The following is a 94,067-nucleotide window of genomic DNA, read 5'->3' as shown; positions in this document are numbered from 1 at the left end:
GTTCATGATGTCACTTTCCCCGACAACCTGAGCCTTCACTATTGAGCCTCCGGTCATGGGGCCCGACCCTGTGGTTGCCGCTATTTTTACCAGCTGCAGCGACACATTCCCCCAGGTGCCCCCACACAGGCGCCACCAGCTGGTGGACCACGAACAAGCTGACCCCGTATAGCCACGCGGTAAAGCGCCTGACCCAAAGCGCCCTGCATTAGAGCCGGCTCCCGGCGTCACAATACGGATTGCCAGTCCTGGGATACCCGACTGATACAATGTTTGCCCGCCGTAACTGACTGGCGTAAAGCCACCCGTGCCTTCCGCCCAGACGGTGCGGAAAGTGTTGTCATCGCAAGTAAAAAAGTTATTACGACTGCCAAGGCTGCTACTGGTTATCGACGCAACAACACTGCCTACCGCAGCGGTCCGCTGTACCACCACATCACCAAAATTAAGGGTGTCTGAATTCCCCGCATTAAAGCGACCGTCCATAAAGGAACAGGCGGCCATCGCTTTCGCTGAGCCCAGGCACAGCGCGAGCACCATTAACGCCTGAGTCATTCTTTTGTGTTTATTTCGCATAGTCTTTCTCAACTCTTGATTCGGTTACAGGCAGCGCGCACTTTGGCTCACAATGCCGCTCTGGCTTTCGCTCAGGCGGTAGTCGACGGAACACTGACTCTCACGACCATTCCCCCACTGCACTTTCAGCTTGCCGGAGGGTTGCAGCCCGGCCAGATACGCCTGGCCGCCGTCGCCCACGATGCTGCTCACGCTGTCATTGCTGACTGTTGAACCGAAAGGTACCGGGCTGCCGTTTGCACGGGTCAGGGTCATCAGCACTCGCTGCCCGACCTGCGCCTGATAGCTCGCTCGCACCACTGCGCCGCGGGTTGGCGTTACGCCCTGGCTGGTCTGTTGAACGTCAACGTCATCCTTCATGCTTTCTGTTTTCAGGTTGACGTCGTTACGGCGGTAAGCCGTCAGGTTCGGCACCAGCGCATAACCGCGATAGTCGGTCTTCACGCCAGGTTGGTTCTCAATACTGATTCCGCTGGCACCCGGCACTTTTGCCAGGCCAAAGGTTTCGCCTACCGGCTGCCCCAGCGTGACGCCATCGGCATGCGCCAGCACCGCGCCCTGCATGCCATAGCTCAGGCTGGACTGATTGTTGCCGTAGCTATAGCTGCTGGAAACTTGCCCGTAGGTACCGCGGTAATCTGCGCTCGCGTACCCGGTGTAGCCCGTGCCGCTATTGCCATAACCCTGGTTCACGCTCCAGCTTAAATTGTTGTCTTCGAGCGCCACGCCGTTCACCCCGAGGGTGCTGACGCTGCCGTTCTGACGGCTGCTGTTCAGGCTGTAGCTGCTCCAGGTATTGCTCAACCAGCGATCCAGAGGCACGCTGATACTCAGTGAGAAAATGTCGTCACGCTGTGGGCCGCTGCTTGTAGAGGTGCGGCTGCTCACGTTCTGATTACGGGCGTAGTTCAGGCTGTAGCTGACACTCTGCCAGCTGTTGTTGTAGCCGACGCTCCAGTTGTTGCTGGTCTGGCTGCCGTTCCAGTAATCCTCACGAATGGCGCTCAGCGAGAGGTAGCCGGCGCTGCCGCCTAAATCCTGGCTGATGGTCATTTCAGCGCGGTTTTTACGTGCAGACGTTGAAACCGTGAGCGGTGAGTCGCGCCAGCTTTCCATCACATCGCCCAGCGCGTAGAAGCCTTTGGTTGAATAGCGATAGCCCGCGATCGCCACGTTAGTCCCGGTTTCCACCATGCTTTTGCTGTAACGCAAGCGCCAGGATTGCCCCTGCTCAGTGTCGCTGTCTTTCATCTGACTACGTGACAACGTCACGTCAGCAGAGATTGCCCCCACTGTCCCCAGGTTCTGACCGAGGCCTAATGCACCAGAATGATAGTGCTCTGCCACCTGCGTGCCGCCGTACAGCGTCGTGCCACGGGCAATCCCGTAAATGGCGGTCCCCTGCACAAACGTGTTGTTCTCAACGCCGCTGTCATAAGCGCGATACTGGCCGCCGGTCAGGCTAAAGCGCAGTCGCCCTTCGCGCTGCAAAACAGGTAATGAAGCGAACGGCACCACCGAGTTCTGCTCGCTGCCGTCAGACTCTTTCACCGTGACGTGCAGGTCGCCGCTGCCGCCTGTCGGGTACATGTCGGAAATCTCAAACGCCCCGGCAGGCACGTAACTTTGATAGATGATGTAGCCGTTCTGACGAATGATGACCTGAGCGTTGTTGCTGCGCGCAATCCCACGAACCACGGGCGCATAGCCACGCTGGCTTTCTGGCAGCATGTCGTCATCGGACGCCAGTTGTGCGCCGCGGAACGGGACGCTGTCGAACACATCTGCCGGTGATGAGCTGTCGCCGAGCAACAGCTGGCTTTTCAGCGCCACAATGTTGCGCTGGGCATAGGTGTAGACGTTGTTCCACTGCTGTTGGTCACCGTTGCGATTCCAGGTGCTGTAGTTGCGCAAGCGCCATGGGCCGAGGTTAATCCCCGGACGCAAGTTCAGGTACTGGCTGTCACTGCTGGTGCCGTTCTGGCGCGCATTGCTGCCGCTGAAGCTGTAGTTCATCAGCGCGGCATTGATCCCTTCGTCCCACTGTTCTGGCGAAACGTAATCGCGCGCGCGGCTGGTGACGGCGGCCTGCGGAATGCTCAGTTGCAAAGACTGCGAGCTAAAAACGAAGTCTGCTGAAGCCTGCGGGATTGCCGCCAGGTTGACGCAGCGTTCACCGGCCAGTTGCAACTCCGGGAACTGATCGACGCGTACGCCGTAGCTTTTCAGGTCATTGAGCTGCAGGCACGGTTGCAGTTTACCGGTCTGATCTTGAGTGAAATCGAGGTCACGGCTTTCAACAAACTGCCCGTTGAGATAAATATCAGCGTGATAACGGCCCGGCAATTGCCCGCCATTTTCAAAGGTGGACAGGTCAACCTGACCGCCCTCGCCGCCGGTTTGTTCCAGCAGCGCAGGGTTAAAATAGTCCCTCGCCGTTGCGGTCTGCGACCACAGGTGCAGCATCAGAGCCAGAGAAACGGCGACAGGCGTCGGGCGCAGGTAAGCGCGCCCCTTATCGGCGATGAATAATTCCATGGTAATGCTCCGGGAGAGGCTAATGCTGACTAGAGTGCAGCCTGATGAGTGGCACCGCTGGCACCGTAATCGCTGATGATTTGCCAGCTCACCTGCGAACCACTATGGGCCGGGCTGAGCGCAAACGTCGCTGTCGCACCGGGTGCAACCCAGGTCACGTCCTGAACCGCTTTGCCGCCCACATTGATCGCATAAAAATTCATGTAATAAGGCGTTGGGTTGGTCACCGTCAGGCGATTGCCAATGCGCTGCCAGGTCAGCTTATCCGCCAACTGTTCCGGCACCTGGCCTTTCAGTTCTGCCGGACGATAAATCAACTTGATACGAGTCTTGACCGCCAGCTGCAGCGAGTTGCCTGCCGTATTTTGTTCCACTGCCGGAATCGATTTGATATTCAGCCAGTAAAGGCTTTCTTTATTTTTTGCCAATGCAGGCGTAGCCAGCATAATTCGCAATGTATTATTTTGATTGCCGTCCAGTCGGAATAAAGGTGGCGTGACAAAAAACGCGCTTTTATCGGCAATGCCCTGGCTATTCTCAACCCACGACTGAATTAAGTAAGCCGTCTTATCCGGGTTATTAATCTGGATCGACGATTCTTTTTTTGTACCGTCATACACTACGCGAGTCCCACCGACAACGACGCCAGCACTTGCCGAATGACAATATAACGAGGCCAGTGATAACCCCAGAGCGATGAATTTCGCGTTCATAATACAACTCCAAAAAAAAGCCGGCGGCGAGCCGCCGGAATTACGGACAAATTACAACTGATTAATGAGACTACTGCTTTTATCGAATGAACTTAGTTATACACTACGGAGAACGTCGCGGTGGCGTCTGCCGGGCCTGCGGTTACGGTAGCATCTTTGGCTACGTACGCGGCGCTGAACTGCAGGCTGTTTGTGCCAGTCTGAGACAGCGTGACACCCTGAGATGCGGTGTACAGCGGCAGTACAGAACCGTCAGCATCACGGATTTCGATACCCACGCCAGTCGCAGCATTTGCCGCAGGCGTCAGGGCGATTGCGCTGGTGTCACCGTTATAAGGAACACCGTCAAATTTAACGCTGGCGGTATTTACCGCGGCCGGGCAACTTGCCAGATCAATTTTAAAGCTGGTTGCAGCAGCGGTATTACCGACAGTGCCCAGTGATTTGTCACTGACTTTACCCAGGTTAACGGTCTGGTTTGCCGTGGTCGGGGTTACATCACAGGCGGCGTCAATGATTTCGCCGGTGAAATTAATGGTGCCATCTGCTGCAAATACAGAGGTGGTCATTGCGGATGCGATTGCCAGAATTGCCAGTTGCTTTTTCATGATACTTTCCTGATGTCTTAACGAATGTTTTTTAATTACCCTTTCGCTTATTCCATTTCATTTTTGCCCCCACAGCAGCGATGCATGAAATAAGTGAACTGTCACTGGCGAAACGTTCTTCGTTTGCCTGAGATGTACTATAAAGTTTGGCGAAAAAAAGACACCAGGACGACAGGCGGTCGCGTTGTCCTCCTGCCTGGTAAGCTTTGTCATCCAAAGGACGACAAATTTCCGCTTTCTTGTCATCCTTTTCCCCTGACTCTTTAGGGGTAAACGGGACGAAGGGTTTGCAACGCGCATCGCTATATATTCTAATACACAACGATTTTTCCTTTCTTCGAGCGAACTCATGAGCCCATTACACCGCCTTTTCTTCAGCACAGCCCTTGCCTGTGGCGCACTGCTGAGCATTTCAGCCGCCCACGCGGACCGTACCGTCACTGACCAGTTAGGCCGTGAGGTCACACTGCCGGAGCACGTAAATCGCGTTGTCGTCCTTCAGCATCAAACGCTGAATCTGCTGGTGCAACTCGATGCCGCTGACGACATCGTCGGTGTGCTCAGCAGTTGGCAAAAACAGCTTGGGCCGCAGTTCGCTCGCTTCATGCCGCAAATCACCAAGCTGCCGATGCCGGGAGATTTGACTCAGGCAAACATTGAAAGCTTATTGGCGTTGCATCCACAGGTGGTCTTCGTCGCCAATTACGCCCCTGCTCAGATGATTGAGCAGATTCAAAATGCTGGCATTCCTGTGGTGGCGGTTTCCCTTCGCGAAGATGCCGCCGGGGAAAAAAACAAGATGAACCCCACCATGGCGAATGAAGAACAGGCCTATAACAATGGGCTGAAACAAGGTATTCGCCTGATTGGTGAAGTGGTTGAGCGGCAAAAACAGGCCGAAGACTTAATTCAGTATACATTCGCTGCGCGAGCCAAAGCTAACGCGCCAGTTGCCGATATTCCTCAGGACAAAAAAGTTCGCGTGTATATGGCCAACCCTGATCTCAATACCTACGGTTCCGGCAAATACACTGGCCTGATGATGGAACATGCGGGCGCGCTCAACGTCGCTGCCGCAACCGTGAAAGGCGCACGTCAGGTTTCACTGGAGCAAGTCTTGCAATGGAACCCAGAAGTTATCTTTGTGCAGGATCGTTATCCGCAAGTGGTGAAGGAAATTGAAAACGATCCGAACTGGCAGGCTATCGATGCGGTGAAAAACCACCGCGTGTGGCTGATGCCGGAATACGCCAAAGCGTGGGGTTACCCGATGCCGGAAGCACTGGCGCTCGGCGAACTGTGGATGGCAAAAAAACTCTATCCACAGCGCTATAAAGACATCGATATGGATGCACAGGCACAGGATTATTATCAGCGCTTTTATCGCATGAACTGGAAAGCGGATGCTCAGTTCTGATCGTTTTCGCATTCTGCACGTGGGTTTGATTCTGCTGAGTCTGATACTGGCCCTGGCATCTCTTTGCCTCGGCCAGTATCGGCTGCCGTTGAATGAAGTCATCCAGCATCTGTTGCATCCGCACACGCAAAAAGGGATCGCCAGCCAGATTGTCTGGTCGGTGCGTCTGCCCCGCATCACGCTGGCGTTTCTCGCTGGCGCTGCGCTTGGGCTGAGCGGTGCCACGTTACAGGGCGTGTTTCGCAATCCTTTGGTCGACCCGCACATCATTGGCGTGACTTCCGGTTCCGCCTTTGGCGGCACGCTGGCGATTTTGCTGGGCTTCAGCCCGCTGCTCATGATGAGCTCCACCTTTGCCTTTGGGCTGGCGGCGCTGGGGCTGGTATATCTTATTGCCAGCCTGCAAGGCCGGGAAAATACGCTGGTGCTGATCCTCTCCGGGATCATCCTCAGCGGCTTTTTTGCCGCCCTGGTCAGCCTGATGCAGTATCTGGCCGATACCGAAGAAACGTTGCCTAATATCGTGTTTTGGTTGTTAGGCAGTTTCGCCACGGCAAACTGGCACAAAGTGCTGATTTGCGCGATCCCGGTGCTGGTGGGCAGCGTAGTGCTGTTCAGCCTGCGCTGGCGGATAAATTTGCTGTCGCTCGATGAGAAAGATGCCCGCGCGCTCGGCGTGCCAGTCAAACTTCTGCGGGCAGGCGTATTGGTGTGTTGTGCGCTGCTGGTTGCCGCTCAGGTAGCTGTCAGCGGCAGCATCGCCTGGGTCGGGCTGGTTATTCCCCATCTTGCGAGATTACTGACCGGCGTCGATCACCGCCGCTTGTTGCCTGTCTCGTTCTGGCTTGGCGGCTGTTTTATGATTGTCGTGGACGATCTCGCGCGAACGCTGACCGCCGCAGAAATTCCGATTGGCATTATTACCGCCCTGCTCGGCGCGCCGGTGTTCACCTTCTTGCTGATTTACAGCCAGCGCAGGAGCAGCCCATGACAACGGTTTCTTTATCCGCCGACGATTTGTTATACGGGCATAAAGGCCCGCTTTTTTCTCCGCTGAGTTTCACCTGCAAGCCGGGGGAGATTTGGGCCATTTTGGGTGCCAATGGCCGTGGCAAAAGCACGTTGCTGGATACGTTGACTGGCGTGCTTCCGCCTTTGGGGGGGAATTTCATCGTTGAAGGCGGCGTGAGCGTGGTACCGCAATTTTTCCGTGCGGCGTTTGCCTGGCGCGTTGAGGATGTGGTGCTGATGGGACGAGCGCGTCATGTCGGGCTGTTTGCGCAACCGTCTTCAGAAGATATTCATCAAGTCACGCAGGCCCTGACGCAACTGAATATTGCAGACCTTGCGCACAAAACCTTTAATCGTCTTTCCGGTGGACAGCAGCATCTGGTGATGATTGCCCGGGCGCTGGTCAGCGGCAGTCAAAACGTGTTACTGGATGAACCCTGCTCAGCGTTAGATCTGGCCAATCAGCAAGTGGTGCTTCAGCTCATCAGCGATCTGGCACATCGTCAGCAGCGGAGCGTGATGTTCACCACTCATGATCCGACTCATGCACTTCAGGTCGCTAGCCATACCTTATTGCTGTTGCCCCAAGGAGAATGGCTTGCCGGAAAAACGGCCGATATCGTCACGGAAAAGCATCTGCTTCAGGCTTATGGCGTGCCGGTGAAAACCGTGACGCTCGGTGAAAACATCCCACCCGTTATTGCGCCGCTATTTTCCGTCAAGCGGTAGAAATCCTGCCTGGGCCAGAAAACGCTGGCCTTCTTTTGCCACGATATATGCCGCCAACGTTTCGGCGGCTTTACTGAGTAGCGCCAGTTGATATTCACAGCGTGGGTTGTCTGCATCAGGGATGTTCAGCATGCGCAGATCGTCGCTGTTATCCAGAGCTTGCGCATAGTGGGCGTAGCCGATAAACAGGTCGGTATAGTTGTTGCGAATCAGCCACGCGCTGGCGATTTGCCCTTCCGGCACCGTTAAGGTGTCTCGTCCACCCACCAGCTTTATCGCCCTTTGCTTCAACCCGATGCCGGGAAGACGCTGCTCAAGGCGCTCAAAAAGCTGCCAGGTGTAATCCCCGGATGGATCGCAACCCGGCGTTGATGTGCCCAGGCGCAAGGCAGGATTAGCCAAAAGGCTTAACCAGTCGTCATGCTCTGTTTCAGGGGTTTTACGTGCCGTCAGGTTCAAACGATTGAAAGCAAAACTCTGCACGCTCAACGCCTGCCCACGTTGCAACAACACTTGAGGATGCGCAGTATTGGCGGAGGCAAACAAATGGCAGGACGCGCCTGCTTCAATGCGCTCCCGTAACAATCCCGCTGACCCAAAACTGACCTCAACAGGAATACCCGTTTCGGCGCTGAACTGCTGGCAAAGCGGAATGAAGGCCCTTTTAAGGCTACCGGCGGCAAAAAGCTGGAGGGAAGTTGTCATAAGTAAAGGTGTGTTGCCTGAACCAAAACCGTTATCTTAGCCAGGCAAACACAGAACGCCAGCGCTGTCAGGCTATTCCCTGATCTCAGCCAGTTCCCGTAGCTGTTCAGGCGTGGTCACTGGCAGCCCGAAGAAGCGCAGGTACGCCGGGATCATTTCGAACAACATGTCAGTGCCGCGCTGGACCGGGCAATCACGCGCCATCGCCGCTTGTAAGAACGGCGTCCAGGTCTGGCTCATGACTACTTCACCCACAAACGTGCCGGGCGTCAGACGGCTGACATCCATGGGTAACGGGTCGCCTTCCTTCATGCCCATTGGCGTGGCGTTGACCACTAAGTCATGCCCGGCGGGATCGTTATTCATCAGCGTGATATCCAGTGCCGGATAGTGGCGTAACAAGCGCATCGCCAGCGCCTGTGCAGTTTCATGACGTGTATCGAACAGCGCCAATCGCGCAACGCCTGCCGCGGCTAAAGAGGCCGCGATGGCTGAGCCCACGCCGCCACAACCCACAATTAACGCACTTGCGCCTTCAGCACGAAAACCCTTCCGGCGTATGCCCAGCACAAATCCTTCTCCGTCGAACATATCACCGGTCAGACTGCCGTCTTGTTCACGACGAATGGCGTTACACGCTCCGGCAATCGCCGCCGTTGGGCTGAGCGTATCGACCAGGCTTGCCGTCACCACTTTATGCGGCATGGTGACCAGCGCCCCGACAAGATTGGTCATCTGGAATAACGCAGGCACAAACCCTGCAAACGCGTCCGGTTGCACGCCCATCGGCACGACTTTGACATCCACATTTTGCGCCGCAAACCACGGGTTGTAGATCATCGGCGCCTTAAAACTTTCTGTCGGCCAGCCAAGATGGGCGATCAGTCGCGTTTTTCCACTTATCAACATGTCCTGCTCCTTAGCGTTGCTGTTCCGTGATTTCGAGGCGTTTGACATCCCCAAGAATGAAGACATAGGCCACCACGCCCAGCAGCGCAGCCCCGCCGATGTAAATCAGTGCATAAAAGAAATTACCGAAAGCGGCGACAATAAAGCCGATCACCAGCGGGGTGAGGATGCCCGCCAGGTTAGCGCAGAAGTTAAACAGCCCGGCGGTGAGACCGCCAAGCCCGGCAGGTGCCATGTCAGAAATGAGCGTCCAGCCCAGGCCGACCATGCCCTGCCCGAAGAAAGCAAAAGACATCACCAGGATCACCGCGGTATCGCTGTGCAGCCAGTTGGCGCTGATAATGCAGCTTGCCATCAGCAGGCCAACAATAATGGGCAGCTTGCGGCCAAGATTCGCCGAACCGGTCGCTTTGAGTAATTTGTCGGACACCCAGCCGCCAAACATCACGCCGCCCGCTGCGGCAAGAAAAGGCAGAATGGCGAAGAAACCCACTTTCAGCCACGGCATGTGGCGCTCGGTCGCAAGCCAGGTTGGGAACCAGGTCAGGAAGAACACCAGCACGGTATTGCCCGCAAACTGGCCGATACTCGCCCCGACAATTTGACGTTTGCTCAGCAACTGGCGAACCAGCGGCCAGCTAAATTTGGTGGTTTGCGCAGCAGCTTCAATGCCCCCGCCAGCGGCAATGTACTCTCTTTCCTGCTCGCTTAAATGCTTGTCTTCCTGCGGTTCGCGGTAACAACGCCACCAGACAATCGCGAATACAATCCCGACGACACCCACGCTGATGAACAGCGCTCGCCAGCCGAAACTGCCCATTATCCAGAACAGCAAGGGCGAGAAACAAGCCAGCCCAAGATATTCCCCAACGGTATACACCGCCGTCGCTTTGGCGCGTTCCTGCTGTGGAAACCAGGCGCTAACCACACGGCTGTTGACCGGGAAACAAGGGGCTTCGCTCACGCCCAGGCCGAAACGGCACAACAACAGCGATTTGATGCCCACCGCCATGCCATGGAACAGCGTAAACAGCGACCACAACGTTAACGAAAGGAAGTAGGTAATCTTATTGCCGAAGCGGTCGAGGAACAGGCCGCCGGGGATTTGCGCCAGCGCGTACGTCCACGCAAAGGCTGAGAAGACAATACCCATGATCGCCGCGTTGATGCCCAATTCCTGAGTCAGTTCCGGGGCAGCGATGCCCAGCACAGTTCGGTCGAGATAGTTAATCATGGTGCCCACGGCCAGCAGGGCCAGGATACCGATACGCCGCCGGGTGCGACGCACAGTGGCAACCGCCTCCGTGGTGACGGCTTGTTGGTGGCTATATGTGCTCATTGTCTTTCCTGTCTTGTTGTAGGGTGCAGATGAATCGTTTTTATTCTTAATCCGAACCTTCTGGTTCAGACTGACTTACGGGACTGCATCGCCGTCAGCCGCACGGCGGCATTCACTGCGCCATATTGCGCGTAGCCGTGTCGCCTTTCGGTTAACTCAAAGAAAAATCGGCCGGCACTGAAAGGTTGCGTGTAGAGATGGAAAAATTCTCCCCCTTTGCTGTCCCGGTCATACAGGATTTGCAGGCGCTGGAGCTGCGTGGTCTGCTCGCTGTCGCCGAAACGGGCACGCACATCCTCATAATAGTTTGCTGGAATGGGCAGTGCCTGCGAGGCGGCATCCGGCAAGTGCTGTAGCGTGTCGACCAAATCCGCACTGGCAAAGGCGGCATGTTGCAGCCCTGCGCCCTGATAACAGGCCACTGAGCGGGCAATCTGCGTGGCGCGACTTTGTGACATATTCAGTGCCAGGCGTATGCCGCCTTCCGGGCTTTGTACCGCCAGGCTGCGCACCAGCCCGTAAGGATCGGGCATCGTTTGTTCGTGTTCCGGAGCGAAGCCGAACACGGCGCGGAAGAACATCACCCAGTTATCGCGATTATCCGCTTCAATGCCCAACGCAAGGTGATCGATGCCCAGCAGCGTGCCCTGAGCAGCAGGTTCAGTCAGCGTGAAGTCTCGGGCGTAGATATCATCGCCCTCTTCAATCAGATAAATCAGGCTGCCGTCCGGAGCACAAACAGCCGGTATGGAGCTCTCATTTGGCCCAACTTCGCCCTGCCAGGTGGCATAGCCAAAAGCTTTGGCGCGTGAAATCACCGCCGCGCTATCACTCACTCTTAACGCCATCGCGCATAGCGAAACGCCGTGGCGTTGCCAGAAATGATCTGCCCAGCTATGAGGTTGATGGTTGACGATGACCCGCGCGCCGCCGTTTTGCCAGAGTGAAACTTTCTTGCTTCGGTGTGTGCCAGTGGCCTGAAAACCTAGCTGGCTAAGGCTCGCGCCCAGTGATTTTGCTTCGGACGGGCTTGCCGCAAATTCGATGAATTCCGGCCCGTGATAACGCGGAATGGCTGGCGCGGTAAATAAGTCTGCGTCGGATTCAGGCATTAACTGACGTGTCTGATCTTCAAGCCACAGCAGCGAACGATAGCCATCTTTGGCCGTCGCGCCATTGGGAGAAGCACGGAAACCATCGTTAAACACCTCGAGTGACCAAGGCCCGCGATACCCGCGACGGGTTAAATCATGGGCAAATTTCACCACCGGAAGCTCGCCTTGCCCAGGGAAACAGCGAAAATGGCGGCTCCATTCCAGCACATCCATTTTCATCACCGGGGCATCGGCAAGCTGCAGGAAGGTGATTTTATCGACCGGCACTTCATCGAGCCTGCTGAGATCGTCGCCCAGCGCCAGCACATGAAAACTGTCGAGCACAATGCCCATCGCCGGGCTGTCGACCGCTTTCACTCGCTGCCACGCCTGATGCCAACGATTAACCTGCGTGCCCCAGGCCAGCGCTTCGTAACCAACCTGAATGTTTTCTGTTTCCGCAAGCTCCGCTAACGCGCGTAGATCGCTGATTTGCAGACTGATATCCGCGCTGGTATCAGGCGCAACGCTGCTGCACAACAGCAACGTGTTGCATCCCAGTTGATGCATCAGGTCAAATTTTCGCCGAGCACGTTCCAGATTGGCAGCAAACTGCGGGCGACTCGCGCCTTCGAAATCGCGAAACGGCTGAAAAAGCGTTATCTGTAACCCAAGATCGGCGGCCATCTGTCGGATATCGGCTGGCGACCCGGTATAATAGAGCAGATCATTTTCAAAAATTTCAACGCCCTGATAGCCTGCATCGGCAATAGCGCTGAGTTTTTCCGGTAAGGTGCCTGAGATGGACACCGTTGCGATGGAGCGCAGCATGTTTTCACCTGTCCTGAACCACGGGGAATCTGAATATGAATCATTTGGTTCATTCGTGCCATCATCAGTTGCTAATTTGTGATCGTAGTGTGTATTTTTTGTTCTTCCTAAAATGCTGGAGTGGTTATGTCGGTTGTTGCTCACGATGAGGCACAGAGCCTGAAAGAGAAGATTTTTACTGCGGCTATCGCCGTGTTTGCTGAACATGGCCTTGCCGGGGCGCGCATGGAGCAAATTGCCGGGGAAGCGCAAACCACCAAGAGGATGGTGGTGTATTACTTCAAAACGAAAGAGCAACTTTACCAGGCGGTGCTGGAACATGTTTATGCGCGCATTCGCGAAACGGAACAGCAGTTAGGACTGGAAAATCTGCCGCCCGTGGAAGCGCTGGTGCAACTGGTGAAATGGAGCGTGGCCTATCACGCCAGTCATGCGGATTATATGCGGGTGATTTGCATGGAGAACATGCAGCGCGGAAAGTGGCTGAATGCTTCAGGCTTGCTGAAGCCGCTGAACAAAAGTGCGCTGTCGATTCTGGAGAACATCCTTCAGCGCGGTCAGCAGGAAGGCATCTTCCAGCAAGGCGTTGAAGCACGTGACGTTCACCGTTTAATCAGCAGTTTCAGCTTTTATCAGGTGTCCAACTTCTATACGTTTAACAGCCTGTATCTGGAAGGCCCGCTACCGGAAATTGACGATCCTGACCTTGTTGCGCATCACAGTGACATTGCCGTCAAAGCGGTGCTGAGGTTTGTGATTGCCTGATTCGCCCGGCTAATCAGGCAGCCATTGGGTTATTGCCCTGCCAGCGCGAGGATCACTCGTTCCATGGCCTCTCGGGTCAATTCGCTGCGTTTGATTTTCTGATTGGCCAGTGAGGTGCGCAACACGCCAGCAATCACAATGTGTTTGGGTTCCTGCCCGAGGTCTCGCATCTCCAGCACCACTTTGCCGACGACCCGGCACATTTCCTGATACAACGCGTCATCAGTGTGTTGATTGCCCATTCCCTGCTCCTGCTAACTCATTAATTATCAATTCATTATTGATAATAGCCGTATTCGGCGAGATTTTCGCACAGCGATTCTGTTACAGGTAGCAAAAGATTTGGTAGGGATTTTGTTAAGCGCTATCGTCTTGTTCTGAAACAGCGTTTTCATTTTCTTTTTTACCCGTAACCTCGTATAATACGCGCCGGTTCTTTATTGAATGGTTTCAGCGCATTGGACTGCACAAAAAATAGCTTAAAACTTCATCCTTCCTTCGTAGCTGACAGCCGGGCTCACTTTCCTCTGCACGCTTTTTTGATGTCACCTATCCTTAACTCGTGGCATCGCAACTTTCGTTATACCGGTTTGACTTCGTGGCAGTGCGCCCACGAATCGAGATTCCCCTATCCTTCTCAACTTAAAGACTAAGACTGTCATGAAAAAGACCAAAATCGTTTGTACTATCGGTCCAAAAACCGAATCCGAAGAGATGCTGACCAAAATGCTGGACGCCGGCATGAACGTAATGCGTCTGAACTTTTCCCACGGTGACTACGCTGAACACGGCCAGCGCATCCAGAACTTGCGCAACGTGCTGAGCAAAACCGGTAAGAAAGCAGCCATTCTGCTTGATACCAAAGGTCCGGAAATCCGTACCATCAAGCTGGAAGGCGGTAATGACGTCTCCCTGAAAGCAGGCCAGACCTTTACCTTCACCACCGACAAAACTGTTGTGGGCAACAGCGAAACTGTCGCGGTGACCTACGAAGGTTTCACCACTGACCTGAAAGTCGGCAACACCATTCTGGTTGATGACGGCCTGATCGGCATGGAAGTCACTGCCATCGAAGGCAACAAAGTTATCTGTAAAGTGCTGAACAACGGCGACCTGGGCGAAAACAAAGGCGTTAACCTGCCAGGCGTGTCTATCGCGCTGCCAGCCCTGGCTGAGAAAGACAAACAAGACCTGATCTTCGGTTGCGAGCAAGGCGTTGACTTCGTTGCGGCTTCCTTTATCCGTAAACGTTCTGACGTGCTGGAAATCCGTGAGCACCTGAAAGCGCACGGCGGCGAAAACATCCAGATCATCTCCAAAATTGAAAACCAGGAAGGCCTGAACAACTTCGACGAAATCCTCGAAGCGTCTGACGGCATCATGGTAGCTCGTGGCGACATGGGCGTTGAAATCCCGGTTGAAGAAGTTATCTTCGCGCAGAAGATGATCATCGAAAAATGCGTCCGTGCTCGTAAAGTGGTTATCACTGCGACCCAGATGCTGGATTCCATGATCAAAAACCCACGCCCTACCCGCGCTGAAGCAGGCGATGTGGCGAACGCCATCCTCGACGGCACCGATGCGGTGATGCTGTCTGGCGAATCCGCAAAAGGGAAATACCCGCTGGAAGCTGTGACCATCATGGCGACCATCTGTGAGCGTACTGACCGCGTGATGACCAGCCGTCTGGACTTCAACAACGACAGCCGTAAACTGCGTATCACTGAAGCGGTGTGCCGCGGTGCGGTAGAAACGGCTGAGAAACTGGAAGCGCCACTGATCGTGGTTGCGACCCAGGGCGGTAAATCTGCACGCGCTATCCGTAAATACTTCCCGGATGCGACCATTCTGGCGCTGACCACCAACGAACTGACAGCTCGTCAGCTGGTGCTGTCTAAAGGCGTTAATGCGCAGCTGGTGAAAGAAATCTCTTCTACTGATGATTTCTACCGTCTGGGTAAAGAAGTGGCTCTGCAGAGCGGTCTGGCTCAGAAAGGCGACGTGGTAGTGATGGTTTCTGGTGCTCTGGTACCAAGTGGAACCACCAACACGGCATCTGTTCACGTACTGTAATTATTTCCAGTCGTGTTCATTTATCCGCAAAAGCGCCCTCGTGGCGCTTTTTTTATTCCGTCTATTAGCTACGTTTAATAAAAAAGCAAATCGGATTTCACTATTTAAGTTTTGATTATTTAAGATGAATCCGATGAAACCGCGCTGTTTTCACACAGTTTTTTATCCCTTTTTGTTAAGTTCGATGCTTCTTTGAGCGAACGATCAAAAATAAGCGTATTCCCATCAAAAAAATATTCTCAACCTAAAAAACTTTGTGTAATACTTGTAACGCTACATGGAGATTAACTCAATCTAGAGGGTATTAATAATGAATCGTACTAAACTGGTACTGGGCGCGGTAATCCTGGGTTCTACTCTGCTGGCTGGTTGCTCCAGCAATGCTAAAATCGATCAGCTGTCTTCTGACGTTCAGACTCTGAACGCTAAAGTTGACCAGCTGAGCAACGACGTGAACGCAATGCGTTCTGACGTTCAGGCTGCTAAAGATGACGCAGCTCGCGCTAACCAGCGTCTGGACAACCAGGCTCACTCTTACCGTAAGTAAGAGTACCTGTAATAAAAATGGCGCACACTGTGCGCCATTTTTTTTGCCCTTCTTCTTCCCGCTTTACTGTGTTACCCGCGTTTCATTGGCTGTCGCTGGCATGCCGTTTTTTACAGACAACACAGGCACCGTTCCTGTCGCCGTTGGCGTAGCGCCCTGCGAAACCACTACCGGGTATCCTGCCCGACGATACATCGCTTTATCCACCATGACTTTATCCGTGCCTTTGTCGCTGGCAAACTGGCTGTAACCGACCGGCAGCGTGTAGCTCATCGTCTGGGTGTTCTGCATTTCGCTTTGTGAGAGTGGACGATGCACCTCAATATAGCGCATGCCATTCGGCTCGACTGAATACTTCACAGGCTGATTGATAACCCTGACTGGTGTACCGACACGGACTTGCGCAAACAGCGCTTTGATGTCATCCGCAAACATTCGCATACAGCCCGAGCTGACTCGCAGACCAACGCTGTTTTGCGCATTGGTGCCGTGAATCAGATACTCGCCGTTCCCGAACGCGAGGCGTAGCGCAAAGCGCCCAAGAGGGTTATTTGGCCCAGCGGGTACGACCGGCGGCAGCGTGACACCTTTTTCCAGCGAACGCTGACGTATCCCGGCTGTTGGGGTCCACGTTGGGTTAGGGATTTTCTGCCCCACGCGTGTCGTCATCTCTGGCGTTTCCAGCCCTAACTGACCAATGCCCAGCGGGTAAACCTGCACGCTCTTGCCGTCAGGGGGGAAATAGTAAAGTCGTAACTCCGCCAGATTCACCACAATCCCTTCACGCGGCACATCAGGCAGCAACAGCTGCAACGGGATGATCACCTCCGTGCCCGGCTTCGGTACGGGGGCGATGGTATTGTTGGCTTCGAGAATGATCATCGCTGCGGTATCAAACCGTCGCGCGATGGTTTGCAGGTTGTTATCGCCCTCCTGCACCGTGTAAGTCTGATTCTGCCCGACCAGACGGCTACCGTCGGACGGCAAAGTGTATTCAACCGCTCTGGCGGTCTGAGACGCGCCAAGAGCACCCAACAGCATAAGAGTAATAAGAGACGCGCGTTTCATACTGAGTTTCCCTTTTAGTCACTGACTGACGCCAGAAAGCTGAACGACCAGCGAGGCGGCATCCCCACCTCGCGTAACAGAATGAAAGCTGTATTTTTAGTTTAGCTAAAACTGAGAGCCTGCGTGCGAATTGCACGGATCATGGCTTCGAGCCCCTGCGAACGCGAGGGCGTGAGGTGTTGAGTCAGCGCCATTTGCTCAAACCACGGGCGCACATCAAACGCCAGAATGTCCTGAGCGGTCATCTGGTGATAGAGGATAAACACGATAGCAATCAGCCCTTTAACAATGGCTGCATCGCTATCGCCCTGTAAGACAATGCGCCCCTCTTCATTGCGCTGCATCACTATCCAGACCTGACTCTGACAGCCCTGAATAATGTTGTCCACCGTGTGCGCCTCCGGGCTGAGTGGCGTTAATCGCTGGCCCAACTCAATGATGTACAGGTATTTCTCTTCCCAGTTGGCGCAACGGGCGAAGTTGCGCAACAGTTTGTCTTTGTCCGGCAAGTCGGCCATGTTTGCTCCCTGTTAGCCCAGCAGGCGGTGAATACGTTTTAACCCTGCCACCAGACGGTCCACCTCTTCAACCGTGTTGTACATCGCCAGTGAAGCACGGCACATGGCTGGCACGTTATAAAACGCCATCAGCGGCATGGCGCAGTGGTGCCCGGTGCGGACAGCGATGCCATAGTTATCGAGGAAACTGCCCACGTCATACGCATGATGTTTGCCCAGATTAAAAGCGATCACCCCCAGGCGCGTTTGCGGGCCATACAAAACGATATCTGGCACGCTGGCGAGTTCCGCCATGGCATAGTGCATTAACGTTTGTTCGTAATCGGCAATCTTCTCCAGCCCAAGAGCACTGACATACTCCAGAGCCGCCCCCAGCGCGATAATCCCGCCCGTATTCGGCGTGCCCGCTTCGAACCGCCACGGCGCTTTCGCCCAGGTGGTGCCTTTCGTCAGACTGACGGTCGCAATCATTGAGCCGCCCCCTTCCCACGGTGGCATCTCCTGCAAAATGTCCTCTTTCACATACAGCACGCCAATGCCGGTTGGCCCGTACAGTTTATGGCCGGAGAAGACATAAAAATCACAATCCAGACTCTGCACATCCACCGCGTGGTGCATCACCGCCTGCGCCCCATCAATCAGCGCTTTCGCTCCGTGTTGATGGGCCAGTGAAACCAGTGCTTTTACCGGGTTCTCTGTTCCTAAGACGTTAGAAACCTGAGTGATGGCGAGCAGTTTAGTGTTCTCGTCAAACAATGCAGGCACCGCATCAAGCTGTAGCGTGCCGTCCTGATTCAGTGGGATAACACGCAACTCTGCCCCAACACGCGCGCAAAGCATCTGCCAGGGCACGATATTCGCATGGTGCTCCATTTGGCTGATGATGATGTTATCGCCCTTGCCAACGTTGCTGTTGCCCCAGCTGTTGGCGACGAGGTTGATCCCTTCGGTGGTGCCACGCACGAAAACCAACTCTTCCGGCGACGCCGCATTCAAAAACGTGGCGGCCTGCTGGCGCACTTGCTCCATGCACGTGGTCGCTTCCGCGCTTAGGGTGTGAATGCCGCGATGCACAGCGGCGTAACCGTGGCGATAAAACTCGGCTTCGGCGTCAATCACAGCATTGGGTTTCTGCGCACTGGCGGCACTGTCGAGATACGCCAGCGGTTGCCCATTGACCTCACGGGCAAGCACAGGGAAATCAGCCCTGACCCGTTCAAGGGAAAATGTCATTCGCTTCCTCCCGGTAAACGCTGACCGATACGAGCCAGAATCTGATGTCTGATGGCTTCGTCACTGATCGCTTCAGTGAGTTCGGCGGCAAAGGCGTAAATGATCATCTGCTGCGCATCCTGCTGGTTTATGCCGCGCGAACGCAGATAGAACAGCTGTTCGTCATCAATACGGCCAATCGTTGCCCCATGGCTGCATTTCACGTCGTCCGCGTAGATTTCAAGCTGCGGTTTAGTGTCCACTTCCGACAAGCGCCCTAACAACAGATTGTTGTTGGTCATCTGCCCGTCGGTTTTGATGGCGTGCTGCGCCACGTTAATCAGGCCATTAAACACCGCCCGACCTTTGTCGTTGACGATCGTTTTATGCAGCTGACGGCTGTTACAGTACCCTTTGTTGTGCTCAAGCCACGTTCGCGTGTCGCAGACTTCACTTTTCACCGGCATCGCCAGGCTGTTGATCCGTAGCGTAGTGTTTTCACCATTCAACTGAGTGCTGGTGTTGTGACGAAGCACCGCGCCGCCAAGCAGGAAGCTGTGGCTGTGCGCACTCGCATCCTGGCCTAATTGAATATCGTTGTGCGCGAAGTGGTAACTCTGCGGGTTCTCAAACGCGAGTTTGATATGTTGCAGGTGAGCGCCCGCCGCAACCTGCATGGTCAGGCGTGAACCGGTGAAATGGCGTGTTTCGTTCAGGCTGACAAAATGTTCGATGACCGTCGCTTCAGCGCCCGTTTCCAGTTCAAGATGGTGGCGATAATGCGCGGTATTCATCTCTTCGCCGTCCAGCCCTTGAGTGATATGCATCAGCAGCAGTGGCTTTCCAGGACGCTGGTTTCGCGCCACCTTAATGTGAGTCACCGTCTGCGCAAGACTTTCCGTCAGATGCAGAAAGACTTCAGGCTGCACCGCCGCAGGCAAGCTCTCACGGGCATTATCAACCGTAATCTGCAAAGCGCTGTCAGCCAGTTCATCGCTCAGCTCAGCGCTATACTGACCGTTCACAAAGACCAGCCGTAACGCCTCGACAGGCAATGCCAGCGCATCACGCTGTGCGGTCGTCAACGCCGACTCAGTGCTGACAAAGCGGTTATTCAGCAACCCGTCCAGCGGCGTGTATTTCCAGTTCTCGTGCTTACGCGTTGGCAACCCGAGGCGCAACATCTGTTGCAAATGCTGCTCAGCCTGCGGCGTGCGCGCCTTACCCTGAGCCTCGAACAGATGGTGCCACTGTTGCAGCGCGTTACTGCTGTTCGGTAAGCCAGCCATAGCCTTGCTCCTCGAGTTGTTTCACCAGCGTAAAATCACCGGATTTCACAATACGGCCCTGATACAGCACGTGGACATAATCCGGCTTGATGTAGTCGAGAATGCGCTGATAGTGCGTGACGATGATAAAAGAACGTTTGCCGTCACGCAGGGCATTGACGCCCTCAGAGACAATTTTCAGTGCGTCGATGTCCAGCCCTGAATCTGACTCATCCAGAATGCACAGTTCCGGCTCCAGCACCGCCATTTGCAGAATGTCATTACGCTTTTTCTCACCGCCGGAAAAGCCCACGTTTACGGAACGGGTCAGCAGGTCTTCCGGCATTTTCAGCAGTTTGATTTTCTCTTCCATCAGATCCTGAAAATCAAAGCGGTCGAGCGTGGACTGTCCACGATACTGGCGCACGGCATTCAGAGCCGTTTGCAGGAAGAACTGATTGCTGACGCCGGGAATCTCCACCGGATACTGGAATGCCATAAAGATGCCTTCGCCCGCGCGGTCTTCTGGCGCAAGTTCCAGCAAGTCTTTCCCTTTAAACTCGACGCTACCGCCGGTGACTTCATAATCTTCACGACCCGCTAAAGTGGCGGAAAGCGTGCTTTTCCCGGAACCGTTCGGCCCCATAATGGCATGCACTTCACCCGGGCGAACCTCCAGGCTCAAGCCACGCAGGATTTCTTTGTCTTCTACGGCAACCTGCAAATCTTTAATGCTTAACATGTGTGTCCCTTAATCCTTAACCGACGCTGTGTTCGAGGCTGATAGCCAGCAGTTTTTGCGCTTCAACGGCAAATTCCAGCGGCAGCTCAGAGAAAACGTCCTTACAGAAACCATTGACGATCATCGAGATAGCGTCATCTTCACTGATCCCGCGCTGCAGGCAGTAAAACAGCTGATCTTCACCAATGCGCGAAGTGGTAGCCTCATGCTCCAGCTGAGCCGTGTTGTTACGACACTCGACGTACGGGAAGGTATGCGCCCCGCTGTCTGGCCCAATCAGCATCGAATCGCACTGCGTGAAGTTTCGAGCATTGGTCGCTGTCGGCATGATTTTCACTAAGCCGCGATAGCTGTTCTGGCTGTGCCCGGCGGAGATCCCTTTCGAGATAATGGTCGATTTGGTGTTCTTGCCGATGTGGATCATTTTGGTGCCCGTGTCGGCCTGCTGGTGACCGCTGGTCAGCGCGACAGAGAAAAATTCACCGATGGAGTTATCGCCACGCAAAATGCAGCTCGGGTATTTCCAGGTAATGGCTGAGCCTGTTTCGGACTGCGTCCAGGACATCTTGCTGTTTTCACCTTCGCACAGCGCACGCTTGGTGACGAAGTTCAGGATGCCGCCGGTGTTGTTGTCACCCGGGAACCAGTTCTGCACCGTGGAATATTTCACTTCCGCGTTTTTATGAATGATGACTTCGACCACCGCGGCATGAAGCTGGTAGCTGTCTCGCACCGGCGCAGAGCATCCTTCGATATAGCTGACATAGCTGTCTTCATCGGCCACTAAAATGGTGCGTTCAAACTGGCCGGTTTTCTCCGCGTTGATGCGGAAATAAGTCGACAGTTCCATCGGACAGCGCACACCTTTTGGCACATAAATAAAGGTGCCATCGGAAGCCACCGCCGCGTTCAGGGCCGCGAAGAAATTATCGTTACCGGGCACCACAGTGCCGAGATATTTCTGTACCAGTTCAGGATGATCATGAATAGCTTCACCGAACGAGCAGAAAATAATCCCCTGCTCCGCCAGCTTTTCACGGTAGGTCGTCGCCACCGACACGGAATCGAAAATCGCGTCGACAGCAACCTCACGGCCTTCACGAACAGGCACGCCGAGCTGATTAAACGCGGCCTCAACTTCTTCATTGAGAAACGCATTAGCGCCCGTTTGCTGCACGGCACCGGGCTCTGAGGCACAAGTCTCATCGCAATTGCCGCAAGATGGCGCGGAATAGTAGCTGTAGTCCTGATAATTCAGTTTGTCGTAATGCGCTTTCAACCAGTGAGGTTCTTCCATCTCAAGCCACGCACGGTAGGCGTTTAAACGAAATTCGAGCATCCACTCGGGTTCGTTACGTTTCGCCGAGATAGCGCGCACGACGTCCTCGCTGATCCCTTTCGCCAGCTCATCGGTTTGCAGGTGGGTGAAAAAGCCTTCTTTATAGTTCAGCTGCCCACCGGTCCAGGTTTTGACATCGTCAGTTGCTTCAATATTACGTGACATGGTTACTCCGCCTGCACCCCAAAACTTTCACCACAGCCGCATTCATGCTGTGCTTTCGGGTTATGGAACTTAAAGATCTGGTTTAAGCCTTCACGCACATAATCGACTTCGGTACCGTCAATAAAAGGCATGGCCTGCAAAGGCACCCACAATTTCGCGCCATCCGATTCAAACAGCAGATCGTCGGCTTTCGGTTCCGTGACCGTGTCCAGCACGTAAGCAAAACCTGCGCAGCCGGAGGTTTTGATCCCAAGCCTGATCCCCTGCACATTTTGCTTTGCCGCAAGCTCACGAACATGCGCAGCGGCTTCTGGCGTCATGCTGATGCCACGCCAGGCAAAATCGGCAGGATTGAAGGTTTCTGATTGCAATTCCATAGGTTCACCTTATGAGTTGAAGCCACCAGGGCATACCGCCATGGTAGTGATAATGATTATCACTTCAACCCCTTGCCAGCAGGGGCTTTCCCCGGAATCACCCTTTTTGGGGGCTTTCACTAAGCATAGACCCTGTGCGCGGAGAGCGTTGTCATCGATTTAATTGTTCAATACTTTGAAAAATAATGACTTTATTGTGAGCGACCCGCAAATTCGGCGGTTTTTAAAAGATGTATAGAAAATATCTATTTATGAGATAGGGTTTACGGGGGTTCAGCCAACAAAAAAGCCCTGCGGTCAGAGCAGACGCGCAGGGCTTTCGGTGAAAACAGTCAGATCAATAAAGCGAGGACTGGCCAGCCGGGCGAGTCTTAAAGCGCCTGTGCACCCAAAGATACTGCTCTGGCGCACGAAGGATTTCTTTTTCAATCACTTTGTTCATGTAGCTTGCGGCTTTGAACTCGTCTTCAATCGGGTAATCGGTCATCAGTTCGCTGATGTGCAGGCTGTAACCACGGTTATTGGCTTTACGCACCATGGTAATGCTCAGCAGATCAGCACCGGAGAGGCGTGAAAGCACGTAGGTACCGTTGGTCGTCGCCGCCTCAGGAACCGAGAAGAACGGTGCAAAAGTACTGCCTTTCGGGCCGTAATCCTGATCCGGGGCAAACCACACCGCTTCGCCGTCTTTCAGCGCACTCACCAGCCCGCGCAAATTACGACGGTCGATCATGGCCTTATTGGAACGAAGGCGACCTTTGGTTTGCACCCATTCCATCATTTTGCTGTTATGCGGACGGTAAGTTGCCATCATCGGACGGCACAATCCCATCGCACGGCCACCCAATTCAAGCGACATAAAATGCACCCCTACTACCATTACGCCTTTTTTATCTTCCAGCGCGCGAGTGAGGTTGGCATAGCCTTCTACATCAAACCATTTTTTAACCCGGGCATCGCTCCAGAACCAGGCCATTCCCGTTTCTATTAATCCCATTCCTAAAGAAATAAAATTCTGTTCAATTAATTTCTCTTTCGCTTCCCCATTCATGTCAGGGAAACAGAGCGATATATTTCTTGACGCTATCTTTTCCCTTCTTTTCAAAAAGGGGCGTGAGGCACGGCCCAGGGAGGAGCCAATGATATACAGCAGCGGATAAGGGAGTTGTACGATCAGCCAGAGCACGCCTAAACCAAACCAGGTGAGCCAGTTACGGGGGTGCAGCAGCGTTGTGTCGAAGGCTTTTGCCATCGTTAATTCCTGTAAGCATGTGAACCAGTAGCGCATAAGGAAAAAACGAAGAAAATCATCAATCTTTAGGCGATACAGAACAAATTTTCACGTTGCTCAAAAAACAGAGTTCTGAGTCGAACGCCAAAAATCTCCCGATAAACTGAGTCCATATAAGAGATAAAAGCAGGTTTCGTTGTGGCAGGGTTAACTGCCTGGAGGCAGGATGCTACATTCGTTTAAAAAAAGATAGTGAATTAATCTGAAGCTCACCTTAAGTGCTCATTTATAAAACGAGAAATGTCTGATATTTAATTACGAATAATTACACTGCTAATGATTATTGATTTTGGTCATGCTGTTTATTAAGACAATTCGTCAGAAATAATGAAGAAAAGCACCGCGGTGCGGTGCTTTTTCAGGATCTTCTTTGTTCAATTTATCTCAACATTGCCTTAAACCACGGCCGTTGTCAGACGAGAGGTGCAGCACAATTTACCGTGCTCATCGAAGATCTCAATTTGCCACACCTGATGCCTGCGTCCGGCATGCAATGCTTTGCAAACACCGCGCACTCGCCCATCCCGAACAGAGCGCAGATGATTGGCGTTCACTTCCACGCCCACCACTTTTTCATCGCCCTGTGTGCAGAGATAGCCCGCCACGGAACCCAGAGTTTCTGCCAGCACCACTGAAGCACCGCCGTGTAACAGGCCAAATGGCTGATGCGTGCGGCTGTCGACCGGCATAGAGGCTTCCAGACTGTCTTCGCCAATATGCTCGAAGCGAATATCGAGCAGCCCGACCATATTGCCTTCGCTCATGGCATTCAGGCTTTCTAGCGTGGCGGTACGTTTCCAGATCATCCCATAATCTCCAGTAATGCCTGTAACGGATGGCGCACACCGCTGCCTTCAACACGTTTCACCTGGCTGCGGCAGGAGTAACCTGTCGCCAGACAGCGATTACGCGGCAAACGCTGCATCGCCTGCTGCCAGGAAAGTGCGTAGATGCCGAGCGAGTTTTCATGATTCTGGACTTCGTGCCCATACGTCCCTGCCATTCCGCAACAGCCGACGTTGACGCTTTCCAGTTTCGCCCCAAACCGGGCAAAGATTGCCGCCCACTGTTTCGGTGCCATCGGCAGCGCCGTGACTTCAGTACAGTGACCGAAGAGGTACCAGGATTCGCCACTGACCTCAGGCATGTCGCTATTTTCCAGCGCTTTTGGCAACCATTCGTGAACCAGTTGCACCTGGAAATCACCGCGCTTATCCGCCAACGTCTGCTTGTACTCATCGCGGTAACACAGCACCAGCGCCGGGTCGACACCGACCATTGGCATGCCAAGTTCTGCAATTCGGTTCAGGAAATCAGCCGTCTTTTGCGCTGTTTTGGCGAAGCGAGCGAGGAAACCTTTAATGTGCTGCGCTTTGCCGTTTGGCGAGAAGGGCAACACCACAGGCTGGTAGCCCACACGTTCAACCAGACGAACAAAATCCGCCACCACTTGCGCATCGTAATAGCTGGTAAAAGGATCCTGTACCACCAGCACCGTTTTCGCTTTCTGTTCCGGCGACAGCGCTTCAAGCTGCTCCAGGGTCAGGTTCGCCGAGCGGTGCCCCACCATCTGCTGTTGCAGTGACGGCACGGAGAGCAGCGGCAAGTCGATCATCCCGATGTGTTTTTTCGACAGGCTTTTCACCCACGGCTGGCTGATGAAGAAGTTGAACGTCTTCGGCGCTCGCGCCATCAGCGGTGCATAGTTTTCCACCGTGGCGACAACATGATCGCGCAGCGGGCGCAGATAGCGAGTGTGGTAAAGCTGCAAGAAACGCGAACGGAACTCCGGCACGTCAATCTTGATGGGGCACTGCGTCGAACACGCTTTACAGGCCAGACAGCCGGACATCGCCTCTTTCACTTCGTGAGAAAAATCATATTCTCCTTTGCTGGCATGCCAGGTATTGCGAGTCCGTTCGATCAATGAGCGCAGGCTGGCACGTTTTTCCGGCAGCTCTTTCTCAAGCTTGAGCGGGTCAACGCCGCGATCGGCCAACAAACGCAGCCACTCACGCGTCAGCGTGGCGCGGCCTTTCGGCGAATGCATGCGGTTGCTGGTGATTTTCATCGACGGACACATCGGGCTGTTCACATCGAAATTAAAGCACAGGCCGTTGCCGTTACACTCCATCGCGCCGCGCCAGGATGAACGTACCGCAATAGGAATTTGTCTGTCGAACGTCCCACGCTTCACCGCATCGACTTTCATCATTGGATCGTCAATGCCCTCAGGCGGGCAGATTTTCCCCGGGTTCAGACGATTATTCGGGTCGAATGCCGCTTTCACTTTGCGCAGTTCGCCATACAGCGTTTCACCAAAGAACGCCGGGCTGTATTCAGCACGGAAGCCCTTACCGTGTTCTCCCCACAGCAAACCGCCGTATTTGGCTGTCAACGCCACCACATCATCCGAGATCTGCTTCATCAGGATCTCTTGTTGCGGGTCACACATATCCAGTGCAGGACGAACGTGCAACACTCCGGCGTCCACATGGCCGAACATGCCGTAGCTCAGGCCGTGACCGTCCAGCAAAGCACGAAACTCAGCGATATAATCCGCCAGATGTTCAGGCGGCACGCAGGTATCTTCCGCAAACGGAATCGGTTTGGCGGCCCCTTTGGCATTGCCTAACAATCCCACCGCTTTTTTACGCATCGCGTAGATTCGTTCGATACCGTCAAGCTCATTGCAAAGCTGCCAGCCAATCACGCCGCCTTCACTCGCCGCTATCAGCGCATCAAGACGTTCACACAGTGCGCTGACCTGGCTTTCGATCAGCGCCTCATCATCTCCGGCAAATTCAACGATGTTGAGGCCCAGCATCTCTTTATCGGGCACATCGGTGATCAGCTCGCTCACCGAATGCCAGACGATATCTTCCCGCGCCAGATTCAGCACTTTTGAATCGACGGTTTCGACCGACAACGCCCTCGCATCCACCATAAACGGGGCATTACGCAGCGCGGAGTCGAACGAATCGTACTTCACATTCACCAGACGGCGAACTTTTGGCAGGCGGGTGATATCCAGCCGCGCCTCGGTAATGAAGGCCAGCGTGCCTTCGGAGCCAGTCAGAATGCGGGTTAAATCGAACTCACTCATCTCATCATTAAAGACATGGCGCAAGTCGTAGCCCGTCAGGAAACGGTTGAGTTTGGGGAATTTGTCGATAATCAGCTGACGGTTTTCTTTGCAGCGTTCATACACGGTGCGGTAAATGCGCCCGCTGGCGGACTGCTCTTTGGCGAGCGTTTCGGCCAGCAGCACCGGAACGGGCTGAGTATCAAGAATATCGCCGCCCAGCAGGACGGCGCGAACGCCTAACACATGATCAGACGTTTTACCGTACACCAGCGAACCCTGGCCGGACGCATCAGTATTAATCATGCCACCAAGCGTGGCACGGTTGCTCGTTGAGAGCTCCGGTGCAAAGAAATAGCCATAAGGTTTGAGAAACTGATTAAGCTGATCTTTGATGACCCCCGCTTCGACGCGCACCCAACCCTCTTCCGGGTTGATTTCGATGATGCGGTTCATGTAGCGGGAAAGATCGATAACGATGCCCTGATTCAGGGACTGACCGTTGGTGCCTGTCCCGCCGCCGCGTGGGGTAAAGACCAGAGAGCGGAAACGCTCTTCGTCGGCGATGCGTGACAGCAGCGCGACATCAGCAGTAGAACGGGGAAAAACCACGGCATCGGGAAGGAGCTGATAAATGCTGTTATCCGTTGCCATCGTCAGCCTGTCGGCGTAACGGGTGGCGGTATCGCCGGTAAAACCTTGTTGCTCCAGTGCCTGCAAAAAATTCAACACCAGCTGAACGACGCCGGGTGCCTGAGAAATTTGTGGGATCATGACGCTCGACCCTGCCTGACTAAGTTGTGGATGGTTGTGTTAGGTCTGTTTTATCGTTTGCGTATTGCTCCTTCGTTGTATCACATTTTTTCCTTATACGCTTATTGGATTTTGCAGCGATCATGATCGCGAAATTGTTGATATTATTATCAGTAAACGGATTTATCTCCCGTACCCATTTTGGGTGCTTTTTAAAGGTACAAACTGTATGACAACCGTTCATCGGCCCCGTGATATACCGCAGATCCTGCTGTCGGTATTGTTTTTAAGCCTCATGATTGTGGCCTGTCTGTGGATAGTCCAGCCCTTCATTCTTGGCTTTGCCTGGGCCGCGATGGTGGTGATTGCCACCTGGCCTGTTCTGATCAAGCTCCAGCGTCTGCTGTTCGGTCGCCGCTCTCTGGCGGTATTAGTGATGACGCTGCTGCTGTTTTTGCTGTTTGTTATCCCGATTGCGCTGTTGGTTAACAGCCTGGTGGATGGCAGCACGCCACTGGTGCATGCTGTTACCACGGGTAACCTGACGCCTCCGGATCTCGGCTGGCTGAACAGCATTCCGTTTATTGGTGCAAAACTGTATTCAGGCTGGCATAGCCTGCTGGATATGGGCGGAACTGCCATCATGGCGAAAGTGCGTCCTTATATCGGCACCACCACCACCTGGTTTGTGGGTCAGGCGGCGCATATCGGTCGCTTTATGATGCACTGCGCCTTGATGCTGTTGTTCAGCGCCCTGCTTTACTGGCAGGGCGAAAAAGTGGCATTTGGTGTGCGCTACTTCGCCACGCGTCTTGCTTCCAAACGCGGTGATGCCGCGGTACTGCTGGCAGGTCAGGCTATTCGTGCCGTTGCACTTGGTGTTGTTGTTACCGCGCTGGTTCAGGCCGTATTGGGCGGCATCGGTCTGGCTATCAGCGGTGTGCCTTACGCCACGCTGCTGACCGTGGTGATGATCTTCTCCTGCCTGGTTCAGCTTGGCCCACTGATTGTGCTCATTCCTTGCATCATCTGGCTGTACTGGACGGGTGATACCACCTGGGGCACCGTGCTGCTGGTCTGGAGCTGTGTGGTGGGTACGATGGACAACTTCATCCGCCCGATGCTGATTCGTATGGGCGCTGATTTGCCGATGGTGCTTATTCTGACTGGCGTTATCGGCGGCTTGATTGCCTTTGGCATGATCGGGCTGTTTATTGGGCCGGTGCTGCTCGCGGTGACCTGGCGTCTGTTTGATGCCTGGGTTCGTGAAATTCCGCCACCGTCTGAAGACCAGGATGAAGTGCTTGAGGAGCTGGAAGAGCTCGAAGCCAGCCATCAAAAGCTTGATAACTAAATAATTTCGGCCCGGGAATAGTAACTTTCCCGGGCTAAATACTTAAGCATCGCTAATCATTAACAGCCCGTCGACTGCACTCAGCACTTCTCTCTCGCTGAATCGCCCGCTTTCGCGTCTCAAATTCTTTACCTCTTTTTAACTATTAAGACCAATCTGATCGACGCAAAAATTCTCCATGCCTACTATTAGCTCAAGGTTATAAATCAACACCTTGATTTATAAGCATGGAAATCCCCTGAGTGAAACAACGAATTGCTGTGTGTAGTCTTTGCCCATCTCCCACGATGGGCCTTTTTTTTATCCGCGTTTCACCTCACAGCGGCTCATCATGCGCCAATCTTCTGGTAAAACCCGCGTTTCACCGCTCACTGTTGCCGTTATCGAACCATGAATATCCGTGGATGAAGTTCCAATCATCAGTTCAAACTCACCGGGTTCGACTATTCGCTTCCCATTACGCGCAGTGAAATTGAGCATATCGACAGGCACCGTAAATGTCAGGCTCGCCGATTCCCCTGCTGCCAGTGACACACGTTGAAAGGCTTTCAGCTCTTTGACCGGCCGCACCATTGAGGCCACTTTGTCGCGCACATACAGTTGCAGCACTTCGCTGCCGTGGCGTTCGCCCTTGTTGGTGATAGCGATACGCACTGAAATTTCCCCTTTCGGCGTCACTTCAGGTGTCAGCAATTCAGGCTGACCGAAGCTAAATTGCGCCCACCCTTTACCATAACCAAACGGATAGCGGCTGCCGAAGTGGAAGGCGAAAGGCGTTCCGCCACTTTTCAGTTTGTGGTTGTAGTAATACGGCATTGCCCCGGCGCTTTTCGGCACGCTGACCACTAATCTTCCCTGAGGCTCAGCTCGCCCTGTCAGCACGTCGGCTATCGCCCAGCCGCCTTCCTGGCCTGGCGCCCAGGCCATCAACAAGGCAGCCACTTTGTCTTCCAGCCCTTGCAGGTGATAAGGCCGACCGCCGGTCATCACCACAATCACCTGTTTCCCGGTTGCCACCAACGCTTCGAGTAACTGTTGCTGCACGCCGGGCAATTCCAGCGAATCAGTATCAGATCCTTCGCCCACCGTTCCACTCTGGAATAAGCCAGCCAGATCGCCCACGCAGGCCACCACCACGTCGCTTTCCTGGGCGATGTGAACGGCTTCAGGGATCAGCGAAGTATCGAAAGAAACGGGTGAGTGCTGCATCGGCTTGCCGCTGCTGTCTCCCGGAAACACTGGCGCGCCTGCCATACGCGTTTCAATAATATGGCAGCCTTTGGCGTAGCGAACATTCTGCTCACCCAGAGACTGGCGCAGTGCGTTGAGCGGCGTAGTGACCTGAGAAGTCTCTTCCAGCATGTCGCTGATAATGAGATGCACCGGGAAGCTGTAACCGCTAAGCAACGCTAACGGATCGTCAGCCGTCGGGCCAACCACCGCAACACGGGGTTTTCCTGCCAGCGGTAACACCCCGTTATTTTCCAGCAGTGTGATCGACTGAGTTGCTATATCGCGTGCTGCCTGGCGCGTAATAGCGCTCTGCAATTCAATGGCGTTTTCGTCCGCATAAGGCTGTTCGAACAGGCCGAGGCGGAATTTTTCGGTGAGCGTGCGAGCCACAATTTCGTCGACTTTCTGCATCGAGATAAGCCCTCGCTCCACGGCTTGCGCCAGATGACGAGCACAGTCATCCTTGGGCAATTCGACATCAAGCCCGGCATTAAACGCCAGCGCCGCAGATTCTGCCGCATCATGTGAAACGCCGTGGTGCTGATGCAACAGGCTAACACCGCCGTAATCAGCCACCACGATGCCGTCGAACCCCCATTTTTCACGCAGAATGTCGGTTAACAGGAAGTGATCGCTGTGCCCTGGCTGATTGTCGATATCGTGATAAGCGGGCATAACAGACCCGGCATTCGCCAGCTTGACGGCCATTTCGAAGGGCAGCAGGAACGTGTCATTGAGTTCACAAAAGCCCAGGTGCACCGGGGCATGATTGCGCGCACCTTCGCTGAAGGAGTGTCCTACATAATGTTTTAGCGTTGCCAGCACATCACGTTTTTTGCCCTGTAATCCCTCAACATAAGCACAGGCCATCACGCCAACTAACCACGGATCTTCGCCAAACGTTTCCTCTGTGCGGCCCCAGCGAACATCGCGGGAGACATCCAGAACCGGCGCTAATCCCTGATGACACCCCGTCGAACGGGCTTCCTGACCAATACATTCTGCTGCATGACGAACCAGCTCTGGGTCCCAGGTTGAGCCGTAGTTCAGCGAGGAAGGAAACAGCGTGGCGTCCTTACAGAGCAAGCCCACCAGGCACTCTTCATGAAACAGCGCGGGGATGCCGAGTCGGGTTTCTTCCACCAGCATTTTTTGCAGGCGATTCGCCGCCTTTACGCCCGTTCTGGCATCCACAATGTGCGTCCCAAGCGGGCGCGTGATTTGCCCCACCCCAAGCTTCAGCCGTTCGTTTAAAGAGGCCTGTTCAGACACACCAGCAAACTCATCGCTCATATCTGAACGCTCGCGGTGATCGCCCTGAACGCTGAGCACCAGCCAGTAAGCGTGCATCTGGGCAAATTTTTCTTCCGGCGTCATTCGCGCCAGTAAATCGGCAACACGGTCGGCAACGGGACGCTGCGCATCTTTGTAGAGAGCGGTCATCTTTGACTCCTGAGTGCGTGAAAGGAAAGGCTAAGGCACTCAGTATTGGAAAGGCGCCGCAGACCGACAATTGCAGAATTGACCAGCGGTTTTATGATTTTTTGTTTTTTGCCAGGAGTGTGATCCGCCGCAAGGCGTTGAACGCGGGATAAAAAAATCCCCGGACAGTGCCGGGGAGTGAGAGGCGATTATTTTTTCAGTTCAGCCAGGCTGAGCCACGTCTGTACGACGGTGTCCGGGTTAAGCGAAAGGCTATCGATGCCTTCTTCCATCAGCCACGCGGCAAAGTCTTCGTGATCCGATGGCCCCTGGCCGCAAATGCCGACATATTTGCCCTGCTTCTTAGCCGCGCGAATCGACATCGACAGCAGTGCTTTCACCGCTTCGTTGCGCTCATCAAACAGCTCAGAGACCACGCCGGAGTCACGATCCAGACCCAGAGCCAGCTGCGTCATGTCGTTCGAGCCAATCGAGAAGCCGTCAAAGTGTTCGAGGAACTGTTCCGCCAACAGTGCGTTGGACGGGATTTCACACATCATGATGATCTTCAGCCCGTTCTCACCGCGCTTCAGCCCCTGGCGCGCCAGTTCGTCCACCACGGCTTTCGCCTGGTCAACGGTACGCACGAACGGGATCATGATTTCCACGTTGGTCAGCCCCATCTCATTGCGCACGCGCTTAACGGCGTCGCACTCAAGCGCGAAGCAATCACGGAAGCTGTCCGATACGTAACGGCCTGCCCCACGGAAGCCCAGCATTGGGTTTTCTTCTTCCGGTTCGTAACGCTCGCCGCCCACCAGGTTGGCGTATTCGTTAGATTTGAAGTCGGACAGGCGCACAATCACACGTTTCGGATAGAACGCCGCACCCAGCGTCGCGATGCCTTCTGTCAGACGACCCACATAGAACTCTTTCGGTGAATCGTAGCCTTTCATCATCTCGCGGATTTCGGCCTGCAGCTTCGCGTCCTGATCGTCGAACTCCAGCAGCGCACGCGGGTGCACGCCAATCATACGGTTGATGATGAACTCCAGACGCGCCAGCCCCACGCCTTCGTTTGGTAAGCAGGCGAAGTCAAACGCACGATCCGGGTTACCGACGTTCATCATGATTTTCAGCGGCAGATCCGGCATGGTATCGACGCTGGAGCTCTTCACGCTGAAGTCGAGCATATCGGCGTAAACGTAGCCGGTATCGCCTTCCGCACAGGAGACGGTAACTTTCTCATCATCCTTCATGCGTTCAGTTGCATCACCGCAACCCACCACCGCTGGAATGCCCAGTTCACGGGCGATAATCGCCGCATGACAGGTTCGCCCGCCACGGTTGGTGACAATGGCGGCGGCCTTTTTCATGATCGGTTCCCAGTCCGGGTCGGTCATGTCGGTGACCAGTACGTCACCCGGCTGAATGCGGTTCATTTCGCTGATGTCGTGAATCACTTTCACCGGGCCCGCACCAATGCGATGCCCGATAGCACGGCCTTCAGCAATGATTTTCCCGTGAGCGTGAAGGGTATAACGCTCCATCACCTGTCCACGCGAACGTACGGTTTCCGGGCGAGCCTGTACGATAAACAGTTTGCCGGTATGCCCGTCTTTGGCCCATTCGATATCCATCGGACGACCGTAATGTTTTTCAATCTGCACCGCTTGCTTCGCCAGTTCCTGCACTTCTTCGTTGGTCAATGAGAAGCGGTCGCGATCGGCCTGCGGCACATCTTCGATTCGGACTTGCTTGCCATGCTCCTGAGTCGGGGCATATACCATACGGATTTTTTTCGAGCCCATGGTACGGCGCACAATCGACGGGCGATTGGCGGCAAGCGTGGGTTTATGCACATAGAACTCATCCGGGTTTACCGCACCCTGCACCACCATTTCGCCCAGACCGAAGGCGGAGGTGATAAACACCACCTGATCAAAGCCGGATTCAGTATCGATGGAGAACATCACGCCGGAAGAGGCAAGATCAGAGCGAACCATACGCTGAACGCCCGCAGACAGCGCTACGCCGCGATGGTCATAGCCCTGGTGCACGCGGTAAGAGATGGCGCGGTCGTTGAACAAAGAAGCAAAAACATGCTTCACGGCCACCAGCACGGCGTCGTAGCCCTGCACGTTTAGGAACGTTTCCTGCTGGCCCGCGAAGGAAGCATCCGGCATGTCTTCGGCCGTCGCGGAAGAACGCACGGCAAATGAGGCTTCCGCATCATCAGCTGAAAGCTGGTCGTAAGCCTGATGAATGGCCTTCTCCAGCTCAGGCTGGAAAGGAGTATCGATGATCCACTGACGGATTTGTGCCCCGGCTTTCGCCAGTGCGGTGACGTCGTCAATGTCGGTTTCGTCCAGCAATTGATAAATACGCTGGTTAACGCCGCTCTGGTCGAGGAACTGATTGAAAGCATCAGCCGTAGTGGCAAAGCCGTTCGGGACGCTAACGCCCAAATCGGACAAATTCGTAATCATTTCACCCAGGGAGGCATTTTTGCCCCCAACGCTGTCTACATCATTCATGCCGAGTTGGTTGTACCAAAGCACCAGCGGTGACGAGCCATTGTTGGACATCGAAATAATTCCTTATATGAATTAAGAAAAATGCCAGAAGAGCACTGGCTTCGTTATTTATCCTGCCATAATTAACCCGGCTGAAAAAACGGTGAATCGTTCAAGCAAATTATTTTTCCCTTTTTTCAGACAGATCCCCTCTTTAGCTTAACTCCATGATTCATCAGCATTCCCACACCAAATGGCGGTCTATATACCGCTCACTGAAAATGAACAACCCTTTTCATTAAAAATAAAAATACCGTTTCATTTTTTTAAGGGAGACAAAACCTCTTCAGTTATGATTAAAATAAATAGAGCCTTCAGCGAATTAACGTTAAACAAACCGGATGGTCAAAATGGATAATGCTGTCGATCGCCACGTCTTTTATATTTCTGATGGAACCGCCATCACAGCCGAAGTGCTGGGCCACGCCGTGATGTCGCAATTCCCGGTCTCGGTCAACAGCTTCACGTTGCCGTTTGTCGAAACGGAAAGCCGTGCCAAAGCCGTTAAAGAGCAAATTGACGCTATCTACCAGCAAAGCGGCGTGCGCCCTTTGGTGTTCTATTCCATCGTGTTGCCTGAAATCCGCACCATCATTTTGCAAAGCGAGGGCTTTTGTCAGGACATCGTTCAGGCCCTGGTTGCCCCACTTCAGCAAGAACTCAAGCTGGATCCCACGCCTATCGCGCACCGTACGCATGGCTTAACACCAGGCAACCTCACAAAATATGATGCCCGTATCGCGGCCATTGACTACACGTTAGCGCACGATGACGGCATTTCTTTGCGTAATCTCGATCAGGCCCAGGTTATCCTGCTCGGCGTTTCGCGCTGCGGTAAAACCCCCACCAGTTTGTATCTTGCCATGCAGTTTGGTATCCGCGCGGCAAACTATCCGTTTATCGCCGATGATATGGATAACCTTGTCCTGCCCGCCGCGCTGAAACCGTTACAACACAAGCTTTTCGGTCTGACTATCAACCCGGAACGGCTGGCAGCAATCCGCGAAGAACGCCGGGAAAACAGCCGTTACGCGTCGATGCGCCAGTGCCGCATGGAAGTCACGGAAGTCGAGGCGCTGTATCGCAAAAATCAGATCCCCTGGCTGAACAGCACCAACTATTCGGTGGAAGAGATAGCCACCAAAATCCTCGACATTATGGGTCTCAGTCGCCGCATGTACTAACACACTAGTACAATGCAGCGAAATGCGGTAAGATTTGCTGCGTAATAAGATGTGCGTCACATTCTGCCTTGAATAAAACAGGGATTGGTTTATCGTGATGCGCATCACTTCCGGCATTTCAGCCGCTGAAGCAACCCAATTCTGAGAGTCACAATGAACAAAACTGATGAACTGCGTTCGGCGCGCATCGACAGCCTGGTAACGCCTGCTGAACTGGCGCAGCGTCACCCTGTTTCGGCTGAAGTCGCAAGCCATGTCACCGCGTCGCGCCGCCGTATTGAAAAAATCCTCAATGGTGAAGATAAACGTCTGCTGGTGATTGTCGGGCCGTGCTCGATTCACGATCTGGATGCAGCAATGGATTACGCCCGCCGCTTGCAGGTGCTGCGTGAGAAGCACCAGCATCGCCTCGAAATCGTTATGCGCACCTATTTCGAAAAACCGCGCACGGTTGTCGGCTGGAAAGGCCTGATTTCCGATCCCGATCTCAACGGCAGCTATCGTGTTAATTACGGCATTGAACTTGCCCGCAAGCTGCTGTTGCAGGTTAACGAGCTGGGTGTGCCAACCGCCACCGAGTTCCTTGATATGGTGACCGGGCAATTTATCGCCGATCTCATCAGTTGGGGCGCGATTGGCGCTCGCACCACGGAAAGCCAGATCCACCGTGAAATGGCCTCTGCGCTCTCCTGCCCTGTTGGCTTCAAAAACGGTACGGATGGCAACACCCGCATCGCCGTTGACGCGATTCGTGCCGCCCGTGCCAGCCACATGTTCCTCTCGCCGGATAAGAGCGGCCAGATGACCATTTATCAGACCAGCGGTAACCCTTACGGTCATATCATTATGCGCGGCGGCAAAAAACCAAACTACCACGCGGCGGATTTGGCTGCGGCCTGCGATACGCTGCATGAGTTTGATTTGCCAGAACATCTGGTGGTAGATTTCAGCCACGGTAACTGCCAGAAGCAGCATCGTCGCCAGCTTGAAGTGTGTGATGATATCTGCGATCAGATTCGCAATGGTTCCACCGCAATTGCCGGGATCATGGCCGAAAGCTTCCTGCGGGAAGGCACACAAAAAATCGTCGCCGGTCAGCCCATGACCTACGGCCAGTCGATTACCGATCCGTGCCTGAGCTGGGAAGACAGCGAAATTCTGCTGGATAAGCTGGCTGCGGCGGTTGAGAGTCGTTTCTGAATTAAGCCACTCTGCGGTCTGATGCCCTCTCCCCAACCCTCTCCCACAGGGCGAGGGAGCAAACATTAAAAACCCTCTCGTCCCAACCCCCTCCCACGTGGAGAGGGAGCAAACACTAAAAACCTTCACGAAGTGAAGGTTTTGCGGTTTACCTCCATTTTTTGATCCCTTCACCTATTTTTCACAAAAGGGGTTGCTGTGTGAATTGATTTGTTGATAATGATTATCATTGTTACTTTGATTGCTATTTTTAACATTATGACATCTCTGGACACATCGGTTCCTCGCGGCCCACTCAATCCTAAACCGCAGCCACAGCCTGACGATCGTCGCATAGACAGCAAAACGCTGCTGGGCACGGAAGGCCGCGTCATTATCGAACATGATGGCCAGCATTACCTGCTGCGCCAGACTCATGCTGGTAAATTAATCCTGACAAAATAATTCGTTAACACACAACCTTTCGCCAGCCACCCAGGACCCAATGCCGAGGCAGCCAGCGCTTTTCACTTCCTATGGAGAGTTGCATGCTACACCTGCATTCCGCGTCTTTGCGCCCATCGCTGGTCGCATTGGCTGTTTTCGGCGCTATCGCTTCCCCGGCGTTTGCGGCGTCTGAACAAATGACCGTCACGGCCACCGGCAACCAGCGTAGCGCTTTTGAAGCGCCGATGATGGTCACCGTCATTGAGGCTGATACCCCGGAAGGGCAAACCGCCAGTTCCGCCGCTGATATGCTGCGCCAGGTTCCAGGCCTTACGATTGATGGTACAGGCCGGACTAACGGGCAGGACGTCAATCTGCGCGGTTATGACCGTCGCGGCGTGCTGGTGCTGGTTGATGGCATTCGCCAGGGCACCGATACCGGGCACCTGAACAGCACCTTCCTCGACCCGGCGCTTATCAAACGCATCGAAGTCGTTCGCGGCCCTTCCGCCCTGCTATATGGCAGCGGCGCACTGGGCGGCGTGATTTCTTATGACACCGTTGATGCTGCCGATTTACTGAGTGCAGGTCAGAACAGCGGATACCGCGTGTTTGGTACCGGCGGGACGGGCGATCACAGTCTTGGTATGGGGGCCAGCGCATTTGGCCGGACCGATACACTGGACGGGCTGGTGTCCTGGTCAAGCCGCGATCGGGGTGATTTAAAACAAAGCAACGGTTTTACCGCGCCTAACGACGAAAGCATCAGCAACTTCCTTGCTAAAGGGAGCTGGAAAATCGACCCGGCTCAGAAGCTGAGTGGCTCTCTGCGTTACTACAATAACGCCTCGCAGGAACCGAAAAATCCGCAGACGCCTGCGGCATCTGACAGCAGCAACCCATTGACCGATCGCTCTACCATTCAGCGTGATGCCCAACTGACTTACAACATTGCGCCAGAAGGCAACGACTGGCTCAATGCAGACGTTAAAGCTTACTGGTCTGAAGTGCGTATCAACGCGCAAAACATCGATGACACCGGTGAATTCCGTAAACAGACCACTAAAGGTGGTAAGGTTGAAAACCGCACGCGCCTGTTCAGCGACAGCTTCGCCTCCCACCTGCTGACTTATGGCGGGGAATACTATCGCCAGGAGCAAAACCCGGGCGGCGTGACCACCGGCTTCCCGGATGCACGCATCAACTTCAGCTCTGGCTGGTTACAGGATGAGATAACCCTGCGCGACCTGCCCGTCACCCTGCTGGGCGGTACCCGCTATGACAATTACCGCGGAAGCAGCGACGGCTACGACGATGTCGATGCAGATAAGTGGTCTTCCCGCGCGGGGCTGACCATTAGTCCGACAGACTGGTTAATGCTGTTCGGTTCATACGCACAGGCCTTCCGCGCCCCGACAATGGGCGAGATGTATAACGATGCGAAGCACTTCTCCATCGGCAGCTTCTACACCAACTATTGGGTGCCCAACCCGAACCTGCGCCCGGAAACCAACGAAACGCAGGAATACGGTTTCGGTCTGCGCTTTGACGATTTGTTGATGGCTAACGACGGTCTGGAATTCAAAGCCAGCTACTTTGATACCAACGCCAAAGATTACATCACCACTTCCGTCGATTTTGCCGCCGCGACGACCACGTCCATCAACGTGCCTAACGCCAAAATCTGGGGCTGGGACGTGATGAGCAAATACTCCACCGATTTCTTTAGCCTGGATGTCGCCTATAACCGTACCCGCGGCAAAGACACCGACACGGGCGCATGGCTGACCAGCATCAACCCGGACACCGTGACATCTCGCCTGGATGTGCCGATTGCCCATTCTGGCTTCTCGGTTGGCTGGATAGGCACCTTTGCCGAGGACACCAAAAACATCAGCGCCAGCCCGCAAGCCGGTTATGGCGTGAACGACTTCTACGTCAGCTATAAAGGCCAGCAATCCCTCAGTGGCCTGACCACGACGCTGGTCTTCGGCAACGCCTTCGACAAAGAGTACTCCTCGCCGCAAGGCATTCCGCAAGACGGACAGAACGGCAAAATTTTCGTGAGTTATCAGTGGTAATCACACCCAACCCCGGTTCGCCGGGGTTCTGAACTGGAAGGAAAAAGAGAATGAATCACTACACACGCTGGCTGGCACTGAAAGAAGAAAACCCGGGGAAATATGCCCGTGATATTGCTGCCATGATGACTATCAGTGAGGCAGAGCTCACCTGGGCGCGCGTGGGGCACGATGCCTGGCGCTTGAAAGGTGAAATTCGCGATGTGCTGGCGGCTCTCGAAGCTGTGGGCGACGTGAAGTGCATTTGCCGCAACGAATACGCTGTTCACGAACAGGTCGGAAGTTTCACTAACCAGCACCTGAGCGGACATGCCGGGCTGGTGTTAAACCCACGGGCTCTGGATCTGCGTTTGTTCCTCAATCAGTGGGCAAGCGTGTTCCATATCAGCGAAACCCACGCGCGCGGCGAGCGCCAAAGCATTCAGTTTTTCGATAATCAGGGCGATGCGCTGTTAAAAGTCTATACCACTGAAGCCACGGATATGGCGGCCTGGGGTGATGTTCTGACTCGCTTTATTCACGCGGATAACCCGGCACTGGCGCTACAACCCGCTGAAGCACAGAACACGGCTGATGAGGTTGACGGCACTTCGCTTGATGGCGAATGGCGCGCAATGACTGACGTCCATCAGTTCTTTACCCTGCTCAAACGCCATAACCTGAGCCGTCAGCAAGCTTTCCGTTTGGTTGGCGACGATCTCGCCTGTCAGGTGGATAACGATGCTGTGGCCCGTCTGCTGGAAAACGCCCGTCAGGATGCCAACGAAATCATGGTCTTTGTCGGCAACCGTGGCTGTGTGCAGATATTCACCGGGGCGATTGAGAAAGTGGTGCCAATGAAAGGCTGGCTGAATATCTTCAACAGCGCCTTTACCCTGCATCTGCGCGAAGACACCATCGCCGAAAGCTGGATCACGCGTAAACCTACCGCTGACGGGCATGTCACCAGCCTGGAACTGTTCGCCGCCGATGGCACGCAGATTGCGCAACTTTATGGCCAGCGCACTGAAGGCGAGCCTGAGCAAACACAATGGCGCGCGCAGGTTGAAGCGTTGATCGCCAAAGGGCTTGCCGCATGAAAACTCTCGTCGCGTTGATGGCTGCCCTGCCGCTGCTGGCCGGTGCAGCGACACAAAAAGTGGTTTCACTTGGCGGCGACGTGACGGAGATTGTCTATGCATTGGGGGCGCAAAGCGCCCTTGTTGCACGTGACAGCACCAGCATGTGGCCTCCTGAAGCGACGAGGTTGCCGGATGTCGGCTATCTTCGTCAGTTGAACGCTGAAGGCATTCTTGCCACGAGCCCAACGATAGTGCTCGCCAGCGTTCAGGCTCAGCCTTCTTTGGCGCTGAAACAAGTCTCGCAAAACGGCGTGACCGTGGTGACCGTTCCTGGCAGTAACGATGTATCGGTGATTGATCAAAAGATCCAGGTGATTGCCGCCGCGCTGCATAAAGAAGCCGAGGGCGAAAAGCTGCGCAAACAGATGCAGGCCCAGTTGGCCGCCCTGCCAACCACGCCTCTCAACAAACGCGTGCTGTTTATTCTTAGTCATGGCGGCATGAGCGCAATGGCTGCGGGGCAGCAAACGGGGGCCGATACCGCGATCCGCGCGGCTGGCCTGCAAAATGCTATGCAGGGTTTCAACCGCTACCAGCCGCTTTCTCAGGAAGGCGTGATCGCCAGCCAGCCTGACTTAATCGTCATCTCACAAGACGGTGTAAAAAGCATGGGCGGCGAAGAGGGAGTGTGGAAGCTGCCAGGTATCTCACAAACCCCGGCAGGCCGTCACAAACAGGTGTTGTTGGTGGATGACATGGCGCTGCTGGGCTTCAGCATCCGCACGCCGGAAGCCATCCAACAGCTGCGCCAGAAAGCGGAGCAACTGCCCTGATGACCCCGCAGGTTTTCCGTTCGCTGTGCTCCTTGCTGGCGCTGTTGCTGCTGTTAACGCTCTGTGCCACCACTTTTGGGGCGCTGAAGCTGCCGCTTGCTGCCCTTTGGCACGGCGACAGCGCGCTGCGCCAAATCTGGTTCACCATCCGCTTACCTCGCGTGTTGCTGGCTCTCACCATCGGCGGCTCTCTGGCGCTGGCAGGCTGCGTGATGCAAGGCTTATTTCGCAATCCGCTGGCCGATCCCGGTCTTTTGGGGATCAGCAGTGGCGCTGCATTATCGGTGGCGCTGTGGGTTGTCCTGCCGTTTTCCCTGCCCGTGGTGTTGATGCTGTATATGCCCATGCTTGCCGCGTTCATCGGCAGCCTGGCGGTGACGGTGATTATTTTTATCCTCAGCCAGCGACACGATAATTCGCTGTCACGCCTGCTGCTGGTGGGCATTGCGATCAATGCGCTGTGCGGCGCGGCGGTTGGCGTGTTGTCCTGGCTCAGTAACGATGCTCAACTGCGCCAGCTTTCACTGTGGGGAATGGGCAGCCTTGGGCAGGCGCAATGGTCGACCTTGCTCGCCACCGCCTCGCTGATGCTGCCAACGGTGGCGATTATCTGGCGACAGGCAAAGCAACTCAATTTGCTGCAACTGGGTGATGAAGAAGCGCATTACCTCGGGGTGAACGTGCGTCAAATCCAAAGGCGTTTGCTGATGTGCAGCGCTTTGCTGGTGGCTTCCGCCGTTGCAGTTAGCGGTGTGATTGGCTTTATCGGCCTGTTGGTGCCGCATTTGCTGCGCATGTGGCTCGGGGCCGATCATCGCGCTGTGATCCCAGGCTCGGTGCTAGTTGGTGCCATATTGCTATTGATTGCAGATACGCTCGCGCGAACGCTTGTCGCACCCGCTGAAATGCCTGTCGGCCTGCTCACCAGCCTGCTCGGTGCGCCGTGGTTCCTGTGGATGATTTTCCGTCGCGGAGGCGCTCATGGATAACTGTTTACACGCCAGGTCGCTGTGCTATTCGCCAGTCTTGCGGGATATCTCACTTTCCCTGCAACCGGGAGAACTGGTCGCTCTGATTGGCCCTAATGGCGCGGGGAAATCGACTTTACTGCGAGTGCTGACAGGCTATTTGTCCCCCGATAATGGTCAGTGTGTCCTGAAAGGAATAGCGCTGAACGAATGGACACCCGAGGCGTTGTCGCGCCAGCGAGCGGTAATGCGCCAGCAAAGTCAGCTGGGATTTGACTGGCCGGTTGAAGCCGTCGTCGCGATGGGACGCGCGCCCTGGCCGCAACAGGATAGCCGTAAGATTGTTGCTCAGGTGATGGCGTTAACGGGTTGTCTGCCACTGGAAAATCGCAAGTACAACACGCTCTCGGGCGGTGAACAGCAGCGCGTGCAATTAGCTCGCGCCCTCGCACAACTATGGACGGACAATGCACCACGAGGCTGGCTGTTTCTCGATGAGCCGACTTCAGCCCTGGACTTGTATCACCAGCAGCATCTACTGCGCCTGCTTAAAAATCTGACTTCTCAGGGTGAATTGCACGTCTGTGCCGTGCTGCATGATTTAAATCTGGCCGCGCTTTGGGCTGACAGACTTTTGCTGTTGCATCAGGGGGAGATGGTGGCCCAGGGCACGCCTGCGCAAGTCTTGCAGGCAGAGACCCTGAGCCGTTGGTACGGCGCTGAAGTGCATATCGGACAACATCCTGCCAGCCAGACACCGCAGGTGTTTTTAGCTCGCTAAGCCTTAACTGGAACAGCTCACTTCCAGCCGCTTGCCCCACTCTGGCGGGCGGCTGGCGTAATCGTCGTTTCTGTCTGCATAAGGGTTGCGCAGAACCTCATGCAGACGAGCAAACTCCTCGTACTCTCCACGTTCAGCCTGCTCAATCGCACGTTGCGCCAGCCAGTTACGCAGGACAACCGCCGGGTTAACCTGCTTCATGCTTTGCTGACGCTGTGTGTCATCAACCTGTTCCTGTTGCAGACGCGCACGATAAGAAGCAAACCAGGTATCGAATGCGGCCCGGTCGATAAACTCATCCCGCAACGGTGACGCAGCACTGTTTTGTTCCGTTTCGCTCAACATGCGGAACGTCCGCGTGTAATCGCTGCCCTCGCTTTCCATCAGGCCAAACAGACCGTTAAGCAGTTCGTTATCGCCTTTTTCTTCGCTGAACAAGCCCAGTTTGGCGCGCATCAGCTTGCCGTATTCCACCAACAATGCTTCCTGATAGACATCCAGCAGCGAGTTCAGCGTGTCGACGGCGATAAATGGCGACAGCGTTTGTGCCAGACGTTGCAGATTCCACAGCCCCACGGCAGGCTGATTCTCAAAGCTGTAACGCCCCTGATGATCCGAGTGGTTACAGATATAACCCGGCTGGTAGTCGTCGAGGAAACCGTACGGGCCGTAATCCATGGTCAGGCCGAGAATCGACATATTGTCGGTGTTCATCACCCCATGACAAAAGCCGACGGTTTGCCAGCGGGCAATCATCCGCGCCGTTTTTGTGACAACGTCACGGAACCATAACGCGTATTTATGTTCCTCTTTATCGAGATGAGCCCAGTGGTGACGAATCACATAGTCGGCCAGCTGGCGGACTTTCTCCGGCTCACGGCGATAATAGAAATGCTCGAAGTGCCCAAAGCGGACGTGGCTTTCCGCCACGCGAATCAGCATGGCCCCCTGCTCAACCGTTTCGCGGTACACCGGCGTGTCGCTGGTGACCACAGACAGAGCACGAGTGGTGGGAATGCCAAGCGCAAACATCGCTTCTGAAGCAAGACTTTCACGTAACGTTGAACGCAAGACTGCTCGTCCGTCTCCCATGCGGGAATACGGTGTCAGGCCCGCGCCTTTGAGGTGCCAGTCATAGCGACGACCGTCGGCCAGTTGCTGTTCGCCAAGCAAGATCCCTCGCCCGTCACCGAGCTGACCTGCCCAGACGCCAAACTGGTGTCCGCTGTAAACCTGCGCTAAAGGCAGCATGCCGGGCAGCAGCGTTTCGCCGCCCCAGACGCCTGCGCCGTTGGTCGTGGCAAAGAGCGATGCGGGCAAGTTGAGTGCTTCCGCCAAAGGCGCGTTGTGCCAAATCAGGCGCGCGTTATCCAGCGGCGTTGGGGAAAGCTCGGTATAAAAACCTGGCAGCTCATCGCGCCAGTGATGGGTAAAAGACAGGGTCATGGTTCCTCCTGTCTTTAGTGTAGTGCCAACGCAGGCAGATAAATACGGGCGAGATGCAGGGTTATTCCTGCACCAGTGACGTTAACGCCGCCGCATCGACAGCAGGCCACAGCGCACCCTGATAGGCACTAAACCCCCATGGCTGCAGGCGCTCAAGCAGAGTCTGGCTGTCCACTCCCGCCGCCATCATGTCGCCGCAGAACGGTTTAATTTGCGCGGTAATCGCTCGCATAAAAGGGTCAAAAGATAATAGCGGAGCCTGCTGCTGGATAAAGTTTTTATCCAACGCCACACGTTTAAACAGCCCACTAAAAACCGGTTGAGCTGACGCTTCCCCGACACCAAAATTGCCCAGCACCAATGGAAAGTGATTCACCAGTTGAACTAACAAATGCTGTTCATCGAGTGTATTCAACTGAGGAAAATTCTCATTGACGGTGAATTCGAGAAAAGAAAATCGGGCGGCGCGTTCTGCCAGTTCCTTTTGCACTAAAAGTGCTTCAGCGATTACCGGCGTTATATTAATCCAGGCAATCAATTCCTGCTGAATAAAAAAGATCTGGCAGCTTTCAAGCAGCAAGAGTTTTTCAGTAAACAGCGCAATGTCGTCATCCGGACTCAGGCGAGAGGTAATCAAACTGGTTGGCGTGCGGACGTTGTCGTGCGCACCAACAAAGTTAGCGATGAGCTCAAGCCCCACAAGTTTGCCCCCGCCATTTCTGGCAGGGAGGAATACTATTTCTGCCCGGTATGCTTTATCCAGTGAGACAATCATTGCGCCCACCCCTGTTTAAGGGCTATCCCCGGTCGCGGCTGTGTGGTTCCAGTAGAAAAGAAAATCTTTGATTTTAAAAAGATTAAGTTCATTCGTTCCTTTTTATTTCAGGAATTCCTTTGCATTATCATTATGATGATTGTAATCCATATTCATGCAGACGCACAATCCACAGATTCATTACGTGAATAGTGTTAGACGCGATAATTATTTCGCAAGCGGGCTTTTATTTCTTCCTAAACAAAAAAGGGCCTTTCGGCCCTTAACGTTTTCTGACTATATCCGTCTTGCCTGCCAGAAGTTTTTCCGCCAGTAGACATTATCCAGCGAGGAACGCGTCACGCCCTGGCTGGTTGAGGCATGAATAAATTGATTGTCGGTATCGTAGATCCCGACATGCAAACCACTGCCACCAGAGCCGGTTTTAAAGAACACCAGATCGCCCGGCAATAAGTCGTCTTTGTCGATTTTGGTGCCGACTCTCGCCTGATTTTCTGTGTCGCGTGGCAGTTGCATATCGAACTGATCGCGGAAAGTCATCATCACAAAGGCGGAGCAATCCACCCCGCGACGCGTGCTGCCGCCATAACGATACGGCGTGCCGCGCCAGTTCGTCAGTTGATCGTTGAGATTGGCGATGACCGTGATGGAATCAGAAAGGCGTGGATTGGGCGGCGGCGCACGATGGCTGCTACACCCTGCTAAAATTAATGCCGCCACTAACAAAATAAAGGGACGCATATCCTGGCGTATCCTCTGAGTTTTTTTATAGGTTTAATTTAGCTCGCGAAGCCGGAAACTGGCAACCATTAAGCCGCCTTACAGGGCCGCTATCAGGATTTCAGTGCCGTCCGTCGTCAGCTTTTTGAACGGCATATCATACGCAGCCGTCAGATTTTCTGTCGTCATAACGTGCGGCGTCTTGCCACTCGCCAGTAATTTCCCTCGACGCATCAACCACGTGCTGCTGGCAAAGCGCAACGTATGGTTAAGGTCGTGGCTGCTCATCACAATAGTAATACCTTGCTGATGAAGTTCAGTCAGCAGCCTGTCGAACGCCGCTTGCTGAGCGACATCAAGGCTGTTCATCGGCTCATCCAGCAACAGCAATTTGCCGTCCGGGTTTCCCTGAGGATGAATTTGCAAAACGACAGCAGCAAGACGGACGCGCTGCCATTCACCGCCGGAAAGCTGATTGACCGGGCGGGCGAGTTTATCTTCAAGCCCTAGCTTTGCGGCAATATCGTGCTGGAGGTGGTGCTGCGATTTATCATGCTGATGCAGCGTCAGATAGTGCCAGACAGGCATAGCGAACGGCGGCGTCTGGTGCTGCGTGAGATAAGCCCGATGGCGGGCAAGCGCTAACGGCGGCCATTCCGCCAACGAGCGGCCCAACAAGCTCACCTGCCCTTTGCCCTGACTGATGCCCGCCATTCTCGCCAGCAGTGTGCTCTTGCCGGCCCCGTTTGGCCCGACAAGGTGCAGACTTTCGCCCTGCATCACGTCCGCTGTGACGGGCTGTAACCGCCCTGCTTCTTCCACTGCCTGAAGCTGCATCAATGGCATGATTACTTCGCCAGCGCCAGTTTGATCGACTCCATCACAATCGGGTCTTCTGGGGTCATATCCGGCGAGAAGCGCTGGATGATTTCACCGTCACGGCCAATCAGGAATTTCTCGAAGTTCCACAGAATATCGCCAGGCTGCTTTGGCGCGCGTCCTTTACTGGCCATACGTTCGTAGAAGCCGCTGCTTTCAGGTGCGACGGCAACAGGAGCCGCCGCCGTCAGTTTTTGGTACAGCGGATGGCGATGCTCACCGTTGACGTCGATTTTGCTGAACATCGGGAAAGTCACACCGTAAGTGGTGCTGCAGAAGGTTTTGATTTCTTCTTCGTTACCCGGTTCCTGACCCAAAAACTGATTGCACGGGAAGCCTAACACGCGAAAACCTTGCGATTCCCAGGCTTTCTGAATGTTCTCCAGTTGCTCATACTGCGGCGTTAACCCGCACTGAGAGGCAACGTTCACCACCAGCAGGACATCCCCTTTAAAGGTCTCGAGACTGATATTTTCGCCATCAATGGTCGTGACGTGGGTGTTCAGAATATCGTGTTGCATAGCATCCTCTTCGGTGATTAACCGGCACTTAGCGGCCAGCTTTCAATAATAGCCAGATAAATACGGGAGCGCCTAGCGTGGCGGTCACAACGCCTATTGGCAATTCCGCCGATGCCAAAGCCAGACGGGCAACAATATCAGCAAAAAGCAGCGTCGTGCCGCCCGCCAGCATGCAAGCCGGGAGCAAAACACGGTGATCCGTCAGGCCACATAAACGCAGAATATGCGGGATAACCAGACCAATAAAGCCAATCGCGCCAGCCAGCGCCACGCTGACGCCCACCAGCCAGCCGGTCACCAGCACCAAAAGCCTGCGCCACAGCCAGAGCGGAAGCCCTAACTGGCGGGCAGACGTTTCGCCTAATGACAGTAAATTCAGCGCCTGAGATTGCAGGCAGACCCACAGCATCGCCGGAAGTAAAGCCAGCATCAGCCACGCCTGGTGCCAGTCCACGCCGCCAAATCCCCCCATCATCCAGTACATCAACTGACGTAAATCAAACGACGTTGAAAAATAGACCGCCCAGGTCATTAGCGCACTGCAAATAATCCCCAGCGCTACGCCCGCCAAAAGCAGACGGCTGGTTGAGAGATGACGACGAGCAAAACGCAGAAGGACAACGGTGATGAGTAGCGCCCCGGCAATCGCACTTAATCCAAGCGCCCAACCGGGGAGCAAACCTTTTCCAAGCAGCACCGCCGCAATCAACCCTACGCCCGCGCCGTTTGAGACACCAAGCAACCCAGGCTCCGCCAACGGGTTTTCAAACAGAGCCTGCATGATTGCGCCAGAGACTGCGAGCGCAGCCCCGACCAGCATCACCGCTAATGTACGCGGCAAGCGAATCTGCCCGACAAACAATTCCCCACGCGGCGTCAGCCAGTCAGGCGGAAACAACCACTGTTCGCCCGCACAAAGGCTAATAAAAATCGCCAGCAGCAGAAGCAGCAGCAACACGCCAAGCCATCGCTGATTTCGTCTGTGCTGTCGTTGGGCGAGTGTGTGCATGAAATCCAGAATCCATTGGGGTCAGGTGAATGATTTTAAGAGGGTTCTGGCCAGGTGGGAAGGAAAAGCTCCGGAAGTTGGCAAAATTGACTGCACACTTACGGCCTCCTTTTTCGGATGTGATTGACGATGACACCTCCACTGACGTGGAGAAACCGGGTACCACAGGGTTTGGTCGGGACGTGGCAACGGAAACACCTCCACTTGGGTGAAGAAGACTTCAGGGACTTACCATCCGATACCCAGCAGCCGGAAACACCTGCACGAGCGTGGAGAAGACGTTTCGTCGCTGATATCCGTAACGCCCCATTGAGAAACACCTCCACGGACGTGGAGAAGACGCAAGCCCTGCACGTCTCGCTAACCGTATATCGGAAACACCTCCACGCTTGTGGAGACGGCGGAGTGATGAATTTCAGCCAGATATAAGGCTGGGAAACACCTCCACGGGCGTGGAGAAGACTTCAGTGTCCCTCGTTTCATACCGTCAAACATAGAAACACCTCCACGGGCGTGGAGAAGACTCTTGCCCCGACAGCCAGGTGTCGTAACAGTGAGAAACACCTCCACGGGTGTGGAGAAGACTCGCCTTTGAGTACGTTCCCGAGTCTTACAGCGGAAACACCTCCACGGGTGTGGAGAAGACAAAGTGGTCAAAGAAGTAGACATCGTCCACATGGAAACACCTCCACGGGTGTGGAGAAGACGGTCGTAGCCGGAAGCCTGGAGACAATCGGTTAGAAACACCTCCACGGGCGTGGAGAAGACGGTCGTAGCCGGAAGCCTGGAGACAATCGGTTAGAAACACCTCCACGGGCGTGGAGAAGACCATCGACCACCTTCAGCGCCTCTGCCGGGTGTGGAGAAGACTTGGCAATTTGGTTTTCGTTTAGCTCCTGCTTGGAAACACCTCCACGGGCGTGGAGAAGACATATACGGCGCGATATAATCAACGCCATCTTTAGAAACACCTCCACGGGCGTGGAGAAGACATCATCATTTCTTTAAACATCTGTTCATCTCCGGAAACACCTCCACGGGCGTGGAGAAGACACTCAAAAAACCTTGATGCGTAAATTTCAAATAGAAACACCTCCACGGGCGTGGAGAAGACCAGCTGTTTCTGGACGGCGACTGATAGAAACTGGAAACACCTCCACGGGCGTGGAGAAGACGTTTTTATGAACCCTTACCTGACTCAGATTCTGGAAACACCTCCACGGGCGTGGAGAAGACCCAAAATAATCCCCGCCTTTAAAAAACTCAGAAGAAACACCTCCACGGGCGTGGAGAAGACACCAATATATTGTTAAAGAACCTTCACTATCAACCCTATATAGTGGTTTTACCTAGTCGACCTGAAATATTTTTTCCAGGACAAGTTGCAGGCCAGAAATTTCGCACAAGGTCTTATCTGGCAGGCCAATCGTGCGGATTTCATAGCCTGGAGCGGTGGGAAGACTTTTAAAGATGACCCCACCGGAGGCTGCGGGGCAGTGGCTCAGCAGGTAATCCACGACCTGACCGGCTACTGCGTCTTTTACGCCTGAAACGAAAACGTTGGCTCTGGGTTCCAGAAACCAAAGTTTCATTCTTCCGCGAACAGCGGGGGGTAAATTATTGGCGACTACGACAATCATTTTTTCTCTTCCCCAAGTAACTGTTTGATATCAAATGCAACCCTCTCCAGTAACTCCATGGTGATAACCCGTTCGCGAAAGCGTTTTGCGAGCAGATGCTTATCATACTGCCCTGCCATTTCTTTATTCAGCGCAAAGGCAAGATCGATGCACAACTCAGCTTTGTAGAGGTCGGCGAGATCATAAATAAATGGCAGCGGTGAACCAGTATGAATGAACCCAATATGCGGCGAGTAGCCCATCGCATGCACGGCGGAACACAAGATGCCATAGAGCGCGGCATTAGCTGATGTCAGGATCTGATTGGTGGTGTCGCTCAGTTCAAATTTATTCGGGGTGAACTGACGTCCTTTCCAGCCGACGCCATACTGCAGCGCTTTCTCCTGATACAACGACCGAACCCTATGACCTTCCATTCCCATCATCTCCTTCAGGCTTTTCTCCCTGAGTTCGGCATCGGGAAAACGCCGTTGATACATCTGTCTCGCGACCTCCAGTGACCGCTTTTTATCGCAGGCAATCGTCATTTGTCGGCGAAAGTTTCTGCTATCCGCAGTAGGTTGAAAGCCTGCGGCATAGAACAAAAGGCTGTCTTCACCGACCCAACAAAGTGCACAGTTTGCCGCTGCTGCCGTTTTCACCGCATCGTGGGTGATGGACGTTCCGGGCCCCAGCAGCAACGTGTTAATCGTTGCTACGGGTAAACGCACCACCTGCCCTTCTGCATCCAGCCATTTCAGGCTGCTGTCATCAATTTCCAGCCGCCCACGTTCAAGGTAGATAAACGGATACTTGTCTTTCACCTGCGGCAATGATTCTCGGGTGATTTTGACGAACAGACGCTTTCCATTGGCCATCGACACTCTCCTTGAAACAGAGCTGCGATAACGCAGTACTAAGATTACGGATGAACAATCGTGACCAGACGATCGCCATAACGTTTATTCTCACCAAACTGCAAGGGCACATCGTTCAGCGTTAGCACTTCCCCCTCTTCTGGCAAGGCCGATGGGAAGACCGTAAAACGAAGCTGTCGGTTTTTCTGCTCCATTAACAGGTCGCTGCGCTCCCAGGCCTCATCGAGCGAGGTGAATATTCCTTGCCCGATAAATTCTGACGGCACGCAGGTTTTACGCCCAAGAGACAAATCCCACACCGGAGCGGCCAGTGCTGCACTCAGTTCGGTTGCTAATACTTGCGGAAGCTCGATAGCGACGGCGAAGGCGCTGTCCTGAAGGTAGTAGCGGTAGGTCATTTTCGTGCCGCCGCCAACGGCCTTTTTGCCCTCACTGGTTTTAGGGATCAGCAGAAGCTGCCACGGGTCGTTCTCGTCATAGCCACTGCCCACCATCTGAAAATCACACAACGGTACCGTCGGTTGAGCGTTGCAGCGTGGCATCGCCCGTACAAACCATTTTCCGCTAGTCAGTTGCGCCAGCATGTCACGCTGCAGTCCACCAGCCCCTAGCGCCGCACAAAGGATGCCGCAAACGCCAGACTGCGTCGGAAATGGCAAGGTATCGCGACGGCCAAAGCGTGAGTCATGTCCCCAACTTTGTAGCGGCCCCTCAAGCCAGAGCAGTAAATAATAGTGGCTCATGATTTACACCACATGAGATTGCAAATCTTGAATCAACTGGTCAATCGCGTAATCCTCGTTGACTCCCCATTCGTAATCACCTTGCTTGCCGAACAGCGACCCGCTGAGCTTTTCTTTTTTCGCCAGATAGGTTTGTAGTTCCTGTATGCTGGGTTGCAGATAACCGCCTTGTACCGCTTTAACTGGCGTTTCAAAAGGAACCTGTAAACGCTGCCCCTTACGTACCAACACTCGCGCGTATTCCCATGGACTGGCACCAGATTGTGTCGTCTGGCGCGCAGAAGGCAGTGCAACAAATAGCGCTTTAGTAAAGGCTGCAATCGCTTTTTGCAGTTGTTCAGTGCTGGTCTCTTGTTCATCGTGGCCCAACGTTTGCGCCAGTTGACCAAGATCGAGACAGACATAGCGATAGTAAGTGGCGGCGTTAAACTCAAGAGTGCCCATGTGCGCCGATCCTGAGGTATCCGGGCAATCATCCAATGCGGTAAAAAACTCCACTTCATTACTGACCTTATGGGTGGAAATCGCATGGTTAAACGAGGCGGCGGCTTCAACATTCATGCTGGCGGCTCTCGCCACCATGCGCCCGAAGAGCGCGATATCCAGTGCATCCAGGTTAGGGTTGAGAATTTTTTTTGCCACTTTTGCCAGCTCTTTATCTTTGATTTCTGCGGCATCAAAGCCCTTTTCTTGCGCATAAGCTGCCAGCGCTGCCGCTTCTGCCTCACTGATAAAAAGTAGCGTGTCGGCTGACAGCAGTTCCGCCATTTTTGTGGCACACGCTTCTGCCTGTTCGCCATTTGCACCTTTCGTAGCAAAATGCGGGAGCAGCAGCTCTTTGACTTTTTTTGTTCTTACGCCCAGCTTGATGCCAAACTCTTGCAGCGCCAGTCGTACCTGGCGTTTCCAGCACTGTGAACTCACGCGAGCGCGGGTGACACCGCCAACAATCGCACTTTTCGGTGCGCCAACATCATCCCGGTTCAGGCAAGTGACCGGAAAGGACTGCAGGACATGAAATTCGATACGGATACTGTTCAGTAAGCTCATGGTAAAAATCCTTTTTATTCGGAGAAGAAGTTGTCGGTTAACGGCACGATTTGCAGCAACCCGCAGCCGAAAGCACGTCCGCGGCCAATGCCTTGAGTGAAGCTGGTTTTAAAGCGCTCAGGGTCGGCTACTGTCAACCTGCCGCTTAGCGTGGCCTGCTGAAGTGTGATGTATTTGTGGGTGCCTGCATCGACTTGCAGCAGGTTAATGTCCTCAACCTGAAGCTGCCGAGGATCGACTGCAATGCCCCAGGCTGTCGCTCGCTGGCAAAACCATGCGCCAATAGCCTCACGTCCACGCACAGGCGTTAACTTGTGAGTTTTAGTGTCGCGGGTGGCAGGGTTGAGACAGACCGAAAAGTGATATTGCTTGTGCAGGAGGAAGTGATCCGGCAGCACTTTGGTTTGCAATTCCCCATATTCAGGTTGGTTTGGGGAGCGATCGGACAAGATAAGCAGTTGCCTGCCGCGCACATCGCCGCCTTTATCGACCCACTGAATGCCGCTGGGCACAGAAGCTTGTTTTTGGTGTTCTGTGCGCACATCGTCAAACAGGTCATACACCACACGGTGCAGGCTGTAGACATCGGTTATTTTCTGCTTCCGGCAGGCGGCGCTGTTGAGATGCAGCGCACTGAGATAAAGGGTCATACGTTGGTCGCCTCCTGCTTGTTGCTGGCATAAAACTGCTGCGCCCAACGCGCTCTGATCCGATCTTTGTTGTAACCAAAATCCGTCAACTCTGATAGCAACCGTTCATAGTCCAGCGGCACGGTGACTCGGCTTTGAATCAATGACAGTAAGGGTCTGAGAATTTGACACACCTCAGCGACCGTGTCGCAGGCCAGCAAACGATTGAGCCGCGATTTTGCCTGGTCGCTTTGACTGCCCTCCGGAAAGCTTTCTGCAATGGCTTTCCCCAGCGTCAGCGTGCCATTTTTCTCCGCCCGGCTGGTTGCCACAGCAGCCACGACTAATGCATGAGCTCTGCGCTTCGTCTCATGTTCAAGGTCGAGACCAAAACGCCCCAGCAACTCCCAACACTGATACTCCGTTGCCGGGTTATTGGCTCGTCGCAGCCGGGCGGCAAAGCCTTTATCTTGCTGGCAACGCTCGAACACATAGTGGATTAACGGCTGATGGTGCGTGTTGCGAGCTTCATTTTTCGTGTTCATGCAACCTCCTTCCCTGTGGTACTTCTGAGATAGTCAGTCAGCACCGGGCGTGCTTCTGCCCAGGCCCCCAACTGTCTTGCGTTTTGCCCTGAGCAAGTCGCGTCGTAAACCCTGTAGATATACTCCGCAAACTGCTTGCGTAACCGCAGACGTTGGTCACTGTCAGGGCTGCTTTCAAGCAGCGTCTGAGCCTGCGTTTCGCACAACTGCCAGTACTGCTCTGTCGCTCTGGCGGCATATTTATTAGGTTCAAGCTTCATCTCACGGCACCAACGGCTGACGCTGCCATATAGCGTCTTCGCCAGTCCCTCTAGCCCAGACATTTCATTTTTGAAGTGGTAGAACCAGCTGTCGCCCAGATGAGCAGGATCTAACCAGTAAAGCGATTCCACCTGATCGTCGCTGCCGGAAATATACTGCTCACCAGCCTGACTGCTAACGCTTAAACCACCAGACCAAACACCAAAGCAGCGCTGGGAAAGGCTCGCTTTGTCTGTAGCCATTCTCAGTTGCTCACACTCCCACTCTGACTGCTGCGGGGAGAGGAAAGCCAGCAGGGACGTCAACTCCCTCCAGGGTCTTCTGCCGGGGTTAATCCACAGCACCTTGAGCTCTTTGCCCTTTTTATTCACCAGCACCGAAGGGTCATACAGCCCTTCTTTGTAGCTGCTGTGGCTTATCCCTTCTGAATAATGCAGCCCCGCTTCCACCAGCAAGCAGAAGCGCGAAACGGGAACAAGCCGCCCCATCAGCGTCTGTTTAAGCGAACGTGCGACAGCACAATCTTCGCCTTCTGGCATCTGTTCCCACGGAGCCACTCCACACCCTTGCGGATACTGGGTAAACATAGCTATCTCCTGTTGCGTGAAGAGATTCAGCCAGAAGGTCTCTGCCAGCGTTTCACCCACACAAAAGCTGTGCATCATTCCCTTAAAGGCAAGCCCAGGGCCAAACCGGCCGGTAGCAGGTTTGCCTTTATCGTTGGTTTTTCCCCGATAGCCTGCACTGAGCACCACGCTGTTGTCGGTTTTCTTCCCGCCAAGCGCCAGACTCATTTGCACCACCAGCAGCAGCGCCCTGTCTGCATCGCTGAGGGCTTTTTCGTTCTGCCGTTCGGTTAACACTGTGGTATTCCCCGTCGACACTTCAGGCAGGACTGTGCCAAAGGGTTTTATCTCTGCTCTGGCGATAGCAGGCATTTGTAGAAAAGGCTTATCTCCGTACAGCCAGAATCTGTCCTGCCATTTGTCCAGATAAGTCAGTACAGCATGGCTTACTCCCTGCGGTTGCAGTGCCAGCCACTGCTGCTCGTCCTGCAGAGCGACGGCTGACTGGCAGAGTGCCTGTAGCAATTTCATTAGCGCGATCTTTTGCTGTGCATTGCCGCCTAATGCTCGTAGATGCGGTTCGCTGAAAAGTTGACGAAGGCTGACGCGCCCCACATCCACCACAGGAATCCAGGGCTCCTCTATCAGGCTGAAACGGTTTTCGTTTTCCGCCATGGTTTAGCTCTCCTTTTTCTCAATCCTGAGACCGATCTTATCCTGATAGCGATAACGGTAACGGGTGTTGCGAAAAGCCCCATCAACCCCACGCACATCGCCCGAAGGTTCCACAATGACAATCCTGACTTCCGGCATTTCCCGCTCTGCCGAATTTCCGGCATACAACAAATGCTGTAATCCCCACTTCCAAAACCATTGCCCATCCTCGCCCTCAGGAGTGCGACTGGGTGGCAAAGACACTTTTTCCTTTTCGAGCTTTAGCGAATATTGCCTGCGTTCGGACTCCGTCATGCGTGACTTTTGCCTCGGAATGATTAGCCACTCTCCGGTCAGCAGTTGAAGATTTAATGTGTTGTTTTTTTCATCGCATAACGCGGCACGCAGTAACAGGAAGCTGCTGTTGTCCTGTTCGCTATAACGGGTACAGACCTTACTTTCTTGCTGGGTGGTTCCGACCATCGAAAGCGTCAGCCGGGCGTGTTGCTGCAACTCATGGATGCCGGGACGTGTGGGTGATGAGCGTCTTCCTTCAAGCAACTCATGCCGCCACTGGCTGAGCGGATCACGTTCTTCCCTTTCCACATAGGTCGCTTCAAGCATCGGGCGAATATCCGCAGGCAGCATCACCGAGTTTTTGTCATGCCAGACTTGCAAAGAGCGACAGAGGATATAGGGCGCATACACCCAGGCACTGCCACCAAATGCCTGATAAGGGGACGCAAGTGCACTTTCCAGAGCCGGAGAAAGGAGCCAGGCTTCGCAGCGTGCGGCGTCAGGGCGCGGTGTTTGTTGATGACGCCATAAACGCCCTAGGCGTTGCATCAGCAAATCCGTGGGAGCCATCCGGGTGACCAGGAAATCAGCGTCAATATCAATGGATTGCTCTAAGACCTGCGTCCCCACCAGCACGGCCCCGCCCTGTTGGCGAACCTGCCAGCCCTCTTTGCCATAGCGATTTACCCAGCGTTCTTCGTGAGCAGTGCGATCGCGCTGGACATAGCGGGAATGCAGTAATCCACTGGCAATCCCCATGCCACTGCCACGCGACGCCAGGGTTGCATAACACGCCTGCGCAGCATCCACCGTGTTTTCAATCCACAGCACCTGTTGCCCCTGCTCTGCACGCAGTAACGCTTCTTCCAGCGCATCTTCGTCCTGGCTAAATTTAAGGGAAATGTTGCGATTCGTGGGCGAAAGCAATCTGCGCGTTTGCACGTCTGTTGCACCCTGTGGCTGATAGGTGATCAGCGGATAGCCATCCCCGCCTTCGACTTTGCCAGTAAATAGCGCATCCCGGCGCGAACCGGTCAGCGTGGCGCTTAAGATGATGACCGTACAGTGAAGATCCCTCAACACCTCAACAAGTTGCTGCAATATGAGGCCAGTGTATGGATCAAATGAGTGTACCTCGTCCACCACAACCACCTTTCCGGCCAGGCCAAACGTGCGCACAAAACCATGCTTCACATTCATTGCGGCCAGTAAAGCCTGATCAAGCGTACCCACTGCGAAAGGTGCCAGCAGCCCACGTTTGCGAGAATCAAACCAGCTACCACCAGGCTGAGCGTCTTCACCGAGACCTTCCTGCAAATGGGCGCTGCCGTGTAACAGCAATGTCTTTTGCCATGCGCTTCCGGGCTCAATGATGTTCTCAAGCCAGTGACTGAAGCGCTGATAGATTTTGTTGGAGGTGAGTTGCGTCGGTAATGCAAAATAGACACCTCGTGCCTCACCGGCCGCCAGAACACGATATGCGGCATACAAAGCAGCTTCTGTTTTACCCATCCCCATTGGAGCTTCAAGAACATAAACGCCGGGCCCTTTGACAGCCTCAAACAAGGCTAGCTGCGCCTCATTCGGTTGATAACCGCCAAATTGTTCATCGAAGCTCAACCCTGGGCGGATGGCTGGCATTGACATATTGGCGTCGGTCAGCGCAAGGGGAAGTTGAGCGCGCCAGTCTTTCAGCGGATCAGTAAACCGTGGGCCAGAGCCAATCCAGTCGGCCACTGTTGTCAGGCCCGCCAGGGACAGTTGCTGCGAAAAGCTGAGAACCTCCGGCCATGTTTCATTCAAGGCCTGTTGAAGCTCTTCGACCAGTTGCTGCCGTGCTGCCTGCCAGGCGACTCCGCCTAACATGTCGTCACTGGCTTTCATGCTGGCGTTGAATGTCCGTAATCCGTGGTGCTGGCCGATGACCGTACTCAGTTCCCCACGGCGGGTAATCGCCTGAATGGCAGAAGCACCTGCACCTGCATGGCCTCCCCAGCCCTCTTCTAACTCGCGCAGTGCAGAGGCTTGAGCTGTCAGCCCAAGAGTGCTCAGCAAAGATTGAGTCAAGGATGATGCAGGCCACTGCAATGCGAGGTGTAAACGCAGATAAAATAGCGGCGAGAGTTTGCCAATGTCATGGCAGGCAGCCACCAACGAACATCCCACGGGAAATAACGCATTCCTCAGAGGGACAGGAAACGAGGCAATAAGAGCCTGGGCGACATGCCCTACAATCAGACAGTGCTCGAAAACGCTGCGCCCTGGCAGAAGGGTATCACCTGAAAGAAATGTTTTCGCAGGACACTCTCTGGCGCTCAGTGCCGGAATGGAGGCCGACACAGCCAGGATAGCTTTCGGGATCTTCATAAGATTGCTCATCCCAACGTTGCTACGTCTTTGGTAGCAGATTAATGGTGATGCGAACGTTACCCTTTAAATCCAAGGGTAATTGAGTGAAGTGTCCAGAAAGTCACATTATCAGAAAGATAAGGGTATAAATGCAGAAAAGAAAAAAGGCCGCATAAGCGGCCTTTTTGGTTAATCAGAAATTACTCTGCTTTGGGCGAAGCGTTTTCGACACGGCTTTTTAACTTCTGGCCGGGTCTGAAGGTCACCACGCGCCGGGCTGTAATGGGAATATCCTCGCCCGTCTTCGGGTTGCGCCCGGGGCGTTGATTTTTATCGCGCAAATCGAAGTTACCAAAACCGGAGAGTTTTACCTGCTCACCGTTTTCAAGAGCGCGACGGATCTCTTCGAAAAACAGCTCTACCAGTTCTTTGGCATCCCGTTTGCTAAGCCCAAGCTTATCAAACAGATATTCTGACATTTCAGCTTTTGTAAGCGCCATAGGTTCAATCCCTCAATGATGCCTGGAATCGCTCTTTTAATGCCTCTACACATTTGGCGACGGTAGCGGCAATATCCTCTTCTTCGAGTGTACGGCTGGTATCCTGAAGGATTAGGCTGATAGCGAGGCTCTTATAGCCCTCCGCCACACCCTTACCGCGGTACACGTCAAACAAGTTTACGCCAACTACATGATTTACGCCAACTTTCTTACACTCGGCAAGAATATCTGCGGCTGGGACGTTTTCTGCCACTACCACAGCGATATCACGACGGTTCGCCGGGAAGCGGGAAATCTCTTTCGCCTGAGGCACCACGCGGTCTGCGAGCTTGTTCCACTCCAGTTCAAAGACCATTGTGCGACCGTTAAGATCCAGTTTACGTTCCAGCTCAGGATGAACAACCCCAATGAAACCAATACGTTCGCCTTTCAGATAAATCGCCGCAGACTGACCCGGATGCAGCGCCGGATTCGCTTCAACCTTGAACTGGATATCGCCCAGCTTGCCGGTCAAATCGAGAACTGCTTCGAGATCGCCTTTTAAATCATAGAAATCAACTGTCTCTTTCGCCAGGTTCCAATGCTCTTCATAGCGATTTCCGCAAATCACGCCGCTCAGCATGACATCCTGACGGATGCCCAGTGGCGCCTGGGTATCTGGCACGAAGCGCAGACCGCTTTCGAAGATACGTACACGGCTTTGCTGGCGGTTCTGGTTGTACACCACGGTGCCCAGCAGGCCAGTCCACAAAGACAGACGCATGGCCGACATTTCGCTGGAAATTGGGCTTGGCAGGATCAGCGCTTCTTCACCCGGATGGATCAGTTGCTGCACTTTCGGGTCAACGAAGCTGTAGGTGATCACTTCCTGGTAGCCTTTGTCGTTCAGCATGGTTTTCACACGCTTGAGTGACAGGTTGGCTTCTTTGTGGGTGCCCATGATCAAACCAGCCTGGACTGGCGTATCAGGAATATTGTTGTAGCCGTAGACACGTGCCACTTCTTCCACCAGGTCTTCTTCGATTTCCATATCGAAACGCCAGCTTGGCGCTACCGCTTGCCACTGGTCCTGGCCTTCAGTGACTTCACAGCCCAGACGACGCAGGATGTCGCTGACCTGAGCATCAGCAATGTGGTGACCAATCAGGCGATCCAGTTTGCTGCGACGCAGAGTGATGGTGGCACGCTTTGGCAGAGTCGCTTCGTGAGTGACATCAATCACCGGACCCGCTTCGCCGCCGCAGAGGTCAATCAGCAGGCGGGTTGCACGTTCCATCGCTTTGTACTGCAGCGCTGGATCGACACCACGCTCATAGCGGTGAGAAGCATCGGTATGCAGACCCTGACGGCGTGCACGACCGGTAATGGAAAGTGGATTGAAGAACGCACATTCCAGCAGGACGTTTTGCGTTTCACCATTAACGCCTGAGTGCTCACCACCGAAGATACCGCCCATCGCCAGCGCTTTGTTGTGGTCGGCGATGACCAGCGTGTCAGCGCTGAGTTTCGCTTCGTTACCGTCCAGCAGTACCAGCGTTTCGCCCTCTTTCGCCATACGCACGACGATACCGCCGTCGATGCGATCCAGGTCGAAGGCGTGCATCGGCTGACCCAGTTCAAGCAGCACGTAGTTGGTGACGTCAACCACAGCATCGATAGAACGGATACCGCAACGACGCAGTTTCTCTTTCATCCACAGCGGCGTGGCGGCTTTAACGTTGATGCCTTTGACGACACGGCCCAGATAGCGCGGACAAGCTTCGGTGGCTTCTACCTTAATCGGGAAGGTGTCAGTGATAGTTGCTGCCACTGGTGCCATTTCTGGCTCGTTCAGCGGCTGCTGGTTCAGCACTGCCACGTCGCGGGCAACACCGATGATACCCAGGCAATCAGCACGGTTTGGTGTGACGCTGATTTCGATGGTGTTGTCATCAAGCTTCAGATACTCACGGATATCCATGCCCAACGGCGCATCGGCTGGCAGCTCGATAATACCGCTGTGATCGTCGGAAATACCCAGCTCTGAGAAAGAGCACAGCATGCCTTCAGAGGGCTCGCCGCGCAGCTTCGCCGCTTTGATTTTAAAATCGCCCGGCAGAACAGCACCGATGGTTGCCACCGCCACTTTCAGGCCCTGGCGGCAGTTTGGCGCGCCGCAGACGATATCCAGCAGACGCTCGCCGCCGACGTTAATTTTGGTGACGCGCAGTTTGTCCGCATTCGGATGCTGACCACACTCAACCACTTCGCCTACAACCACACCGTTGAACACGCCAGCGACCGGCTCAACGCCGTCCACTTCCAGGCCTGCCATGGTGATTTGGCCGGACAGCGCTTCGCTGTCGATGGCCGGGTTCACCCATTCGCGTAACCACAGTTCACTGAATTTCATTGTTCTGTCCTGCCCTTATTTAAACTGTTTGAGGAAACGCAGATCGTTTTCGAAGAATGCGCGCAAGTCGGTGACACCGTAACGCAGCATGGTCAGACGCTCCATGCCCATGCCGAAGGCGAAGCCGGAATAAACTTCCGGGTCGATACCCACGTTACGCAGGACATTCGGGTGCACCATGCCGCAGCCCAGCACTTCCAGCCATTTGCCGTTTTTACCCATGACGTCCACTTCTGCAGACGGTTCAGTGAACGGGAAGTAAGATGGACGGAAACGGACCTGCAAATCTTCTTCAAAGAAGTTATTCAGGAAATCGTGCAGCGTGCCCTTCAGGTTGGTGAAGCTGATATTGGTGTCAACAATCAGGCCTTCCATCTGATGGAACATTGGGGTGTGCGTCTGATCGTAGTCGTTACGATACACGCGGCCCGGCGCGATGATACGAATCGGCGGTTGCTTGTCTTTCATGGTACGGATCTGTACGCCAGACGTCTGGGTACGCAGCAGACGGGTAGCATCAAACCAGAAAGTGTCGTGGTCAGCGCGTGCCGGATGGTGACCCGGAATATTCAGGGCATCGAAGTTATGATAGTCATCTTCAATTTCAGGCCCTGTTGCGACGGTAAAGCCGAGCTCACCGAAGAAACTTTCAATGCGGTCGATGGTGCGAGTCACAGGATGCAGCCCGCCGGTTTCAATGCGACGACCAGGCAGAGAAACATCGATGGTTTCCGCAGCCAGACGCGCGTTCAGGGCAGCGCCTTCAAGGGCCGCTTTACGCTCATTTAACGCCTGCTGAACCTGCTCTTTCGCTTCGTTAATGACCGCGCCTGCGGCCGGGCGTTCTTCCGCCGGCAATTCACGCAGGGTGGTCATCTGAAGGGTCAAATGCCCTTTCTTGCCCAGATACTCAACACGCACGTTATCCAGCGTGGCGACATCATGAGCTTCATTTATGGCTGCCTTAGCACTGGCAACCAGCTCTGCGAGATGTGACATGGTTTTCCTCGTTATTTAGCGATTTTCATCAACGGCAGATACAAAAAAAGCCTCCGCGATGGAGGCTTTCTGGCGCTGTTTTCCGTTTCTTCTCTCACGCGCTAGCCTCCTGGTTTCAGGTGCTAAAGTAAAAAAAGAAGCGGAAAATAGCAGCATTCATGCTTGCGTTACCTTGTCTGAAAAGGTCTGTGAAGTGCTTATTGAAAAGTCTTCACCCTGAAAAGTCAACGATTTGAACTCTCTGAAACGAAAAGAGGGAGGCAAGCCTCCCTCTTCAACTGGCTTATGCCAGTGCTGATTTCGCTTTTTCGACCAGAGCGGTGAACGCTACTTTGTCGAATACGGCGATGTCAGCCAGGATCTTACGGTCGATTTCAACAGAGGCTTTTTTCAGGCCATTGATGAATTTGCTGTAAGAAATACCGTTCTGACGTGCTGCTGCGTTGATACGCGCAATCCACAGTTGACGGAACTGACGCTTACGTTGACGACGGTCACGGTAAGCGTACTGACCTGCTTTGATAACAGCCTGGAAGGCAACGCGGTATACGCGTGAACGCGCACCGTAGTAGCCTTTAGCTTGTTTCAAAATTTTCTTGTGACGTGCACGTGCAATTACACCACGTTTTACGCGAGCCATATGTGCTCTCCTGTATCTATATTCTTAGTGAAAAAAGTTAAACGTTAACGGCTTATGCGTACGGCAGGCACGCGATTACCAGACCCAGATCGCCTTTGGAAACCATGGCTTTTGGACGCAGGTGACGTTTACGCTTGGTCGCTTTTTTGGTCAGAATATGACGCAGGTTAGCGTGCTTGTGCTTAAAACCACCTTTACCGGTTTTTTTGAAGCGCTTAGCAGCACCGCGTACGGTCTTAATTTTTGGCATCTTAATAACTTCCACTTCGCATTGTTGAAAAATAGAAACGTAGGCGAACAAAAAGCTGTGAGGCCCGCGAGAGCCCCACAGTGATTGTTACTTGAAGGCCTTACTGTTTCTTCTTAGGAGCAAGCACCATGATCATCTGGCGGCCTTCGATCTTCGTAGGGAAGGATTCGACTACTGCCAGTTCACTCAGATCGTCACGGACGCGGTTAAGCACTTCCATACCGATCTGTTGGTGGGCCATTTCACGACCGCGGAAACGCAGTGTGATTTTGGCCTTATCGCCCTCTTCGAGAAAGCGTACCAGGCTGCGGAGTTTTACCTGGTAATCGCCATCGTCGGTGCCAGGTCGGAATTTGATTTCCTTAACCTGAACAATTTTTTGCTTTTTCTTCTGTTCCTTAGAAGATTTGCTCTTTTCATAGAGGAATTTGCCGTAGTCCATGATTCGGCAAACTGGCGGTTCGGCGTTAGGACTGATCTCTACCAGATCCACTCCTGCTTCTTCAGCTTTTTCCAGAGCTTCTCTCAGACTCACAATACCAAGCTGTTCGCCTTCCAGACCTGTTAAGCGAACTTCCTGAACTCGAATCTCGCCATTGATACGATTCGGACGTGCCGTTTGTACTCGTTTTCCGCCTTTAATACCTTATTCCTCCAGTTGTTGAAGACTGCGGCTGCGTATTTCTGTTAGCAGCTTCTCGATCACTTCGTTTACGTCCATAGTGCCGAGGTCTTTTCCGCGACGGGTGCGCACGGCAACTTTGCCTGCTTCAACCTCTTTGTCGCCACAAACCAGCATATACGGGACACGACGTAATGTGTGCTCGCGGATTTTAAAGCCAATCTTCTCATTTCTCAAGTCTGCTTTTACGCGAATGCCCGCATTTTGTAGTTTACGCGTCAATTCGTTAACGTATTCAGACTGCGAATCGGTGATATTCATCACCACGACCTGCACCGGTGCCAGCCATGTTGGGAAGAATCCGGCGAACTCTTCGGTCAAAATACCGATGAAGCGTTCGATGGAACCCAAAATAGCACGGTGAATCATCACCGGCACCTGACGCTCGTTGCTTTCGCCCACATAAGAGGCGTTCAAACGCTGCGGCAGAGAGAAGTCTAACTGTACTGTTCCGCACTGCCATGCACGATCGAGGCAGTCATACAGGGTAAATTCAATTTTCGGGCCGTAGAAGGCACCTTCACCCAGTTGATACTCAAACGGGATGTTGTTTTCTTCCAGAGCCACGGCCAGATCGGCTTCCGCACGATCCCACATTTCATCACTACCGATGCGTTTTTCCGGACGAGTCGACAGCTTGACGACGATTTTCTCGAAGCCAAAGGTGCTGTACATATCATAGACCATACGAATACAGGCGTTAACTTCATCACGCACCTGCTCTTCAGTACAGAAGATATGCGCATCATCCTGAGTAAAGCCACGGACACGCATTAAGCCATGCAGCGCGCCTGATGGCTCGTTACGGTGGCAGCTACCGAACTCCGCCATACGCAGCGGTAAGTCACGGTAAGATTTCAGACCCTGGTTGAAGATCTGAACGTGACCCGGGCAGTTCATCGGCTTGATGCAGTATTCACGGTTCTCTGAAGAGGTGGTGAACATCGCATCTTTGTAGTTGTCCCAGTGGCCGGTTTTTTCCCACAGCACACGGTCCATCATGAACGGGCCTTTCACTTCCTGATACTGGTACTCTTTCAGCTTAGAACGCACGAAAGTTTCCAGTTCACGGAAGATAGTCCAGCCGTCATTATGCCAGAATACCATTCCCGGCGCTTCTTCCTGCATGTGGTACAGGTCGAGCTGCTTGCCGATTTTACGGTGGTCACGCTTGGAGGCTTCTTCCAGGCGTTGCAGATAGGCGTTTAACGCTTTCTTATCGGCCCATGCGGTGCCGTAGATACGCTGCAGCATTTTGTTGCTGCTGTCGCCACGCCAGTAGGCGCCTGCGGTTTTCATCAGTTTGAAGTGATGACAGAAACGCATATTCGGCACGTGCGGACCGCGGCACATGTCGACGTATTCTTCGTGATGATACAAGCCAGGCTTGTCATCATGCGCGATGTTCTCATCAAGAATGTTGACTTTATAGCTTTCACCGCGCTTCACAAACGTTTCGCGCGCTTCGTGCCAGCTCACCTTTTTCTTGATGACATCGTAGTTTTTCTCCGCCAACTCGTGCATACGCTTTTCGAGGGCATCGATATCTTCCTGGGTCAGGGTGTGGTCGAGGTCAACGTCGTAGTAAAAACCGTTATCAATGACCGGACCGATGGCCATTTTGGTGTTCGGCCACAGCTGTTTGATAGCGTGTCCCAGCAGGTGCGCACAGGAGTGACGGATGATTTCCAGACCGTCTTCATCTTTCGCGGTAATCAGCGAGAGCGTCGCGTCCTGTTCAATGACATCGGAGGCATCTACCAGCTCACCGTTGACACGGCCAGCGATAGTGGCTTTCGCCAGGCCTGGACCGATATCCAGAGCAACATCCATGGGGCTTACAGCGTGGTCGAAATGGCGTTGACTGCCATCAGGAAGAGTAATTACAGGCATTTTATATCCTTATTTACAGTGGTGCCCCACACGAAAGAGCACATGCAAAATTGATGAGTATATTCATATCAGAGAGTTAGAAGGTTTTATTTGCTTCACTCTGCAAACTGTGGACATCTGGATGTCGGAAAATCCGCACTGTCCCTGCCTTCGCCTTCTGATAACGAACCAACATGGTACACGTCATTGTGTGGTTATTAAAGGATGACGTAAATGGTTGGCGTTACTCTGTTATGTGTTCTGCTTACTGCGATGAGGAAACGCGCGGTATTCAAACGCTTTTACCTCACCGCTGGGCAGTTTGTTGATGTAAATCTGGCGCCCTTCACGCACCGCTTTGCTGATCGCTGTCTGGTGAACACCGAGGGCCTTCGCCGCTTTTACCTGACCCACTTCCTCGACATATTTCGCAAGTGAAATTTTCATGTGGAGCAACTCCCTGGCACAACCTGAGCAAACAATACCCTACGTATTAAAATAAACAATACCGCCGGTATTTTTATTTTAAGAGCCTGGGTATTACTATTTGAATATGGGAAAGAAAAAAGTCATCACACCGGCTCAGGCTGAAGACGCTAAACGTCTTAAAGACCTTTATGAAGCAAAGAAAAAACGGCTCGGTGTCACCCAGCAGTCGATTGCTGATGAGCTGGATATCACCCAGGGAGCGGTCGCTCATTACCTGAATGGGCGTAACCCACTGAACCTGGTGATGGCCCTGACATTCGCACAACAACTCCAGGTGAGCGTTGAGGACTTTAGCCCGGCACTTGCTCAGGAATTAGCGAATATGGCCGTGGTCAGCGCGAATGAACCGATTGCCCCGTATATCGTGCCCTCCATTTCAGCCAAAAAATATCCGCTACTCAGCCGCACTCAGGTGAGTGCATGGTGCGACAATCCTGAATTCTTCACGCTGGAGGACGTTGACCGGTGGCTGGAATCAGAGACGCCAGTGTCGGGGAAAGCTTTCTGGCTGCAACTGGATGAAGATTCGATGACCGCACCCACAGGCCTCAGCATTTCCGAAGGAACATTTGTGCTGTGTGATACTGGACGCGAGCCTGCTAACAACAGTCTGGTCATTGCCATACTGAGTAATACTCGCGAAGCAACCTTCAAAAAACTGGTCATCGATGGAAGCCAAATGTACCTCAAGGGATTAAACCCCCTATGGCCGTTTAACGCTGTGGATAAAACTTGTCGAATCATCGGCGTCGTTATCGAAACCAAACTTATCCTGGTGTAATCCTCTCGCAGACTTCGCCCGTCAATTCTCTTCAAATGCCACTCCGTTCTTCGCTCTCCTCCAGGGTAAAAATCGAAAGCCTGAGTTATCCCCCAGAAATTTAAATAAAGATTTGAAACACCCTGATGATTGCTGTGGGTTACCGTTTTCGGGAACATACCCGCTTTTTACTGGAGCACTTATGCGAGAACTTCTGGCCATCCTGCAGCGATATGGCATCGATCTGAACCACCCTTCGTCGCTGTTCATGGTATTCAGCTTTATTATCGTTTCTGCGTTGATTGTGCATTTTATTTTGCACCGCGTAGTCCTGCGTACCATCGAAAAACGCGCCAGTAATGGGAACACCTTGTGGTTGCAGATTTTCACGCAAAATAAACTCTTCCACCGCGTGGCTTATACTCTGCAGGGCATCCTGGTGAACATCCAGCTGGTGCTGTGCCTGAATGCGGGTAGCCACGTGGGGACTCTGTTCAGTACCGCCGCTCAGCTCTGGATTTTGCTGTTCGCCCTGCTCTCTTTCTTTTCTTTACTCGACGTTATTCTCAAACTTTCGCGTCAGTATAAATTTGCCGGACAGTTGCCACTGCGAGGCATTTTCCAGGGCGTGAAACTGGTTGCCGCCTCGATCATCGCCATTCTGATGATCTCTCTGCTGATTGGTAAATCACCGGCAATTCTGTTCAGTGGGTTGGGCGCAATGGCTGCTGTGCTGATGCTGGTCTTTAAAGATCCGCTGATGGGGCTTGTTGCCGGCATCCAGCTTTCTGCCAATACCATGCTGCATATGGGCGACTGGCTCGAAATGCCGAAATACGGCGCAGACGGCACCGTTATCGATATTGGCCTGACGACAGTGAAAGTACAGAACTGGGATAACACGATTACCACGATTCCGACTTACGCTCTGGTTTCCGATGCCTTTAAAAACTGGAGCAATATGTCCGCTTCCGGTGGCCGCCGCATCAAACGCAGCGTGTTTATTGACAGCACCAGTATTCACTTCATCTCTGAGGAAGAGATTGCACGTTTAAGTCAGGCGCATTTGTTGAAACCGTGGCTGGAAGAACGTCGCCAGAAAATGGTGAGCAGCACGGCTAAAAGCAGCGTGCTCAATGGGGAAAGCGTGACCAACATTGGCGCTTTCCGCGCATGGCTAACTGAATATCTGCATCAACACCCAAAACTGCGCAAAGACATGACGCTGATGGTGCGCCAGTTGCCACCAGGCGCTGAAGGATTGCCCCTGGAGATTTATGCCTTCACCAACACCGTAGAGTGGCTGAAATATGAAGCCATTCAGGCGGATATCTTCGACCATATCTACGCGGTGATTGAAGAATTTGGGTTGAGAATTTACCAGCGCCCTTCTGGCAATGATTTACGCCCACAGGCCTTAGCGCTCGACTAAACGTTCCTCGCGGGGTGCATCACGCACCCTGCATAAAGGGCTTCACTTTAATGCCTTCCGCATCCAGGCGTAAACGAATCTGACGAGCCATTTCAACGGCTCCGGGACTATCCCCATGAACGCAGATTGACTGTGCTGCAATGGGCGTAAACATGCCTTCTACGGATTCCACACCGCCACTGACAATCATTTGGACTACTCGTTGCGCGACTTGCTGCGGATCGTGCAGCACGGATCCGTGCTCGCGTCGAGAAACCAGACTGCCGTCCTGATGATACGCCCGGTCAGCAAAGGCTTCCGCCACGGTAGTGATGCCGTCTTCCTGCGCCCAGGTAATCAGGCGGGAGCCTGCCAGCGCCACCAGCGTTAACGTCGGGTCAACCGCCAGCATTGCGGCAATCACCGCCCTCGCCTGACGTTCATCAGTGGCGATGGTGTTATATAAAGCCCCGTGCGGTTTGACATAGCTCACGCGCGTACCTGCCGCAGCGGCGAGCCCTTGCAGAGCGCCAATTTGATAGATGACGTCAGCGGTAAGTTCATCGCTGGAGACATCCATATTCCGACGGCCAAATCCAACCAAATCCGGATAAGCGACGTGTGCGCCAACAGAGACATTCAAACGCTTTGCGGCACGCAGCGTAGAAAGCATGCCCGCAGGTGATCCCGCGTGAAAACCACAGGCCACATTCGCACTGCTGATGAGGGGCAAAATGGCTTCGTCATCCCCCATCGTCCACTGGCCGAAGCTTTCACCTAAGTCACTGTTGAGATCAATGGCCAGAGCTGAACACATCGCAATCCTCTCCTTGTTCGTCTTTCGTTAAGGTCTGTCGGGTTATCACTGTTATACCGCGTTACCTCAGGAGACGAAAATGGACTTTGCGACACTGATACAGTCCGTCACAGGATTTATCAGCAGCCATCCACAGTGGGCGCTGGGCGTCATTTTCTTGCTGGCCTTCGGCGAATCACTGGCGTTTATCTCGTTGCTGCTTCCGGCTACCGTCATTCTTCTGGCGACCGGTGCCTTAATCGGTGAAAGCGAATTGACCTTCTTTCCGGTCTGGTTGGCCGCTACCCTTGGGGCATTTGTGGGCGATTGGGTTTCCTGGTGGCTTGGTTATCGCTACAGCCATCGCGTGATGAGTGTCTGGCCGCTGTCACGAAAGCCTGAGCTGATTGCGCGTGGGCATCTGTTTTTTGAACGTTGGGGCGCGTGGGGCGTCTTTATCGGCCGCTTTTTTGGGCCATTGCGTGCGGTGGTCCCGCTCATTGCCGGGGTCTGCACTATGCCAGCCCACAAATTTCAACTGGCGAATGCGCTCTCCGCGATGGTGTGGGCATTTGGCATTCTGGCACCAGGCGTGCTGGGTCTGCCCTGGCTGGCAGAACTGTTCTGAACAAATAAAAACAATCAGGCCGGAAAATTCCGGCCTGATACATTACATCTTATAACCCAGCGTTACCGTGGTGCGCTTGTCGGTATGCTCTGGCGCGGAGGATGGCGGCTCAGAGTTCCAGGTGACGTTGTACGCCACTTTCAGGCCGAAGTTATCGCTGATCGCGACATCCAGCGCAGTTTCGGAGTTGATGGTGGTGTCATCTGCACCAAACACCGACAGACCCTGAGTGAATTTGGTGGTGTCAGTCATCTGCCAGGCGTAGGTGCCTGACGCGTAACCCAGCGGCTGAGTTTTAGTATCGCCGTCGGTGTACTCGTCATAACGAACGCCCGGACCGAATTCGAAACGCAGGCTATGAACCGGACCGTTGAGGATCTGACGACCATAACCGGCGGTGAACACGTCACGCTGACGGTAGCCGTTGAAGCGGTCGGTGAGCCAGCTAGCCTGACCAAACAGGTAGTCGTAGTCGGTCATGTTGTAACGCGAACGCCCGCCAACCTGATAGGTTTCGGAAGAACGTTCATCGTTGGAAGACGTGTTGCTGGCATTGCCCCACAGCGACCATGCTGTTGAGTTGCCGTACCAGGTCAGCGTGGAATCAGCAGTCAGGGAAGAACTTTTAGTATTGCCAGACTGTGCCAGGTAACCCCCGTTGATCTTACCTTCAAACGGTTTCTTCGCTGTGGAAGGGTCGTCCATGACAGTAAAAACGGTATTATCAGCCAGTGCGTGCAGCGACGCAAAAAGGCCCCCCGCCAGCACAACCACTGCGGGTACTGTCTTGAAAAGCTTCATTTATTAAGAGTCCGTACAACAAAAAAAGAGACCATTACGGTCCCGGAAACTTTCGCGAGGAGCAACGATTGCGGCCCTAAGAAAGGTAACAAATTATAAAAAGGCCCGTTTAACATAGCAATGAATTCTTATTTCAATTTTTGAATAAGAAGGATCTCAAATGCTGTTTTATTTCATAATAAACGACCGCGAAATTAATTGTAAATCTGCGCAAAATCATACCGTTGTCATTGTCTTAACCGAGCCATCAGTGCCAGGCTTATCTCTGTTCATGTTTGCATGCCCCTCGCGGGCCATAAAAGGAGGTAATTGAATGGCGAATATTTATACGCTTACGCTGGCCCCTTCACTCGACAGCGCGACAGTGACTCCGCAAATCTATCCTGAAGGCAAATTACGCTGCACTGCGCCCATTTTCGAACCTGGTGGCGGCGGCATTAACGTTGCACGGGCCATTACCTTTCTTGGCGGCAAAGCCACCGCCATCTTCCCCGCAGGCGGTGCCACGGGTGAACACTTGGTTTCATTGCTGGGCGAAGAGTGTGTCCCGGTTGAAACCATTCAGACGCAAGACTGGACCCGGCAAAACCTGCACGTCCATGTTAACACCACGGGTGAACAGTACCGCTTTGTCATGCCAGGCGCTGCACTGACTAAAGACGAGTTTCATCATCTGGAAGAACAAGTCCAGAAGATTGAGACTGGTGCCATTCTGGTTATCAGCGGCAGTCTGCCGCCTGGCGTTACGCTGAAAAATTTCGTCAATTTACTGAAGGCTGCACAATCGCGAGGTTTGCGTTGCGTGGTCGACAGCTCTGGAGAAGCCCTGGCCGCCGCGCTTGAAGTGGGCGATGTCGAGCTGGTAAAACCCAATCAAAAAGAGCTAAGTGCACTGGTTCAGCGTGAATTAACTCAACCCGATGACGTGCGTAAGGCCGCCGAAGAGATTGTCCGTGGCGGCAAGGCTCGTCGTGTTGTCGTTTCGCTTGGGCCGCAAGGTGCATTGGGTGTTGATGCAACAGGCAGTGTGCAGGTGGTTCCTCCGCCGGTGAAAAGCCAAAGTACCGTCGGTGCAGGCGACAGTATGGTGGGCGCAATGACGCTCAAGCTTGCTGACAATACCTCACTGGAGGAAATGGTACGTTATGGTGTGGCGGCCGGGAGCGCGGCAACCCTCAACCAGGGCACTCGCCTTTGCTCGCTTGAGAATACGCAGAATATCTACGATTACTTGTGTCGACATTAATTGCTGAACCCGCTGCCATCGCGGCGGGAGTCGCCAAATCGCAGGTTTCGACTATGCTATCAAAACTCCATGGATAACAATGAGGTTCCCGATGAGCGGCGAAATAACGCGCTACGTAGTCACCGTCAGCTTTCATGAAGAGACGCTGACGGAACTGAACGAACTCAATAACCATCTGACTCGTGCCGGCTTCACCCTGACGCAGACCGATGATGAAGGCAAGGTCCATGAGCTGGGCACAAATACTTTTGCGCTGGTCAGCCCGCTAAGTGAAGAAGAAGTGAAAGCCCTGACGTCAGGGCTGGCGGAATCGGCGATTGGTCAAACGCCGGAGATCCAGATAGTGACGTTTGACCACTGGCTGAAGGAAAATGCAGCCTCCTGATTTGCTTTAAAGCGCACAGTTGTGCGTCAGTTCGAGTTTTTCCACCGCATTTATGCGCTAACCTTATGATCTGGCAGAAAACATGGGGAGAGAGAGCATGTGGCAAGCTATCTGTAGCCTGTTAAAAGAGCACGGAGACGGCGAAATCGAGCTGCGTAACGAGCTGCCTGGCGGAGAAATCCACGCCGCATGGCATTTGCGCATCAGCGGCCAGGATTACTTCGTTAAATGCGATGAGCGCGAAATGCTGCCCATCTTCACCGCCGAAGCTGACCAGCTTGAGCTGCTTTCACGCAGTAACACAGTGACGGTGCCGGAGGTCTTTGCCGTCGGCAGCGACCGCGACTACAGCTTCGTGGTGATGGAATACCTTCCACCACGCCCTCTCGATGCCCACAACGCGTTTCTGCTGGGTCAGCAATTAGCGCATCTTCATCAGTGGAGCGATCAGCCGCAGTTTGGCCTCGATTTTGACAACGATCTCTCCACCACACCGCAACCTAACGCCTGGCAGCGTCGCTGGTCTACCTTCTTTGCTGAACAGCGCATCGGCTGGCAGCTTGAACTGGCAGCCGAAAAGGGGCTTGAGTTCGGTAATATCGATGCCATTGTGGAACACATTCACCAACGCCTGAGCTCACACCAGCCACAGCCTTCTTTGCTGCATGGCGATTTGTGGTCAGGCAACTGCGCATTAGGGCCAAACGGGCCGTATATCTTTGATCCGGCCTGTTATTGGGGCGATCGCGAATGCGATTTGGCGATGCTGCCGTTACACCCAGAGCAACCGCCGCAGATTTATGATGGCTATCAGTCCGTTTGTCCATTGCCGCAGGGTTTCCTGGAGCGTCAGCCGGTCTATCAGCTGTATACGCTTCTCAACCGTGCCATTTTGTTTGGCGGGCAACATCTGGTGACAGCGCAAAAAGCGCTGGAACGGGTACTTGCTGCTTAGCAGAATAAAAAAAGCCCCGTCATCGCTAACACCGTTAGTTTAAGACCGAGATATCCGGGGCGACCACCGGGTTTGGCGTCCCTCCGGGAACCAAATCCCGGTGTTTCCCCTAATTCATTGGCTTAAGTGAATGGCGTTACCGTCATCGCGGGGCTTCATGTTTTAGTTAATCTGTACGCCTTTGAGGCGGAACTCGATATTCATCGTGATGCCGGTACCGGGTTTTCCCTGCTCGTAGCGCCATTTACGCATCGCCGTTTTCACTTCTCGCTCAAACATGTTCGACGGTTTGGCTTCGAGAATTTCCACGTTAGTGACGCTGCCATCTGCTGCCACGTCAAACTTCACGCGCACTTTCCCTTCAATACGTAATGCCAGCGCACGGGCAGGATACTGCGGTTCACCACGGCTCAACGCACGCGGCCCCGTTGGCGCAGTGACTGTCGGTTTGCTGGTCGCTGGCGCGGTGTTGGCTACCGGGCGACTCTGGGTGTTCGTATTTTCAAACGGCGACGCCGGGCGTGGCTCAACTGGCTGACGCTTAGGCTGTTCCACTTTTTTCTCAGGCTTTGGCTTAGGCTTCGGTTTGGGCTTCGGCTTTGGCTCCGGTTTGTGGATAACGACAGGCGCTTCTTTTGGCGGCTCAGGCACCACTTCTGGCTCTGGCTCGGGTTCAACGACCGGTTCGGGTGCTGGCGGCTGTGCAGCTGGCGGTTCAAGATCGGCCGGAGCGACCATCGTAACCGTAATCGGCTGAGCGGGGGCAGGAAGTTCAATAACCTGATGTACCGATGTATAAAGCAGTCCCGCTACAACGGCACCGTGGATAGCCACAGAGAGCAACGTGGGCCACGGAAAACGGCGAGGTAAATCGAGGGTCATTGAAGTCATAATCGCTGCTGTTGAAAAATGATGCCTCGATTTTAAATGCAAATAGCAATCATATTCAATAACGCATCTTATCTTCGGTCAACTTTCTGCCGCTGTTGGCGAAAAAAAGCGCACTCATTGACGTGAAATAAGGGCCACAGGAACTTTGCATTGCAGTCACAGACACTTTGAAATACCGTGTTTCGACCATTGATTAATAAGGAGCTGTGCCCGTGCTTTATGTGATTTATGCTGAAGATGTCGCCGACTCTCTGGAAAAACGCCTGTCGGTTCGCCCTGCTCACCTTGCGCGCTTACAACTGCTTCACGATGAAGGCCGTCTTTTAACGGCAGGCCCGATGCCTGCGGTAGACAGCAACGATCCGGGCGCAGCGGGTTTTAGCGGTTCTACGGTCATTGCCGAGTTTGCATCACTCGAAGCGGCACAGGCCTGGGCGGAAGCCGACCCGTATGTCGCCGCTGGCGTGTATGACAATGTGAAAGTACGTCCTTACAAGAAAGTGTTCTGAGACCCAAAAAACAAGGGGCACCGCATGCGGTGCCCTCTGTATTCTCAGAATTCGTAAATGGCAAACAGCAGTGAATTTCGCTGCCGGCTCACCAGACACTTTCTGATTGAGTGGATGCGAATATTGCGCCGCGACTGGGCTTCCAGCCAGCGAGCTTTACGACGGTTTGCTTGTCTCAGCATCCGCCAGCGCCCCACTTCATTTCTGCTACGCTTCATTTCAACATCTCTGAGATGAAAGAGCGCATAGTATAAACCCTTGCGTTCGGCTGACCAGTGCTTTCGCCCCTGTTTTTATTTGCGAGAATAATCGGTACGCGTAAACTCATAACGACAGGCTTTCAAAAGGAATTTTATGACAACCTTCTACACCGTGGTGAGTTGGCTGGTCATTCTGGGGTACTGGTTGCTCATCGCAGGTGTGACATTACGCATCCTGATGAAACGACGTGCGGTGCCTTCAGCGATGGCATGGCTGCTCATCATCTACATTCTTCCTCTGGTCGGTATCATTGCCTATCTTTCGCTGGGCGAGTTGCATCTGGGGAAACGTCGCGCCGAACGCGCCCGCGCCATGTGGCCTTCCACCGCGAAATGGCTAAACGATCTTAAAGCCTGCAATCACATTTTTGCCGAAACCAACAGCCCAGTCGCCAGTTCGCTGTTCAAACTGTGCGAACGCCGTCAGGGGATTGCGGGCGTTAAAGGCAATCAGCTACAACTGCTGACTGAATCCGACGACGTGATGCAAGCGTTGATTCGGGATATTCAGCTTTCCCGGCATAACATCGAGATGGTGTTCTATATCTGGCAGCCAGGCGGCATGGCCGATCAGGTGGCGGAATCGCTGATGGCGGCCGCGCGTCGTGGCGTACATTGTCGTCTTATGCTCGATTCCGCAGGCAGTGTCGCTTTCTTCCGCAGCCCGTGGGCCGCGATGATGCGCAATGCAGGCATTGAAGTCGTGGAAGCGCTGAAGGTTAACCTGATGCGTGTGTTCCTGCGCCGCATGGATTTACGTCAGCACCGTAAGATGGTGATGATCGACAACTATATTGCCTATACCGGCAGCATGAACATGGTCGACCCGCGCTTCTTCAAGCAGGATGCTGGTGTCGGTCAATGGGTTGATTTGATGGCGCGTATGGAAGGCCCTATCGCGACTTCAATGGGCATTGTCTACTCCTGCGACTGGGAAATTGAAACCGGGAAGCGCATTCTTCCGCCCGCGCCGGATAACAACATCATGCCGTTTGAAGAAGCAAGCGGGCATACCATTCATACCATCGCGTCGGGCCCGGGTTTCCCCGAAGATTTGATTCATCAGGCCTTACTGACCGCGGCCTATTCCGCACGTGAATACCTGATCATGACCACACCGTATTTCGTGCCAAGCGACGATCTGCTGCATGCTATCTGCACGGCTGCACAGCGTGGCGTTGACGTCAGCATTATCATGCCGAGAAAGAATGATTCGGTACTGGTCGGCTGGGCAAGCCGCGCCTTCTTTAATGAGCTGCTGGCGGCTGGGGTGAAAATTTACCAGTTCGAAGGCGGCTTGCTGCATACCAAGAGCGTGCTGGTTGATGGCGAGCTCAGCCTTGTGGGCACCGTGAATCTGGATATGCGCAGTTTGTGGCTTAATTTCGAGATTACACTGGCCATTGACGACGCAGGATTCGGTGGCGATTTGGCCGCAGTACAAGATGATTATATCTCCCGTTCACGCTTGCTGGATGCGGGATTGTGGGCAAAACGTCCACTCTGGCAGCGCATCGCCGAGCGACTGTTTTACTTCTTTAGTCCATTGCTGTAAAACGTGCCCATCAGCTAAGAACCAGGGTGTCATCATGGATATGGATTTGAATAATCGTCTGACTGAAGACGAAACGCTTGAACAGGCCTACGATATCTTTCTTGAACTGGCCGGCGATAATCTCGACCCGGCAGATATCATTCTGTTCAATCTGCAGTTTGAAGAACGCGGCGGCGCCGAGCTGTTCGACCCGGCGGAAGACTGGCAAGAGCACGTGGATTTCGATTTGAATCCCGATTTCTTTGCCGAAGTGGTAATTGGCCTGGCAGATACCGACGGTGGCGACATCAACGATATCTTCGCTCGCGTTCTGCTGTGCCGCGATAAAGACCATAAAATTTGTCATATTCTGTGGCGTGAATAAGTCTGCAGGTAAATGCAAAGAGGCCGCTTCTGCGGCCTTTTTTATTGCCTTTTCGGCAACGCATTTCCGCAAGCGCTACAAAACTGCGCGTCTTTATCATGACCCGTATGCTGGCAAGCCGGGCAACGTCTCGCATTACGGCGATTCTGATATTCGTTGCTCATGTGCGTGGTAATCAGCCCGGTGGGGATCGCTATCACCGAATAGCCAATTAAAATCAGCAGCGAAGCCAGCGTTCTTCCCAATGGGGTGTGCGGCGCAATGTCGCCATACCCAACCGTTGTGGCTGTCACAATCGCCCAGTACACAGACGTTCCAAGCGTTGTAAAGCCATTCTCCGGCCCTTCTATGCCGTACATCAGCGAGCCAAACACCACCATCACTATCGCTATCAGAAAATAAAAAACCATCAGCTGATGGCGTGCGCTGATAATCGCGTCGGCAAATATCTTCAGTGAAGGCATGTTGCGCAGAAGCTTTAAGATCCTCAACACCCTGATGGTACGAAATGCCAAAAGGTAATTCAGGCCGATTTCCGGCCAGAGCCACAGGATATAGAGCGGCAGAATGGTGATTAAATCCAGCAGCCCCCAGAAGCTGAAAACATACTTTGCTGGCCGTGGCCAACACAGAATGCGCAGGACATATTCGAAGGTAAACGCCAGAGTGATGAACACTTCCAGCAGCATGAATCCACGCCACTGATCGAAGGTCAGGTGATATTGCGTGCCAAAGCCGGATTCAATAAAAACGATAACCACGCTAAAAAGCGCAAATAATCCGCAGAACAACTCGGTGCGGCGGCCGGACACGGTACGCTGGTCGAACAAAAAATGGTAGAGGCGCTGACGAAGCGAATGCGGATGTGTCGACACCATGACCTCACAATGAAAAAGGGCTGACAATTGTCAGCCCTCAGGATTATAGCGGGTCAACCTTAAGACACGAAACCGCATGTCGGAAGCTGCCCTCCAGCACCGGGCGTGTTTTGGCGCATTCCGGCCCGGCGATGGGGCAACGGGTACGGAAGACGCAGCCTGATGGCGGGTTAATAGGAGAAGGCAACTCCCCTTCCAGCAACTGGATGGTTTTGTTTTTCTCCAGATCCGGGTCCGGGATCGGCACCGCTGACATCAGCGCTTTGGTGTAAGGATGCAGCGGGTTGTGATAGACCTGATCGTACGTTCCCAGTTCAACGGCATGCCCCAGGTACATGACCAGCACGCGATCGGAGATGTGCTTCACCACCGCCAGATCGTGAGCAATAAAGATAAGCGACAAGCCCATCTCGCGTTGCAGTTGCTGGAGCAAGTTGACGACCTGCGCCTGAATTGACACGTCCAGCGCGGACACTGGCTCATCACAGATAATCAGTTTCGGCTCAAGGATCAGCGCACGAGCGATGCCGATACGCTGACACTGACCGCCTGAAAACTCATGCGGATAACGGTTAACCAGGTTTGGCAGCAAGCCCACCTTCATCATCATCGCTTTCACACGATCACGCACTTCCTGGCGCGGCATGTTCGGATGATAGGTCCGCAGCGGCTCAGCGATAATGTCGCCGATGTTCATGCGTGGGTTCAGGGAAGCCAGCGGATCCTGGAAAATCATCTGGATATCGCTGCGCACGGCACGCCATTCATCGGGCTTCATGCCGAGCAGGTCTCTGCCCAACCACGCCACTTTACCGTCTGTCGCTTTGACCAGGCCAATAATCGCGCGGGCAAAAGTCGATTTACCGCAGCCGGATTCACCCACCACGCCCAGAGTTTCCCCTTCGTACAGACGCAGCGTAACGCCATCCACCGCCTTCAGGGTTTTCGACGGCTGCCAGAACCACTGTTTGCCATCTTTGATATCGAAATGCACTTTGAGGTCGGCAATTTCGAGCAGTACTTTTCTTTCGTCGGTCACGGCGTTCATACCAAATCCCCCACCGGTTTAAAGCAGGCGCGTAAGCGGCCAGGCGCAAAGGCATCCAGAGGTGGAGCGCTGTTGCAAATCTCCATCGCGTGCGGACAACGCGGCTGGAACGGGCAGCCTTTCGGCAGACGCATCAGGTTTGGCGGGTTGCCAGGAATGGTCAGCAGTGATTCGCCTTCTGCATCGAGGCGCGGCACGGCATTGAGCAGCCCCATTGAGTACGGGTGCGCAGGATGATAGAAAACATCGCGCGCGTTGCCATATTCCATGGTACGTCCGGCATACATCACCAGCACTTTATCGCAGATACCTGCCACAACGCCGAGGTCGTGGGTGATCATGATAATGGCGGTATTGAATTCACGCTTGAGCTCGTTGAGCAGCGTCATAATCTGCGCCTGAACGGTCACATCCAGCGCGGTGGTTGGCTCATCGGCAATCAGTAATTTCGGTCTGCACAGCAGCGCCATCGCGATCATCACACGCTGGCGCATCCCGCCAGAGAACTCATGCGGATACATGCGCATGCGCTTGCGCGCTTCCGGCATTTTGACCGCATCAAGCATTTTGACTGACTCTTCAAACGCTTCGGCTTTGCCCATGCCTTTATGCAGCATCAGCACTTCCATCAGCTGTTCGCCAACGCGCATGTACGGGTTCAGCGACGTCATCGGGTCCTGGAAAATCATCGAAATCTGTTCCGCACGCAGCTTGTTCAGCTCGTTCTCAGGCAGATTCAGGATCTGACGGCCGTTAAAATTAGCGACACCGCCAATGCGACCGTTTGAAGCCAGCAGGCCCATCAATGCAAACGCTGTCTGGGATTTGCCGGAGCCAGACTCGCCTACAATCCCCAGTGTCTCGCCTGCTTTCAGGCTGAAATTCAGATCGTTCACCGCCGTGACATCGCCATCAGGCGTGCCAAAGGTGACGCGTAAATCTTTCACATCCAGCAGCAGACCAGTCTCTTGCTGCTGCGGGGCGTTAACCATTTCAATCGTGCTCATGGCATCACTCCTTAGCGGTCTTTCGGGTCGAGGGCATCACGCAGGCCATCGCCGATAAAGTTGAAACAGAACAAGGTCACCACCAGGAAACCAGCCGGGAACATCAGCAACCAAGGAGACACTTCCATGGAGTTGGCACCATCGCTTAACAATGCGCCCCAACTGCTGAGTGGCTCCTGGGTACCCAGACCGAGGAAGCTCAGGAATGATTCAAACAGGATCATGCTTGGTACCAGCAGCGAGGCATACACCACCACCACGCCCAGCACGTTTGGCACGATATGGCGCACAACGATGCTTGCCGTTGATACGCCGCCGACATGTGCCGCTTCAATGAACTCTTTACGCTTGAGGCTCAGCGTCTGGCCGCGCACGATACGCGCCATATCAAGCCAGGACACCATGCCGATCGCGACAAAGATGAGCAGAATATTTTGCCCAAAGAAGGTCACCAGCAGGATAACGAAGAACATGAACGGGAAGGAGTTGAGGATCTCCAGCAGGCGCATCATGACGGAGTCAGTTTTCCCGCCGAGATAGCCAGAAAGTGAACCGTACAACGTCCCCAATACCACCGCGACCAGCGCGGCGGCGATACCCACCATCAGAGAGATACGACCACCAATCGCCACACGAACCAGCAGGTCACGGCCGGAGGAGTCGGTGCCGAAATAGTGCCCGGAGGTCATGTCCGGCGCACTGGACATCATGCCCCAGTCGGTGTCGAAGTAGCTGAACTGCGACAACATCGGTGCCAGGGTAACGAACAGCGCAATCACCACCAGCACACAGAGGCTGGCAACGGCGGCGCGGTTATGCATAAAGCGACGGCGGGCATCCTGCCAAAGGCTACGGCCTTCGACGTCCAGTTTTTCACTGAAGTTTTCCAGCGCCTCGCTGTTTTTCTTACTCAACATCATGGCGAACTCCAGTGTCAGTAACGGATTTTCGGATCGATAACGGCATACAGCACGTCAACAATCGCGTTAAACAGAATGGTCAGTGCACCCACCAGAATGGTCAGGCTCAACACCAGCGAGTAGTCACGGTTCAGTGCCCCGTTCACGAACAGCTGGCCGATACCTGGCAGACCATAGATAGTTTCGATAACCATCGAACCGGTGATGATGCCGACAAACGCAGGCCCCATATAAGAGAGCACTGGCAGCAGCGCAGGCTTCAACGCATGGCGGAAAATAATACGGCGCATCGGCAGCCCTTTCGCCCGCGCGGTGCGGATGAAGTTAGAGTGCAGCACCTCAATCATCGAGCCGCGGGTAATACGCGCGATGCTGGCGATATAGGCCAGAGACAGCGCGACCATCGGCAGGATCATAAATTTCAGCGCCCCGCCGTTCCAGCCCCCGCCCGGCAGCCAGTGCAGCGTGATGGCGAAGATCATCACCAACAAGGGGGCGACGACGAAACTGGGTATGACGACACCGGTCATTGCCACCCCCATGACCGCGTAATCCCACTTGGTATTTTGGTTAAGTGCAGCAATTACGCCCGCGCTTACCCCCAGGATCACCGCCAGGAAAAAGGCCGCAAAGCCTAATTTTGCTGAGACCGGGAAGCTTGCCGCCACCAGGTCATTCACGGAGTAATCTTTGTATTTGAATGACGGTCCGAAATCACCATGAGCCAGCTGCTTCAAATAGTTGAAGTACTGGACGCTCATCGGATCGTTAAGATGATATTTGGCTTCAATGTTCGCCATGACTTCTGGCGGCAGCGTACGTTCACCGGTAAATGGACTGCCCGGCGCAAGACGCATCATAAAGAAGGAAATCGTGATGAGAATAAAGAGTGTCGGAATTGCTTCCAGACAGCGACGTAAAATAAATTTCAACATTGCCCGTACCTTCTGGCGTGTGCCTTTACATATCCCGAATCAGCCAGTGGCTGAGGGGCATGTGATAGTGCGTGAAATAAGACACAGTGAGGCGGCATGACGCCGCCCCACGGATTGCCATTAATGCTTAATGATGTACAGATCTTTGGTGTAGATGTTGTCCATCGGGTCTTTACCGGTATAACCGCCCACCCATGGTTTCACCAGGCGTGCGTTAACGTAGTAATAAACCGGAACGATGGCTGAGTCTTTGCCCAGTTGCTGTTCAGCTTTGTCGTACAGCGCAACACGTTGTGCTTCGTCAGTCACCTGCAGCGTCTGCTTCATGATGGCATCAAACGCCGGGCTCTTATAGTGAGCGGTGTTCATGGAGCTGTCGGACAGCATGGTGTTCAGGAAGGAAGTCGGTTCGTTGTAGTCCGCACACCAGCCCGCACGCGCAACGTCATAAGTTCCCTGGTGACGGGTGTCGAGGAAGGTTTTCCATTCCTGGTTCACCAGTTTCACGTCAACGCCCAGGTTTTTCTTCCAGATAGACGCCGCAGCGATAGCCAGTTTCTTATGCAGATCAGAAGTGTTGTACAATAGGTTGAAAGTCAGCGGCTTGTCAGCGGTATAACCGGCTTCAGCCAGCAGTTTCTTCGCTTCAGCGTTACGCTGTTCCTGAGTCCAGCTGAACCACTCTGGTTTAGTCAGTTTAGCACCGTCAGTGTATGGCGGGGTGTAACCGAAGGCTGGCAGGTCGCCCTGCGCTTTCACTTTGTTGGTGATGATGTCGCGATCCAGACCCAGTTTCAGCGCGGTACGTACGCGAGCATCGGTGAATGGCGCTTTCTGGTTGTTGATTTCGTAGTAGTAGGTGCACAGATACGGGTCAACGTGAACTTCGGTTGGGATCTCTTTTTTCAGTTTCTGGAACAGCTCAATCGGCAGGTTGTTATAGGTCATGTCGATTTCACCGCTGCGGTAGCGGTTAACGTCCGTGACTTCAGAAGAGATTGGCAGATAGGTAATCTGGTCGATAACGGTTTTCTTGTTATCCCAGTAATTGGTGTTGCGCTCCATCACGATGCGCTCGTTAACCACCCAGTCTTTCAGCTTATACGCGCCGTTGGTGACGATATTGGCTGGCTGAGTCCACTTCTCACCGAATTTCTCGATGGCGGCTTTGTTAACCGGGGACATCGCCGGGTTCACCAGCAGTTTGTAGAAATAAGGGACCGGCTCGCTCAGGGTGACTTCCAGAGTGTGGTCGTCGATGGCTTTCACGCCGAGATCGGAGGTCGGTTTTTTGCCTTCAATGATTTCGTCAACATTGAGGATGTGACCATACTGCGGATAGCTCGCATACGGGGACGCGGTTTTTGGGTCAACCAGACGCTGCCAGCTATACACGAAATCTTGTGCCGTTACCGGCTCGCCATTGGACCATTTAGCGTCTTTGCGCAGGTGGAAGGTCCAGACTTTAAAATCTTTGTTATCCCAGCTTTCTGCTACGCCCGGAATTGGGTGGCCGTCTTTGGTAGACGTAATCAGCAGGCCTTCAAACAGGTCACGGCTGACGTTAGCTTCCGGCACACCTTCAATTTTGTTCGGGTCTAACGACTGAGGTTCCGCGCCGTTGTTGCGGATCATGGTCTGCTTATCTGCCAGATTAACGCCCGCAGGAACGTCTGCAGCCATTGCACTTCCTGCGATAAGTGCAGCGAATACGCCCGCTGCGATAAGGCTTTTTTTTGTGATGATGGTCATTGTGTTGATACTCCGCTCATTATAATTACCGACTTTTCGTCAGCCTGTTTAATCCCCTAAGGGGTTCCCCGAGTCGCGCAGGAGTGAAAGCGCCTGTCGGGTGGTTACTGCGTGCTATCACCGACTTTTTTATTACGGTCACTCTCTTTCGGCAACCTTACGTCGATTCTTTAAGCCATCCCCCCTGTCGGGATGACCTCTGTTCTTTTTTCGCCCGGAGATTTATTTGAAAATTATTCTCATCTCCGTGTTTTATGCGGCGAAATGCCTCGGCGGAAAGTATCAAATGCAATTACTACCCGCCAATACAATTTGCAAATTTGTTAACCAATTCTCTTTTGTGACGATGGCTTCATATGAAACATGACGTTATCGAGAGCAATTTTTAATAATTAACATTTAAATTTCAATACATTGCAACTGGCAACTTGCGTGTGGTTGCCTTTTCCGATTTTGCGATCGTTTTTTGTACAAAAATTTAACATTTGGTTATTATTTAGCACATTACTCTGCCTGTGCACTGAAATTACTAATATCATTTCAATGATCGCACGGCAAGCGTAAGAGTATCATGTTAATGAAATAACATTATTGCCGCGGGGACTATCTCTCAATCAGTGGACTAATTCATTGATAGATAAGAGATTGGCAAGTCATAACAAGAGGTTATAGCTGAGAGGTATTTCACTTTTGTTGATATGTTTTGCTAATAAAGGAAAGAAGAACGAGGCCCGTGTCGACCTCGTTTTGGAGAGCACTCAGGCAAGAAGACCAGGGAAGATAGATTTGATACCCGCGACGATAAATTCAATGCCAAGCGCCATCAGCAATAAACCCATAATACGGGTGATGACGTTGATGCCCGTTTGTCCTAACAGACGCACCAGCCACGGAGCAATGCGGAACAAGCCCCAACAGCAGGCCGCAAAGAGGGCAATCGCCACGGAAAAACCAATCAGATGCGCCCAGTTGTGATAGCGAGTTCCCCAAACGATGGTGGAACTAATTGCCCCCGGCCCCGCCATCAGCGGCAACGCCAGTGGCACGACCCCAACGCTTTCGCGGATGGCGGTTTCTGACTTCTCTTGCTTGTTCTGTTTATCTTCGCCGAGCTTCCCGCTGATCATCGACATCGCGATGGTCACCACCAGAATGCCCCCCGCAATGCGGAACGAGTCAATTGAGATGCCGAAAAGCTGCAGGATGCCGTCACCCAGAAACAGTGAGGTCCACAAAATGATGGCCACTGACAGGTTCGCCGTCAGGTTGGTTTTGTTTCGCGCAGGCGCTGACTGGTAGCTGGTCATGCTGATGAACACCGGAATGATGCCTACCGGGTTGACCAGCGCAAATAAGCCAATGAAAAATTTGATATACGTTGGAAAATCGAACAGCGATTGAATCACGGTAACCCTGCGCCCTCATCAATTGTGGTAGTTGACGTTCAATACTTCTAAAAACCGCGCTGAAGATACGCTTTTTGGCAGTATTCTTCACCACAAATCTGTCAGAAAACGCTACCAATACACGTTGTTATGCAAATGTATAAATTATGCTAATGTAAAATCGGTTCGAAAGGTCGATCTTTTAACACTTGATACAAACCGCTAAAAACGGCCTGCTGAAAGGAGTCAGCTTGGTGTAATCTTGATTTAGATCACGTAATTCGTACTCAGAAGTGGGTAATCTTGAAGTCGCACCAGGGAGTAGCCCGGTACCTCAACCGGGTGTAATGGAAGGCTCTTTTAGTAAATCAAGTGGATTGAAGGTCGAAAGTAACCTGTTGGTTTTATGGCTCTTACGCAAGCTGTTAGCGGTCTGTCTATACTGACGTATCGTGCAGCTGATTTACTAAAAAAGTTTAACATTATCCAGGAGAGCATTATGGCTGTTACTAATGTCGCTGAACTGAACGCACTCGTTGAACGAGTGAAAAAAGCCCAGCGTGAATATGCCAACTTCACCCAAGAACAGGTTGATAAAATCTTCCGCGCGGCCGCTCTGGCTGCTGCAGATGCTCGAATCCCTCTCGCGAAACTGGCGGTTGCCGAATCCGGTATGGGTATCATTGAAGATAAAGTGATCAAAAACCACTTTGCTTCTGAGTATATCTACAACGCCTATAAAGATGAAAAAACCTGTGGCATCCTCGAGACTGATGACACCTTCGGGACCATCACTATCGCTGAGCCTATCGGGATTATTTGCGGTATCGTTCCTACCACTAACCCAACGTCTACCGCTATCTTCAAATCGCTGATTAGCCTGAAGACTCGCAACGCAATCATCTTCTCTCCACACCCACGTGCGAAAGACGCCACCAACAAAGCGGCAGACATCGTGCTGCAGGCTGCTATCGCTGCAGGTGCTCCGAAAGACCTGATTGGTTGGATTGACCAGCCTTCTGTTGAGCTGTCCAATGCCCTGATGCACCACCCAGACATCAACATGATTCTGGCAACCGGTGGTCCAGGCATGGTTAAAGCAGCATACAGCTCCGGTAAACCAGCCATCGGTGTGGGTGCAGGTAACACTCCAGTTGTCGTTGACGAAACTGCAGATGTGAAACGTGTTGTCGCGTCCATCCTGATGTCCAAAACCTTCGATAACGGCGTAATCTGTGCTTCTGAACAGTCTGTTATCGTGGTTGACTCTGCTTATGCCGCAGTACGCGAGCGTTTCGCTTCCCACGGCGGCTACATGCTGCAGGGTAAAGAGCTGAAAGCCGTTCAGGACATCATCCTGAAAAATGGCGCGCTGAACGCAGCTATCGTTGGCCAGCCAGCAACCAAAATTGCAGAACTGGCAGGCTTCACCGTGCCAGCAGACACCAAAATCCTAATCGGCGAAGTCAGCGTTGTTGACGAATCCGAGCCGTTCGCTCACGAAAAACTGTCTCCGACTCTGGCTATGTACCGTGCCAAGAACTTCGAAGACGCGGTTGTTAAAGCGGAAAAACTGGTTGAGATGGGCGGCATCGGCCACACCTCTTGCCTGTACACCGACCAGGACAACCAGCCAGAGCGCGTTAAATTCTTCGGCGACAAAATGAAGACCGCGCGTATCCTGATTAACACCCCTGCTTCTCAGGGTGGTATCGGTGACCTTTACAACTTTAAACTCGCACCTTCCCTGACTCTGGGTTGTGGTTCATGGGGTGGTAACTCCATCTCTGAAAACGTTGGTCCAAAACACCTGATCAACAAGAAAACCGTTGCTAAGCGAGCTGAAAACATGTTGTGGCATAAACTTCCGAAATCTATCTACTTCCGCCGTGGCTCTCTGCCAATCGCGCTGGACGAAGTGATTACCGATGGCCACAAACGTGCGCTGATCGTGACTGACCGCTTCCTGTTCAACAATGGCTACGCTGACCAGATTACTTCTGTTCTGAAAGCCGCTGGCGTTGAAACTGAAGTGTTCTTCGAAGTTGAAGCTGACCCGACGCTGACCGTTGTTCGTAAAGGTGCAGAGCTGGCGAACTCCTTCAAACCAGACGTGATCATCGCGCTGGGTGGTGGTTCCCCAATGGATGCCGCGAAAATCATGTGGGTGATGTACGAGCATCCAGAAACTCATTTCGAAGAACTGGCGCTGCGCTTTATGGATATCCGTAAACGTATCTACAAGTTCCCGAAAATGGGCGTGAAAGCGAAAATGATTGCTGTCACCACCACTTCCGGTACCGGTTCTGAAGTTACGCCGTTTGCAGTTGTAACTGACGATGCGACTGGTCAGAAATACCCACTGGCTGATTACGCACTGACCCCAGACATGGCTATCGTTGACGCTAACCTTGTCATGGAAATGCCGAAGTCTCTGTGTGCGTTCGGTGGTCTCGATGCAGTGACTCACGCTCTGGAAGCTTACGTTTCTGTACTGGCTTCTGAGTTCTCTGACGGTCAGGCTCTGCAGGCTCTGAAACTGCTGAAAGAAAACCTGCCAGCGTCTTATAACGAAGGTTCTAAAAACCCTGTTGCCCGTGAACGTGTTCACAGTGCAGCGACCATCGCCGGTATCGCGTTTGCTAACGCCTTCCTTGGTGTGTGTCACTCCATGGCGCATAAACTGGGTTCTCAGTTCCACATTCCACACGGTCTGGCGAACGCCCTGCTGATCAGCAACGTTATCCGTTACAACGCGAACGATAACCCAACTAAGCAGACTGCCTTCAGCCAGTACGATCGTCCACAAGCGCGTCGTCGTTACGCAGAGATCGCAGACCATCTGGGTCTGACCTCTTCCAGCGACCGCACTGCAGCAAAAATCGAGAAGCTGCTGGCATGGCTGGACAGCATCAAGGCTGAACTGGGTATTCCTAAGTCCATCCGTGAAGCTGGCGTGCAGGAAGCTGACTTCCTGGCACACGTCGACAAACTGTCTGAAGACGCGTTTGACGACCAGTGTACCGGTGCTAACCCACGTTACCCTCTGATCTCCGAACTGAAACAGATCCTGCTGGATACTTACTACGGTCGTGAGTTCTCTGAAGGCGAAGTGGTAGAGAAGAAAGCTGCTGCTCCCGCTAAAGCTGACAAAAAAGCGAAGAAAACCGCTTAATCGTTAGCTGAATAAAAAACCCGCCGATTGGCGGGTTTTTTTATGTCTGCGATAAGAAACTTTTAATAGTTACTCTTCGATACTTCCACGAATACGCTGCTGAATAAGCGCCAGAGATCCTTCCTGAAGCGCTTCTTTATAGTGTTTACGGCACACCGAGACATAACGTTCATTGCCGCCAATTACCACCTGCTCGCCCTCATTGTACGGCCGCCCTTCCTGATCCAGACGGAGCACCATACTGGCTTTACGCCCACAGAAGCAGATCGTTTTTAACTCCACCAGTTTGTCCGACCAGGCCAACAGATATTGGCTCCCGGTAAATAATTCACCGCGAAAGTCAGTACGCAGGCCGTAGCAAAGCACAGGGATGTCGAGCTCATCAACCACCTCAGACAGCTCATGTACCTGCTCGCGCGTCAAGAACTGGCTTTCATCCACCAGCACGCAGTGAATCGGCTCCTGTGCGTGTTCAGACGCAATATCGCTGAACAGCGACGTCTGTGGGTTATAAAGCTTGGCGGGTGAAGAGAGACCAATACGTGAGCTGACTTTTCCTGCACCAAAACGGTCATCGATTTCAGCGGTATAAACCAGCGTCCTCATACCCCGTTCCTGGTAATTGTAAGAGGACTGTAACAGTGCCGTGGACTTCCCCGCATTCATCGCGGAGTAGTAAAAATAAAGTTGTGCCATTCGCAGCATCACTCCAATCGTCGAGATTTTAACGGCACGAAGTGTACCATATTCCTGGTCGATTTCCGTGTTCGCGCTTGCAGTAACCGTTTCCCGCCAATTCAAAATATTAAGTTCTACTTATCTATAATAACAATTAGATACGTAATCTTATGACAGCGCTCTTCCTTCAATGCGTGGGAGACCTACCATGTCATTAAGCCCGGTTCCATAAGAAAGTGTTTAGTGAGGTTATGATTCAGATTCTATTGAATAGCCGCCATTTTCCGCCCTGCTCCACCGCTAATACGAAAGGCTGATATTTGCGATTCTCGGATATATACCCGCCCGGAAACAAACAAAAAGAGCTTACTTTGTAAGGGTGTTCTTATGTTTGCCACCGGGCAATAAGCACACAGTATGTGAACTAACGCGTAAAATTTAACTTTATCTAATTAAGAGGAGTGAGAAATAACAGGTTATTTTGAATTCCTTACAATCCCCCCTATTGCACATCTTAAATTATCGCTCTATTATTACCTCAACAAACCACCCCACAATATAAGTTTGAGATTACTACAATGAGCGAAGCACTTAAAATTCTGAACAACATCCGTACTCTTCGTGCGCAGGCAAGAGAATGCACTCTGGAAACGCTCGAAGAAATGCTGGAAAAATTAGAAGTTGTTGTTAACGAGCGCCGCGAAGAAGAAAGCGCTGCTGCTGCTGAAGTTGAAGAGCGCACTCGTAAACTGCAACAGTACCGTGAAATGCTGATTGCTGATGGCATTGACCCGAATGAACTGCTGAACAGCATGGCTGCTGCAAATAAATCCGGTGCTAAAGCTAAACGTGCAGCTCGCCCGGCTAAATATAGCTATGTTGATGAAAACGGCGAAACCAAAACCTGGACCGGCCAGGGTCGTACCCCGGCAATCATCAAAAAAGCAATGGATGAGCAAGGTAAATCTCTGGATGATTTCCTGATTTGATCTTCTTGTTTGTTGAGAAATCCCGCTTCGGCGGGATTTTTTTTATCCATCGTTGATGGAAATGTCCGAAAAGCCTTATTAAACGGCACGCTGTTAGCCCTGGTCAAATCCCAGGCAATAAAAAACCGGGGCCCTTTCGGCACCCCGGTTTATGCTGTATGGCGAGAACGAGTTACTTGCCTGCGCCTACAGTCTCTTCCAGCCAGGCTTTAAAATCTGCGCCCAGTGAGTTGTGGCGAATACCATATTCAACAAAAGCACGCATATAACCCAGTTTATTACCGCAGTCATGGCTCTTGCCTTTCATATGATAGGCTTCAACGGTTTCTTTCTCGATCAGCATATCAATCGCATCGGTCAGCTGGATTTCATCACCCGCGCCTGGAGGCGTTTTCGCCAACAGAGGCCAGATTTCCGCGCTGAGGACATAACGCCCTACTACCGCCAGGTTAGACGGCGCGACATCAGCCTTAGGCTTCTCTACCACGCCCACCATCGGTACGCTGTCGCCCGGCTTCAGTGCTTCGCCTTTGCAGTCGACCACACCGTACGCCGTCACATCTTCAACCGGCTCAACCATGATTTGGCTGGCGCCTGTTTCGTCAAAGCGTGAAATCATTTCTGCCAGGTTATCGCGGGACAGATCAGATTCATATTCATCCAGAATAACGTCCGGCAGAATAACCGCGACAGGTTCATTACCCACCACTGGATGTGCGCAAAGCACGGCGTGACCCAGACCTTTTGCCAGACCCTGACGCACCTGCATAATGGTGACATGCGGCGGGCAAATAGACTGCACTTCTTCCAAAAGCTGACGCTTAACACGCTTTTCCAGCATGGCTTCAAGTTCGAAGCTGGTATCAAAGTGGTTTTCGATCGAATTTTTCGAGGAATGCGTTACCAGTACAATTTCAGTAATGCCTGCAGCGATACATTCATTTACAACATACTGAATTAATGGCTTGTCAACCAGCGGCAGCATTTCCTTTGGAATCGCTTTAGTGGCGGGCAACATCCTGGTGCCCAATCCCGCTACCGGGATTACGGCCTTAGTGACTTTTGAATTTAATGCAGCCATTGAAATCTCCTGAACTGTTCAAACTTTGAACGTGCTCGTTAATTAATAACGCGTTGAGTATATCAGTACCGTTTGTGCAGTCTGGTCTGAAAAGGACACGTTAACCTTGAATTAGGATTTTTACGCATAAATCCTGCTGATAGTACCACCACTGTCTGAAAGCGGTGATAGCTATATCCTTACTCTCAGGTTAATTGTTCATTCCGCAGACAACATTAAGCGTAAACGTCCGCCAGCCCCCCAAATTTGGCACTGCCACGACTCGCAGCGCTGGCTGATTTGATTTAAATAAGCATTCCCTAACGTGCCCAGCGGAACGCCGTTGCTGATCTGGATTTGATGGTCTCCCGTGTTCAGCGTGCCGTTAAGACCTGCGGAAACAAGGATCAGGTTTTTAATTCCGCTGTGGTAATAGCCAACCAGCAGCGGGAACTGTCCGGGCAAATTAGCCTGGCGCAGCAATTGGTTCACCTGTTTGAGTAAACTGCCCAATTCCGGCAGGCGTTGTCCTTCGTGTGCTAACTGTTCCTGTAACAGGCCATTAAATAAAGCCCGTAACAATAATGCGGCCAACACACCGTTTTCCCCGGCTCGGGTGACATCCAGGCAATAAAAAGCCAGGTCTTTATCTGAAAGTGGTGCAATATCGAGCACCAGCCCCGGTTTATCTGCCGACACCAGTTGCCGATAATTGATACGACAATGGGAAATGTTTTGCTGAACCGGCGGTTGTAATTCCTGCAATAGCTTTGCCGCAGCGGTAGGATTACTGACCAGCGCATCCCAGTCCTCGAACAAACGCTCTTCCTCCTCCACCCGGGAATTAAACATGTTGGGATAGAGACAGGCAAAAACGGTTTCACGAAGACGGTTGAAATCTTTGACAGGTTTAAGCAAAACGTCCTGCACACCCAGGCGAAGCGCACTGGCGATATCCGCCATGTGTTCGGTGGCAGAGATAACGAGGATAGGCAGTTGATGACCGTTATTGCGCAGGTGCTCCACCAGCTTAAGACCGTTCATCCGTGGCATGGCAATATCGCAAATCATCAAGTCGGGTTGCAAATGCGTCAGTTTTTCCAGGGCATCCACGCCATCATCTGCCAGGGTCGTTTCTGCACCCAGCGATGAAAGCCACGAATCAAGGAGAGAGCGGAAAACGGGTTCGTCCTCAACAATCAGAATCTGTTTTCCCGCCAATGGCTGCGTCATGATATCTCCCCTGACAGACGATAAGTAAATAGTGGCACGCTATTGCTGGGATCGCCTGTCAGATTTTGCTGAAGTAATCGAAAAGCCCTAACCCGCTGTACGCACCAGCGGTAAAAGTTCATCCATCTTTTTCTCAACGGCCAATTGTCCGGCAGCTATCGCCGCTGGCGCCCGATGAAAATCGAGAGTGGAAATTTGTGGGCAAAAAGGTTGCAACAAAATATCCGGGGGATCACCCGCCATTCGGTTGCGCTTTAATCGGTTTTCCAGCACCTGTATAGAGGTCGTCATGATCTCCATGGCCGTCGGCGTTACCGCCGTCCGGCGAGATGTCATTCTTCCGAGTCTGGCACGAAAACGTTCGTGCCAGCTCAGGCTATCATCTGAAGACTCGGGATCGGGCTGAAGGTTCACTGACAGGAGATCCTGCTGCATTAAATGCGCGTCGTGTTGCAAATCGACCGCAATCACAATGTCAGCGCCTAATGCGCGTGTGAGCGAAACCGGTACCGGGTTAACAACGGCTCCATCGACCAGCCAGTAGCCGTTGTGCATGACGGGAGACATAAGCCCGGGAATACTGCAGGAAGCGCGTACGGCAAGATGAAGATCGCCTTCGGTGAACCAGATTTCACGGCCGGTACTGAGGTTTGTTGCGACAGTCGCAAAACGGCGTGGGCAGGATTCAATTGCGTCTGCGGGGATCAACTGACGAAAATGGCTGAACACACGCTCACCACGTAGAAGGCCGCCTCTGCGCCAGGAAAGATCCATCAGACGTAACACATCCCAGGAACTGAATGAGCAGACCCACTTTTCCAGCACGGGTAACCGGTCGCAGGCGTAAGCCGCTCCAACCAGCGCACCAATCGAACACCCCGCCACAATATCAATCTCAATACCCATTTTCTGTAGCGCTTTAATCACGCCGATGTGTGACCATCCACGCGCTGCGCCTGAGCCGAGAGCCAAACCAATTTTAAGCTTTCTCATTCCTGCTGATGATGAACCCCGTTCCTGTCGTAGCAACATTACGATTGCTCGGTTAACATATTTACCGCCCGGCGCTCTGCGCCTCATTATAGTTACCTGGGAAAGCGTTTATGGACTCACTTTGCCCCTGCGGCAGCGCTCTGGAGTATAGCTCATGTTGCCAGCGATATCTTTCGGGCAGCGAGCCTGCGCCAACACCTTCACAGCTCATGCGATCGCGCTATACCGCCTTCGTGATGAAAAATGCAGACTACCTGGTCAGGACCTGGCATCCCTCATGCGAAGCCACGGCATTCAGGCAGGATCTTGAGCAAAGTTTCTCGCACACCGAATGGCTTGGTCTGACCATTTTTGCCGCTGATGAAGGACATCATCCTCACGAAGGGTTTGTCAGCTTCGTCGCTCGCTTCCGTGAACATAGCAAGAGCGGTGCCCTGATTGAGCGTTCAAGATTCTTAAAAGAAAATGGACAATGGTATTATATTGATGGTACACGTCCTCTGATAGGCCGCAACGATCCCTGCCCTTGCGGGTCAGGCAAAAAATTTAAAAAATGCTGCGGTCAGTAAGATAGCCACAGAAACAGCAAACACCTTCAACAGGATTTCCCCCGCAATGCACTCATTACAACGTAAAGTGTTGCGTACTATCTGCCCAGACCAGAAAGGGCTGATCGCACGTATTACCAACATCTGCTACAAGCACGAACTCAACATTGTGCAGAACAACGAATTCGTTGATCACCGCACCGGTCGTTTCTTTATGCGTACCGAGCTGGAAGGCATTTTCAATGACTCGACGCTGCTGGCCGACCTCGACAGCGCCTTACCGGAAGGGTCCGTTCGTGAACTGACGCCCGCGGGCCGTCGTCGCATCGTGATTCTTGTCACCAAAGAAGCGCACTGTTTGGGTGACTTGCTGATGAAGGCCAACTACGGCGGTCTTGACGTCGATATTGCAGCCGTCATTGGTAACCATGACACGCTGCGTCCGCTGGTTGAACGCTTTGATGTGCCCTTTGAGCTGGTCAGCCACGAAGGCCACACGCGCGAAGAGCATGACAAACTGATGGCCGATGCCATCGACGTTCATCAGCCGGATTACGTGGTACTGGCGAAATATATGCGCGTCCTCACGCCGTCATTTGTCGCCCGCTTCCCGAACAAAATCATCAATATTCACCACTCATTCCTGCCAGCCTTTATTGGTGCGCGCCCGTATCATCAGGCGTATGAGCGAGGCGTGAAAATCATCGGTGCCACGGCGCACTATGTGAACGATAACCTCGATGAAGGCCCCATCATCATGCAAGATGTGATTAACGTCGATCACACCTACTCCGCCGACGATATGATGCGTGCCGGCCGCGATGTTGAGAAAAACGTCCTCAGCCGCGCCCTGTACCAGGTCCTTGCGCAGCGCGTCTTCGTTTACGGCAACAGAACGATCATTCTCTGAGGAAAACCCGATTGCGGTGCTTTTAAACGTTACGGGTAAAAAGTACGCAAACGGTTCATTTTCCTGAAAGGAAGGCTTTACAGCGGCGCGTCATTTGATATGATGCGCCCCGCTTCCCTAAGGGAGCGGCCAGTAAAAGAAGTAAAACCCCTGGCGGGGTTCCCGAGCGATCATAAGGGAGCTGACTGCAAATCTGCCGTCATCGACTTCGAAGTTCGACTCGAGCCACAGCGAGAGAGCGTTACCGCAGGTAACGACAATCCTTCCCGCAGTGAATAGCCAACACCCCTGGCGGGGTTCCCGAGCGATCATAAGGGAGCTGACTGCAAATCTGCCGTCAACGACTTCGAAGTTCGACTCGAGCCACAGCGAGAGAGCGTTACCGCAGGTAACGACAATCCTTCCCGCAGTGAATAGCCAACACCCCTGGCGGGGTAC

The 94,067-nt window shown here is 53.4% G+C and carries 86 protein-coding genes, 1 other RNA gene, 1 pseudogene, 1 CRISPR repeat array and 1 other annotated feature; of the genes and pseudogenes, 29 read left to right on the top strand and 59 right to left on the bottom strand.

Going from position 1 to position 94,067, the window contains the following annotated elements; translation table 11 throughout:
* The 4 genes and pseudogenes from ACI2I2_RS05190 to ACI2I2_RS05175 all read right to left on the bottom strand — a co-directional run.
* Positions 1 to 576, bottom strand: a pseudogene (locus tag ACI2I2_RS05190) (type 1 fimbrial protein); the annotation flags it as partial.
* 24 nt (positions 577 to 600) lie between these two features.
* A complete protein-coding gene (locus ACI2I2_RS05185) occupies positions 601 to 3,114 on the bottom strand; it encodes a fimbria/pilus outer membrane usher protein (RefSeq protein WP_404656918.1) in 2,514 nt (837 codons plus the stop codon).
* A gap of 29 nt (positions 3,115 to 3,143) precedes the next feature.
* Positions 3,144 to 3,827 (bottom strand): fimbria/pilus periplasmic chaperone, encoded by a 684-nt coding sequence (locus tag ACI2I2_RS05180; RefSeq protein WP_404656917.1) that lies wholly within the window; start codon positions 3,825 to 3,827, stop codon positions 3,144 to 3,146.
* Positions 3,828 to 3,919: 92 nt separating this feature from the next.
* Positions 3,920 to 4,435 carry a fimbrial protein gene (locus tag ACI2I2_RS05175; RefSeq protein WP_404656916.1) on the bottom strand — a complete coding sequence of 172 codons (516 nt, stop codon included), beginning with the start codon at positions 4,433 to 4,435 and terminating at the stop codon, positions 3,920 to 3,922.
* Positions 4,436 to 4,784: 349 nt separating this feature from the next.
* Between ACI2I2_RS05175 and ACI2I2_RS05170 the strand changes: the two genes are divergently transcribed.
* The 3 genes from ACI2I2_RS05170 to ACI2I2_RS05160 are packed head-to-tail and all read left to right on the top strand — an operon-like array spanning position 4,785 to position 7,592.
* Entirely contained in the window at positions 4,785 to 5,852 is a 1,068-nt protein-coding gene (locus ACI2I2_RS05170; protein ID WP_404656915.1) for an ABC transporter substrate-binding protein, read from the top strand.
* A complete protein-coding gene (locus ACI2I2_RS05165; RefSeq protein ID WP_404656914.1) occupies positions 5,839 to 6,843 on the top strand; it encodes a FecCD family ABC transporter permease in 1,005 nt (334 codons plus the stop codon). The genes ACI2I2_RS05170 and ACI2I2_RS05165 overlap by 14 nt, the downstream gene beginning before the upstream one ends.
* On the top strand, positions 6,840 to 7,592 hold the full coding sequence (locus ACI2I2_RS05160; protein ID WP_404656913.1) for an ABC transporter ATP-binding protein: 753 nt from the start codon (positions 6,840 to 6,842) through the stop codon (positions 7,590 to 7,592). Before ACI2I2_RS05165 ends, ACI2I2_RS05160 begins: the two co-directional genes overlap by 4 nt.
* Here ACI2I2_RS05160 and ACI2I2_RS05155 read toward each other — a convergent pair.
* The 4 genes from ACI2I2_RS05155 to ACI2I2_RS05140 all read right to left on the bottom strand — a co-directional run bounded on the left by ACI2I2_RS05155 (position 7,572) and on the right by ACI2I2_RS05140 (position 12,470).
* Complete coding sequence (locus ACI2I2_RS05155) at positions 7,572 to 8,297, bottom strand: substrate-binding domain-containing protein (RefSeq protein ID WP_404656912.1); 726 nt, start codon at positions 8,295 to 8,297, stop codon at positions 7,572 to 7,574. The genes ACI2I2_RS05160 and ACI2I2_RS05155 overlap by 21 nt on opposite strands.
* Positions 8,298 to 8,369: 72 nt before the next feature.
* Positions 8,370 to 9,206 carry a shikimate dehydrogenase family protein gene (locus ACI2I2_RS05150; protein ID WP_404656911.1) on the bottom strand — a complete coding sequence of 279 codons (837 nt, stop codon included), beginning with the start codon at positions 9,204 to 9,206 and terminating at the stop codon, positions 8,370 to 8,372.
* Positions 9,207 to 9,216: 10 nt separating this feature from the next.
* Complete coding sequence (locus ACI2I2_RS05145; RefSeq protein ID WP_404656910.1) at positions 9,217 to 10,545, bottom strand: MFS transporter; 1,329 nt, start codon at positions 10,543 to 10,545, stop codon at positions 9,217 to 9,219.
* 65 nt (positions 10,546 to 10,610) lie between these two features.
* Positions 10,611 to 12,470, bottom strand: a complete 1,860-nt coding sequence (locus ACI2I2_RS05140) for a bifunctional sugar phosphate isomerase/epimerase/4-hydroxyphenylpyruvate dioxygenase family protein (RefSeq protein ID WP_404656909.1) — start codon at positions 12,468 to 12,470, stop codon at positions 10,611 to 10,613.
* 126 nt (positions 12,471 to 12,596) lie between these two features.
* Between ACI2I2_RS05140 and ACI2I2_RS05135 the strand changes: the two genes are divergently transcribed.
* Complete coding sequence (locus ACI2I2_RS05135) at positions 12,597 to 13,235, top strand: TetR family transcriptional regulator (RefSeq protein ID WP_404656908.1); 639 nt, start codon at positions 12,597 to 12,599, stop codon at positions 13,233 to 13,235.
* A 29-nt stretch (positions 13,236 to 13,264) separates the two neighbouring features.
* On the opposite strand, the gene fumD is transcribed toward ACI2I2_RS05135, so the two are convergent.
* A complete protein-coding gene (gene fumD / locus ACI2I2_RS05130; protein ID WP_404656907.1) occupies positions 13,265 to 13,477 on the bottom strand; it encodes a fumarate hydratase FumD in 213 nt (70 codons plus the stop codon).
* A 418-nt stretch (positions 13,478 to 13,895) separates the two neighbouring features.
* Between fumD and pykF the strand changes: the two genes are divergently transcribed.
* On the top strand, positions 13,896 to 15,308 hold the full coding sequence (gene pykF, locus ACI2I2_RS05125; protein WP_404656906.1) for a pyruvate kinase PykF: 1,413 nt from the start codon (positions 13,896 to 13,898) through the stop codon (positions 15,306 to 15,308).
* Between the two features lie 310 nt (positions 15,309 to 15,618).
* Positions 15,619 to 15,855: a major outer membrane lipoprotein gene (locus ACI2I2_RS05120; RefSeq protein WP_002908860.1), complete on the top strand. Its 237-nt coding sequence runs from the start codon at positions 15,619 to 15,621 to the stop codon at positions 15,853 to 15,855.
* 63 nt (positions 15,856 to 15,918) lie between these two features.
* On the opposite strand, the gene ACI2I2_RS05115 is transcribed toward ACI2I2_RS05120, so the two are convergent.
* The 10 genes from ACI2I2_RS05115 to ACI2I2_RS05070 all read right to left on the bottom strand — a co-directional run bounded on the left by ACI2I2_RS05115 (position 15,919) and on the right by ACI2I2_RS05070 (position 27,694).
* Positions 15,919 to 16,923, bottom strand: a complete 1,005-nt coding sequence (locus ACI2I2_RS05115) for a L,D-transpeptidase family protein (protein ID WP_404656905.1) — start codon at positions 16,921 to 16,923, stop codon at positions 15,919 to 15,921.
* A gap of 101 nt (positions 16,924 to 17,024) precedes the next feature.
* Complete coding sequence (sufE, locus tag ACI2I2_RS05110) at positions 17,025 to 17,441, bottom strand: cysteine desulfuration protein SufE (RefSeq protein WP_404656904.1); 417 nt, start codon at positions 17,439 to 17,441, stop codon at positions 17,025 to 17,027.
* Between the two features lie 12 nt (positions 17,442 to 17,453).
* Positions 17,454 to 18,674 carry a cysteine desulfurase SufS gene (sufS, locus tag ACI2I2_RS05105; RefSeq protein ID WP_404656903.1) on the bottom strand — a complete coding sequence of 407 codons (1,221 nt, stop codon included), beginning with the start codon at positions 18,672 to 18,674 and terminating at the stop codon, positions 17,454 to 17,456.
* On the bottom strand, positions 18,671 to 19,942 hold the full coding sequence (gene sufD, locus ACI2I2_RS05100) for a Fe-S cluster assembly protein SufD (RefSeq protein WP_404656902.1): 1,272 nt from the start codon (positions 19,940 to 19,942) through the stop codon (positions 18,671 to 18,673). Before sufD ends, sufS begins: the two co-directional genes overlap by 4 nt.
* A complete protein-coding gene (sufC, locus tag ACI2I2_RS05095; RefSeq protein ID WP_404656901.1) occupies positions 19,917 to 20,663 on the bottom strand; it encodes a Fe-S cluster assembly ATPase SufC in 747 nt (248 codons plus the stop codon). The genes sufD and sufC overlap by 26 nt, the downstream gene beginning before the upstream one ends.
* A 16-nt stretch (positions 20,664 to 20,679) precedes the next feature.
* Complete coding sequence (sufB, locus tag ACI2I2_RS05090) at positions 20,680 to 22,167, bottom strand: Fe-S cluster assembly protein SufB (protein WP_330982643.1); 1,488 nt, start codon at positions 22,165 to 22,167, stop codon at positions 20,680 to 20,682.
* A gap of 2 nt (positions 22,168 to 22,169) precedes the next feature.
* Complete coding sequence (gene sufA / locus ACI2I2_RS05085; protein ID WP_330982644.1) at positions 22,170 to 22,544, bottom strand: Fe-S cluster assembly scaffold SufA; 375 nt, start codon at positions 22,542 to 22,544, stop codon at positions 22,170 to 22,172.
* Between the two features lie 337 nt (positions 22,545 to 22,881).
* Positions 22,882 to 23,796 (bottom strand): kdo(2)-lipid IV(A) palmitoleoyltransferase, encoded by a 915-nt coding sequence (gene lpxP, locus ACI2I2_RS05080; protein WP_404656900.1) that lies wholly within the window; start codon positions 23,794 to 23,796, stop codon positions 22,882 to 22,884.
* A 434-nt stretch (positions 23,797 to 24,230) separates the two neighbouring features.
* On the bottom strand, positions 24,231 to 24,641 hold the full coding sequence (gene menI, locus ACI2I2_RS05075) for a 1,4-dihydroxy-2-naphthoyl-CoA hydrolase (RefSeq protein WP_404656899.1): 411 nt from the start codon (positions 24,639 to 24,641) through the stop codon (positions 24,231 to 24,233).
* On the bottom strand, positions 24,638 to 27,694 hold the full coding sequence (locus tag ACI2I2_RS05070; protein ID WP_404656898.1) for an FAD-binding and (Fe-S)-binding domain-containing protein: 3,057 nt from the start codon (positions 27,692 to 27,694) through the stop codon (positions 24,638 to 24,640). The genes menI and ACI2I2_RS05070 overlap by 4 nt, the downstream gene beginning before the upstream one ends.
* Before the next feature lie 208 nt (positions 27,695 to 27,902).
* On the opposite strand from ACI2I2_RS05070, the gene ydiK reads away from it, so the two are divergent.
* Together ydiK and rprA are read left to right on the top strand one after the other, a co-directional pair.
* Positions 27,903 to 29,027: an AI-2E family transporter YdiK gene (gene ydiK, locus ACI2I2_RS05065; protein WP_404656897.1), complete on the top strand. Its 1,125-nt coding sequence runs from the start codon at positions 27,903 to 27,905 to the stop codon at positions 29,025 to 29,027.
* 195 nt (positions 29,028 to 29,222) lie between these two features.
* An RNA gene (gene rprA / locus ACI2I2_RS05060) (antisense sRNA RprA) lies at positions 29,223 to 29,330 on the top strand.
* Here rprA and ACI2I2_RS05055 read toward each other — a convergent pair.
* Both ACI2I2_RS05055 and ppsA read right to left on the bottom strand, forming a co-directional pair.
* A complete protein-coding gene (locus tag ACI2I2_RS05055; protein WP_404656896.1) occupies positions 29,328 to 31,703 on the bottom strand; it encodes a glycoside hydrolase family 3 N-terminal domain-containing protein in 2,376 nt (791 codons plus the stop codon). The two genes, rprA and ACI2I2_RS05055, sit on opposite strands and share 3 nt — an antisense overlap.
* A gap of 188 nt (positions 31,704 to 31,891) precedes the next feature.
* On the bottom strand, positions 31,892 to 34,270 hold the full coding sequence (gene ppsA / locus ACI2I2_RS05050; protein WP_404656895.1) for a phosphoenolpyruvate synthase: 2,379 nt from the start codon (positions 34,268 to 34,270) through the stop codon (positions 31,892 to 31,894).
* 338 nt (positions 34,271 to 34,608) lie between these two features.
* Between ppsA and ACI2I2_RS05045 the strand changes: the two genes are divergently transcribed.
* The 8 genes from ACI2I2_RS05045 to ACI2I2_RS05010 all read left to right on the top strand — a co-directional run bounded on the left by ACI2I2_RS05045 (position 34,609) and on the right by ACI2I2_RS05010 (position 42,792).
* A complete protein-coding gene (locus ACI2I2_RS05045) occupies positions 34,609 to 35,442 on the top strand; it encodes a pyruvate, water dikinase regulatory protein (protein WP_404656894.1) in 834 nt (277 codons plus the stop codon).
* A gap of 153 nt (positions 35,443 to 35,595) precedes the next feature.
* A complete protein-coding gene (aroH, locus tag ACI2I2_RS05040) occupies positions 35,596 to 36,642 on the top strand; it encodes a 3-deoxy-7-phosphoheptulonate synthase AroH (protein WP_404656893.1) in 1,047 nt (348 codons plus the stop codon).
* Between the two features lie 219 nt (positions 36,643 to 36,861).
* Positions 36,862 to 37,086, top strand: a complete 225-nt coding sequence (gene hemP / locus ACI2I2_RS05035) for a hemin uptake protein HemP (RefSeq protein ID WP_404656892.1) — start codon at positions 36,862 to 36,864, stop codon at positions 37,084 to 37,086.
* 83 nt (positions 37,087 to 37,169) lie between these two features.
* Positions 37,170 to 39,149: a TonB-dependent hemoglobin/transferrin/lactoferrin family receptor gene (locus ACI2I2_RS05030; protein ID WP_404656891.1), complete on the top strand. Its 1,980-nt coding sequence runs from the start codon at positions 37,170 to 37,172 to the stop codon at positions 39,147 to 39,149.
* A 50-nt stretch (positions 39,150 to 39,199) separates the two neighbouring features.
* On the top strand, positions 39,200 to 40,228 hold the full coding sequence (locus ACI2I2_RS05025) for a hemin-degrading factor (protein WP_404656890.1): 1,029 nt from the start codon (positions 39,200 to 39,202) through the stop codon (positions 40,226 to 40,228).
* A complete protein-coding gene (locus ACI2I2_RS05020; protein ID WP_404656889.1) occupies positions 40,225 to 41,043 on the top strand; it encodes a hemin ABC transporter substrate-binding protein in 819 nt (272 codons plus the stop codon). Before ACI2I2_RS05025 ends, ACI2I2_RS05020 begins: the two co-directional genes overlap by 4 nt.
* Positions 41,043 to 42,032, top strand: a complete 990-nt coding sequence (locus tag ACI2I2_RS05015) for a FecCD family ABC transporter permease (RefSeq protein ID WP_404656888.1) — start codon at positions 41,043 to 41,045, stop codon at positions 42,030 to 42,032. The genes ACI2I2_RS05020 and ACI2I2_RS05015 overlap by 1 nt, the downstream gene beginning before the upstream one ends.
* Positions 42,025 to 42,792: a heme ABC transporter ATP-binding protein gene (locus tag ACI2I2_RS05010; protein WP_404656887.1), complete on the top strand. Its 768-nt coding sequence runs from the start codon at positions 42,025 to 42,027 to the stop codon at positions 42,790 to 42,792. Before ACI2I2_RS05015 ends, ACI2I2_RS05010 begins: the two co-directional genes overlap by 8 nt.
* A 3-nt stretch (positions 42,793 to 42,795) precedes the next feature.
* Here ACI2I2_RS05010 and selO read toward each other — a convergent pair whose 3' ends face one another.
* The 23 genes from selO to ACI2I2_RS04895 form a co-directional block, all read right to left on the bottom strand.
* Positions 42,796 to 44,238: a protein adenylyltransferase SelO gene (gene selO, locus ACI2I2_RS05005; RefSeq protein WP_404656886.1), complete on the bottom strand. Its 1,443-nt coding sequence runs from the start codon at positions 44,236 to 44,238 to the stop codon at positions 42,796 to 42,798.
* 61 nt (positions 44,239 to 44,299) lie between these two features.
* Positions 44,300 to 45,013, bottom strand: a complete 714-nt coding sequence (locus ACI2I2_RS05000) for an EAL domain-containing protein (protein WP_404656885.1) — start codon at positions 45,011 to 45,013, stop codon at positions 44,300 to 44,302.
* A 276-nt stretch (positions 45,014 to 45,289) separates the two neighbouring features.
* The gene (locus ACI2I2_RS04995; protein WP_404656884.1) at positions 45,290 to 45,754 is read right to left on the bottom strand and encodes an NlpC/P60 family protein; all 465 of its coding nucleotides are present in this window, start codon (positions 45,752 to 45,754) and stop codon (positions 45,290 to 45,292) included.
* Between the two features lie 78 nt (positions 45,755 to 45,832).
* On the bottom strand, positions 45,833 to 46,582 hold the full coding sequence (gene btuD, locus ACI2I2_RS04990) for a vitamin B12 ABC transporter ATP-binding protein BtuD (protein ID WP_404656930.1): 750 nt from the start codon (positions 46,580 to 46,582) through the stop codon (positions 45,833 to 45,835).
* Positions 46,582 to 47,133, bottom strand: a complete 552-nt coding sequence (locus ACI2I2_RS04985; RefSeq protein ID WP_330982663.1) for a glutathione peroxidase — start codon at positions 47,131 to 47,133, stop codon at positions 46,582 to 46,584. Before ACI2I2_RS04985 ends, btuD begins: the two co-directional genes overlap by 1 nt.
* A 28-nt stretch (positions 47,134 to 47,161) precedes the next feature.
* Complete coding sequence (gene btuC, locus ACI2I2_RS04980) at positions 47,162 to 48,142, bottom strand: vitamin B12 ABC transporter permease BtuC (protein WP_404656883.1); 981 nt, start codon at positions 48,140 to 48,142, stop codon at positions 47,162 to 47,164.
* A gap of 842 nt (positions 48,143 to 48,984) precedes the next feature.
* Positions 48,985 to 49,439: direct repeats of the CRISPR family, unit length 28 nt; unit sequence GAAACACCTCCACGGGCGTGGAGAAGAC.
* Between the two features lie 52 nt (positions 49,440 to 49,491).
* Positions 49,492 to 49,734 (bottom strand): type I-E CRISPR-associated endoribonuclease Cas2e, encoded by a 243-nt coding sequence (cas2e, locus tag ACI2I2_RS04975; RefSeq protein WP_404656882.1) that lies wholly within the window; start codon positions 49,732 to 49,734, stop codon positions 49,492 to 49,494.
* A 44-nt stretch (positions 49,735 to 49,778) separates the two neighbouring features.
* Positions 49,779 to 50,639 carry a type I-E CRISPR-associated endonuclease Cas1e gene (gene cas1e, locus ACI2I2_RS04970; RefSeq protein WP_404656881.1) on the bottom strand — a complete coding sequence of 287 codons (861 nt, stop codon included), beginning with the start codon at positions 50,637 to 50,639 and terminating at the stop codon, positions 49,779 to 49,781.
* A 44-nt stretch (positions 50,640 to 50,683) separates the two neighbouring features.
* Complete coding sequence (gene cas5e / locus ACI2I2_RS04965; RefSeq protein ID WP_404656880.1) at positions 50,684 to 51,382, bottom strand: type I-E CRISPR-associated protein Cas5/CasD; 699 nt, start codon at positions 51,380 to 51,382, stop codon at positions 50,684 to 50,686.
* Positions 51,383 to 51,385: 3 nt separating this feature from the next.
* Positions 51,386 to 52,432, bottom strand: a complete 1,047-nt coding sequence (gene cas7e / locus ACI2I2_RS04960; RefSeq protein ID WP_404656879.1) for a type I-E CRISPR-associated protein Cas7/Cse4/CasC — start codon at positions 52,430 to 52,432, stop codon at positions 51,386 to 51,388.
* A 14-nt stretch (positions 52,433 to 52,446) separates the two neighbouring features.
* Positions 52,447 to 53,082, bottom strand: coding sequence for a type I-E CRISPR-associated protein Cas6/Cse3/CasE (gene cas6e, locus ACI2I2_RS04955; protein WP_404656878.1), 636 nt, complete (start codon positions 53,080 to 53,082; stop codon positions 52,447 to 52,449).
* Positions 53,079 to 53,606 (bottom strand): type I-E CRISPR-associated protein Cse2/CasB, encoded by a 528-nt coding sequence (gene casB / locus ACI2I2_RS04950; protein ID WP_404656877.1) that lies wholly within the window; start codon positions 53,604 to 53,606, stop codon positions 53,079 to 53,081. Before casB ends, cas6e begins: the two co-directional genes overlap by 4 nt.
* Entirely contained in the window at positions 53,603 to 55,108 is a 1,506-nt protein-coding gene (casA, locus tag ACI2I2_RS04945; RefSeq protein ID WP_404656876.1) for a type I-E CRISPR-associated protein Cse1/CasA, read from the bottom strand. Before casA ends, casB begins: the two co-directional genes overlap by 4 nt.
* 3 nt (positions 55,109 to 55,111) lie before the next feature.
* Complete coding sequence (gene cas3 / locus ACI2I2_RS04940) at positions 55,112 to 57,751, bottom strand: CRISPR-associated helicase Cas3' (protein ID WP_404656875.1); 2,640 nt, start codon at positions 57,749 to 57,751, stop codon at positions 55,112 to 55,114.
* A 182-nt stretch (positions 57,752 to 57,933) separates the two neighbouring features.
* The gene (gene ihfA / locus ACI2I2_RS04935; RefSeq protein ID WP_006820203.1) at positions 57,934 to 58,233 is read right to left on the bottom strand and encodes an integration host factor subunit alpha; all 300 of its coding nucleotides are present in this window, start codon (positions 58,231 to 58,233) and stop codon (positions 57,934 to 57,936) included.
* 4 nt (positions 58,234 to 58,237) lie between these two features.
* Entirely contained in the window at positions 58,238 to 60,625 is a 2,388-nt protein-coding gene (gene pheT, locus ACI2I2_RS04930) for a phenylalanine--tRNA ligase subunit beta (RefSeq protein ID WP_404656874.1), read from the bottom strand.
* 15 nt (positions 60,626 to 60,640) lie between these two features.
* Positions 60,641 to 61,624: a phenylalanine--tRNA ligase subunit alpha gene (gene pheS, locus ACI2I2_RS04925; protein ID WP_330982674.1), complete on the bottom strand. Its 984-nt coding sequence runs from the start codon at positions 61,622 to 61,624 to the stop codon at positions 60,641 to 60,643.
* 40 nt (positions 61,625 to 61,664) lie between these two features.
* Positions 61,665 to 61,789, bottom strand: a sequence feature (Phe leader region).
* On the bottom strand, positions 61,740 to 61,784 hold the full coding sequence (gene pheM, locus ACI2I2_RS04920) for a pheST operon leader peptide PheM (protein WP_001386830.1): 45 nt from the start codon (positions 61,782 to 61,784) through the stop codon (positions 61,740 to 61,742). It overlaps the preceding feature by 45 nt.
* 118 nt (positions 61,790 to 61,907) lie before the next feature.
* The gene (rplT, locus tag ACI2I2_RS04915; protein ID WP_000124852.1) at positions 61,908 to 62,264 is read right to left on the bottom strand and encodes a 50S ribosomal protein L20; all 357 of its coding nucleotides are present in this window, start codon (positions 62,262 to 62,264) and stop codon (positions 61,908 to 61,910) included.
* 52 nt (positions 62,265 to 62,316) lie between these two features.
* On the bottom strand, positions 62,317 to 62,514 hold the full coding sequence (rpmI, locus tag ACI2I2_RS04910) for a 50S ribosomal protein L35 (protein WP_001124225.1): 198 nt from the start codon (positions 62,512 to 62,514) through the stop codon (positions 62,317 to 62,319).
* 100 nt (positions 62,515 to 62,614) lie between these two features.
* Positions 62,615 to 63,157 (bottom strand): translation initiation factor IF-3, encoded by a 543-nt coding sequence (gene infC, locus ACI2I2_RS04905; RefSeq protein WP_319627598.1) that lies wholly within the window; start codon positions 63,155 to 63,157, stop codon positions 62,615 to 62,617.
* Positions 63,158 to 63,160: 3 nt separating this feature from the next.
* The gene (gene thrS / locus ACI2I2_RS04900; RefSeq protein ID WP_404656873.1) at positions 63,161 to 65,089 is read right to left on the bottom strand and encodes a threonine--tRNA ligase; all 1,929 of its coding nucleotides are present in this window, start codon (positions 65,087 to 65,089) and stop codon (positions 63,161 to 63,163) included.
* A gap of 231 nt (positions 65,090 to 65,320) precedes the next feature.
* Entirely contained in the window at positions 65,321 to 65,515 is a 195-nt protein-coding gene (locus tag ACI2I2_RS04895; protein WP_404656872.1) for a Cro/CI family transcriptional regulator, read from the bottom strand.
* A 106-nt stretch (positions 65,516 to 65,621) separates the two neighbouring features.
* Here ACI2I2_RS04895 and ACI2I2_RS04890 point away from each other — a divergent pair, with 106 nt between their 5' ends.
* Together ACI2I2_RS04890 and ACI2I2_RS04885 are read left to right on the top strand one after the other, a co-directional pair.
* Positions 65,622 to 66,338, top strand: coding sequence for a LexA family protein (locus tag ACI2I2_RS04890; RefSeq protein ID WP_404656871.1), 717 nt, complete (start codon positions 65,622 to 65,624; stop codon positions 66,336 to 66,338).
* 181 nt (positions 66,339 to 66,519) lie between these two features.
* Positions 66,520 to 67,749, top strand: coding sequence for a mechanosensitive ion channel family protein (locus tag ACI2I2_RS04885; protein ID WP_404656870.1), 1,230 nt, complete (start codon positions 66,520 to 66,522; stop codon positions 67,747 to 67,749).
* Between the two features lie 19 nt (positions 67,750 to 67,768).
* Here ACI2I2_RS04885 and ACI2I2_RS04880 read toward each other — a convergent pair whose 3' ends face one another.
* Positions 67,769 to 68,545, bottom strand: coding sequence for a LamB/YcsF family protein (locus ACI2I2_RS04880; RefSeq protein WP_404656869.1), 777 nt, complete (start codon positions 68,543 to 68,545; stop codon positions 67,769 to 67,771).
* A gap of 79 nt (positions 68,546 to 68,624) precedes the next feature.
* Here ACI2I2_RS04880 and ACI2I2_RS04875 point away from each other — a divergent pair, with 79 nt between their 5' ends.
* Positions 68,625 to 69,152 (top strand): DedA family protein, encoded by a 528-nt coding sequence (locus tag ACI2I2_RS04875; RefSeq protein ID WP_404656868.1) that lies wholly within the window; start codon positions 68,625 to 68,627, stop codon positions 69,150 to 69,152.
* Between the two features lie 42 nt (positions 69,153 to 69,194).
* Here ACI2I2_RS04875 and ACI2I2_RS04870 read toward each other — a convergent pair whose 3' ends face one another.
* A complete protein-coding gene (locus ACI2I2_RS04870; RefSeq protein ID WP_404656867.1) occupies positions 69,195 to 69,953 on the bottom strand; it encodes a YdiY family protein in 759 nt (252 codons plus the stop codon).
* 313 nt (positions 69,954 to 70,266) lie between these two features.
* Here ACI2I2_RS04870 and pfkB point away from each other — a divergent pair, with 313 nt between their 5' ends.
* The 3 genes from pfkB to ACI2I2_RS04855 all read left to right on the top strand — a co-directional run bounded on the left by pfkB (position 70,267) and on the right by ACI2I2_RS04855 (position 72,539).
* Positions 70,267 to 71,199 carry a 6-phosphofructokinase II gene (gene pfkB, locus ACI2I2_RS04865; protein WP_404656866.1) on the top strand — a complete coding sequence of 311 codons (933 nt, stop codon included), beginning with the start codon at positions 70,267 to 70,269 and terminating at the stop codon, positions 71,197 to 71,199.
* Between the two features lie 91 nt (positions 71,200 to 71,290).
* Positions 71,291 to 71,584 (top strand): type V toxin-antitoxin system endoribonuclease antitoxin GhoS, encoded by a 294-nt coding sequence (gene ghoS, locus ACI2I2_RS04860; RefSeq protein WP_404656865.1) that lies wholly within the window; start codon positions 71,291 to 71,293, stop codon positions 71,582 to 71,584.
* A 97-nt stretch (positions 71,585 to 71,681) separates the two neighbouring features.
* Entirely contained in the window at positions 71,682 to 72,539 is an 858-nt protein-coding gene (locus tag ACI2I2_RS04855; protein WP_404656864.1) for a fructosamine kinase family protein, read from the top strand.
* Positions 72,540 to 72,701: 162 nt separating this feature from the next.
* Here the strand turns inward: ACI2I2_RS04855 and tonB are convergent, their stop codons facing one another.
* On the bottom strand, positions 72,702 to 73,430 hold the full coding sequence (gene tonB / locus ACI2I2_RS04850; RefSeq protein ID WP_404656863.1) for a TonB system transport protein TonB: 729 nt from the start codon (positions 73,428 to 73,430) through the stop codon (positions 72,702 to 72,704).
* Between the two features lie 212 nt (positions 73,431 to 73,642).
* On the opposite strand from tonB, the gene ACI2I2_RS04845 reads away from it, so the two are divergent.
* Positions 73,643 to 73,939, top strand: a complete 297-nt coding sequence (locus tag ACI2I2_RS04845; RefSeq protein WP_404656862.1) for a YciI family protein — start codon at positions 73,643 to 73,645, stop codon at positions 73,937 to 73,939.
* Between the two features lie 44 nt (positions 73,940 to 73,983).
* Here ACI2I2_RS04845 and ACI2I2_RS04840 read toward each other — a convergent pair whose 3' ends face one another.
* Positions 73,984 to 74,157, bottom strand: coding sequence for a YciY family protein (locus ACI2I2_RS04840; protein WP_330982684.1), 174 nt, complete (start codon positions 74,155 to 74,157; stop codon positions 73,984 to 73,986).
* 136 nt (positions 74,158 to 74,293) lie between these two features.
* Between ACI2I2_RS04840 and cls the strand changes: the two genes are divergently transcribed.
* The gene (cls, locus tag ACI2I2_RS04835; RefSeq protein WP_404656861.1) at positions 74,294 to 75,754 is read left to right on the top strand and encodes a cardiolipin synthase ClsA; all 1,461 of its coding nucleotides are present in this window, start codon (positions 74,294 to 74,296) and stop codon (positions 75,752 to 75,754) included.
* Between the two features lie 34 nt (positions 75,755 to 75,788).
* Entirely contained in the window at positions 75,789 to 76,118 is a 330-nt protein-coding gene (locus ACI2I2_RS04830; protein WP_319627527.1) for an HI1450 family dsDNA-mimic protein, read from the top strand.
* Between the two features lie 41 nt (positions 76,119 to 76,159).
* On the opposite strand, the gene ACI2I2_RS04825 is transcribed toward ACI2I2_RS04830, so the two are convergent.
* From ACI2I2_RS04825 to ACI2I2_RS04795, 7 genes are all read right to left on the bottom strand, one after another.
* A complete protein-coding gene (locus ACI2I2_RS04825) occupies positions 76,160 to 76,996 on the bottom strand; it encodes an ion transporter (RefSeq protein WP_404656860.1) in 837 nt (278 codons plus the stop codon).
* Positions 76,997 to 77,039: 43 nt separating this feature from the next.
* Positions 77,040 to 78,044, bottom strand: a complete 1,005-nt coding sequence (gene oppF / locus ACI2I2_RS04820; protein WP_404656859.1) for a murein tripeptide/oligopeptide ABC transporter ATP-binding protein OppF — start codon at positions 78,042 to 78,044, stop codon at positions 77,040 to 77,042.
* Positions 78,041 to 79,051: an ABC transporter ATP-binding protein gene (locus ACI2I2_RS04815; RefSeq protein WP_404656858.1), complete on the bottom strand. Its 1,011-nt coding sequence runs from the start codon at positions 79,049 to 79,051 to the stop codon at positions 78,041 to 78,043. Before ACI2I2_RS04815 ends, oppF begins: the two co-directional genes overlap by 4 nt.
* Before the next feature lie 11 nt (positions 79,052 to 79,062).
* Positions 79,063 to 79,971, bottom strand: a complete 909-nt coding sequence (gene oppC / locus ACI2I2_RS04810; protein ID WP_330982690.1) for an oligopeptide ABC transporter permease OppC — start codon at positions 79,969 to 79,971, stop codon at positions 79,063 to 79,065.
* Positions 79,972 to 79,985: 14 nt separating this feature from the next.
* Complete coding sequence (oppB, locus tag ACI2I2_RS04805) at positions 79,986 to 80,906, bottom strand: oligopeptide ABC transporter permease OppB (protein ID WP_330982691.1); 921 nt, start codon at positions 80,904 to 80,906, stop codon at positions 79,986 to 79,988.
* A 120-nt stretch (positions 80,907 to 81,026) separates the two neighbouring features.
* Positions 81,027 to 82,658, bottom strand: a complete 1,632-nt coding sequence (gene oppA / locus ACI2I2_RS04800) for an oligopeptide ABC transporter substrate-binding protein OppA (RefSeq protein ID WP_404656857.1) — start codon at positions 82,656 to 82,658, stop codon at positions 81,027 to 81,029.
* A gap of 758 nt (positions 82,659 to 83,416) precedes the next feature.
* Entirely contained in the window at positions 83,417 to 84,064 is a 648-nt protein-coding gene (locus tag ACI2I2_RS04795) for a YchE family NAAT transporter (protein WP_330982693.1), read from the bottom strand.
* A 478-nt stretch (positions 84,065 to 84,542) separates the two neighbouring features.
* Here ACI2I2_RS04795 and adhE point away from each other — a divergent pair, with 478 nt between their 5' ends.
* Positions 84,543 to 87,218 carry a bifunctional acetaldehyde-CoA/alcohol dehydrogenase gene (adhE, locus tag ACI2I2_RS04790; RefSeq protein WP_404656856.1) on the top strand — a complete coding sequence of 892 codons (2,676 nt, stop codon included), beginning with the start codon at positions 84,543 to 84,545 and terminating at the stop codon, positions 87,216 to 87,218.
* 69 nt (positions 87,219 to 87,287) lie between these two features.
* Here the strand turns inward: adhE and tdk are convergent, their stop codons facing one another.
* Positions 87,288 to 87,914 carry a thymidine kinase gene (gene tdk, locus ACI2I2_RS04785; RefSeq protein ID WP_404656855.1) on the bottom strand — a complete coding sequence of 209 codons (627 nt, stop codon included), beginning with the start codon at positions 87,912 to 87,914 and terminating at the stop codon, positions 87,288 to 87,290.
* A gap of 560 nt (positions 87,915 to 88,474) precedes the next feature.
* Between tdk and hns the strand changes: the two genes are divergently transcribed.
* On the top strand, positions 88,475 to 88,885 hold the full coding sequence (hns, locus tag ACI2I2_RS04780) for a histone-like nucleoid-structuring protein H-NS (protein ID WP_404656854.1): 411 nt from the start codon (positions 88,475 to 88,477) through the stop codon (positions 88,883 to 88,885).
* A gap of 172 nt (positions 88,886 to 89,057) precedes the next feature.
* Here hns and galU read toward each other — a convergent pair whose 3' ends face one another.
* The 3 genes from galU to rssA all read right to left on the bottom strand — a co-directional run bounded on the left by galU (position 89,058) and on the right by rssA (position 92,171).
* Positions 89,058 to 89,966: a UTP--glucose-1-phosphate uridylyltransferase GalU gene (gene galU / locus ACI2I2_RS04775; protein WP_404656853.1), complete on the bottom strand. Its 909-nt coding sequence runs from the start codon at positions 89,964 to 89,966 to the stop codon at positions 89,058 to 89,060.
* Positions 89,967 to 90,164: 198 nt separating this feature from the next.
* A complete protein-coding gene (rssB, locus tag ACI2I2_RS04770) occupies positions 90,165 to 91,178 on the bottom strand; it encodes a two-component system response regulator RssB (protein ID WP_404656852.1) in 1,014 nt (337 codons plus the stop codon).
* A gap of 87 nt (positions 91,179 to 91,265) precedes the next feature.
* Positions 91,266 to 92,171, bottom strand: a complete 906-nt coding sequence (rssA, locus tag ACI2I2_RS04765; protein WP_330982698.1) for a patatin-like phospholipase RssA — start codon at positions 92,169 to 92,171, stop codon at positions 91,266 to 91,268.
* A gap of 110 nt (positions 92,172 to 92,281) precedes the next feature.
* Between rssA and ACI2I2_RS04760 the strand changes: the two genes are divergently transcribed.
* Complete coding sequence (locus ACI2I2_RS04760) at positions 92,282 to 92,740, top strand: YchJ family protein (RefSeq protein ID WP_404656851.1); 459 nt, start codon at positions 92,282 to 92,284, stop codon at positions 92,738 to 92,740.
* A gap of 46 nt (positions 92,741 to 92,786) precedes the next feature.
* Positions 92,787 to 93,629: a formyltetrahydrofolate deformylase gene (gene purU, locus ACI2I2_RS04755; RefSeq protein ID WP_404656850.1), complete on the top strand. Its 843-nt coding sequence runs from the start codon at positions 92,787 to 92,789 to the stop codon at positions 93,627 to 93,629.
* The last annotated feature ends 438 nt before the right edge of the window (positions 93,630 to 94,067 follow it).

The sequence above is a fragment of the Scandinavium sp. NPDC088450 genome, from assembly GCF_044900545.1.
Classification (GTDB): Bacteria; Pseudomonadota; Gammaproteobacteria; order Enterobacterales; family Enterobacteriaceae; genus Scandinavium.
Note: the sequence above shows the minus strand (reverse complement) of the source record. Positions and strands in the feature narration are given on the sequence as shown.

Excerpts from the sequence above, each read along its gene's own strand:
- ACI2I2_RS05185 (WP_404656918.1), bottom strand. The coding sequence starts at position 3,114 with ATGGAATTATTCATCGCCGATAAGGGGCGCGCTTACCTGCGCCCGACG.
- ACI2I2_RS05180 (WP_404656917.1), bottom strand. The coding sequence starts at position 3,827 with ATGAACGCGAAATTCATCGCTCTGGGGTTATCACTGGCCTCGTTATAT.
- ACI2I2_RS05175 (WP_404656916.1), bottom strand. The coding sequence starts at position 4,435 with ATGAAAAAGCAACTGGCAATTCTGGCAATCGCATCCGCAATGACCACC.
- ACI2I2_RS05170 (WP_404656915.1), top strand. The coding sequence starts at position 4,785 with ATGAGCCCATTACACCGCCTTTTCTTCAGCACAGCCCTTGCCTGTGGC.
- ACI2I2_RS05165 (WP_404656914.1), top strand. The coding sequence starts at position 5,839 with ATGCTCAGTTCTGATCGTTTTCGCATTCTGCACGTGGGTTTGATTCTG.
- ACI2I2_RS05160 (WP_404656913.1), top strand. The coding sequence starts at position 6,840 with ATGACAACGGTTTCTTTATCCGCCGACGATTTGTTATACGGGCATAAA.
- ACI2I2_RS05155 (WP_404656912.1), bottom strand. The coding sequence starts at position 8,297 with ATGACAACTTCCCTCCAGCTTTTTGCCGCCGGTAGCCTTAAAAGGGCC.
- ACI2I2_RS05150 (WP_404656911.1), bottom strand. The coding sequence starts at position 9,206 with ATGTTGATAAGTGGAAAAACGCGACTGATCGCCCATCTTGGCTGGCCG.
- ACI2I2_RS05145 (WP_404656910.1), bottom strand. The coding sequence starts at position 10,545 with ATGAGCACATATAGCCACCAACAAGCCGTCACCACGGAGGCGGTTGCC.
- ACI2I2_RS05140 (WP_404656909.1), bottom strand. The coding sequence starts at position 12,470 with ATGCTGCGCTCCATCGCAACGGTGTCCATCTCAGGCACCTTACCGGAA.
- ACI2I2_RS05135 (WP_404656908.1), top strand. The coding sequence starts at position 12,597 with ATGTCGGTTGTTGCTCACGATGAGGCACAGAGCCTGAAAGAGAAGATT.
- fumD (WP_404656907.1), bottom strand. The coding sequence starts at position 13,477 with ATGGGCAATCAACACACTGATGACGCGTTGTATCAGGAAATGTGCCGG.
- pykF (WP_404656906.1), top strand. The coding sequence starts at position 13,896 with ATGAAAAAGACCAAAATCGTTTGTACTATCGGTCCAAAAACCGAATCC.
- ACI2I2_RS05120 (WP_002908860.1), top strand. The coding sequence starts at position 15,619 with ATGAATCGTACTAAACTGGTACTGGGCGCGGTAATCCTGGGTTCTACT.
- ACI2I2_RS05115 (WP_404656905.1), bottom strand. The coding sequence starts at position 16,923 with ATGAAACGCGCGTCTCTTATTACTCTTATGCTGTTGGGTGCTCTTGGC.
- sufE (WP_404656904.1), bottom strand. The coding sequence starts at position 17,441 with ATGGCCGACTTGCCGGACAAAGACAAACTGTTGCGCAACTTCGCCCGT.
- sufS (WP_404656903.1), bottom strand. The coding sequence starts at position 18,674 with ATGACATTTTCCCTTGAACGGGTCAGGGCTGATTTCCCTGTGCTTGCC.
- sufD (WP_404656902.1), bottom strand. The coding sequence starts at position 19,942 with ATGGCTGGCTTACCGAACAGCAGTAACGCGCTGCAACAGTGGCACCAT.
- sufC (WP_404656901.1), bottom strand. The coding sequence starts at position 20,663 with ATGTTAAGCATTAAAGATTTGCAGGTTGCCGTAGAAGACAAAGAAATC.
- sufB (WP_330982643.1), bottom strand. The coding sequence starts at position 22,167 with ATGTCACGTAATATTGAAGCAACTGACGATGTCAAAACCTGGACCGGT.
- sufA (WP_330982644.1), bottom strand. The coding sequence starts at position 22,544 with ATGGAATTGCAATCAGAAACCTTCAATCCTGCCGATTTTGCCTGGCGT.
- lpxP (WP_404656900.1), bottom strand. The coding sequence starts at position 23,796 with ATGGCAAAAGCCTTCGACACAACGCTGCTGCACCCCCGTAACTGGCTC.
- menI (WP_404656899.1), bottom strand. The coding sequence starts at position 24,641 with ATGATCTGGAAACGTACCGCCACGCTAGAAAGCCTGAATGCCATGAGC.
- ACI2I2_RS05070 (WP_404656898.1), bottom strand. The coding sequence starts at position 27,694 with ATGATCCCACAAATTTCTCAGGCACCCGGCGTCGTTCAGCTGGTGTTG.
- ydiK (WP_404656897.1), top strand. The coding sequence starts at position 27,903 with ATGACAACCGTTCATCGGCCCCGTGATATACCGCAGATCCTGCTGTCG.
- ACI2I2_RS05055 (WP_404656896.1), bottom strand. The coding sequence starts at position 31,703 with ATGACCGCTCTCTACAAAGATGCGCAGCGTCCCGTTGCCGACCGTGTT.
- ppsA (WP_404656895.1), bottom strand. The coding sequence starts at position 34,270 with ATGTCCAACAATGGCTCGTCACCGCTGGTGCTTTGGTACAACCAACTC.
- ACI2I2_RS05045 (WP_404656894.1), top strand. The coding sequence starts at position 34,609 with ATGGATAATGCTGTCGATCGCCACGTCTTTTATATTTCTGATGGAACC.
- aroH (WP_404656893.1), top strand. The coding sequence starts at position 35,596 with ATGAACAAAACTGATGAACTGCGTTCGGCGCGCATCGACAGCCTGGTA.
- hemP (WP_404656892.1), top strand. The coding sequence starts at position 36,862 with ATGATTATCATTGTTACTTTGATTGCTATTTTTAACATTATGACATCT.
- ACI2I2_RS05030 (WP_404656891.1), top strand. The coding sequence starts at position 37,170 with ATGCTACACCTGCATTCCGCGTCTTTGCGCCCATCGCTGGTCGCATTG.
- ACI2I2_RS05025 (WP_404656890.1), top strand. The coding sequence starts at position 39,200 with ATGAATCACTACACACGCTGGCTGGCACTGAAAGAAGAAAACCCGGGG.
- ACI2I2_RS05020 (WP_404656889.1), top strand. The coding sequence starts at position 40,225 with ATGAAAACTCTCGTCGCGTTGATGGCTGCCCTGCCGCTGCTGGCCGGT.
- ACI2I2_RS05015 (WP_404656888.1), top strand. The coding sequence starts at position 41,043 with ATGACCCCGCAGGTTTTCCGTTCGCTGTGCTCCTTGCTGGCGCTGTTG.
- ACI2I2_RS05010 (WP_404656887.1), top strand. The coding sequence starts at position 42,025 with ATGGATAACTGTTTACACGCCAGGTCGCTGTGCTATTCGCCAGTCTTG.
- selO (WP_404656886.1), bottom strand. The coding sequence starts at position 44,238 with ATGACCCTGTCTTTTACCCATCACTGGCGCGATGAGCTGCCAGGTTTT.
- ACI2I2_RS05000 (WP_404656885.1), bottom strand. The coding sequence starts at position 45,013 with ATGATTGTCTCACTGGATAAAGCATACCGGGCAGAAATAGTATTCCTC.
- ACI2I2_RS04995 (WP_404656884.1), bottom strand. The coding sequence starts at position 45,754 with ATGCGTCCCTTTATTTTGTTAGTGGCGGCATTAATTTTAGCAGGGTGT.
- ACI2I2_RS04985 (WP_330982663.1), bottom strand. The coding sequence starts at position 47,133 with ATGCAACACGATATTCTGAACACCCACGTCACGACCATTGATGGCGAA.
- btuC (WP_404656883.1), bottom strand. The coding sequence starts at position 48,142 with ATGCACACACTCGCCCAACGACAGCACAGACGAAATCAGCGATGGCTT.
- cas2e (WP_404656882.1), bottom strand. The coding sequence starts at position 49,734 with ATGAAACTTTGGTTTCTGGAACCCAGAGCCAACGTTTTCGTTTCAGGC.
- cas1e (WP_404656881.1), bottom strand. The coding sequence starts at position 50,639 with ATGGCCAATGGAAAGCGTCTGTTCGTCAAAATCACCCGAGAATCATTG.
- cas5e (WP_404656880.1), bottom strand. The coding sequence starts at position 51,382 with ATGAGCCACTATTATTTACTGCTCTGGCTTGAGGGGCCGCTACAAAGT.
- cas7e (WP_404656879.1), bottom strand. The coding sequence starts at position 52,432 with ATGAGCTTACTGAACAGTATCCGTATCGAATTTCATGTCCTGCAGTCC.
- cas6e (WP_404656878.1), bottom strand. The coding sequence starts at position 53,082 with ATGACCCTTTATCTCAGTGCGCTGCATCTCAACAGCGCCGCCTGCCGG.
- casB (WP_404656877.1), bottom strand. The coding sequence starts at position 53,606 with ATGAACACGAAAAATGAAGCTCGCAACACGCACCATCAGCCGTTAATC.
- casA (WP_404656876.1), bottom strand. The coding sequence starts at position 55,108 with ATGGCGGAAAACGAAAACCGTTTCAGCCTGATAGAGGAGCCCTGGATT.
- cas3 (WP_404656875.1), bottom strand. The coding sequence starts at position 57,751 with ATGAAGATCCCGAAAGCTATCCTGGCTGTGTCGGCCTCCATTCCGGCA.
- ihfA (WP_006820203.1), bottom strand. The coding sequence starts at position 58,233 with ATGGCGCTTACAAAAGCTGAAATGTCAGAATATCTGTTTGATAAGCTT.
- pheT (WP_404656874.1), bottom strand. The coding sequence starts at position 60,625 with ATGAAATTCAGTGAACTGTGGTTACGCGAATGGGTGAACCCGGCCATC.
- pheS (WP_330982674.1), bottom strand. The coding sequence starts at position 61,624 with ATGTCACATCTCGCAGAGCTGGTTGCCAGTGCTAAGGCAGCCATAAAT.
- rplT (WP_000124852.1), bottom strand. The coding sequence starts at position 62,264 with ATGGCTCGCGTAAAACGTGGTGTAATTGCACGTGCACGTCACAAGAAA.
- rpmI (WP_001124225.1), bottom strand. The coding sequence starts at position 62,514 with ATGCCAAAAATTAAGACCGTACGCGGTGCTGCTAAGCGCTTCAAAAAA.
- thrS (WP_404656873.1), bottom strand. The coding sequence starts at position 65,089 with ATGCCTGTAATTACTCTTCCTGATGGCAGTCAACGCCATTTCGACCAC.
- ACI2I2_RS04895 (WP_404656872.1), bottom strand. The coding sequence starts at position 65,515 with ATGAAAATTTCACTTGCGAAATATGTCGAGGAAGTGGGTCAGGTAAAA.
- ACI2I2_RS04890 (WP_404656871.1), top strand. The coding sequence starts at position 65,622 with ATGGGAAAGAAAAAAGTCATCACACCGGCTCAGGCTGAAGACGCTAAA.
- ACI2I2_RS04885 (WP_404656870.1), top strand. The coding sequence starts at position 66,520 with ATGCGAGAACTTCTGGCCATCCTGCAGCGATATGGCATCGATCTGAAC.
- ACI2I2_RS04880 (WP_404656869.1), bottom strand. The coding sequence starts at position 68,545 with ATGTGTTCAGCTCTGGCCATTGATCTCAACAGTGACTTAGGTGAAAGC.
- ACI2I2_RS04875 (WP_404656868.1), top strand. The coding sequence starts at position 68,625 with ATGGACTTTGCGACACTGATACAGTCCGTCACAGGATTTATCAGCAGC.
- ACI2I2_RS04870 (WP_404656867.1), bottom strand. The coding sequence starts at position 69,953 with ATGAAGCTTTTCAAGACAGTACCCGCAGTGGTTGTGCTGGCGGGGGGC.
- pfkB (WP_404656866.1), top strand. The coding sequence starts at position 70,267 with ATGGCGAATATTTATACGCTTACGCTGGCCCCTTCACTCGACAGCGCG.
- ghoS (WP_404656865.1), top strand. The coding sequence starts at position 71,291 with ATGAGCGGCGAAATAACGCGCTACGTAGTCACCGTCAGCTTTCATGAA.
- ACI2I2_RS04855 (WP_404656864.1), top strand. The coding sequence starts at position 71,682 with ATGTGGCAAGCTATCTGTAGCCTGTTAAAAGAGCACGGAGACGGCGAA.
- tonB (WP_404656863.1), bottom strand. The coding sequence starts at position 73,430 with ATGACTTCAATGACCCTCGATTTACCTCGCCGTTTTCCGTGGCCCACG.
- ACI2I2_RS04840 (WP_330982684.1), bottom strand. The coding sequence starts at position 74,157 with ATGAAGCGTAGCAGAAATGAAGTGGGGCGCTGGCGGATGCTGAGACAA.
- cls (WP_404656861.1), top strand. The coding sequence starts at position 74,294 with ATGACAACCTTCTACACCGTGGTGAGTTGGCTGGTCATTCTGGGGTAC.
- ACI2I2_RS04830 (WP_319627527.1), top strand. The coding sequence starts at position 75,789 with ATGGATATGGATTTGAATAATCGTCTGACTGAAGACGAAACGCTTGAA.
- ACI2I2_RS04825 (WP_404656860.1), bottom strand. The coding sequence starts at position 76,996 with ATGGTGTCGACACATCCGCATTCGCTTCGTCAGCGCCTCTACCATTTT.
- oppF (WP_404656859.1), bottom strand. The coding sequence starts at position 78,044 with ATGAACGCCGTGACCGACGAAAGAAAAGTACTGCTCGAAATTGCCGAC.
- ACI2I2_RS04815 (WP_404656858.1), bottom strand. The coding sequence starts at position 79,051 with ATGAGCACGATTGAAATGGTTAACGCCCCGCAGCAGCAAGAGACTGGT.
- oppC (WP_330982690.1), bottom strand. The coding sequence starts at position 79,971 with ATGATGTTGAGTAAGAAAAACAGCGAGGCGCTGGAAAACTTCAGTGAA.
- oppB (WP_330982691.1), bottom strand. The coding sequence starts at position 80,906 with ATGTTGAAATTTATTTTACGTCGCTGTCTGGAAGCAATTCCGACACTC.
- oppA (WP_404656857.1), bottom strand. The coding sequence starts at position 82,658 with ATGACCATCATCACAAAAAAAAGCCTTATCGCAGCGGGCGTATTCGCT.
- adhE (WP_404656856.1), top strand. The coding sequence starts at position 84,543 with ATGGCTGTTACTAATGTCGCTGAACTGAACGCACTCGTTGAACGAGTG.
- tdk (WP_404656855.1), bottom strand. The coding sequence starts at position 87,914 with ATGGCACAACTTTATTTTTACTACTCCGCGATGAATGCGGGGAAGTCC.
- hns (WP_404656854.1), top strand. The coding sequence starts at position 88,475 with ATGAGCGAAGCACTTAAAATTCTGAACAACATCCGTACTCTTCGTGCG.
- galU (WP_404656853.1), bottom strand. The coding sequence starts at position 89,966 with ATGGCTGCATTAAATTCAAAAGTCACTAAGGCCGTAATCCCGGTAGCG.
- rssB (WP_404656852.1), bottom strand. The coding sequence starts at position 91,178 with ATGACGCAGCCATTGGCGGGAAAACAGATTCTGATTGTTGAGGACGAA.
- rssA (WP_330982698.1), bottom strand. The coding sequence starts at position 92,171 with ATGAGAAAGCTTAAAATTGGTTTGGCTCTCGGCTCAGGCGCAGCGCGT.
- ACI2I2_RS04760 (WP_404656851.1), top strand. The coding sequence starts at position 92,282 with ATGGACTCACTTTGCCCCTGCGGCAGCGCTCTGGAGTATAGCTCATGT.
- purU (WP_404656850.1), top strand. The coding sequence starts at position 92,787 with ATGCACTCATTACAACGTAAAGTGTTGCGTACTATCTGCCCAGACCAG.